Below are 115,343 nucleotides of genomic sequence, written 5' to 3' on the forward strand. Positions count from 1 at the left end.
AGTGATGCGACAGTTGAAAATAAGTGGAATGGTAATGATGACTATGTCACCTCAACCGTGATTGATGAGGGAAGCTGGCAAGGTGGCAAATGGGTTACCACTCAAAAAACCAAGTATATTGTACAGATTGACAGTGAAAAAGCTGGTGATTCAAAAGCTCAGGGAGGGATTCGTTTAACACTGGATAGCTTAACCAGTAAACCTGCCATGATTGCAGCCTATGCCAACCTATCTGGTGGAAGTGGTGCAATTGAAACCATTAATGCTGTTCCTTTTGATCCAAATGCCGCGGCACGTACTGAACCCACTGCCGAAGAACTGGCCGATAAAGCTCGTTTGAATGGGAAGTCTGGTATTACAGCAATTGCTGCAAGTAATGTAACCTCCAAAACTTACACCTATAGCAAGGCTGCAAATACTACAGGGATAACAATAGATGGTAATTTAATTAAGCTACAATTCAACTCCGACTCACTTTTAACCAGTAGTGAAGCGGGGAACTGGACTTTGGCATTTCCTGAAAAAGTAGGCACTTATGAATGTACCTCTACACTAGAACTCGCAAAATCATCTGGAGATAGTGCCTATCTGTCCCTAAACAATATAACGTTCCAATATGCTTCTGACAGCATAAATGCGCATAGTGGTAAATCAGAACGTAATACAGGTGGAGCATGCACAGTTACGGTACTTTCGGTTGGCAATACCATTGAAGGAAGCTTTTCTGGCAAACTTGTCGGTGCCTTAGGTGCACAATATACCGTGAGTCAAGGCTATTTCTCTGTCGTAAGACAATAATGCTTTAATTATTCAATTTTCAGCGGCCATCCCCATTGTTTTCATTTGGGATGGTCTTTTTTTATCTATAGAAGTTTCTTTCTTGTTCATCTTGATTTATCGTGAATTTACAATATAGAAATTACTTGAGGCAATATGTTACTCAGCAGCTTGGAATCTGTACCTGGCCATGAAATTTTACGTCAGCTTGATGTGGTGTATGGCAGCACTGTCCGCAGTAAGCACGTGGGTCGTGACCTGATGGCGGGTTTAAAAAATATCGTGGGCGGCGAACTGACGGGTTATACCGAACTTCTTGAGGAATCCCGTCAGGAAGCCACGCAACGCATGATCGACAAGGCACGCGGTTTAGGCGCCAATGCGATTGTGGGGATTCGCTTTTCCACATCGAATATTGCCCAAGGCGCGTCCGAACTTTTTGTATATGGTACGGCTGTCGTGGTTCAGCCTGTGGCGCCTAAACTTCCTAATCCATTTGGTGCATAGGCAATACAATGGATGGATTAATTTTTCAGATCGTTATTTTTCTGATTCTTTTTTCAGTCGGTTGGGGTTTTGGTCGTCATATTGAACAAAAACACTTACGCGAACTGGATGAGAAAGAAAGGCAATTTGCCCATATCCGCATTGATACCAACCGCTTTGTTGAAACGACTGCAAAAGGTCAACTGGTAAGCAGCAATGTGGTGATCTCACATGACTATTTTAAATATGTGCTTGCCACCATTAAAAACTTCTTTGGTGGTCGTCTCGTCAGCTATGAAAGTGTGGTGGAACGGGCACGACGTGAGGCAATGGTTCGCCTCAAGCAGGAGGCACACAGGATGGGTGCAAACCAGATCATGGGGGTTCGTCTCAGTACCACTGAACTGGGCATGCAAGGTGGCATGGTTGAAGTGTTTGCTTATGGTACAGCTATTTTAAATGAGTAAAAGGGAGCAAAAGCTCCTTTTACTTCACTTTGGTTTTACGAATCATTTTATACAGTAGGCTTGGTGACAAACGGGACACCAATACGCCCAGTTGTTCTTTCTTCCCACCGATAACCACATATTCATCGCCTGCCATCAAAGCCTCAACAACTCGCTGGGCAAATACATCGGCATCCAAACCATTTTCAATGGCTTCGTCCTGATGCCCCTGTGGCTTACCCTCACCATTTAAGGCATTAAAAGAAACATTGGTTTTAACAAAGCCTGGAAACACCACCGAAACCGCAACCCCATCTTTTGAAACCTCGGCACGAAGACTGTTCGCCCACATATGAATCGCCGCTTTGGCAGCTGAATAACTGGCGCGATATTGTGTACCCAATAGGCCCGCCACACTGGAGACAAATACCACCCGACCAGACTTTTGTTTGAGCAATGTTGATAACACAGTCTTGGTAAAGAACACCTGTGAAAAATAATCCACTTCCATGATGGCACGTTCAGTTTGCATGGTGGTGTCCTGAATCAGGGCACGCTGACTCAGACCTGCATTGTTGATGAGCCAGTCAATTCGACCTTTGCATGTCAAAACCTGTTCATGCGCATGACGTACCTGAGCTTCATCAGTGATATCTGCGGCAATTGAAACATGACGTTCTGGCTTGAATAAACCGACACGCACAGCTTCGAGTTCATCATAACGGCGTGAGGTCAGCACCACCTGTGCACCCTGCAAGGCACATTCCCGCGCCAGCGCCTTGCCCAAACCAGAAGAAGCCCCTGTAATCCATACCACTTTATTTTCAAGGTTTTTTAGCTTTGCCATATCAATGATCCTCTATGCTTGATGACGCATAAATTTTAAGAAGTAATCCACATAAATGACCGCAACCTGCTCATCCAGTTGAGTACCTAGTTTTTCCAAACGTTTATAGCCTAGATGTGTGGTCATGTTGATTACGCCATTGAGGGTTTTATCCACCACAAAATTGAACTTCAGGCATTTTTTCGGTTCACGAATTAAATGGGTCACACCGACATCAATCACATCGGTCAGCAGTTTCAACGCATTCACCGTTTCATGACGGTCTCCACCAGCAAGCTTCTGGCTGGAGCTTTTCACCTGTTGTGCAAGCTGCTGTTCAATTGGATAGGTCATGTAAACCTTTTCATCTTCAAGCTGGATGGTTTTGGAGAGATATTCCACCAAAGGAACCAATCGGTCATTGCCAAAGAATGAAACTGACCACGGCATATATTTGCGAATGGCTTCCAGAATTTGCTGAATCACCTTTTCAGATTCACCCGTCTGGGAGTAATGCTGGTTTTCCTGTAACAGCACCATAAAAACCTGTTCAATCACTTCACAAGCCATTTCTGACAGGACATTCCCCAACGCATTTGCCTGACTTTCCTTATTGCCCTGTAATAACTGCGCTCGAATATGCGCAAATCTCGCGTATGTATCCGCATGAATATTTAAAAAAACGGCGGTGTTCATTCTAATTACCCTAATTCTTAGATTGCATAAAATAAGGGCTTGTTCAACAAGCCCTTATTTTTCCATCAAACTGTTTTATATCATTTTTGGCTTTCTACACGCCGAATTTACCATATTCTATTCCGCATCGACATGCATAAATGCCAAAAAATGGTTGACACAATCAGCCGCAGCGTCTGTATCCACCTGATTTCCCATCTTTTCCAAACGTTTATAGCTCAGATGCGCCGTCATATTGATTACCCCATTCAGGGTTTTATCGACCACGGTATTAAAATTCAGGCATTTTTTCGGTTCACGAATCAGGTTGGTCACGCCCAAATCCACAATTTGAACCAGAGTCTGAAATACATCCACCATGTCACTGATTTCATTATTCTTCAGTTTTGTCACCAAAGCATGGGCCTGTTGTACCAGATGTCGATCAATCGGATAAGACACATACACCTGTTCATCATGGTACTTAATCATATTGGAAAAATAGTTGGCAAAGGGACAGAGGCGTTCATTGCCAAACAATGCAATTGACCACGGCATGTATTTGCGCACCGCACCAATAATCTGCTGAATGACTTTTTCTGATTCTGCCGTATATTTTTGTGTGAGCTGTGTGGGCTGGCGATTCTGAATCAGCAAAACTGAAAAGACCTGCTCAACAATGTCGCAGGCAATTTCTGAAAGAACCTCCCCCAACACCCGCGACTGGCTTTCATGTGTTCCAGCATTCAGTTGCTGGCGGATTGTTTCAAATTGTCCGTGTGTTGCTTCATTAATTTTCAATAAAATTGAATAACTCATCTGAACCATCCTTTTAGTTTTAGTATTCTTATATTGTTATTTTATGCATCTACATCTTTAATTATGTGATCCAATACACATAAATCTAACTTTTTTCTACTAAAAAACCAACGCATTTCGTCGGCTTTTTTAGTGGAAAATTTTGATGGATTGCTAGTCAATAAAACTGCTACCTAATCATTATCTATCTCATCATAATCATCATGGATAGGATGTGACCCATATCTTCCATGTTCTCGAAAATTATGAGCATAATCCTTTGTAGCATCAAACATATCTCTACCTGATTCATAAGAGATGTTAACTTGGCTGGAATTCATTTTTGCCTTATTTTTTAATTTATTAGAAGTTTTTTTCTTCTTTTTTCTTCTTTTTTCTTCTTGAAATTCCCACTAATTGAGCTAAATTGGGAGTTTTTTTACTACACTTAAGAACTTGGATTTCAAATTTTTCTTTTTTTTTGTTATTTAACCCATGAGAAGTTCTAATATGTTCCTTAATTTCTTCTTCAAGAAGCTGCTCTTTACAAAAAGAACAATAACTCATTTTATTTTTTACAACTTTTTCTTTTACAACTTCATTTGTGACGACTTTACTACTCAATACTTTATATTTAGCACTAGGACTTATTTCTTCTACTACTGTACCAGTGCCATAGCACTTAAAACAATTTTCATTCTCTCCAGCACATGAACATTCATAGCTTCTCATTTCCACTCCCTTTGCGATGACAAACTAAATTTATTGAAATTACGTTATAATACACCCAATTTTTTATTCAATTTTAATCTTCTGTACTATGACTGACGCTCAATCTGCTCAAAATATTGCAACCACTTACGATCCAACCGAGATCGAAAAGAAATGGTATCAAATCTGGGAACAACAGGGTTACTTCAAACCATCAGGCCAGGGTGAATCATTCTGTATCATGATTCCACCACCAAACGTGACAGGTAGCCTGCACATGGGACATGGCTTTAACAATGCCATCATGGATGCCCTGACCCGCTACAACCGTATGATGGGTAAAAACACCTTATGGCAACCAGGTACTGACCATGCGGGGATTGCAACGCAGATGGTGGTCGAGCGTCAACTCGGTTTGCAAGGTGTGACCCGTCATGACTTGGGTCGTGACAAGTTCATCGATAAAGTTTGGGAATGGAAAGAACAATCTGGCGGCACCATTACCAAACAAATCCGCCGTTTAGGTTCATCTGTGGACTGGTCTCGTGAACGCTTCACCATGGATGAGGGTTTATCCAATGCGGTAAAAGAAGTGTTTGTTCGTTTGCACGAAGATGGCTTGATCTATCGTGGCAAGCGTTTGGTGAACTGGGACCCTAAACTGCAAACTGCCCTTTCTGACCTTGAAGTTGAAAGCAAAGAAGAAAAAGGCTCATTGTGGCACTTTAAGTATTTCTTTGAAGATAAATCACTGAAAACCAAAGATGGTAATGACTACCTTGTTGTGGCAACCACACGTCCAGAAACTTTATTAGGCGATACAGCAGTTGCAGTCCATCCTGAAGATGAACGTTATGCCCACTTGATTGGTAAAAACATTATTCTCCCAATTACAGGTCGTTTAGTGCCTGTTGTGGCCGATGAATACGTAGAAAAAGATTTCGGTACGGGCTGTGTGAAAATCACCCCAGCGCATGACTTCAATGACTATGAAGTGGGTAAACGCTGTAACTTAGCCATTATTAATATCTTTAATAAAAATGCAGAAGTGTTGGCTGAGTTTGAATATATCGCCAAAGCGGGTGAGCAAATTTCTCAACTGCTGCCTGCCCCTGCGGACTATATTGGCTTAGAGCGTTTTGCTGCCCGTAAAAAACTGGTTGAACAGGCGGAAGCTGAAGGCTGGCTGGACAAGATTGATCCGTATGACCTGAAAGCACCGCGCGGTGACCGTTCAGGTGTGATCGTTGAACCACTATTGACAGATCAATGGTATGTGAAGATTGCGCCACTTGCTGAGCCTGCAATTGAAGCGGTTCAGGATGGTCGAATCAAGTTTGTACCTGAGCAATACACCAATATGTATATGTCTTGGATGCGTGACATTCAGGACTGGTGTATTTCCCGTCAACTGTGGTGGGGTCACCGTATTCCTGCCTGGTATGATGCCGAGGGCAATGTGTATGTGGGACGCAACGAAGAAGAAGTTCGTGCCAAAAACAACATCGCTGCTGACATTGAATTAAATCAGGATGAAGATGTACTGGATACATGGTTCTCCTCTGCACTTTGGACGTTCTCAACTTTAGGCTGGACTGGCGATGCACAGAAAGATGCAGCCAACGATTTCCTTAAAACGTTCCACCCGACTGATGTATTGGTGACAGGTTTTGACATCATCTTCTTCTGGGTTGCGCGTATGATCATGATGACCATGCACTTCATGAAAAATGAAGATGGTTCATCTCAAGTACCATTCAAGACGGTTTACGTTCACGGTTTGGTACGTGATGGTGAAGGTCAGAAGATGTCCAAGTCTAAGGGCAACGTACTTGATCCGTTAGATTTAATTGATGGTATTGATCTTGAAAGTCTGGTTGCCAAACGTACGACTGGTTTAATGAACCCGAAAGATGCGGCGAAGATTGAGAAATCAACCCGTAAAGAATTTCCAGACGGCATCAATGCCTATGGTACAGATGCGGTTCGTTTTACGTTCTGTGCGCTTGCCAATACGGGTCGTGACATCAAGTTCGATTTAAAACGTGTTGAAGGCTATCGTAACTTCTGTAACAAGATCTGGAACGCAACCCGTTTTGTTCTAATGAATGTTGAGGGGCAAACCGTTGGTCAGGAAGCGCGTCCTGATTTATGGGAACTTCCTGAACAATGGATCATCAGCCGCTTACAGAAAGCAGAAGCTGCGGTTCATCAAGCATTTGCCACCTACCGTTTAGACCTTGCTGCGCAAGCGATTTATGACTTTATCTGGAATGAATACTGCGACTGGTATGTCGAACTGACCAAGCCTGTGCTTAACGATGCCAATGTGTCAGAAGAACGTAAGGCAGAAGTTCGCCGTGTGTTACTGGCGGTAATGGAAGCTTCTTTACGTTTGGCACATCCACTCATGCCATATTTGACTGAAGAAATCTGGCAAACCCTTGCGCCCATGTTGGGCAAAGGTGGCGCAACCATCATGACCGCACAATATCCTGTGCCTGATCAAGCGAAGATCAATGATCAAGCGGAAGCAGATATGCAGTGGTTACAAGGCTTGATTGGTGCAGTACGTAATATTCGTGGTGAAATGGGCTTGGGTAATGCGCGTTTGTTACCAGTATTATTGCAAAACATTTCTGATGCTGAACGTGAGCAAATCACCCGTATTGAGGCATTATTCAAGGCATTGGCGAAAGTTGAAAGCCTGACTTTCCTAGCGCAAGGTGAAGAACCACCACTTTCTTCTTCAAGTGTTGTGGGTCATGCCTCTGTATTTGTACCAATGAAAGGCTTGATTGACCCGAAAGCTGAATTAGGTCGTTTGCAAAAAGACTTGGATAAGGTTCAAAAGCAGCATGATCAAATTGCCAATAAACTCGCCAATGAGGGCTTTGTTGCGAAAGCACCAGCAGCCGTTGTTGAAGGTGAAAAAGTGAAATTGGCTGAGTTTGCTGATCAGTTAAGTAAAATTAAAGCAAGTATGGAGCAGATTGCTGCGCTGTAAGGTGTTGTAATTTTTAAGTTAATGTGTAAGATAAGGGACTGATTAATCAGTCCTTTTTAAAATTAAAAATTAAAAAACTCAGATTAATATCTAATTAAATGAGATTCTGCCACTAAATCTTTTAAGTTTGAACTATAAGATGATAAGCAGGCAATTGCATGATCCTCATTTCGATGCTCACCAAAAGCTAAATTTAGTAGACCATCATCTACACAACGCCGCACTACCTTATGATTTACAACATCAAAATCTAATCGTGAAATTAAAATTAATAAAGCTGTTTCAAGTGTATAAACACGTCCTGATAGACTAGATACAAGTTCACTTAATGAAGGAGTAGCTAATAAAGATGCTAAACAACGCTTATCTCCTGTTGCAAGCCTACAAGTTGGGTTATTGTAAGCTGATAAAATTAAAAATGCTTCACCACCATCAATATCTGGGGTTTCAGTTAACGTATCCAAAATATCCATTTGAGGCTGTACATCTTGAATCGCACTTGTACGCCCCATAAATTCGTGTAACTGTTGAATAGCTTCTGGTGTTTTCAGCTTCTTTTTACTCTGCTTTGGAATTGCAAATTTTGCACTTGATGTAACAAAAAAATCCGTATTTTGAGTACCAATAGCTTCACAAAAAGGAATTAATAAATCACAACCTGCTAATTTAATTAAAATATCATTATCAGCAAATACGATCACATCTACATTCCAATAAGATGGCGTAAAGCCTTTTCATCATCAAGACTATCCACATCCACATATTGCATAAAAGTAGATTTTGCTATATCAGGATCAGACTCTCGTATATTCAAACTTTTTGCTAAAGATTTACATGCAGCACTAGCTATCGGCATACAATTATTCGTATATCCATAATTCAATACGATATGCATCGGATCAATTTTATTTTCACGCCCAATACTTAAAGCTGAAGCTGCTAAAGTATTTGGATATAAACGGTATTCTGATCTATAAGCAGCATTACTTTTACCCGTAAGAATTTCTAATGCAAATTGATTCGCTGCCATTTCCTGATTATCATCATTCGCTTCTGTAATAGTTTTATCAATTACCCATTCCTCATTAGTTACATGCCCCAACACAATATGCCCAAGTTCATGTGCTAAATGAAAAACCAGATAACCATGCTGATGATTACTTGTTAAAATAATTACTGGTTTTCCATGTAATTGGAGGGCTAATCCTTGCATTTTGGGTGATGGCAAGTTTTTTATAAAAATTACAGGAATACCAATTTCCCAGCAATAGTCGAGCAAAGTATTAAAATCTACCCATGGAACATTTCTGGCAAGTAAGGTTTCACGAATATTTTTTGCAGAAATTTCATTCAGATCTACTACATTAGTTTCATAGGCCGCCAAAGTTAATCTGCCTGCGAGAGATGATAGTGCAACAGCTTTGCTTAAATCTTTTTCCTCTATATGCCGAGCATGCTTAAATTTATGACTAGGAAAAATAAAAGATGGTTCTGCATCACCTACAAGGCTACTATAACGAATACTTAGATATTTGGATAAAATTAATGATGCTTCTTGAAAACCCGCAGGAGTTTTTGCGATATCATCGCTCCACCACTCAGGTAGAAGATTTTTAACGGTTGTTTTTGAAAACCCTAATGTTTGTAATTTTGCATACAGGGTTTGCATAGGGCTAATTGTTTTTGTAGTCATAGCAACCTCCTTCAAACAAAATAAACAGCTAAAAATTGTGGAACACTATACTTTATTTTGTGAAACAATAAAATACTTGTATCTTATATCATGAATAATTACACATAAAATCAATTACTACAAATCCACAATATACGGCGCAATTACATGCTGGCGACGAAACTTTAGATTCATAAATCGTTTAGCGCGGAGTATTTGCCACATCAGGCTTTCTGCTTCTGTGGCATTGGTTCGCATGGTTTTAGCAAATTCTAATAATTTTGGATCTAATTTCATTTTTTATTTTCCATTTTAATTACCCTCACCCCAGCCCTCTCCCATAGGGAGAGGGAGAACAGCTAATTATATGCAAAAAAATAATTAAAGTTGATGTTCTCCTTTTAGGAGATGAGGAACGATTGTAGTTCCGCAAGGGAGAGGTGCTTTTGCAGATTAAAGCGTACCTGCCCCACTCAGCTTTTTCATATGCTTTAAACGCTCTTTTTCCCCACTTCAATTGCTGTTCTAACTCCGTACAATCGGCATCTTATGCTTGCCAGACTCTCCTTATAAAATGTACAATTCAAATGTACATCTAAAAAGGACAAATAATATGAACAACATTCCATTTAGCCAAGTCCGAGCCAATCTTGCACAACTGATACAACAAAGCAAACAAGGTCAACCGATTTTTATTTCACAACGAGGGCAAACCTCTGCGGTGCTATTATCTTTCAATGACTATCAAAAATTAGGCAATCAACCACAAACTCTTATGCAGGCATGGTCAGCATGGCATCAACAACATATACAAGATTTACAAAATGAGACTGATGATTTTCAGCCTGAACGCTCACAAGAACAGGGGCGAGATTTTTCATGGTAAATCCTACCCTCTCTCATATTAGCTACCTTTTAGATACCAACATCATTTCTGAATTAATCAAGCCACAACCCAATCAGCATGTCATTTCGCAATTTCAACTGTATCAACATGAAATTGCGATTCCGAGCTTAGTTTGGCATGAACTTCGGTTTGGTTGGCTTAAAATGCCTCAAGGGCAACGTAAAGAAATGATTGGTTCTTTTTTACATGACATTGTCAGTCTGATTCCCATTCTTTCTTATCATGAATCTGCTGCCAAAATTCATGCTGAAATTCGCTTAGAAGCACAACAAAATGGGCTTAATCTTCCCTTTGCAGATGGACAGATTGCAGCAATCGCAATGGCTCAAGGCTTACCTTTAGTCACTCGTAATAGCAAAGACTTTCAAAATATTTCAGGTTTAAGGTTGGTCAATTGGTTTAGATAACCCGCATTTTTCCGTATTCTCCAAATCCAGCAACAACGTTGCATGATAGCCTTTTGCCCAATTTTGCTTAAACGCTTTATGCACCTGATCAATTGCAGCCGCACTTTGCTTCCCCACCGCAAAGGCATGTTCAATATCATCGGCCCGCATAAACACCATGAGAAAATCCTCACCCTCAATATTGACATGAAACCAAGATTCAAGGCTGACTCCCTCATGCTTTAAGGTGTCAATCGCCTCGTCTTTTCTTGCCGAAAGCTCATTTTTCCAAGCCTCAACATTTTCCATCACATCAGGTTTCAGCTTAATCAAACGCGCAACAACATCAGTCATTCTATTTCCCCTCTATAAAACTGTGCTCTTTTTAAGCAAATCGCACCACTTTTCACCAAAATTACAATTTAATTTCTAAATTGGTGCATTTTTTGCATTATAGATTTCATCAAATTAAGTTGTTCTGTTACAACTTAAGTTTTTAGATTTACTAAATCTATTTTGGTGCAAAAAACGAATCAAATATTTGCATCAAAACCAAATTTAGCACTTTTTTTGAGCACCACTATGCAAAACGTAGATCTATTTTTCTTACTGCTCGGTGCAGTACTGGTATTGGCAATGCATGCTGGCTTTGCATTTTTGGAACTGGGTACAGTACGCCATAAAAACCAGGTCAATGCGCTCAGCAAAATCTTAACTGATTTTGCCATTTCAGCAATTGCCTATTTCTTTGTAGGCTACTGGATTGCATACGGACAGAACTTTTTCCATGCAGGCACTACCTTGGCTGCCGATCATGGCTACAACCTGATGCGCTGTTTCTTCCTGCTCACCTTCGCCGCCGCCATTCCAGCGATTATCTCTGGTGGTATTGCTGAGCGTGCCAAAATGCGCTCCCAAGCCATTGCCACGCTGATTCTGGTCGCACTGATCTATCCATTCTTTGAGGGTATGATCTGGAATGGCAATTATGGCTTGCAGGGTTGGCTGGAAAAAACCTTTGGTGCTGGGTTCCATGACTTTGCAGGTTCAGTGGTGGTTCATGCCATGGGTGGATGGATTGCATTGGCGGCGGTGATCTTGCTGGGTGCGCGAAATGGTCGCTATAAGAATGATGGTCGTGTCAGTGCGCATCCACCATCATCCATTCCATTCCTTGCCTTAGGTTCATGGATTCTGATTGTGGGCTGGTTTGGCTTTAACGTGATGAGTGCGCAACGTGTGGAGGCTATCTCTGGCTTGGTGGCAATCAACTCACTGATGGCAATGGTTGGCGGTACATTGGCTGCAAACTTCATGGGTAAAAATGACCCTGGTTTCCTACACAATGGTCCATTGGCAGGTTTGGTCGCAATCTGTGCAGGTTCCGATATTGTGCATCCTATTGGTGCATTATTCATTGGCGGCGTTGCGGGTGCCCTGTTTGTTTACCTGTTCACTTATACACAAAACAAGCTCAAGGTGGATGATGTACTGGGTGTGTGGCCTTTACATGGGGTCTGCGGCGCTGTTGGTGGTATCGCTGCGGGTATCTTTGGTCAGCAGGCTTTAGGCGGTTTGGGTGGCGTGTCCATCATTTCCCAAATCATTGGTACAGGCTTAGGTATTATCATTGCGCTGATTGGTGGTTTTGTCGTGTACGGTATCTTAAAGGCGACTTTGGGTATCCGTCTTTCTCAGGAAGATGAATATCGCGGTGCAGACCTTTCCATTCACAAAATTTCGGCAAACTCTGAAGAATCCATGTTCTGATGTGGTTTGATGATTAGTGAGTATTCCTAAAATTTCCCTTGTATGTGCAGACCTCACTACAAGGGAATGATGTTAACTATAAAAAATATATTTAAACCTGAATTCAACTTAATTTTAAATCTTTCCCAACAATCCATTCACACTGTTTAATCACCTGTCTCTATAGAATATTGACACGCCAAACCTTGCAGACTATGCTTTGTGTGCTGACCCTCATGGTCAGACGGTTTTAGCAGACCGTTCATACAGCGCATCAGAGTTTATTCATCTGAGTATTCTTTGCATGTGTAAAAAACCACTCGTCCCCCTTTGCGGTAGAACGGACGGGGGACGCGTTCGCGCGTGCTGGTTCTGTATGCCCAGTCTGCTAACCCTCTTTCGTTCTGCCACCATAATCAGACAATGGTTTGGTAGAACTTCTATTTTACAGGGGTTTACTATGCGCACCATTTCTTTTTCATCGGCAATCATTGCCAAAGGCTTTATTCCCATACATTCCAGCAGACTTTTGATGCTGTTTGATCATCTATAGGTTTTACAAACTTTAGATCAGACCGACTAAAAAAATCATATCGACAATAAAAGCATCCGAGATGAGCCAAGGCACATTCTTGTGTGGCGGAGTCATGCCTATTTTTTGCTGTTCCTAAAAAGGCGGTGGCATTCTGATCTCATGCATATACAACAAAAAAACTTATGTTTAGTGGTGTGTTTATGCCAAATTTAGAAATTTCCTCAAGGGCACTATCAGTGCTTGATTACTCAAGAAATCTTTTTAACTTGTATGGATTTCAGCAGGTGGGTGTGGATCGGATTATTCGTGAAACCAATGTAGCGAAGGCAACATTTTATCGTTATTTTCAGTCCAAAGAAAAACTTATAGAGCTGTGCCTTATTTTTCAAAAAGATACGCTAAAAGAAAAAATCAGGAGAATCAGGGCCTGTTGCCATCATTCAAATGTGCTTGATCAGTTGAGGAAAATTTATCTGCTCCATGTCGACTTAAATGGCCCGTATCATTTGTTGTTTAAGGCTATTTTTGAGCTTGAAAAGTTATATCCCAAGGCCTATCGAATCGCTGTCGGATATAGAAAATGGTTAATCAGACAAATTCGGTCTTTACTGTTAAAGATGAAAAATACTGTGACGGTTGAGGATGCAACGATATTTTTATTCATTGTTGATGGTTCTGTTCTTGAGCTTTTAAGAATGAATTGGGCAGAAAGACAAGATAGCCTGCTGGATTATTTCCTGCGAATGATTTGATTCTGGCGCATACAAAAAATGAATCAGCCTGAGTTCGACTTAAATATTGGTCTAACTTTCTGAAAAAATATCGTGGTGGAGTCTTACCAAGTTCTCATTCAATTTCAGAATCAGCTACTACTTCTTGCAATGCACCAAAGCTTTAAACGCTTTGGTGTGACCAGTCTAGCCCCCTTTGCGAAACGTTGTTTCTCATTCGGCATGAGGAGCGAAGCTCTGCAAGGGCAACCATCTTGCACAGCTATCGCGGATGACGTTTTCGAGCATTATATTTCATCAAGGATTTTATATCGAACTCAGGTTATTTATTTTTATTTCAAATATACATTTTAAATATATTAGCTCGCCCCACATTTATTTTATAAATTTGTATTACCTTATAATACAAACAACAATTTTATTATAATAATAAAAATTATCATTCAAATAAATTTAATTTCTGTTTAAGGTTCAGTTAATTTCATATTAAGTTCCATCATTTTAAATCTCAGTCAAATCTGCGCCAGTATCATTTATTCATTATGTTAATGAAATCCCCTTTTCTCTTATGGAACAGTTGCCTACTTATTCTGAGTGGTTTGGCATTGCTTTTTATATTTCCAGTCGCTGGACAGATTGATTTATCTCTTATTCAACCCTGGGTCGACAGTGCAGGTCAGTTCGCATCAAAGGGCGACTGGTACTTGGCGACCCTGAATCATACCTATGTCAAAAAAGTCTTAACCTTGGTCTATTTAGTCTTTTTTATGCTGTGGTGCGCATCATTTAAAGTAGAAAAACTAAAAGCAAGACGTTGGCAATATGGCTATATGTTCTGGGTCAGTATGCTGTGTACCTGTATGATTGGTTTAATAAAAGCCCATTCAGCCCATGCCTGCCCTTGGGCTATGACACAACAAACCGCAACGGGCTTTGTTTGGGATTTCTCCGCCACTGCTGGGCATTGTTTTCCAGGCGGCCATGCCAGTACAGGCTTTGCATTGGTCACGGGTTATTTCTGCTACCGTTTGCGTGAAAGAAACCGTGCATGGTTTTATTTATTTGCTGGTTTAACACTGGGTTTTGCGATGGGTTGGGCACAGATGATGCGGGGCGCACACTTTCTCAGCCATAATCTATGGACAGGCTGGATTTGCCTGACCATTAACTTTGTTCTCTATGCGGTCACTGAAAAATACCACGTATCGCTCCCCGACCGTAATTCCGTACCGCAAGCGCAGCTTGATGTGGTAAAGTGAACACCTACTACAAGTAAGTGTTTATAAACATCAGGATGTTTTTTGCTGGCCTATGTCTGACTTTCAAACTTTTTTAGAATCGTCTTTAACCACACAACAGAATTCGATTGAGGCCTACCAACTCAACATCGGCAAGGTCTGGCTTAAAAAGGCTTCCGAGCGTCATGGTTTATGGCTCTACACCCCACTGAAATGGCTGGCAAAAATATTCAACCTCGGTGCAATCATGCCTGTTCCCAACCGAGGGGGATCAATCGCAATTCAGTGTGAATTTAAGCGTATTCAGCAACTCAGGGAATTAGGGGTTTCCACGCCAAATGTGTTGGCAGTTTCGGAAAAAGGCATTTTATTACAGGACATTGGAATACAGCATCAAAGCCAGATTCAGCAACTGGATCAAGCGCTTGCCCGCCGCAAGGAAAATCCTGACGCACAATTTCTACTATTTACCCAGGCAATTCAGTCCATTCAAAACATACATCAGAAAGGTGGATATTTAAGCGAAGCCTTTGCACGCAATATTCTAGTCGATGAGCAGAATCAGTTTAGCTTTATTGACTTTGAAACTGATCCACGTGATGTACTCAGCCTGCATGACTGCTTTGTACGTGACTGGTTGCTGTTTATTTTCTCAACGGCCTATCATTTTGAATTTGAAAAATTAAATGATGCCAGCCTCATCCTCTACAAAGCGCTGCTTGCTGAGCCGCAAGTCTATAAGGACATTGCCAAGGTTGGAAAACGCCTAAGCTGGGTACTTAATTTCAATGTAAGCAAGGTCGGTAATGATGGAAAACGTATTCAGAAATGTGTGTTGTTTCTGCGCGACCTTAAAGAACACGCTGAAAAGGCATCAGCATAGTTTTCTCTATGCATGATGCTCCAGTTTTTTAGGAAGTTTTACCAGCACGGATAAACCGCCTAAATCAATGCTTCTTGATAAAGTGAGTGTGCCGCCCAAACGCTGCGTGGCCTTATCCACAATTGAAAGTCCAAGGCCACTGCCCACTTCCAGATGGTGATGCACACGGTAAAAACGTTTAAGCACCTTGTCGTATTGGTCTGGATCAATGCCCTGCCCGCTGTCATCAATCTGCACATAGGCAAAGCCATCGGTATCATCATATACAGAGATATTGATGATGCCCTGATTCGGGGTGTACTTGATCGCATTGTCAATCAGGTTAAAGATAATCGAGTGAACGGTTGGCTCTAGGCTTTGCATTTCGATCAGGTCATTACGTTCAAAGCCCAGATCAATTTCCTTTTGCATGGCGAGATTAACCAGTTGCTCCACACAGTTCAGTGCCACATCATTCAGGCAAAACCTGGTATTGGGTTCAATCAGGCTTAATCCAACATCCTGTTTTGCCAAGGCCAGCAACTGTGTTACCAAGTGCTGAATACGCGCCAGTCCCTTGCTGAGGTTTTGCAAAGCCTCATGTTCAGGAAACTGGCTAATCAGAATCTTGGTTTGCAGGTTCAAGGCGGTGACAGGCGTTCTGAGTTCGTGTGCCGCATCGGCAATAAACTGTTTCTGTTCGGTCTGTGCGTGCTGGATACGTTCAAATAAACGGTTCATTTCCTCAATGGTTGGAATCAGTTCCTGCGGATATTCCTCACTATCAATCGGTGCCAGTCCCTCAGAGCCACGCTGGGTCAGCTCAGCTTTAAAATCTTCCAGCGGTTTTAGGCTTAAACTGATAATAAAGGCCAGTACGATGATCGCGAACGGCAGCAACAGCACATAGGGAATAAACATGCTGCCCGCCAGTTCCCAGGCAAAGCTTTGACGTACCTTTTCCTGCTGGCTAATCTGAATTTGATAATCCTTTAAGGGAATGACATAGACCCGCCATGTACCCTGTGCGGTTTGTTGGCTATAGAAACCCGCCTGTTTTACAGGTTCCACCAGTAAATGCAGGCTATTCAGCAAATGGCTCTGGTCCTTATACAGCCAGATATCCACCAGCAGGTCCTCTTCGTGGTAACTGCGGTGAATTTCAGCATGACTGTCCACTTTGGAAAATGGCTGTTCAGCGGTACGCTCTGCCAGATACTGCATTTGCGTATCCAGAATTTCATTGACCTCATGCAGTGCAATTTTATAGGCGACAAAGACCAGCATACATCCCAGCAGTACACTAAAGACCGAGGTCCCTAAAATCAGTCGTTTTTTTAGGGAATAATGTTTTGCGCTCTGTCGCATCAATTATTCTTGTCCTAATCGGTAGCCCAGACCACGTATGGTGCGGATAAAGTTTTTCCCCAGCTTGGCACGCAGGTGATGGACATAGACCTCAATAGTATTGCTAGTGACCTCACTATCAAAGTCATACAGCTTGTCTTCAAGGTTGGCCTTGGAGAAGATTTTATTGGGATGCGTAACCATTGGAATCAGGATGGCCCATTCACGGTTGGACAGCTCAAGGTGCTGTCCCTTGAATGTCGCCAAATGCTGTTCCACGTCCAGCGTCAGGTCGCCACTTTTCAGCAAATGCGACTGATTTTTAAGCTGGGCTGTCTCAGCATTTCCTCGACGTAATAGCGCATTGATGCGGGCAAGCAACTCATCAAACTCATAAGGCTTGACCAGATAATCATCCGCACCCTGATTCAGGCCATCGACCCGATTCTGCAACTGGTCCCGTGCCGAAATAATCAGCACAGGGATGGCGGTACGCTGGCGAATCTGTCTGAGGATCTGCATGCCATCCATCAGCGGCAGGCCCAAATCCAGCAGGACCAGGTCAAAAGGCTGTTTGGTCAATAATGCCAAGCCATCGACCCCATTATTGACCCCCTCCACTTCAAACTGATGATAGCGCAGTAGCGTCATTGTTGACTCTGCAATCATAAAATCATCTTCGATCATCAAGATTTTGGTCATGACTTCATCACACCTTATGGATTAGGGACATGCTGCCAGCATATCGTTATTCGGGTCGATCACTTTGCTTTTCACATCAAGCAGGCTCAGCATGGTCGGGAACAGGTTATCCTGACTCAACTCCTGCCTGCCCTGCTGTGCCAAACATTTGACCTGTTGTTTTGCCTGATTTTTCCAGACAGTGGAGAACCACATCAACATCGGGATATGAGTCTGTTGCGTTGGTGCAATCGCATAAGGCGCACCATGCAAATACATACCGCTTTCACCTGTGGACTCTCCATGATCAGATAAATACCACAAAGCGGTTTGATATTTCGTTGTATTTTTTAATGTTTCAATCAGGGTGTCTAAAACATAATCGGTATAGAGCAAGGTATTGTCATAACTGTTCAGCAATGCATCTCTGCTACAGCCCTGAATGGCGTTGGTGTCACAGGTCGGCTTGAACACCTTGAATTGTGCAGGAACACGTTTATAGTAGGCTGGCCCGTGACTGCCCATTTGATGCAGCACAATCAAACGTGGACGATTGTCATCTTGAGGAATTGTGGCTAAATAGGCCTTAAAGCTATCAATCAGAATATCGTCAAAACATTCCTTGTCCTTGCACCATTTCTGCTGGATTGGTTCAGGAATCTTGAATTGATTGACACGGTCACAGGTGCCTTTACAGCCTGAATTATTATCAATCCAGGTCACCTGATAACCCGCCCGCTGGGCAATATCCAGTAATCCCTCACGATGGCTAGCCAGACGCTCCTCATATTGTTTACGGGGCATACCTGAAAACATACACGGAACCGAAACCGCAGTTGCTGTACCGCATGAACTAACCTGTGAAAAGTTTAAAATATCCTGCTGTGCCAGTCTTGGGTTGGTATTTTTACCATAACCATTTAAAGAGAAGTTTTCAGCACGTGCTGTCTCACCTACGACCAGAACCATCAGTTTCGGTAAAGAGGTAGCCTGTGCCTTTTGCATCACGGCATCTTCACCATACACGACTAGCGGTAAATTCTCTTTCGGCGCTTTCTTCTTATAATATGAAGCAAAGGAAGCAATCATATTCTGCGGCGAAATCATGCCTTTCAGGTCACGGTTAGTACGAAAAATAGATGCAAAATCAACATAGAAAACAAATAATAGCCCTAACACCATTGCCAAGGAGACAACTAAAGCGATTAGCTTATGCAATAGCTGACGAATGATGGGTTCAGGTTTGATTTTCATCATGAGAATCACAATAATCGGCAGTACTGTCATTCCCAAAGTCCATGTCACCAAATGCCATGACCAGGTATCACGCGCTTCCGCAATATCAGTCTGCATCAAGTTCTGGATTTGGTCAGATGTAATGAGTACGCCTAGTGTATTCACTGCATAAGCGGCAAAACCGCCAATAAATACCAATGCAATCGCCAAAGGTTTTGCTGTCCATTTCCAGTTAAAAAGCTGGAAAATAAAGTTATAGGTGGCAACCACAATAATGATTGAAGCGACAACAAATAATCCTGCCTTTACACCATTATATGGTGTCAGCGTGTGTATTTTTTCAAAAAAGGCAATATTTAAAAATACACCTAACCAAATTGCCAACAATAGATTAAATGCAATTAAAGAAATGGGTTTTATCTTTAAATTTTGAAAAAATGTCATCATTACAGTCTAAACATAAATATCCTGCTTCCTTTTTAATATAAAAATACAAACTTAAAAATGACTTAAATAGAAAAAGACGATCAAGTGATCGTCTTTTTGTTAAAATAATAATGATATTAATTCTTAGAACTTAAATTCCAGACCTAAACCAGCAACAGGTTGTTTATCCTTTTTACTGGCCTGTTCAAGCGTTAGGTAACCTGCATAACCATAAGTTTTCACCTGCTTGTTAAATGCATAGTCCACGCCACCAATGATCTGTTTGGCTTCAAAGTCTTCAACACCTGCTGGTTTAAAGCTGGTGGTGTTCTGGCTATATTGACCTTTTACTGTCCAGTTTTTTGCCTGTGGAATGGTATATTCTGCCCCCACCAACCAACCTTTTGCATCATCAATTGTATCGGCTCCCGCTGTGTTTCCAGCCGCTTTTTCAACTTCTGAAGTCTGGAACAACGCTTTAAGTGCCAAACCATTCACTGGGTTGATACGGCCAATCACACGTAAAGTATTGGCTGCTGCTGTTACAGTTGGTGCAGTCGTTGTAGTACCAGAAGTAGGAATTGCTTTATCAGAGGCATTTAAGAAACCTCTTCCCAAGAATGGGCTTGGAATGGCTTTATCATAAGCAACACCAGCAACCAATAACGGACTTTCAAAGCTTGCTGACGCTGACCATGCATCACCTAAACCACGGCCTGCTGTTTTAACAACACCTGATTTACTGGTATCAATTCCTGTTGCTTCGCCTGTTGCCAATAGGCCACTTACTTTAATGGCTCCGTCCAGTACAGGAACTTTTACTGCTGGTGATTCATACACAACGACGTTGCTAACACGTGTTTCACCACCAAAGATTCCACCAATGTCGGCCTTGTTGGCAACATAGTTGTTAAAAGTATCAACGACACTAGAAAGTTGCTTCAATGGCGTATCATGTACACCAATTTTCACTGTACCCAACTGGGCATCTTTCAAACCGACAAAACGGTTACGCTGTGACCAGTCTGTGCTGTCACCATCTGCGCTGAAGCCCCATTCAATGGCATAAACGGCACTTAAACGGTCTGTAAGTTTTTCATCGCCCTTAACACCAATAAATGAACTGTTAGAGCTGACTTCCCATACATCCCTATTGTCTGTATTGGCATTTTTTTCTGGTAAATAGTCAACGCTGGCATCTATCTCACCGTAAATGGTTGGTGCTGCAAATGTTGTGGTTGCAAGTAAACTAAGCACTGCTGCTGTTACAATTTTGATTTTCATTGTGTACGTCCTAGCTAAATTTGTAACAAATCCTACACATTAACTTTATATGACAAAACGATTAAAATCTTATTAATTTATTCCATTTTCGACTAAAGTTTAATTTTTAGACACTTCCCCAGCATCGTTTAACTCACTTTTTCTTATCCTATCACCCAGATTATTATTTTAACTATCAATCAATTAAAAAAATAAATTTATTTTCCATTTCAACAAAAATACCTTTATTCATAAAACAACTATTTTTTATAAAACACTTCAATTTTCCATATAAAACATGGCTTCAGCACATAAAACCTATTTCAACCATAGGGCATTTTAGAAAAAAATTGTAATAAAAATATATTTTCACCTTGCATTATTTTTCCAAAGGAATATTGGCCATAAACACAAAATAGCAACCCCACAAATCATAGCCAAATAACCGTAATATCCGAGTACATCCCCTACGATTCCACTGATCAGATACAGGAAACCACTTACTGTCGCCATGACAGACACCTGAAAGGTAAAGTCTGTTCCAGCAAATTGCTTACGGCTATATTGCATAACCAAGGTCAACATCACCACCAACAGCATCGCGGAACAGGCGTCTTCAAATGCGTTCACGGCATATAGCCATAACGGTGCAACCTGAACCTGCTGGTCATATGCATACGCAACAACGGCATAAGCGACCAGACTCAGGATTTTCAACAGGGAAAATATGATCAGGCACTGTGCCCGAGAAAAATATTTCAGCAGCACACCTGCACAAGCCGCCCCGATCAGCGCAGCAATGGCACCAAACATGGTGATAAACACGCCAATTTGGGTGAAGCTCAATCCCATATCCACCATAAGCGGCTTTAATAACGGCCCTGCCAAACCATCGGCGACCTTGAAGCTGATCAAGACCATTAACCAGCTTTTAAGCACTTTGGATGAGCTAAAATAATTCAGGTAATTCCTGATGGCCTGTATGAATGAGGGAGCAACCTCTGGATCATCAACGCTTGGCCTTGAATGAAGCGGTTCCCTATAAAATAAAACAGGTAAGGTGTTCAGGAAAACCAGTACCGCCAACACAAGAAATGTTGCCTGCCAATGTAGCCAGTCCAGACACCAGAGCACCGCTCCACCACCAACAATAAAGCCCAGACGGGAACCGATCACCTGAAAGGTATTGCCCCAATGTTGCTGATCACTTTTAAGCAGGTTCACAGCCAGACCATCTGTGGCAATATCCTGAGTTGCTCCCGTAAGGTTTATCAGCAGCAATAACACAAAAAAAATGATCAAATAGCTAGGTTGGTCCAAGGCTTGAATCGGAAAAAAAGACAAAATGACCAGAATGACCACGCTACATACTTGGGTGGGGACAATCCAGCTACGATAATGCCCCAGACGTGACAAGGCATAACGATCCACATAGGCCGCCCAAAAAATCTTGATTGACCACGGCAGCATCAACAACCCAAAGCCGCCAATATGTGCCAGAGATACCCCCTGCGCCCTTAAAATCACGGGCAAGGCATGGGTCATAAAGCCAACGGGAAGTCCCTGTGCCCAATATAGGGAAAACAATAAAATGTAAATCTGTCTGAGATTAGGCACTTTTTCAGTTTCCCTTGGCAAGCTATGGCGAAGCCCAGAGTATCTAATCCTTTCAGTGTCATGGCAATAAAATCTTATTTTTTGCCAATGCGGGCACTGTCATGAGGATTTAAGATGATAGGAGTTGTTCTTGATCTATCTTCGCTTATGCCACAAGATTTTCCAGATTTACCGCCGCTAGTTCCGCAACGAGGCACAGCGTATAGTCGTGCATTGTGCAGAAAAATTTTCATTGGTCAGGGATGGAAAGTGGTTGGAGAGATTCCCAACCTCCCCAAAGCGGTGGCAATTATTTCACCACACACCTCAAATATTGATGGCTGGTATGGTTTTCTTGCAATTGGGGGTCTGGGTTTAAAGGTGACGGTACTGGGTAAGGACACTTTATTTAAACCGCCTTTCGCGCCTTTTTTAAACTGGGCTGGCCTGATTCCAGTGCATCGGGACAGCGCGCATGGACTGACCGAACAGGTGGTAACGACTATCCAGAAATATGACAAAATCTGGGTGGGGATGGCACCAGAGGGCACCCGTAAAAAAGCAGAGAAAATGAAAAGTGGCTTTTATCATATTGCCCATGCCGCTGGCGTACCGATTGTGATGTTTTCTTTCGATTATGCCCATAAGACCATTTATAGTCTGGGCGCGTTCACCACAACAGGACACTACCAGCAAGACCTTGAAAAAATTATGAAATGCTATGAGGGTCATTTCTCACCCAAGAATCCACACTGGCTGGCTGAACCCTTACAAAAACTTGTGAAAAAAAACTAGAAAATTAAGGGCAAATCTGCTCTGATGTGCCCATCTTTTTGTACACTTTATCTGCATTTAATATGAAAATTGCTCGACTGTCTTGCCTGACTTTAATTAGCCTGGCTTTATTTGGTTGTGATCAGACTGCAAAAAAAACACCTCCCACAACAGCAATCAAGGCCCGTGAACCTGTGATTGCGCTGGCTTTAGGTGGTGGTGGTGCCAAGGGCTTTGCTCATATTGGCGTAATCAAGGTACTGGAATCTCATGGGATTAAGGCCAAAATCGTGACAGGTACCAGTGCAGGCAGCTTTGTGGGTAGTATCTATGCCAGTGGTCAAACCCCTTATCAAATGCAAAACCTTGCCCTAAAGCTTCAAGAGTCTGATCTACGTGATTTAACCCTCAACAGTCAGGGTATTATCCTTGGGCAAAAATTACAGAACTATGTTAATGCTCAGGTGGGCAATAAACCAATTGAACAGTTTCCAAAACGTTTTGCTGCGGTTGCCACCCGTTTGGATAATGGTAAAAAGGCTGAATTTATTAAAGGAAATGCAGGTCAGGCAGTACGTGCATCCTGTAGTATCCCGAACGTTTTTGTACCCACTGTGATTGGCAATACCAAATATGTCGATGGCGGTCTGGTCAGTCCTATTCCAGTCAAAACAGCGAAAGACATGGGTGCTGACATTGTAATTGCGGTGGATATTTCAGCCCGCCCAACGGGTGACAAACCATTGAGTATGTGGGGTTTGCTCGACCAGACCATTAATATTATGGGACAGCAAAGTATTAATGAGGAACTGAATCAGGCAAATGTCGTGATTCAGCCTAAAGTTGGTCATCTTGGTGTGCTTGATCTTAAATCAAGTAATGAAGCGATTTTAGAGGGTGAAAGAGCGGCTCAGGGTAAAATCGTTGCCATTCAAAAAGCCATTACTGATTTTAAGAAGTCCCCTGCTGCATTACAGCCAGCGCCTAGGGCTAAATTCTAAAAAAATAATATTAAGGGGTGGTGTGCAGTTCAAAGATGCTTGCTCTATGAGTAAGCTTTCCAGCTCGCATTTCCCCCACATCCTAAAAAAACAATCTTTTTATATTCATAAAGATAATCATCTGCTAGAGTGGGGAAAGTGAATATTTTTCCACCTCCACTCAGTTTAATGATGCGAGCAAATCTATGGAGTTTGTAGTTGAGCCTTGGCACTGGTTTGTATTAGGGATTTTACTGATTCTTTCAGAGTTGATTTTGCCTGCTTTTGCCGCATTATGGTTTGGCATAGCAGCAGTCATGGTGTGTATTTTACTGTGGCTTTTCCCAATGATGGGCTTTACCACCCAAGTGGTGACTTGGGGCATTTTATCTATTTTATGTACGATACTCTGGTTCAAGTTTATCAAGCCACTCTCGACTGATAAAACAAAGGCAGGATTACCACGGGAAGCCACGATTGGACAAGTGGGTATGGTCATCCGTACTGGGCTTGACCATGATCAGATCATTGTACGCTTTCCAATGCCTGTTTTAGGGTCAGATGAATGGAATTGCCGAACCACAACGGCTGTTCAGGTCGGTGACCGTGTTCGGGTCGTTGATATTCTAGGTAACGATCTAGTGGTCCAACCACATAGTAGTAATATTTCATAACAAAGAGGGTTTTGATATGTCTGCTGGAGCGATTATTGTTTTAGCTCTTTTGGCTTTTATTGGTATAACCATTTTTAAAGGGGTTCGTATTGTTCCCCAGGGTTATAAATGGATTGTGCAACGTTTAGGTAAATACCATACCACGTTGAGTCCTGGCCTGAATTTCGTCATTCCGTATGTTGATGAAGTGGCTTATAAAATCACCACCAAGGATATTGTGCTGGACATTCCTTCACAGGAAGTGATTACACGCGACAATGCGGTTCTGGTGATGAATGCGGTTGCCTATATCAACCTCACCACACCTGAAAAAGCGGTGTATGGCATTGAAAACTATACATGGGCAATTCAAAACCTTGTTCAAACCTCACTACGTTCCATCGTGGGTGAAATGGACCTGGATGATGCGCTGTCTTCCCGTGACCATATCAAGGCCAAATTAAAAGCCGCGATTTCTGATGATATTTCCGATTGGGGAATCACGCTGAAAACCGTTGAGATTCAGGATATCCAACCTTCCCATACCATGCAGGCGGCGATGGAGGCACAGGCTGCGGCTGAGCGTCAACGTCGTGCGACTGTGACCAAAGCGGATGGTGAAAAGCAGGCAGCTATTCTAGAGGCGGATGGACGTCTGGAAGCCTCCCGTCGTGATGCCGAGGCACAAGTTGTGCTTGCAGAGTCTTCACAACGCGCCATTGAAATGGTCACCAGTGCTGTGGGTGATAAAGAGATTCCTGTTGCTTACTTACTAGGTGAACAATATGTGAAAGCCATGCAGGATTTATCTAAATCAAGTAATTCAAAAACTGTGGTATTGCCTGCTGATGTACTCAATGCAATCCGTGGGATTATGGGTAAGCATTAATTTTTAGTTATAAAAAAACGCACTATCCTTAAAGATGGTGCGTTTTTTTATTGAGCAAATTCCATTTAACTTGTGTAGTTGATATTTATTGCTCAGCTAATTTCTTAATTTTACGATCAAAAATAAAAGGGCCAAAAGGTAGGATCGCAGCAATCAAACCCATGTTAAAAATACTTAGTGACCATTTCATACGGTGACAGACAACCAGCAAGACCGCTAAAAACAATAAGAAAAGTACTCCATGTCCCATACCGATATATTTGACAAAAATGGGATTATCCCAAATATATTTGATGGGCATCGCAACACCAAGCAATAACAGGAAACTGATTCCCTCAAGCGTTCCCACAAAACGTAAAGTTTTAATATTCATTATGATGCTGTTCCTGTCATTAACTTTTTCGTGCCAGTAAAAACTGTGCAATTGCCACCAGCTCTTTGGCATCATCACCAAAATAGCTCAATGCTTCAAATGCCTGATCATGCAGGGTTTGCGCATAGGCTTGAGCTTTTTCCAAACCAATTAAGGCTGGATAAGTCGATTTTTGTACCTGCTCATCCTTACCCGCAGTTTTACCCAATGTTTCAGTGCTGGCAGTAATATCCAGAATGTCATCCTGAACCTGAAAAGCCAAACCAATGCTTTGCCCAAACTGGCGCAACTTTGGAATCGCCTGATCTGTACCTGCAAAAATTGTCACTGCACCCATCATAATCGCGGCCTGAATCAAGGCACCTGTTTTATTACGGTGAATATTTTCCAGTTCAGCCTGATCGACCTGTTTGCCTTCAGCCTGTAAGTCGAGTACCTGACCACAGACCATTTTTGAACTGGCAGTGGCTAGAATCTGCATTTGCTTCAGTACAATTGCAGCCTCCATTCCCTGCCCCTGTTCATCAAACAAACGGCTTCCCAGAATTTCAAATGCCATGGACTGTAAGATGTCCCCCGCCAACAAGGCAGTATCCTCACCAAATGCCACATGGCAGGTTGGCTGCCCACGACGCAGCAAATCATTATCCATACAGGGTAAGTCATCATGTGCCAATGAGTAGCAATGGATCAATTCAACCGCAACGGCTGCACGACGGGCGGCCGCAAAATAATGGTTGGGTTGCAATGAGGCAGCCGCATAACACAATGCAGGACGAACACGCTTTCCTCCCAGCATCACGGCATGATGCACGGCGGCCTTTAACGGTTCTGGAATAGAGAATGCAGCCAATGCTGTCAATAAATCCTGTTGAATACGTTGTTGAGCCTGTTGTAAAACATCCGCATTAACTTGAGAAATAGATGACACAATTGCCTCTGGAAGCTTGAATGATAAGGATAAAGACAGGACCTGTCAGAATGGCGACATCATACCATTATTTATCTCAGGAAATTGTGTTTGTATTTTTAACTTATTCAAAATAATAAAGCCTCCAAAAGGAGACTTTATCAAGGAATTTACTGGGATAATTTAGAACGTATCACCTGGTACACGCACCCAACCTTCCATTAACACACGGGCACTACGGCTCATAATGGCTTTTTTCACAGCCCATTTGCCATCAATCAACTCAGCTTGGGCGCCAACACGCAATGTCCCTGATGGATGACCAAAACGAACCGCTTCACGCTCACCACCGCCCGCTGCCAGATTCACCAACGTGCCTGGAATGGCTGCTGCCGTACCAATCGCAACTGCGGCTGTGCCCATCATGGCGTGGTGCAGCTTACCCATCGACAAGGCACGAACCAATAAATCTACATCAGTTGCTTCAACGGTTTTGCCACTTGAAGAGGTATAGGCTTTCGGCTGAGAAACAAAGGCAATTTTAGGCGTATGCTGACGGGCAGCCGCTTCCGAAATATCCTTGATCAATCCCATCTGCACCGCACCATAGGCACGGATTTTTTCAAAGCGCGCCAAGGCAGCGTTATCACCGTTGATATGGTCCTGCAATTCTGTACCCTGATAGCCAATATCTTCCGCATTCAGGAAAATGGTTGGAATACCCGCATTGATAAAGGTGGCCTGAAATGTACCAATCTCAGGTACTTCAAGCTGATCCACCACATTGCCTGTAGGGAACATATCGCCGCCCTCTTCACCATCATCGGCAGGGTCTAAAAATTCAATCTGCACTTCCGCTGCTGGAAAGGTCACGCCATCCAGTTCAAAGTCACCTGTTTCCTGTACCTGACTGTTGGTCACTGGCACATGCGCAATAATGGTTTTCTGGATATTCTTCTGCCAGATGCGTACCGTACAAATACCATTTTCAGGAATACGTTCTGCATCAACCAAACCATTGGAAATGGCAAATGAACCCACCGCTGCGGTGAGGTTGCCACAGTTACCGCTCCAGTCCACAAATGGCTGGTCAATCGAAACTTGTCCAAACAAATAATCAACATCATGCTCTGGCTGTGAACTTTTTGCCAGAATTACGGTTTTACTGGTACTTGAAGTTGCACCACCCATGCCATCAATCTGTTTACCGTATGGGTCTGGGCTGCCAATCACACGTAAAAGAAGCTGATCACGTGCTTTTCCTGCCACCTGTGCCGCTTCAGGCAAATCATCCAGCTTGAAAAACACCCCCTTACTTGTGCCACCACGCATATAGGTTGCTGGGACTTTGATTTGCGGTACTGAGCTCATGTCAATTTCATCCTTTTATCATGTTTTGGTGCAGTCAAATTTTACGTTCAACGTTACTGCACAGCAGTCAAAAATGCCATACAACCAATGGTTTTTAGGTTAAGTATTTTAGGCAAAATATGACCTTTATATTGGGTATATCAACATGATTTAACAATGGCACGAAAGCCAATAAACATGGTTAAAAAAACAAAGTGACCTTTCAAGCGTACAAATATAAATCACCATTTATTTTACCACTCATTCAAATATAGGATTTTAAATAACTTTTAAAAACTACTTTACAGTCATAGCCTGCCTGTACTTTTACTAGGCGAAAATCCTGCAATCTATTAGAATAATCCACTTATTCATCGTCGAGCTCAGTCCTTTGAACAACGATTCTTCTCAACTTCAGCGTGGACTAAAAAACCGCCATATCCAGCTCATTGCGATGGGTGGAGCAATTGGTACGGGCTTATTTTTAGGTTCTGCACAGGTGATCCAGTCTGCTGGACCATCCATTATCTTGGGTTACGCAATTGGTGGCTTGATTGCCTTTTTAATCATGCGTCAACTCGGTGAAATGATTGTTGAAGAACCTGTTGCAGGTTCATTTAGCCATTTCGCCTATCAGTATTGGGGTAAGTTTCCAGGTTTCCTTTCAGGCTGGAACTATTGGGTATTGTATATCCTTGTTGCCATGAGTGAGCTGACGGCGGTCGCCAAATATATCAATTACTGGTGGCCTCATATTGCCGCTTGGCAGTCGGTGCTGTTTTTCTTTGTCATCATTACCGCCATTAACCTGACCAATGTGAAATTCTATGGGGAATCGGAATTCTGGTTAGCGATTATCAAGGTGACCGCAGTGGTTGCGATGATTCTGTTTGGCCTGTTCCTACTGTTTACAGCAGATGCCAATTCAACCGCTTCATTCAGTAACCTGTGGGCACATGGCGGGTTTTTCCCAAATGGCTTTGATGGCCTGTTCTATATGCTGGCGTTCCTGATGTTTGCCTTTGGTGGGATTGAATTGATTGGTATGGCGGCAGCCGAAGCCAATGATCCAAAGAAAACCATTCCTAAAGCGATCAATCAGGTGGTGATTCGTATCCTGATTTTCTATGTCGGTTCACTCACCATCCTGTTGTCACTGGTGCCTTGGAACCAGTTGGATTTAGGTGGTCTGGATAAAAGTCCATTTGTGATGATTTTTAGCCAGATGGGGATTGGCTGGGCTGCGCATTTACTCAATTTTATTATCCTGACTGCGGCTTTATCGGTCTATAACAGTGGTATGTATGCCAATAGTCGTATGCTGTACGGTCTGGCTCAACAAGGCAATGCCCCTAAAGTGTTTGCCAAGACCAATAAACAGGGCGTGCCTGTGCCAGCGGTTTTACTGTCTGCCTTATTGATCTTTGGCTGTGTGTTGTTGAACTACTTTGTTCCAGAAGATGCCCTGGGTCATTTGATGTATGTGGTCGTTGGTGCTCTTGTGCTCAACTGGGCCATGATCAGCCTGACACATTTGAAATTCAAGGCAATGACCAAAACAAAAGGCCTGAAAACCAACTTCCCTGCATTATGGTCGCCATTCAGCAACTATCTGGTCTTGGCATTTATTGCTGTGGTGTTGTACATCATGTGGCAGCAAGGCTTTAAGGAATCCGTATTAATGATTCCAATCTGGATTGTGCTCATGTTTGTACTGTATAAAGTGCTGAATCTAAAAGCCAAGAATTAAACAGTTGATCGGTATTGAAAAAGTGATTGTTCTAGCAATCACTTTTTTGTTTATGCTTTTTCATTTACAATCATCGCACTGTGCGCTTATAGCTTAACTGGATAGAGCAGTTGCCTCCTAAGCGACCGACGTGGGTTCGAGTCCCGCTGAGCGCACCATTTACCTTAGTTCTAAAATGCTGTTCGGGATAAAATTAACTTCTTCCGCTTAATGCCAACAGCCAATTAATCCTGCTCAACAGAGATCAGAAATGTAGGTCATTATTTTTTCTGGATTTTCCAGATCAAATGGAATTGCCCTCAAAAATGCCCCATCGCTTTGTACATTAAACTTAAAACGTAGTTCATGATTAAATTTATTCGAGTATTGAGGATAGATTAAGATGACCTCACTCGTATGTTCCAAATAATAGTGACTATAAGCGAACATCTGTTGGATATCGCCATCCTTGAAGCCGAAACGCTCACCGCGCTTATTCTGATCCAGCAGTTTCCATTTCGTGTCTAAAATAATTTTCTGCCTCGTTTGCTTATGCTGGATATGAACATCTGGACGAAGTTTAAAAATAGGCCTATCTTCATGCAAACAGATATATTGGCTAGAAACCTGAGTCCTGATTTCCCAACTGTTTAAATTTCGGCGTAAATGATAAGCGACATAATGCTCAAAAAGCTTTTCCATGGGGAACAACAAGCTCATACCACGCCAATCGCCTTGAGTTGATACAGGCATAAACTCACCAAGAATCAATTCAGTCCACGGCTTAATCTCTTTATACAAGGCAAGCAATCGCCCTGTTTTCCACTGTTTAAAATCCTGTCTAATATCTCGACTCGCAGGAATTTCTCCCGTCATTAAACGCAATTCTTGTGCAAGCTTCCAATTTCCTGCATTTTTTGTTTTCTTGCAAACAACTTCCAGGGCTTTACGGATCAAACGATTTTCAGGTCGATTCACTTCATAAATGTCGTGTTCAATCGGAAAAATATGCTTTCTTGCTGGCGACTGGCGCATATGCTTTGCATGCTGTAACTGCCCACGTAAAAACTTTTGTTCCTCTTGCACACGGTTATAATCGAAACGTAATCCTCTTTGTACAAGCTGTTCAAACGCAGCTAAAAATTGCGTGATAATCCACTCATGCAAAGGCTGTCTGAACTTTTTTAAATCAGCCTTACCAGCCTCCCGATAAGGCAGATGCAATGAAACGCCCAGCATTTTTTGCAACAGCCTGCGCTCTTGTTGAATAACGCTTTGTTCATCTCCTGTACAAACGTCTACATGCTTGGGTAATATTTCAATGCGAGTCCCACATGGAGTTTCAATTAGCCCCACATGCTGATCCAGCTTCAACTTCCTGCGACCCGCCAATTCAAAGACTTTCGTACCGTGTCTGGAAAATGATGCTGACAGTTCACATAAATGCTCAAAAGCTTTCTCTGAAATATAGGCATGTTCCAAGTCTGAGTCAGGGCAGCCGCTATACGCCACACTGATAAAGGCATATTCTCGAACGGTAAAATCAGGCATGAGTATTTAGCCTTTTGTACCTAAAATTTTAATAAAAGCATCAATCGTTTTAAATGCTTCATCATTTATTTTCCAGATTTTCTTTTGTTCAGAATAATCTATGTCTAATTGGGCATTTGCTGGAAACAAAGCAGAAATATTAATCTCATTATCTTCAATAATCATACCATTTTGATATAGGACTAAGCTGATTTTGCTCCAGTCATCAAAGAAGTATTCCTGCAATTGTGGAATGATTTTTTGTTTAAAAATATGGGCTAAATTTTCAAGGGTCGGCTGTTTTCGCAAACTCATAAAATTGGCATGACCAATGCAATGATCACGATCTAAAAGTACCTCAATTCGTTGATTCATCACTTTCAGTAATTCTGCAACTATGACAGAAGCCTCTTCACCGCTTTGATCTTGACCATGAATCTCTATCAAGACACCATTTTCATCTTTAATTTCTTCTGGCTTTGGCGGCATTTCAATAAAAGTGAATCGACGGCGTAATGCGATATCCAAACCTGTTAATGAACGGTCAGAAGAGTTCATCGTACCAATAAGATAGAGATTGTGTGGTATCGTAAATTCTTTTTTAGAATACGGTAAAATAACTGAAAGCTCTTCAGCAGCTCCAGCACGTTTTGAATCTTCAATTAAGGTAATCAATTCACCAAATATACGGGAAATGTTACCACGGTTAATTTCATCAATAATCAATACATATGATAGATTAGGCTTAATATTTTCACCTTTACAATCCAGCATTAATTGAATTAAATTTGCCCATACAGTGCAATAACCATTAACAATATAAGGCTCTAATAATGGATTATTTTCTTCTAATTTCTCTAAGACATTTTTCTGACTAATATCTTCAATCGTTATTTTTTTTTGGATTACCTTTTCCAATAAAAGATTTGCTAAATCAGTTGATAAATGAATCAAATTTCCATTCGGCTTATGTACCACTAAAGCATCTGAACTAACTGACTTTAAGATATAACCTCTACCAAATTCTGCTCCAATTATATTATTCCTACTTTGAGTTTTTGCTAAATCACAAATTTCTTTGAAAATCCCTGCTTGAACATCATAAATTAAATTCCCATTTTCATCCGTTTTAGCCCTTATACCCTCAACGAAGTCTTCATAACTAAAGCTCTGGTGAAAGGTGATAAAATTTATTTGTCCTTGAGTTTTATAAGTATCAAATCTTTTCTTTAACTCTTCACGGGTCTCCATCTCTAACTCTTCCAATGATTTATTTTCAATAATTGAAAGTGCATGGTTGATCGTATGATAAGTTTTACCCGTCCCAGCAGCACCAAATAAAATTCGGTTTAATGGTTGTTCAACTACTTTTTTATTTTGTATTGATTTCTGTTCCATTGTTCGATTACCTTGTTTCTGACCCCTTACTCTATAAATATCTTCTAACTCATTATAATTCTGTATCTGATTTTCAAAAACCATCTGCTGTACGTCTGTACGTCTAACACATGAAATCGTAGACCTATAAGTTTTGAGAAAAATAATCCGTTCTTTTGGCAAAAGCGTCCAATTTATTTTTAATTCACGTCCATTCTTTAAGTTTTCTATAACTTCCCCAATTGCTTTAATTTTCATACAACTGACATCACAACCATAGTTACGAAATGGCAAATTATTTTTTTGCACATACGCTGTTTTTATCGCAACTTTATCTCCAATATTAACAAGATTAATCTGTTTGGCATGTTTATTTGAATTTGCATACCAAATATTTTTTTGGACAAAATCTTGGGTTTTATCCACCCCATCTATATCAGCACCTAACATCCAATAATTCATTTATATCCCAATATTTACAAAAAAATTTAATAGCCTGAATGTTATTAATTTTTGTAGAAAAACCCTCTTTCGATATATTCTATAACTGTTTTTTAATCACCAACACAGCATAAATAATATTGGCAAACTGCCTCATTTTGGCTGGATCACTCATCAGTTGAGTCATCTGTTCAGTATGTGCGGTATTACTATCAAGCACTGCATCATCCAAGGCATTATCAAACTCACCTAAACGACGTAACAAAGTAAATGGTAAAATCATGCGTCCGTATTGGGATTGCTTAAAGTCACCACGAAGTAGGTCTGCGACTGACCAAATGAGAGCTGCAACTTGAGAAAAATTGTTATTTGTCATTGAAATATACCGCTTGCTTTACAGCTTGAAACTTAAAATTTATGTAGCTAATTGTGCCTGATTTACAATGGGTTTTACCACCCGTAGAATAAGTTAAAAGTTGATTAATTCGTATAAAAATGGGCTTTCTTAGCATTATTGAAGAAAAAGAAATTTATAGTTTTATGCTTAATGATGAACAATGGACAAGACTAAAATCTACAACATGTATAGCTAGCTTAGTCTCAATCCATTGATTAATCTCTCTGGCTGACCACGCCACACGATTAGCAGATAACTTCCTAAGTTTAATATTAAATATTTAGCCAGCTAATAATTCTCTAGCTTTTATTAACAAATCCTGTTGATCAATCTCGGAGGGATGAAAACTGGCCTTATAGAATGCACAATAGTCAGGCAGCAAACGCCACATCATTTGTGTTAGCCCTAAAAGCGTTTGCGCATTTTTTAAGAGTTGCACAGGTGAATATAAAGTATTTTTACGGTCTTGCCATACCAGATGGCTTGTCATCACGATTGTGCTACTAATAAATCCCACTGTAATCGTTCGCATACTGCGACGACGCTGAGGTAGATTAGCAAAAACCTGTTGATATACATCAAATGCCACATGTTTATGTTCAATTTCTTCAACAGCATGCCAGAGCCAAAGATTCCTCATATTTTCAGATAAACCCTTGAACATAACATTTGGATATTTAAGCATATAACCTGCCATCATCGCTGTAAAATGCTCTAGTGCAACCGTTGCAGCCAATTGACGGCGCTGGCTTAAAGTCCGTAAACGAATCATCTCCTGTTCGTAAGCCTTTTCAAATCTTTTTAAATGATATTCACTGCTTTGCACCAGTTGATTAAACTGTTCATGAGCACGGGCATGATGTGCCTCTTGGCCGATAAAACCTGAAATATCTTTTTGCAATCGTTCATCACTAATTTTATCTCGCACATTACGGACAGTTTCTACAAAAAAACGTTCGCCTTGTGGAAAACTCATTGATAAGGCTGTGAGAAAATGTGACATCAAAGTAGATTCAGTATAATGAACTTTAATTTTCTCAGGTTTGAATTGCGTTTGACGCACAGTAATTGTATCTACATCCATTGACATCATAGCTTGCCCCACACATAAAACCTTAGCAGACCATTACAATACCACCGAAAAGGGATTCACAAAAAAGTCTTATTTCCCAGAGTGAGCAATCAAAAATCATGTAAGCTGCAAAAAGTTGGCTATATAAAATTCAACATAGTTCCAAATTAGAACTAATCATTAACCTATAACTTGCTATGCATGCTGTCAAATTGTTTCTAGAATATTATTCCAATTTGTCCTATAAAGACTTTTTATGACATTAAAGGAATTATTCCCTAAAGAAAAAAAGAAAATATGCCTAGAGAAATCGTTTATGTCACATTGATGTTGAAGCAAAAATAATTTCCCAATCGTCCTTAGATGAAATTATTTTAATCATATAATAAGTCATTCTATATTTTGATATTGAATTATACGAGGATTAGAGGTGCTCAACTAAAAAAATAAAGAAGCGTAAATGATTTAAAACTAAGACTGATGCTCATTCCCCCTTATTGAACACATCACTAAAAATATTTACTCCAATCCCAATACATAGAGCTTACGATTCACATCGTAGGCTCTATTCTCAATTTATTATTTTTTACTTAACAAGAGGCAACACACTAAACCCATATTTTTTAAATACCGTTTTGGCCTGACCACTTTGCAGGAACTGGTAGAATTTCACCGACTCCGTATTTTTCTTGGTCAAGCCAACAGGATAAATAATCGGTGGATGGGTATTTTCAGGGAATACCCCTGCCACCACGACATCCTTGCTAATTGCGGCATCCGTTGCATAAACAATTCCCACCTGACACTCGCCACGGGCCACAAAGTTCAGTGCTGCACGGACATCTTCGGTCTCCACCAAACGTGGTTCTAGCTTTTCCCACCAACCGAGTGAGGTTAATGCCTGTTTGGCATATTTACCCACAGGAACGCTTTTGGTATCGCCTGTACAAAGTTTGCCCTGTACCACTTTGCTTGGGTCAAATTTCTGGTCCATCTTAATTTTAATCGGGCGGTCTTTAGGCGTAATCAATACTAGACGATTGCCCAACAAGTTAATCCGATCACCCTCTGCAACCAGTTGTTTATTTTGCAAATAATCCATCCACTGTACATCAGCAGAAATGAATACATCGGCTGGCGCACCTGCTTCAATCTGTTTGGCCAAGGTTGAAGAACCTGCATAGGAGGTTTTAACCTCAACCTTGTTTTTCTGTTCATAAATTGCGTCAAGATCATTAATGGCATTGGTTAAGCTGGTTGCGGCATAGACTGTCACGACATCTGCGGCTAACGCGTTGACACTCAGCATGAGGCTACCACTAAAAAGTGCCAGTAATAACCCATTTTTTCTAAAGTTGATTTGCATGATTTTATCCTTTCATTTAATTCGATATATTTTTATGAATATATCGCTAGGTTGCATAATTTTGAACATCATTCATTTTTAAATGTCTTGGCTCTGCCCTTTCATGATGCAAATCGTCTTGAAGTGAACAACACTTGCGCCAGTTTTAGTGCAGGATGAGCAGTACAAAGCTTTTTTGGTGCAATTTACCCATACTCCAAGCAACGATACAGTGATGAAAATCACTGCACCTCTATGTTTCCTCTCTGCTTAATTAGGTTTAGGTATCCATAATTTACGCTATATTTTTAAGAATATAGCGATAAAAAACATCAAATTAAAAACAAAAACGTCTATGCCTTTCATTGTTTAAATGACTGGTCATAGACGTCTTTGTCTGTGCTCTACAAAGAAATAACTCACATTGTTATTTCAGCCCAACTTAAGCAATTGATATGCCAATCCAATTAAATATTTTTGATAACAATAACTTAAATTCAATGGCACATTTTTTGCTGACTTTATAGTGCTATTAAAGATATGCATCTCCATGCAGCCAACGATGCCTGCTTGCGTTTATTTGAATGGGTGAAATGAAGACACTCGTTTCAAATGTTCATTCGCAATGTTGAAATAAAGGTAATGATCATGGCTGAATCAATCAAAACTGTCTGTCCCTACTGTGGTGTAGGCTGCGGCATGATTTTGCAGGTTGAAAATGGTCAGGTGGTGAAACTTGCAGGTGACAAGCAACATCCAACCAACTTTGGACGTTTATGTACCAAAGGCTCGTCAGCCGATAAAGCCTTACGCAATTCTAGGCGCATGGAAAAAGCCTATATCCGCAAGCAACGTCAGGAAGAACGTATTGCAAGCTCGATGAATAGCGTCATTACTGAAACTGCAAAGCGCTTTCGTCAAATTATTGATCGTGATGGACCGAATGCAGTGTCATTCTAAGTTTTTGGGCAAATGTCGATTGAAGCGCAGTATCTGATCAATAAACTGGCCAAGGGTTTTGTCGGCACCAACAATATTGAATCCAACTCACGCCTATGTATGGCGAGTGCAGGCAGTGGCTATAAACTGTCTTTAGGTGCTGATGGCCCTTCTGGTTCATACAAGGATTTTGATCACTCCGATGTATTTTTTGTCATCGGTGCCAATATCGGTCAGTGAACTCATCAGTATTCTGGCTAAACTACAACCACGACTGTATTCAATTGCATCAAGTCCGAAAGCCTACCCTACCCAGATTCATCTTACAGTTTCCGCAGTGCGTTATGATTATCAGGGCAATGCGCGAAAAGGAGTATCCTCAACCTTTTTAGCTGATCGTGCCGAGCAAGGTCATATTGGAATTTTTGTACAAAAATCAGCATCGTTCCATCCACCTGCCGATACAGATATTCCCTTGATCATGGTTGGACCAGGTACAGGCATTGCCCCTTTCCGTGGCTTTTTACAGGAGCGTCAGGCTTTAGCTAAGCCAAGTAAAAACTGGTTATTCTTTGGCGAGCAAAAATCCAGTACCGATTTTTACTATCAGGATGAACTGACAAAATTCCAGCAAGATGGCGTGTTAACCCGTTTAGACCTTGCTTTTTCGCGTGATCAGGAACAGAAAATCTATGTGCAAGATCGGATGCGTGAGCATGGTGCGGAGTTATGGCAATGGCTGGAACAAGGTGCATACTTCTGCATCTGCGGTGATGCCAGCCGTATGGCAAAAGATGTGGATGCTGCACTAAAAGAAATCATTGCACAACATGGCAATAAGTCGGCAGAGCAAGCCAGTGAATATGTCGCCAGTATGAGCCGTGATAAACGTTATTTACGCGATGTATATTAACCCCCATTCATTTGCAAAAAGTGGAACCACCGATTCGCTTAACCCTAACTGATCTAATGTTCTAAGGGAGAATGATGTAGTCATTCATAAATGGATTTTCTAGAAATTCACCTTGCACAAATGACAGGTAATGTTGCTCGATAGATGCTATTTCCAGACAATCATCCAAATCAATGACAGCGTCGGTATGTGGTTTAAACCAATGCTTTTCGATTGCCAATTTTCCCTGTGCCTTGGCATCTGCCTTGTCTTTGCCTGCAACCACCAAGTATTTATGGGTTTCGCCAAACTCAGTGGGAAGATAAGCGCCTAGATTAATTAAATAAGGTTTGAGTTCAGAGAGCGATGCCTCCTGACTGATGACAAGTTGGTAAGATTGATCATGGTAGATCGTCCCCTGAATTTTCATCCATCCATCAATATGCAGTCCTTGTGACTTGCCAAACCATTGTTGCTTTAGATAGGGATAAGCTTCTGTTAGATCACTGCAAATCACAGGGATGACATCATGCACCTCAATATTGGCTTGTTCATGCTTGCCACCCAGTAGTACCAGATACAATGATTTCATTTCAATATCCAAGAACAGAAAATATGATTCAATGAGTTAAATTAATCATAAGATATAACAACTGAAATACTCAATCTTTTTAGGAATGTCGAAGTAAGAGGAAAGACAAAAATCAATCCATCATCCCAACTGGATTGATTCTTCTTATTCTTGAGGCCAACTCTTTTAAGGCATAATTGGTTGCGATGACCAGCATAAAACCAATAATAAACGAGCCAGCCACATCAAATGGAAAATGCACACCTACAAAAACTCTTGACAATCCAACAACCAGACTGAGTGCCAGGCCAACCATTCCAATCTTTTTAAAGCCTGCAAACCAATAAGCAAAGCCAATGATCACGACAGTCAAGGTATGCTGACTTGGAAATGAAGACGTTGCTCCATGTCCAATCAGTTTATCCCCTAAACCAATTTGAAACGGTCGCGGATGATGATAAAAGAATTCGACGACATCACTTAAAACTAATGAAAATAAAACGATAACCAATGTCTTTACAAATATAAGGCTATAGGTTTTCCATTGAATGGCAACTAAAAACAGGAGGAAACTAATAAAAACTGTATTTAGGTCATCCGCTAAAAATATGACTATTTTATCTAAAAATGGATATTCCTTGGCTAAAGAGTTAATACAGTGAAATAAAAAAATATTCAAATCTTTAAAAATCATTTCCGTTTCTATCCACATTATCCATAACAGATGAATGTGCACAATATACAGGATAAAGATGAAAAATTTATTAATTTCTATAATACTTTCTGATTATTTTACCTAAAGTTTCAGTCCAGTTTCTTTTTAAAATCTTCCTAAGCTTAGGTTCTGATAACTACAAATAAATAGGGTAAATTTACCCTATTTACCCAGATTTTCTTGATCTTTAGAATTTAAATTCCAAACCGCTTCCGACCACAGGTTGCTTGTCTTTGGCACTTGCCCGTTCAAAAGTTGAGTAGCCTGCATAAGCATAGGCTTTCACCTGTTTGCTAAATGAATAATCGCTGCCTATAAGCAACTGTCTGGCCTCAAAATCCGCTTCACCGTTTTTAAAACTGGTGGAGTTTTGACTATATTGCACTTTCACAGCCCATTTTGATTGATGAGGGAATTTATATTCAGCTCCAATCAGCCAGCCCTGCGAATCATCTATGTTGACCGCAGCAGCATCATTGCCCTGCTGATCTGCAACCTTAGAGGTTTGGTATAAGGTTTTTAGGGCCAAGCCCTCTACTGGGGTTAAACGACCAATCAAACGTAGTGTATTGGCTGCTGCAAACACCTCATCAACCTGAGTTTCAGTATCTTTGGCATTCAATAATCCATGACCTAAAAAGTCACTGGGTATCGCTTTATCATAGGCAATGCCGACAAGAAACAATGGATGGGCATAGCTCAGCGAAACAGACCATGCATCGCCCAGACCTCCACCAGCGGTATTCACTCCACCACGGCCATCATCCTTAATTTGACCACCCTCTCCTGTTGCAAGCAGGACACTGGTTTCCAAACTGCCGCCTTTCAGCTCAATTTCAGGAGAGTCATACACCACGACATTGTTGACACGGTTTTCACCTGTCATGATTCCTGTTACATCGGCCTTGTTACCAATATAGTTGTTGAAGCTGTCTACTGGGCTCGACAATTCTTTTAATGGCGTATTATGTTTACCAATTTTGATGGCTCCAAAACGTTCATCCTTTAGTCCTACGAAACGATTACGTTGCGACCAGTCCGTTTTATCCCCGTCTGCATAAAATGCCCATTCTGCCAAATAAATGGCACTGAGGTTTTCAGTTAACCTTTCCTCACCCTTGATGCCCAGAAAAGAACTATTGCTACTCACTTTCCATACATCACGATCCGCCACATGCGCATTGTTTTCAGGTAAATAATCTAAACTTGCATCAATCTCGCCATAAATCTTTGGAGCTGCGAACGTTGAACTCGCCATAAGACTCAACATTGTTGCAAAGGCAATTTTTATCTTCACTTTGTTTTTCCTAACCGTATAAAAAGTCAAAACATCCCTATTCCGTTTGCTAAAAACGAAAATGAACAGTTCAATCTGGAATAATTAAAAGAAAATGCTTTTATATCCTTAGGCCTATAAAAGCATCATGATGGATCTATGTTTTATATGTGGTAAAACGGAAACACACCAAACACCAAGGCACTTCCCATCAATACACAACAGGTAATAAACGCCCACTTTAAGGTAAATTTCTGATGATCTGCCAATTCAACCGATGCCAAACCACATAACAGATAAGTCGAGGGCACCAATGGCGACAGCAGGTGAATCGGCTGACCAATAATAGAGGCACGCGCAACCTCAACAGGACTGATGCCGTAATGGGAAGCTGCCTCGGCAAGAATCGGTAAAACACCAAAATAAAAGGCATCATTCGACATAAAGAATGTCAATGGCATGCTCAATAGCCCCGTAATCGGCGCCATATAGGGTCCCATGCTGGTTGGAATCAGGGCTACGAATTCCTTGGACATTGCCTCCACCATGCCCGTTCCAGACAAAATACCCGTAAACACACCCGCAGCAAAAATAACTCCAACCACTGCCAGCACGCTGTCCGCATGGGTAGCGATACGCTTTTTCTGCATATTGACACATGGATAATTCACCACCAGCGCGATACAGAAACCCAGCATAAATAAAATGGACATGGGTAAAAAGCCTTTCACCAAACATGCCATCAGGACTAAAGTAAGAATTGCATTAAACCAGCGTAAATGCGGACGCTGGGCCTCAACATCCTTTGAAATAGAAATGTTTTCAGCATGGCTAATATCGATCAGCTCAACAATGCCTAGACGCTTACGTTCATACATGCCATAAAGATAGGCAAGAAAGAATAGCCATGCCGCAGCAATAATCATGGATGGAATCATGGGAATAAACACTTCACTTGCATCCACCTGAAGTGCGCTGGCTGCACGTGCTGTAGGCCCGCCCCACGGAGTCAGGTTCATCACGCCACTACACAACAGCATCAAGCAGGTCATGATCAGCGGATTCATCCCCACACGCTTATACAACGGCATCATTGCCGCCACACAAATCATGTAAGTGGTTGAGCCATCACCATCCAGTGACACCAAAAAGGTTAAAAACACCGTTCCCAGGGTGATCTTTAGCGGATCACCTTTTACCTTTTTCAGAATCCACCGAACGGATGGGTCAAACAGGCCTGAGTCAATCATGATTGCAAAATACAGGATTGCAAAAAGAAGCATCACACCTGTTGGAGCAAGCTTCTTGATCCCCTCCAGCATATTATTGCCAAGGTCAACCAAGTGAATATGACTTAAACTTTCGAAGTAAAAACCTAATCCCCAGGCGATAATCGCAAACAGGAATGGGATTAAAATTAATGCAACTAATGCACTAAGACGTTTTGACATGATCAAATACATAAAGCACAAGATCATGCTTATACCTAAAAAAGTAAGCATTTTAAGCAATCCTTAGCAGAGGGTCTGTTGACATTTCACAGATGCTTGCGACAGTAGACATTTTTTAGACGGTACAAGGCATGACTTATGAAATTTAGCTGTTCTAAATGAATAAGGCATAACGTAGTAGCGGCAAAAAATGTCCCTGTCCCGCAGGGTTATGGCTAAAACATCCCTAAACTGCGTTATGAAACTTGACAAGGGGGTCGCCATTGCCTGCGTTTCATGCCTTGTTTATGTCGTTTTAGCCTATAACGCAATGCATGGCTGAAGTGCCAACAGACCCTAAAATTATTGTGGTTGATTTCCTAAACCACGCCAGATTCTATGCGATGTAGTGCTGAACACCCCATTTAATTTAATTATACTGACACACCAATCATTCACATGAAAAATAAAATAAATTTTTATACTATTAATTATTTGATTTTTAATAAATTTTCAACATACCAAATGAGACACCATGACTATAGCATCAAAATAAAATATATAAATAATACCTATTTAAGATAAAAATGTTTCATACCCCCTACAAGGTTATAAATTAAGCACAAATATGATTATTTACTCATCAAAATCAACTTATATATGAGTTTTTAAGGAACATATAAATTTAACTTTATTAAAAACCAGGAATATCACTTAAATATTTTCTTATAATAAAAACACATTATCTGGATATTATTTTTAGCTATATATTTATGGATATTTAAATAGAAATATTATTTTAGTTAAACCCTATAAACTTTATTTTTCAAACAATTATAGAATTCCATCTTTTATAAAGAGCTGAATTCTGGATTTTTTCATTTATCTCAGCGTTAAATTCCATGTAATTTTAATGCGCTATCTACAGACTGTTTGGAACAACTGAAATATAATCATTCAATCATTGCTTATTGACTCGTTTTAACATTAACTCGTAAACAAAAGATTTGCCCAACAAAAAAATATGGAAAGTGCAACAATGAAATCTTCAAACCTACAGAACGATGAAAGTTCCGCCACTGAACAGATGCAACTGATCTTTAGCCAACAACGGTCAAATTTCGATGCTGAGCCTTATCCCGACCTAGAATCAAGACGCACCAAGTTATTTAAACTCAAAAAACAAATTATCCGTTATCAAGACGTCATCGCGGCAGCCATCAACACGGACTTTAGTTCACGGTCCATAGATGAATCCAAACTGCTGGACTTACTTGGTTCGGTTCTGGAAGCTGAACATGCAATCCGCCACCTACGCCGCTGGATGCGTCCAAGCAAGCGCAGTACCGAACTGCTGTTTTTATCCAATCGTTTACGTGTGCAATATCAGCCCAAAGGTGTGGTGGGTGTGGTAGTACCGTGGAATTTTCCCGTTTATCTGGCACTAGGTCCATTGGTTGCGGCACTTGCCGCAGGTAATCGAGTGATGATCAAGCTGCCAGAAGTGACTCCTGCCACCAATGCCGTGGTAAAGCGCATGCTGGGTGAAATTTTCAAAGAGGATGAAGTTGCCGTGTTTGGTGAGGAAATTACTGACCCTGCGCACTTCACCTCATTACCGTTTAATCATATTGTCTTTACAGGCTCTCCTGCGATTGGACGTGTGGTCATGCGTGCAGCGGCAGAAAATCTAACCCCAGTTACCCTTGAACTTGGCGGAAAGTCCCCTGCCTTGGTCAGCCGTCATTATCCTTTGGCAGATGCAGCAAAACGGGTATTGCATGGCAAGGCAACCAACTGTGGTCAAATTTGTGTTGCGCCAGACTATGCACTGGTACCAAAAGAGAAAATTGATGAATTTGTAGAAGAATGCAAATCCAATTTCGCCGCCATGTATGGCAACAATATCAGCAACAACACAAATTACACCTCTATCGTCAATGACCGCCATTTGAAACGTCTTCAGGAAATACTGGAAGATGCAAAACAAAACGGCGCTCAAATTATTGCCTGTGGTGAATATAATCCTGAGCAGGATGCCCGCCGTATGCCTGTGCATATTGTGCTGAACTGTACGCCACAGATGCGGATTATGAAAGAAGAACTGTTTGGCCCAATCTTACCGATCGTGGCCTATGACACACTGGACGATGCGATCAATTTTATTAAGGCGGGCGAACGACCATTGGCACTGTATTGCTTTACGCATGATGCCAATGAACGTGACTATATCCTGAAAAATACTCATTCTGGCGGTGTCACTATCAATGACTGGGGCTGGCATGTGGTAAACCATGATGCACCTTTTGGTGGTATCGGAAATTCAGGAATGGGAACCTATCATGGTGAAGAGGGTTTCCGTGAACTTTCACATGCCAAAACCGTCTTTATTCGTCACCGCTTCTTCCCGACCCAATTGTTCTATCCACCTTATGGCACCTGGGTACAAAAACTTGCCTTACGCTTCTTCCTAAAACAAGGCGATCCAAACCTGAAATAAAACTTATTTTGCAGGCGCACTCAAAAATACATGGATTTTAACATCCATGTATTTTCTACCCATCTCCCAGATAAATTTTATAAGTAAAAATTGTCTCTATGATTTTATTTAGTATTTAAAATTTAACTATTCATTTAAAAAACACTTCAGATTTCTATTTTTAAAAAGCTGAAACCTCAATAAAAATCCTAGTTTTTACAAAAAATCCTTGACCTTACAAAATTTTTTTTTAGCAAAAATGCAAAAAATTGGCCTTACCATCTTAAAGTAATAGTTTATATTTTTCATTATATTATTAATAAAAACACAGATGTATATTAAATTTTATAGCATTTTTTTTGTTCAATTTCATGTAATCAATCGTACTGGCTAGTTCATTTAGAACATTTACTCTTATTTTAATTATGGTATTTTTGTTACATGAAGTTATAGCCAATCATAGCTTCGTCAATACTTAGAATCTTGAAGTTCAAGGAAAGATTTAAAATGAAATTAAAATATCTTAGCACTGCCATGATCTTAGCGACGCTACCTGCAACTGGAGCTTTTGCAGCAGCATTGGATCGTTCAGGTCAGTCAATGTCTGCTTTTTTCCAACCAGGAAATTATTTTGAAGCTGGTATTTCGGTTCTAGATCCAACAGTAAAAGGCAAAGAAGCTGGCGAATCGCTTCAACCACACCGTGATATTGGTGATATGGCTGATGACTATTATTTTCCAAGCGCTGCCTTAAAATTACAGGTTACTGACCAGTTTTCATTTGGCTTGCTTTATGACCAGCCATTTGGTGCAAAAGCTGCTTACTCAGGTCAAAACGTTTTCGTAGGTAGTGCAGATGACAAGGTTCTGCCACAAGCCCGTTTAGATGCAATGGCGACTGACAAAATCAATGGGACAGTGAATGCACTACTAGGTGACACTTTACCTGCTGGTCATCCATTGGCAGCCCAACAGCAACAGATACGTGCATTACAGGCAGCAGGTACGACCCAGGCAATTCAACAATTTGCAAATACTAGCCTAGGTGGAAATACCACTTTGGCTCAGCAAATGTATGATAATAATATTGCACCTGTTGCTGGCGGTCCGACATTAAAACAGATTATTGACCCAGCAGTAGCGACTCAAGTAAAAGCTGGCGTAACAAGCAATGTGACAGCACAGGTTAAAGGGGCTATTGCAGGGGTAAATAAATTATTACCTGGTCAAGGTGGAACTAACGTCGAAGTTGACAGCCAGAACATTGCTTTCGTCTTTGGTTTCCAGCCAATTAAAAACATTAATCTGTTTGCAGGTGGTGTGTATCAAACAATCAAGGGCGATGTTAGCTTACGCGGTACAGCCTATAGCGTTTTTAATGGTTATGATGCACATATCAAGGAAACTGGCGGTGCAGGCTGGTTGGTTGGTGCGGCTTACCAAATTCCTGAAATTGCATTAAAGGCATCAATCACCTACCGTTCGGAAATTGACCATGATGTAAACATTAAGGAAAATATTTCTGCATTAGATGCCCTTTCTTTGTTGTATCCAACACCAGAAGCAGGTTTGGCCCGTGCCAAAGCAATTCGTGATGACAACAATAAAGACACAACCATTACCACACCTCAATCAGTCAACCTGGATTTCCAGACAGGGATCATGGCAAACACCGTTGCCTTTGCCAACGTACGCTGGGTAAACTGGAAAGACTTCGCTATTCAACCGTATCAGTTTGGTCTATTCTCTAAAGAAGTTGGTCCTGCGGTTAGCCGTCCAAATGGCTTCAACCTAGTTGAATATTCTGATGACCAATGGTCAGTCAACGCGGGTGTTGGACGCAAGCTTAACGAACAATGGGCAGGTAACGTTTCTGTAGGCTGGGATTCTGGTGCGGGCAACCCGATCACCACTCTAGGTCCAACAGAAGGTTACTGGAACCTTGGTCTTGGCGTTCAATACAGCCCTACTCCAGCAACCTTTATTGCGGGTGGCGTGAAATATTTCTGGTTGGGTGATGCCAAGGCTCAAACAGGTGCTCAGGCGGGTGAAGATCGATATATCGCATCGTTTGAAGATAACAATGCAATCGCTTATGGCTTGAAAATTGGTTACCGTTTCTAATCAGTTTTTATGAAAAAAAGACCATCTTATGATGGTCTTTTTTTTCGCAAATGTTTTTCTACTTAATGATCAAAATAACATTTAAGTATTTAAATTCCATTCATGGAAATACCCTTTATCTCACACAGCTTTTCCAAACAATGAATATAAGCACATATAACTCAAGTAGTTTTCATGACTTTATCAGTTCATTTATGGACATTTGTAAAAATATTTTGGTGAGTAAAAATTATGTTACTTTTCGCTCCATTCTTGTTACAAAGTGATATGAGAGAAACCATCCATGAAGCTTCATGCTATTCAAAAGGCGCTTTTACTTAGCTTAGTTCCCACCACTTCAGCTTTTGCCGCAGCTTTAGATCGTTCTGGTCAGTCAATCGCACCTTTTTTACAGCCTAACAATTATTTTGAAGCGGGTATCTCTGTTCTTGATCCAAATGTTTCTGGTCAGGACATTTCAAACAATAATACGGGTGACATGGCAAAACATTATTATTCACCAAACGCCGCATTAAAGCTTCAGGCAACAGAAAAATTTTCTATTGGTCTTATTTATGATCAACCTTATGGTGCTGACGCTGAATATACAGGCAAAAGTAACTTTATCGAAAACCGCCCTGTCCCATTTAAAGGTGGTACATCAGTTACAGTAAAAACTGAAAATTTAAACCTACTTTTCGGTTATCAACCCACCCAAAACTGGAACCTGTATGCAGGTGCTGTTTATCAAACACTGGATGCCAACGTATTACTACGTGGTGCAAGCTACAGTGCCTACAGTGGCTATGACTTCAAGACAGGCCGAGATGAAGCTGTAGGCTGGCTAGCAGGTGTTGCCTATCAAATTCCTGAAATTGCCTTAAAAACCTCACTGACATACCGTGCAAAAATCAAGCATGAAATGAATGCCTATGAAAAGCATGCTATTGCGGGTCTGACAGGTAATGCTGGATTCGATGCACTCCTAAATAATATTAATAATTCTCAGGGTGAAACAGAAATCACCACACCACAATCGATCAACCTCGATTTCCAGACAGGCATTATGGCAGACACGGTTGCATTTGCGAACCTACGCTGGGTGAACTGGAAAGACTTCGCTATTCGTCCTTATAAGTTTGGCGCAGCCTCCATTCTCCCTCCTATCGTTGCCTCAACAGGGAAGAAAGATGGTTTTGACCTTGTAGCCTATACTGACGATCAATATTCAATTACCACGGGTGTGGGCCGTAAACTGAATGATCAATGGGCGGGTAATGTCTCTGTGGGCTGGGACTCTGGTGCAGGCAATCCTGTGACTACACTTGGTCCAACGGAAGGCTACTGGAACCTTGGACTAGGTGTTCAATATAGCCCTACCCCAGCAACATTCATCGCTGGTGGAGTGAAATACTTCTGGTTAGGTGATGCAAAAGCCCAGTCAGGCTCTCAGTTCAACACAGCAGGTTATGTGGCTGACTTTAAAAATAATGATGCAATCGCGTACGGTTTAAAAATTGGTTATAAATTCTAATTTTGATCAATCAAAACAAAGGGCACATCATGTGCCCTTTGTTTTATCCAGTTTTCTGTTATTAAAATTAAAAACAGAAAATCTTAGGTTTATTCTGGAATATTACGCTGAGATACTGAACGAATCGCCTGCTTTAATGCTTCATAACCATGCAGTGGTGGAAACTGTGGAAATTCAGCAATCACATTGTCTGGTGCATCAAACAGGAAACCGTGATCAGCCTCACCCAACATGGTTGTGTCGTTGTAGGAATCACCAGCAGCAATCACGCGGAAATTTAAACCATGTAATGCTTTTACAGCTTGGCGCTTTTGATCTGGTTGACGCAGTTTATAGGCAGTAATCATGCCATTTTCATCTGTCTCAAGCTTATGACAGAAAATTGTTGGCCAGCCTAACTGCTTCATCAATGGATGGGCAAACTCATAGAATGTATCAGATAAAATAATCAGTTGAAAATGAGTACGTACCCATTCCACAAATTCTCTCGCACCTTCAAAAGGCCCCATGTCTGCAATAACGTCCTGAATATCATTTAAACCCAAACCATGTTGTTTAAGGATGTTTAAACGCTGGGTCATTAATACATCATAATCTGGAATATCACGAGTTGTTGCCTCGAGTTCTTTAATGCCAGTTTTCTTTGCAAAATTAATCCAGATTTCTGGAACCAAAACCCCTTCAAGATCTAGGCAGACGATTTCCATGAATGCTTCCAATGTTGGTTAAAAATTGCTGTATCATACCATTAACATTTTCAATTTTGCGCTGTTGTTGAATAAAACGGTTTTATTCTGCAAGATTAAAACCACAAGCAGGCCAACAGCTTTGCTTATAATGATTTACAATTGTGCCCAAGCCTATCGCCAGGAACATTCATGACTGTTATTCCTACTATTGACCTTGTAGATGCGCTCGCTGCTGAATACGCAGACAAATCGCCACGAGAAATTTTAGAACTCGCACTTAGCCAGCAAGGTGAGATTGCAATTTCATTTTCGGGTGCGGAAGATGTTGTGCTGATTGATATTGCCTCACGTCTTGGCAAACCCTTTCGCGTGTTTAGTCTGGATACAGGTCGTTTGCATGCGGAAACCTATCAATTTATTGAAACGGTCCGTAAGCATTATAATATCAATATTGAAATCTGCTTCCCTGAATCCGCAGCAGTACAACAACTGGTTAATGAAAAAGGGTTGTTTAGCTTTTTTGAAGATGGGCATCAGGAATGTTGTGGTGTTCGAAAAGTGCAGCCTTTGCGTAAGAAACTTGCCACTTTAGATGGCTGGATTACAGGGCAACGTAAGGACCAGAGTCCAACCCGCAGTGATGTTCCTGTGGTTCAAGCCGATGTCGGTTTCTCTGGCGAGGGCAAACAACTGATTAAATACAACCCTCTTGCCAACTGGAGCAGCGCGGATGTATGGAGTTACATTCGCATGATGGAGATTCCATACAACCCACTGCATGAGCGTGGATTTATTTCAATTGGCTGTGAACCATGTACCCGCCCAGTGCTGCCAAACCAACATGAGCGTGAAGGCCGCTGGTGGTGGGAAGAGGCAACCCATAAGGAATGTGGCTTGCATGCGGGCAATCTTAAAAAATAAGCTATAACAGATTTGGTATATAAAAGCCACTGATTCATCAGTGGTTTTATTTTTTCTGACTACTGTGTACAAAGTCATATTTTAACCAGAACAAACCGTATATACTTCACACAACGGTTCAATAATTCTAATAAGAATTATAGGGTCTGCTGACATTTCACAGATGCTTGCGACAGAGGACATTTTTTAGACGGTACAAGGCATGACTTATGAGATTTAGCTATTCTAAATAAATAAGGCATAACGCAGTAGCGGCAAAAAATGTCCCTGTCCCGCAGGGTTATGGCTAAAACTGCCCCAAACTTCGTTATGAAACTTGACAAGGGTATCGCCATTGCCTGCATTTCATGCCTCGTTTGTGTGGTTTTAGCCTATAACGCAAGGCATGGTTGAAACGTCATCAGACCCTACAAGTATCTTATAAAAAATGCAATGAGAGGCTATATCTGCTATGCGCCCATTACACCCAATCGATTTCATTTTTCTTTCCTTAGAGAAAAGACAACAACCTATGCATGTAGGTGGCTTGTTTTTATTTGAGATTCCAGAAAATGCATCGCCTACTTTTGTTCATGACCTGGTTCAAGATATCCGCCAATCAAAAAGTATTCCTGTTCCACCATTCAACAACCAGCTCAATGGGCTGTTTTGGGGAGAGGATGAAGAGTTCGATATTGACCACCATTTCCGCCATATTGCCTTGCCAAACCCAGGCCGTATCCGTGAATTACTGGTTTATATTTCACAACAGCATAGCTCACTGATTGACCGTGCCAAACCGTTATGGACCTGCGACATTATTGAGGGAATTGAAGGCAACCGCTTTGCCATGTATTTCAAGATCCATCATGCGATGGTGGATGGTGTTGCAGGTATGCGCCTGATTGAAAAATCACTTTCCAAAGATCCAAATGAAAAGCATGTCGTACCATTATGGTGTGTTGAAGGAAAGCGAACTAAACGCTTGAAAGCACCTAAAGCCCCTGCTGTAAGTAAAATCAGGGGAGTTCTGGATACGATTAAGTCCCAGTGTGAAGTTGCACCTAAAGTGATGCAGGAACTTTCACAAACGCTGTTTAAGGAAATTGGCAAGAACCCTGACTATGTGTCAACATTTCAGGCCCCACCGTCAATCTTAAACCAACGTGTCAGCTCTTCCCGTCGTTTTGCTGCACAGTCTTTTGAGCTGGAACGTTTCCGTCGTATTGCCAAAACACTGGGCGTTACCCTTAATGACGTTGTATTGGCGGTATGTTCTGGTGCATTACGTGACTATTTGATCAGTCATGACAGCCTGCCGAAAAAGCCTTTAATTGCGATGGTGCCTGCTTCTTTACGTACTGATGATTCTGATGTCAGCAACCGTATCACCATGATTCTGGCTAACCTTGCGACCCACATTGCAGACCCAATTGAGCGTTTAGAGATTATTCGCCGTAGCGTGCAGAACTCAAAACAGCGTTTTAGCCGCATGACTGCAAATGAAATCCTGAACTATAGTGCGGTGGTGTATGGACCAGCAGGTTTAAACATCGCGTCAGGAATGCTCCCAAAACGTCAGGCATTTAACCTTGTGATTTCGAATGTTCCAGGCCCACGCGAACCTTTATACTGGAATGGTGCGAAACTTGATGCGCTCTACCCTGCTTCCATCGTGATGGATGGTCAGGCACTCAACATCACCATGACCAGCTATCTGGATAAACTGGAAGTTGGCTTACTTGCGTGTCGTAATGCATTGCCTAAGATGCAAAATCTTCTAACCCATTTGGAGGAAGAGATTCAGCGTTTTGAACAGGCGATTCAGGACTTGCCAGAACAGAAAGTTGCGAATTAAGTTCGCAGAAAAAATTAAGGGGCTTTACATAGCCCCTTATTTTTTAATTGCACGACAACGTTGTAAAAGCTGATGACAGGCGGAACGGATCATGGCCGTGGTAATCTGGACCTCTTTACCTTGGCTATCAACCATATAGCACGTATTTACAGGGTTGCTGTCCAAAACATGCTTAAAACCGTGATTCACTAATCTTTCACTGACATTCATAGTTATATACCTCTTATATTTTGCTAAGACACCCAATAGTGCCTATGGCTCATTTTATTGTTCTAGTATTTAAAATTTGTGATCGAAAGTAAAATTTCAGTTGTAACAAGGCTTAAGCGAAATATTGTTACAACTTTAGCTTAAAATGATATCGTATTGCTCTTGCGTATACAAATTTTCAACCTGAAATTTAATCACGCGATTGATGAAATGTTCCAGATCCGCCACGGCTGGGGCTTCTGCTGTGAGCAGCCGATCAATGACCGCTGGATGCGCAACGACAGTAAAGCCACCCTTGGAATCAAATGCACGGGCATAGCGCAGGATTTCTCGAAATATTTCGTAACATACTGTCTCCGCGGTCTTCACATAACCACGCCCCTGACAGGTTGGGCATGACTCACACAGTAAATGTTCCAGAGACTCGCGGGTACGTTTGCGGGTCATTTCAACCAGACCAAGTTCCGAAACCTGAGTAATCTTGGTCTTGGCATGATCCCGTTCCAGCATCTTTTCAAACTGGCGCATCACCTCATCACGGTGTTCGGCTTCCTGCATGTCAATGAAGTCAATAATGATAATCCCGCCAAGATTACGCAGACGCAGTTGTCTTGCGATGACCTGTGTGGCTTCCATATTGGTCTTAAATACCGTGTCCTCCAGACTCCGCCCGCCAACGTAAGACCCAGTATTAACATCAATCGTGGTCATGGCTTCGGTCTGGTCAATCATCAGGTAACCACCAGACTTGAGTGCCACCCGAGTCTGCAATGCTTTCTGTAGATCATCCTCAACGTTGTATAAGTCAAACAGTGGTTTTTCGCCAGGATAATGAATCAACCTATCCTGCATACTTGGCATAAATTCATCAATGAATTCTTGTAGCTTGCCGTAGATTTCCCGCGAATCGACATAAATCTTGGCAGTTTGTTCACTGGCCAAGTCTCGCACCACTCGACGTGGTAAAGGTAATTCCTCAAAGATCAGGGATGGAACAATGGTACTTTGCTGGGTACGTTGAATATATTCCCAAAGCTTGGCGAGATAGCACATATCCTGCACAATCGCCGCTTCATCCACGCCCTCTGCGGCGGTACGCACAATCACACTGCCTGGTAACTGGTGCTCCGCCTGAATACGCTCAATCATGCTGCGTAAACGGTCACGTTCCTCTTCGGATTCAATGCGCTGGGAAACCCCAATGTGGTTGCCAAAAGGCATCATCACCAGATAACGGGATGGGATGGAAAGGTCCGTACTGAGTCGGGCACCTTTAGTGCCAAGCATGTCTTTCATGACTTGAACCGTCAGGATTTGCCCTGGGTGTAGCAACTCAAAAACGTTGGGAGTTGGCTGTGAACGGGGCCACACCATATCATTGATATGTAAAAAAGCGGTACGGGATAAACCAATATCAACAAAGGCAGCCTGCATTCCTGGCAGCACCCGCACCACCTTGCCTTTGTAAATATTACCCACCAAACCGCGTTTTACCGTACGCTCAACGAATAATTCATTAACCGTTCCATTTTCAATCAAGGCCACGCGACATTCCATCGGCGTGACGTTAATCAGCAATTCTTCTGCCATAACCAACTCAAAATTTTATAAAAATTCTTATATCCGAAAGTATCAGCCTGGTAATTTTATACTGAGGCCTTAACGCTTTCTAATAACTGTACTGTCTCATATAAGGGTAAGCCTACAACATTACTGTAACTTCCCCGAATCTGTGGAATATATTGCGCAGCAATTCCCTGTATCGCATAGGCACCTGCCTTACCAATAGGTTCGCCAGTAGCCCAGTATTTTTCCATTTCCACATGACTCAAACGTTGGAACTCAACCTGAGTACGCACTACGGTGCTCAAGACTTTTGAGGTGCTTGCCACACAGATTCCAGAGTAGACATCATGCCATTGTCCAGAAAGTGCCGACCAGATTTCAAAGGCATGCTGCTTTGACTCTGGCTTTCCAATAATCTTTCCAGCACAACTTAAACTGGTATCTGCCGCAATCACAATCGCTTCAGGGTACTGGTTTAAAACAACCTGAGCCTTATTCCTCGCCAAACGTTCAACATACTGTTCAACAGTTTCACCGTCTTGCACAGCCTCATCAACATCTGGACTATATATTTCAAAGTCCAGACCGAGTTGCCTTAACAGCTCCTGCCGACGGGGTGAGCTTGATGCGAGAATTATATGCGCCATTTATGTAAACAATAATAAACCAGAGGCCACGTCACGATACTGGTCAGCACGGGCTGCCAATGACGCGCAATCGAAAAATGAGTCCCTGCAATGGTCTGGCTAATCCACAGAAAAATGATATGCGTCACAATCGCAATCACCGCAATCACCCATGAATTTCCAAAAGTGAGGATACGGCGTTCACGAATAAAATAACGTGTCGCAAAGGTAATAAATACAAAACTCAGTGCATTTAAACCGAAAGGTGCATCCAGCAGCAAATCAACAAACAGTCCCATGCCGAATGCAAACCAGACCCCACACCAGACGGGCTGATAAAGAATCCAGAACAGCATGATCATCAGCATCACTGATGGGCGCCAGCCTGAGGCCTCATAGGCCATTGGGTAGACCATCAGGATTGATCCGATCACGATGGAAATGATGATCATCCAAAGCGGGTCTTTGCGCTTCTCATAATTCAGCTTAGCGATCGGCATAAGGCTGCTCCTGCGCCAAGGATTCAGAGAACAGCACCACCACATGATGACCACTTGCAAGCTGGGCCGCTGGTGTCACATCAATTTCAGCAAACTCACCCGAAGTATGACGGCTCACCTTGGACACAGTTCCCACTAAATAACCCGCTGGAAAATGTTCGCCCAAGCCTGAACTGAACACCTTGTCCCCCACCTGAATATTGGCACTGGTGGGTACATACTCCATTTTGAGCTGTCCCAAATCACCTGTACCTGAGACGATTGCACGCATCCCCGTACGCTCCAAACGTACAGAGAGCGAGTGTTCTTTATCAGACAGCAACATCACCCGCGAACTATGTGGATAGACACTAATCAACTGCCCCATAATACCTTTATCATCCAGAACGGTCTGACCCACCTTTAAATGGTCCAGTGAACCACGGTTGATAATGATGATATGACGCAAAGGGTCAGCATCGGTTCCAATCACTTCCGCAATCTGCATACGGCCATCAATAATCAATGGTGTATCCAAAAGCCCCCTTAAACGGTTATTTTCCGCAGAGAGTTCTGAAAGTTTTTGTAGACGAACCTGTGCCTGTAAGAGTTCAGCCTGCATCGCGGTATTTTCACGGCGCAACTGAGTTTCAGATTTGGTCTGCTGGTTCAGCCATTCTCGCGACAGTACAGGATAACTTGCCAGCGCATAAATCGGATTATACGCGGCGTACAAAACATCCCTTGCAGGTTGAATTACATAAGGCATGCGCCAGTCAAAGAAAAGCACCACCAGGCATGTAATGACCGCAATGATAAACGAGCGAAAAGATGGCGGTTGTCTTGAAAAAAGATTCGGTTGCACCGCCTAGTCCTTATGGTTTAACCAACGAAAAGCATGTCATGGTTTGGGTTGTCAAAGAACTCTAAGACTTTACCGCCACCACGAGTGACGCAGGTTAAAGGGTCATCGGCAACAATCACAGGTAAACCTGTTTCCTGGGCAAGCAGTTTATCGAGGTTACGCAACAACGCACCACCACCCGTCAACACGATACCACGCTCTGCAATATCCGAAGACAGTTCTGGAGGGGTTTGTTCAAGCGCGGATTTCACTGCACTCACAATACTTTGTAAAGGATCAGAAATCGCCTGGGTAATTTCATCAGAAGTTACGGTAATTGCACGAGGTACACCCTCTGCCAGATTACGACCACGCACTTCAATTTCAAGGGTCTTGCCATCAGCAATCGCCATGCCCACTTCTTTCTTGATCACTTCGGCTGTGGTTTCCCCGATCACACAACCGTGCGCCTTACGAACGTAGTTGATGATCTGCTCATCAAATACATCACCACCGATACGAAGTGAATCTGCATAGACACAACCCTGTAATGAAATGATTGCAATCTCGGTCGTACCACCACCCACATCCACCACCATCGAACCACATGCCTGTTCAACTGGCATACCCGCACCAATTGCGGCAGCCATCGGCTCTTCAATCAAGCGCACATCACGCGCACCTGCATTGAACACAGCCTCACGAATGGCACGGCGTTCAACCAGAGTTGATTTACATGGCACACAGACCACAACACGCGGTGCTGGTGGAAACAAACGCTTTTCATGCACCTTACCAATAAACTGGTTCAACATGGTCTCAGTGACTTCAAAGTCGGCAATCACACCGTCTTTCATTGGACGAATCGCTGAAATATTCGCTGGTGTACGGCCTAACATTTGTTTAGCATCAATCCCTACAGCCGCCACAATTTTTTGTGAGCCGCTGTGACGAATGGCCACAACTGTTGGTTCATTTAATATAATGCCACGGCCTGGTGCATAAATAAGGGTATTTGCAGTACCTAAATCAATGGCTAAATCCGGCGAAAACAAGCCAATTAGTCGTTTTAGAATCACGGGGGCGTTCTCAATTAAACTTTGTGTGAATACAAGGTGGCAACTTTAACGAAATGTGATGCTTTGAACAAGTCAATCGCTTATTATAACGCACGATATTTTGCAATTTTTTGATACTGAATTAGGTAAAGTTATGTCTACATCATCAGATGCTCAGCAGACGACGGACTTAAATGCGCAAACCGTTTCAGGGATTGCGCATCTTGCCCGTTTATCCCTAGATGAAACGCAATCTGCTGAATATGCTCAAAGTTTAAATAAAATTCTTGGCATGATGGAAAGCTTGAAAAACATTAATACCGATGATATTGAGCCTTTAAAAAGCCCATTTGACAATCCACAGCCTTTACGCGCCGATGTGGTGAGTGAAAGCAATCACCGTGATGAATATCAGGCGGTCGCCCCTGCAACAGAAGCAGGTCTGTACCTTGTACCTCGCGTAATTGAATAAGATTTATTCGATTAGTCAATATTTTATATTTAGAATGTAAAGAAATTTTTCATATGACAGATTTACATCGCTTATCAATCCGTGAACTTTCCGAGGGCTTAAAACAGGCCCAGTTTTCATCACGTGAATTGACCGAACATTATTTAAAACGTATTGCCCATATTGACCCAAAAGTAAAAAGTTATGTGACGGTGACGGCAGAACAGGCACTTGCTGAAGCGGATGCGGCTGATGCTGCACTGAAGTCAGGCAATGCACATGCACTAGTTGGTATTCCACTGGCACATAAAGACATTTTTTGTACTCAAGGCATTAAAACCACTGCGGGTTCAAAAATGCTGGATAACTTCATTTCACCTTACGATGCAACTGTGGTTGCCAAAGCCAAGGCTGCGGGTCTTGTGACTTTAGGCAAGGTGAACATGGATGAATTCGCAATGGGTTCAACCTCTGAAAACTCTTACTTCGGTGCAACCTCCAACCCTTGGGCGCTTGATCGTGTTCCAGGGGGATCGTCTGGTGGTTCTGCTGCGGCTGTGGCTGCGGATTTAGCACCGATTGCGACAGGAACGGATACTGGTGGTTCAATTCGCCAACCTGCTTCATTCTGTGGCTTAACGGGCTTAAAACCGACCTATGGTCGTGTGTCTCGCTTTGGTATGATTGCCTATGCATCATCACTGGATCAGGGTGGTCCGATGGCACGTTCTGCCGAAGACTGTGCTTATTTGATGAATGTGATTGCAGGTCATGACAGTAAAGATTCTACTTCGGTCAATAAAGAAGTGGATGATTATGTTGCCAACTTAAATGGCACAGCAGTCAAAGGCTTACGCATCGGTATTCCAAAGCAATATTTCAATGTGGCAGGTTTAGATGCGGATGTAAAAGCACGCGTTGAAGAATCATTGAAAAAGCTTGAGGAAATGGGCGCAACCTTGGTTGAGATTGATCTCAACATGACTGAAGCCTATGTGCCGACTTATTACCTCATTGCTCCTGCGGAAGCATCCTCCAACCTGTCTCGTTACGATGGCGTTCGTTATGGCTATCGCTGTGAAAATCCAAAAGACATTTTAGACCTTTATAAACGCTCACGCTCTGAGGGTTTTGGTGCGGAAGTGCAACGCCGTATCCTGATTGGGACTTACGCCCTTTCTGCGGGTTATTACGATGCCTATTATGTCAAGGCACAAAAAGTACGTCGCCTGATCCAGCAGGATTTTCTAAAAGCATTTGAAAATGTTGATGTGATTGCTGCACCATCCGCACCAACCACGGCGTACAAAATCGGTGCCAACCTCAGCCCGACTGAAATGTATTTAGGCGATATCTATACGCTTGCGGTGAACCTGGCAGGTCTACCAGCGATCAACGCTCCTGTTGGTTTTGATCAAGACAGCTTGCCTGTGGGCTTACAGTTGATTGGTAACTATTGGTCAGAATCACAATTGCTTTCAATTGTGCATCAATATCAACAACATACAGACTGGCATACCAAACGTGCGGCAATTGCTGAGGAGAATGCATAATGGCTGAAGCTCAAAAGTTAAAGTTAATTGACGGTTGGGAAGTCGTTATCGGGATTGAAATCCATACTCAGTTGGCGACCAAGTCTAAAATCTTCTCTGGTTCATCGACTGAATTTGGTCAAGACCCAAACACCCAAGCCAGCCTTGTTGATTTGGCGATGCCAGGTGTATTGCCTGTACTGAATGCCGAAGTGGTTGATCTTGCGATTCGTTTTGGTTTGGGTATTGATGCCTATATCGACCAGGCTTCTGTATTTGCCCGTAAAAACTACTTCTATCCAGATTCGCCAAAAGGCTACCAGATCAGCCAGATGGACAATCCAATTGTTGGCTTGGGTCATATCGACATTCAGCTTGAAGATGGCACTGTGAAGCGTATTGGCGTGACCCGTGCCCATCTTGAAGAAGATGCAGGTAAATCGGTCCATGACCAATTCGAGGGCATGTCGGGTATCGACCTGAACCGTGCTGGCACGCCTTTACTTGAAATCGTGTCCGAACCTGATATGCGTTCAGTTGAAGAAGCTGTTGCCTATATCAAGGCAATTCACACCTTAGTGCGTTGGTTAGGTATTTCTGACGGCAACATGGCTGAAGGCTCATTCCGTGCTGACTGTAACGTCTCATTGCGTCGTCCTGGTCAGCCATTCGGCACTCGTTGCGAGTTAAAAAACCTCAACTCATTCCGTTTCATTGAGCAAGCGATCAATGTTGAAATTGAACGCCAAATGGAAATTTTGGAATACGGCGGAACGATTGATCAAGAAACTCGTTTATTCGACCCGAACAAAATGGAAACTCGTTCCATGCGTTCCAAGGAAGAAGCCAATGACTATCGTTACTTCCCTGATCCAGACTTGTTGCCAGTCATCATTGCCGATGAGCAGATTGAAGCTGCTCGTGCTGCACTTCCAGAGTTGCCTGCTGCTCGCCGTGCCCGTTTTATCACTGACTTTGGCGTAACAGAATATGATGCGCATGTCTTAACGCTGTCGCGTGAAATGGCGGACTTTTATGAAGCGGTTGTGGCTGCTTCTGGTGGTGCCGCTCAAGGTAAAGTCTCTGCAAACTGGGTGATGGGTGAATTCTCAGGTGCTTTAAACAAAGCAGGTCTGGAATTGGCGGACTCCCCTGTTTCTGCTGAGCAATTGGGCGGCATGATTGCACGTATTGTCGATAACACTATTAACGGTAAGATTGCTAAGCAAGTGTTTGGCTTTATGTGGGAAGCAGAGGGTAAATCTGCCGATGACATCATTGCTGAAAAAGGCTTAAAGCAGGAAACCGATACAGGTGCGATTGAAGCGATCATTAAAGATGTACTTGCAGCCAATGAAAAAATGGTTGAAGAGTACAAGTCTGGTAAGGAAAAAGCCTTTAATGGTCTTGTTGGTCAAGTCATGAAAGCTGCAAAAGGTAAAGCCAATCCTGCTCAAGTCAATGAATTGATGAAGAAGTTGATTGGTTGATCCAATTAATAATGTTATATAGGATTGCGTCTTAAACAATTAAGATGCAATCGTTTTCCTAAGAGTTTATAGCATGTCTGTCTATATTAATCGCAATGATACCCAGTACGAAGTTTTTGAAATATTTAACATTATCCTAAAAGATAATGATATTGCTACCATTGAAAGTGATGAGCACGAATTTAAAATCCTTGTCACATTTATAAATGATGATTCTGGAAAAATGTCTTGGGAGTACAAATATTCAGAAGAACATGAATGCCCATTTTTATATTTTAAAAATTGGAACAACCAACGAATGGCTTTTAAAAAAGTTCTACATTTAGGTGAAGTTACAAAATCTAAATTAGAAATAGATTCTGACGTAGAAATTGAAGCTAAAGGAAAATTAGGACTACAAGTTTTCGTTCAACGTACTACTGAAGTAATAAATGCAACGTTACAGTTTGTCTTTGAATATAATCAAGATGACTAAGTGATATTAATATGAACGTGAAATATATTACTCCAGAAGAGTCAAAACAAAATAACGGGACATCTACCGAAAAAGGTATCAAGTACGAGAGCCAGTCAAAAATCACATATTTCGAGGATCTTGATACTGAAGTTATTGTTATTGATTGTCATAAACTTGATAATATTTTAACAAACCACCTCTCTAAAAGAGCATCTCTTGCATCTTGGCAATTACCACTGTCATTTTTTATAACATTTTTTATTGCCTTTTTAACAACTGATTTCAAATATGAGGATAGAATTTCTAATACTTTAGATGGCATTTTGATTTGCTTAATATTAATGACTTTAATATGGACGGTTAGACAAACTTTTCTTGCAATAAAAAACAGATCAAAAGAGACATTAATTGAGCAAATTAAGAAAAATTGTAAATCTATTTAATTAAATTAAAATCTAGATATTTTCATATGATTTTTATTGATGACTCAACAACACACCTAACTTATTCTAAATATCAAGCGTTAAAAAAGTTGTGACTAACCTATTCAAATCATGATCCTGAATCACTTAAATTCTATCGGCAAAACTTCGTTCAATTCAGCAAACTTATAATCCTGTATATTTCTAGTCACGATTTTTATACAACCAAAACTTAATGCAGCAAAGTGTTTAATCGCACCCTCAAAATCTGTAAATTTTGAATCTAAGGCACGGCTAATTCCAACATGATCTACTGGAATCACCACCATAAATTTTAAAATTTGCTTGATAAATAAACGAGCTTTTTCATCACCACCAGATTTTCGTAAAATATAATAGATATTGGCAATGCTATTGGATGAAATACACCCTGTAAAATTACCTTTTTCACATAAAGCTAAAACTTGATGGCTAGCTTCAACAAAAGGCTGACGGGCTAGAGCAACATCCAAAATCACATCAGAATCAATAAAAATACGCTCACTCATAGATGCTTTTCCAAACGTGCATCTGCGAGTAATTCTTTATAATCCTGCCCATTATCCTGTGCTGCAAACATTCCTGTTAAATACTCAGTAATAGGAGCTTGAATCTCATTCACTCTGTTTGATTGTGCTGAAATACGATCCAAATAAGCTTCAACTAAACTGGAAGCACTTTGCTGGTGTTGCTGTGCATAATTCTTTGCTCGTTCAATCACATTTTTATCAATAGACAAGTCAGTTTTGCTTGCATAACCTCACCCCTATACGTATTATTTTTTAGCAAATCATTTTCATTGATGAAGAAAAGTGAATTGATTATTCCCCTCTTGACACGCCCAACTTATTCCAAATCTCAAGTGTTAAAAAGACATCAACAAAATTCCAGAAATATAAGCATTCTTTTTGTACCACGGCAGCTATCTAATTACCGGCTCATCTCTGTAAGTTTCAGCTATTAAAACTTTGGCCTGTTTACAGAATTGATCTTGCTCAGTTTGGCTGAGTTGCACTTTTTTAAATTCCAGAATCTGTAAAGGGGCAGCAAAAGCCGAGGTCGCCAGACAGCCCAAAATCCCTGCAAGCATGACATAGCCAAATATCATTTTATTTTTAACCATCGGATTTCCTTAGGTTATTTCTATATAATCAAGGAATCATTTAATAATTTCTTCAATTTGATCTGGTTACCATTGAAATATCTGATTTCACTTGACTATCAAACTTTTAGAAACATATATAACATCAATTGTTGATCGGAACTTTATATACAATAGCAAGTCGTTTACCATTATCACCAACAGCAAACATTACTAAAAGTTGATTATGCAATATATCAACCGCTAATCCCTCAGGCTCCCAATGCCCCTCTCTCCCATAAGATAAACGATCATATTTTCCTAAAGTCAACTGATCCAGCTTTTGTATTAATTTTCCATCTATAGAATAAACATATAAATGCTTATTATTGGGATTCTGATCTCCAACTCCACCACTTAACAAATAGATATATTTTCCATCCGAAGTCATGGCTTGAAATGCATATTTATTTTTGATTAAATCAGAGTCAATTGACCACTCATATAAATAAGACTGACTTAGATCCGTACCATTTTCTAATTTAACCTTAGTTAAATCAAAAACTCGCATTACCTCTTGTTTATTTTTACGTGAGCGTACAATTAGATATCTAGCATCTGGGGTAATCACAGGCATTGTATAGCCACTTTTTTTATAATTTTTATCAAATAATTGCACAGTTCTTACATTTTTAGGCTCCCCATTTGGAGAATAATTAAAGCCAATAATTTTCCAGCTTGCATCTGTGATACTTGCTCCTGCTGATGCCCAAATTAAACCATTTCGAGGGTCAACCGTGATTCCCTGATGCCCAATAATATCTGTTGGCGATTGATTATCCTGAGCAGTGATCTGTGCTGGACTTAAAGAGTTAAAATTAAAACGATTAACCACCCCTCGATTAGGCTGACCAACAACATGTAAGGAATATAATAATCCTTTAGTTGAATCTACAGCTATCCCTTGTACAACATTATTTTTACCTTTTCCCTTGCGAATCAAGGTGACAATATTCATATCTGAAACCTTGCCGACCTTATTATTTACTGCAATATCCTGCTGTAACACTCCTGCATCCAATGGAAATGACGGAGTGGTCTTTGCCTGAAGTGCTGTAATACTCAAAGGAATAAGCACTAACCATAATATTTGATAAAATTTAGATTTCATTAAAAATTCCCGTTCAATTTAACTTTCATTTATCATAATCAATATGGGCATATCTTGATGCGCCAATATACACACCACATACAATTACTTAACCACACTTTCAATCAAATCCAGTTCCCAAACCCCACCTGCCGCCAAGCCCTTGCACATGCCTGTCCACATGTCTTTGGTATGTACAAATTTCTGTCCATCCCAAACCCATTCATCACTTGACCAGCAGTCTCCAATTCCCCGTCCTTTTTGTGAGCTACTGATCACCCCCTCACCAGAATCTGAGGCATGTTCAGTCACAAAGGCCGCTTTTCCTGCTAAAGACTCATCCAACACCCAGGCTCCATACCCCTCATTATATGCTCCACGCCAGCATACAGTCGTCGCCAATACTTTTTTATTGCTTAATTTGTAGAGTTCAATCGACTGAGGTTTTACGCCATCACTAGTATAAACTCCCTCACAAAAACCATCTTCTTTGGGTGCGGGTTGTGCTGCCATCAATGATTTATACACTGACTGATACTGCTTATTATTAGGTTGTAGGGTTAAATAAGGTTTGCTGGCTGTTTTAACCTGTTTCACCACCAATTTCGGTTGGGCCGCCAAAACTTTAGCTTCGCCCATTTTTCCTTTCCTGACCAATGCCCCTATTGTTCCAACACGTTTCTGAAAATCATCCATTTTTAATAAGCTTGCGGTCATACCCGCATCCGAAATATTCCATTGCAGTCGGTTGTTTTTAAATACTATGTCTGCTTTTCCACTGGCCTGTTGCAACAATCCATTCACCTGTGCTGCGGTCAATCTACCCATAAGTGGAAATTCAGTGCCATCCACCAAGACAGGCCCTAAATCCTTGCCATTGACATAAAAATGAATATTTTTAAGCTGATTTTTTGGAATGGGCGGTTCGATAAAACCATCACCTAGCGCAAACTCACCTGTGACTTGCTGAGCTTTGCCCGCCTGACGTGTCAATAAGATTGATGCTGGATAATCATCACTGGATTCATTGTGATAGCCCGCAGCTCGGCAGGTTCCTGTATTGCTACAGTACATTTCCCATTCCTGATGGCTAAAGGAAATGCCTTTGATTTCCTGAGCAAAACCCATAGAACTCATAGCAAGCAAATAGCAGACTGGCAATATCTTTTTCATGGCTTTCATTTCCCTATTCAATTTATTATGCAATGTTAGAATTTTAAACAAGTTAGATCGTATGTTCTTGTATGAAAGCGTATGTTAATTTTAGACAAAGCTTAAATGACTCAATTAAAAATGAAAAAATCAGGCTTCCTCTCCGCCACTTTAGTTTTTGTTATCTCTATCAGCCATGCAGAAGTCACAACCTTTCAGCCCACATTTCCGCAATTTTCCAGCCACGCCAAACAGCGCAATGCTGAAAACCAGATCTATGCCTTGGGTGAAGTCTCATTTGCCCATGATGTTCGTGTACCTTTTTATGGTATTACCGCCCTCAATCCTGGCGATGATGGATTATTAAAAGACTTTAAGCCATGTTCAGCCCAAAGTTGCCATTTTGATTTTAAGCTAGATGCCAGTCATGCCAAACAGCTAAAATTATTCGCCATACCTGAGATTGGTTTGGTATTGGTACCTAAAGATTGGCAGGATGTAGAAGCAAGTGCGGGAGCAAATGGTACAGGTTCCGCCTTGCTGATGAGTTCAGATCAGAAACAGGCGATTCAACTATATGATTCATCTTTATGTGTTGGTTGCGGTATGCCCTATGCCACGCTTTATTTTCCAGTCTTGCTAAAAGAAAGTATTGAAAATGAGTTTGGCGGTTATACTGATTCACAGAAATTTCTAAATATCGTGTATCCATCCAGACAGGTGGCTTTCTTTAGTTACCAAATTCCAAAGCACAATAACAAGACACATGGTGTCGCCAAATATCTTAATGATGGCGATTTTAATTTTAGGGAAATTAAAGTCACCCTAAGCCAGTCCCAACAGCATCTGGCTGGAACAATTTTAAACTTCTATCATTTTACCCATTAAATCATGCGGTTTGAGATTTTTGGCTTTCCTTGAGCAAATTCAGGAAATGCTCTATTCGAATATTGTTTTCCTTGGCTCGGTAAATGGCATAAATCGGGGCAATACAGGGCTTTTTCGCTTCCAGTGTTCGATAGACAATCTGCTTATTCCAGAAGTCCTGAATAGAGTCAGGTACGATTGAAAGCCCAATGCCAGCCGCAATCAGATTGAGACTTGAGGTTAAACGCGGTGCCTCTTGCACAATGTTGGGATTAAAACCCGCCTGATAGCAATTTGCCAGAATATTATCAAACAGGTCCTGTCCTGCTAATCGTCGGTAGAGTACAAACTCATAAGGTTCCAAATCTACCAGACGGATTGCGCCCTCCCGACTCACCAATGGATGATTATTGGGCAGGGCTACAATCAAGGGTTCATCCAGCACATGCAGACTTTGTACTTCGGCATGAATGGATGCGGGTTTGCGTAAAAACACAATGTCCAGTTTTTCATTGATCACTGCATCTGTTAATGCACTGCTGCTATCCTCTTCCAGATGAATGGCAATTGCTGGAAACTGCTCACGAAACTGGCGTAACACCGCAGGTAGAAATGGATGCAGACCTGCCGAGTTGGTAAAACCAATATTGAGTTGACCCTCCAAACCTTGTGCAATATTTTTCACCCTTTTTGGTATTGATTGGGCATGGGCCAGAATGGTGATCGCTTCCTGATATAACACCTTGCCCGCTTCTGTTACCTCAACCCCACGTGGCAAACGTTTCAGCAAAGTGGTGTCCAGTTCCTCTTCCAGACTTTTAATCAGTCGGGTCAGTGGCGGTTGCTGCATGTGTAAGCGAACAGCAGCCCTGGAAATATTGCTTTCCTCAACCACTGCAACGAAAGCATTCAGCTTATGGATGTCCATTTCATATACCTAAAAAGTATGGTTTATGCAGAAAATAGCATTTGTGAATATAGCATAAATCTTCCATGCTATTTCCAGAATAGATGAAAAGTCAGGTAAATCCAATGAAAGTCCAAACCCTATCAATAGAGCGTGAACCACTCGCAAATGCTCCTGATTGCAAGGCACTTTTTATGGGTTTTATGAAGTTGGGCTTGATGGGTTTTGGTGGTGTTCTACCATTGGCACATCGCATTATTGTTGAAGAGCATAACTGGCTGGATGAAAGTCAATTTACCGACCTGCTGGGCGTGTGTCAGTTATTGCCTGGGGGGAACATCATCAATATGTCGGTTGCGATTGGCATGGAGTTTCAAGGCATAAAAGGTGCGATCAGCTCGGTACTGGGTTTGATCTCGGCACCCACTGCAATCGTGTTGATCCTCTATCAGGTGTACGAATACTTCCAGTATTTACCTGTGGTCAAGCATATGATTCAGGGGCTGGCAGCCGCAGCAGCAGGGTTGTTGTTTGCGACTGGCCTTAAAATGCTCAGGCCAATTTTAAAAAGCTACCTGACCTTTTTTACCATTCTACTCACCTTTGTATTTATGCTCTGGATCAAGCTTCCGCTGGCACTGACCTTGGCCTTTCTGCTTACAATGAACATGCTGGTATTGGGGGTGAAAAAGTCATGATTTTGCTTTCACTTGCAATCGTATTTACCCAATTGTCACTGCTTGCTTTCGGAGGCGGCAATGCCATTCTTCCTGAAATGCAGCATCAGGTGGTGACAGTTCACCATTGGATGACAGCAGAACAGTTTAGCTCACTGTTTGCCATGGCACAGGCTGCACCTGGACCAAACATGATGATCGTGCCTTTGGTTGGATGGCATGTGGCAGGTACAGCAGGTTTGCTGGTCACCTCACTGGCCAAGTTTGGCCCCTCTTCCATCATTACGATTTATGCACTCAAATTTTGGCAGCGTTTTAAGGCACATCCTTTACGGGCACGTTTTGAGAAAGCACTTAAACCAATTACTGTCGGTTTGGTTCTGGTCAGTGCATGGCTGATTGCAGATGCCTCCGCACAAAACCTGCTACTGGTTATAATCGTAATTGTGACCGCGATTCTCGGGATGTTTAAAAAAGTTCATCCGCTCTGGGTTATGGCACTGGGTGCTGGACTTGGGATGTGCTTGCTGTAGTCATAAAAAAACCTGCATCATGCAGGTTTTTTTATTATTGAATGACTTAATCTTTATCAAGAATAGATTCAAATGCTTTTAAACGCTTGTGAATGGATAATAATTCAATAATGGTTTTCCATGAGCTGATTAAGTATTGGAAAGATTCACGCACTTTATCGAAAACATTTCCTATTTGAGTAATGAGTCCAAGTGTCATTTTACCTGCTGCAATTGCTGGAAATAAAACCACCAGACTGTATAAAATATCCAGTTGTCTATACCAGATTGCCACTAGATTAAAATAGGCATAGTGAAAATAAAGTTTGAAATAGTTATATCGAACATGGCTAAATAATTCTTTCAGGGTAAGCGGATCAGCACGATTTTCATGATCTTCACCATAGACCAACTCTTTACGGTAAGCTGCCTCAACCTTTTGGTTATTAAATTGTAGTCCTGGTAATTTCTGACCTACGATCATTAACACCACAGTTCCGACCACAGCCCAGACTATTGCCGCCCATACCAGTGAATGTTCAATTTCACCAACGACTGGTAAAATTGGAACCTTTTCAGACAGCTTGAATAACAACGGCAAGAATGCAACTAACACCATAACAGACTTAATAAGTTCAACACCCAAGTCTTCAACAATCGTAGCAAAACGCATGGTATCTTCCTGAATACGTTGCGAAGCCCCCTCGACATGACGAAGCTGATCCCAGTTTGCAGTGTAGTATTCATTCATGGCGGTACGCCAGCGGAACACATAATGGCTGGTAAAGAATGCGTTGATCACCGCAAATGTCACTGCAACCATCGCGATATAAAGGAATGTCAATGTACCATTATATAAATCATCAATATTTCCACCTTTGTTATCCAACATTTGCTGTATCAGATTATAAAATGGTTGATACCATGCATTGATCGCAACGCTAACCTGTACCGAAAACCAGATATTAAACAGGATAAAGGCTGAACCCCAGATTGACCACTTCTGCCATTTGTTATCGGAAAGGAATCGCCAGAACCCTGCAAACAAGGCGGTCGAAAGCAGAAACCAGAGATAGAACCAAATAAATGCAGGCGACCAGAAACGGCTCACCCCAATTGGCAACTCTGCTTCAGCATAGCCCTTGGGGAACCCCAGATATTCACCCCATCCATGACCACCTGTGTACCAGAGCAGCATGTTCAGGGCCAACCATACCACCACCGAGATAAAAAATGGACGTGGGTTAGGAAAAAATGATTTAAACATCGTGCTTAACAATCCTTGTTGTGTTGCAATTGACGCAAGTACGTCATCCTATAACCTCAAACTTAACTTTGTCTGATAGAAAGTTTAATGAATTGTACTTATTTACCTTCTTTCTCAATTTTTTCATAGCTTTTTGACGAGTATTTACAATTTGTTTAAGTCAACGAAACAATTTTGAACCTGTTACTCTCTGTGACTATATAAACCTTAGGGATTTAATAGACTGGTCTTTAAGGCAAAATCTTGCTGAGCAAATTGTGCAGCGTTTTTCTTACTTTGAATGGCGAGCTCAATTTCAGAAAGCTTTGACTGAGCCGCATCAATCCCTGCCTGCATGGTCATTTCACGTCCCTTAATATCAAAAATATGGGCCTTTTCACGCAAGTCAGGTTGAATCACCACATCCGCATCTTTCAGCTCTTCTTCAGCCAGACGGCCCTGCATAATATTAATATTCTGGTTAAACAAGCCCCAGACATTGGTGGTTTCCGTGTGGATCGGCTGGGCCAGAATATCCACCGCAATCACTACATCCGCCCCTAGGTCACGTGCAACCTGAACAGGCACAGGACTCACCAGCCCGCCATCAACATATTCAACATCATGAATTTTGGTGGGTACAAACATGCTGGGGATTGAGGCCGAGGCACGAACCGCCTGTCCAGTATTGCCATAGTTAAATACTGTTCTGCTGCCATCCTTAAGTTCGGTTGCCACCACATACATTGGAATCTTGAGCTTCTGCAAGGGCGTGTTATGTACCTGCTGGTTGATATAGTCCTCAACCTTTTTACCGTTAAAAAACCCTTTTAAGCTGACATTGACATCACGAACGTCATTGGCTTTCAGCTTTAGGGCAATGTCACGCAACTCGGCGGCGGTTTTGCCACTGGCATAGATTGAACCAACGATACTTCCAGCACTCGTACCAACAATAAAGTCTGGACGAATCCCCTGTTGTTCCAGCACCTCTATCACCCCAATATGGGCATAGCCACGTGCGCCACCACTCCCCAAAACCAAAGCGATTACGGGACGTTTTTGCTGTTGTTTGATATAGCTATAAGGCTGGCTCACCACTTGTGCCTGGGCATCTTCAATCGCTGGACGTAAATGTGAGGTTGTTTGGCAACCTGTTAAAATGATTACTGAAAGTCCAAGTATGCATGATTTAAGCCGTTTCATATGCAGTTGTTGCCATATTTACTGTGTTTCCAGCTTAAATTTTAGCTCTGCCCAACCTGAAATGCTGTATCAGTTTTTTTGCTGCTGTGACCAGCAATTCATAAAAAAGCTCCTCGAAAGGAGCTTCTATCAAAATCACCAGATATCTGAACCAACTTTTTTCTTTAGTTCAGGATATTGATCAATCTTGAACTCTGGTTCCTTAATACCTTTCTTAAGCTGAGAGGTATAGTCTTTCAGCAAAGTGCGTGCCATTGGCGTTAACAGCAGGATTGCCACAAGGTTGATGGTCGCCATGATACCCATAAACAAGTCCGCCATCGACCAAACCAATGGAACGCTGCCAATCGCACCGAAATACACCATCACCAACACAAAAATGCGGAAGATGAACATCACTTTTGGGCTGTTATTGATAAACTGCACATTACTTTCCGCATAGGCATAGTTACCCAGTACTGCTGAATAACAGAACAGGAACAACAGGATCGCAAGAAAGTCACCACCCCAGCTTCCCACCTGGGATTCCAAGGCACGCTGGGTCAGTTCAACACCGACAAAGCCTGCATCGTGGTAGACACCCGACACCAGAATGATGATTGCGGTACTGGTACATACAATAAAGGTATCAACAAAAACACCCAGCATTTGCACAAGACCCTGGTTCACAGGATGTTTTACATCCGATGCCGCTGCCGCATTTGGTGCAGAACCCATACCCGCTTCGTTTGAGAACAGGCCACGCTTGATTCCCTGCATCATGGCCATAGAGATCATGGCACCAAAGAAACCACCTGCTGCCGCATTAAACTGGAATGCTTCAGTGAAGATCAGCCTAAAAATACCTGGCAGCAATTCATAGTTGCTTATGGCAATGTACAGGGCAACCGCTAAATAAAGCCCAGCCTTTAAGGGTACAAACATTTCCGCAAATTTGGCGATACGCTTGATTCCCCCAAAGATTGCAATTGCAACCATCACCACCAGCGCCAGCCCCACCCATGAGATTTCCAGATCAACAGCACCTAGATGGACAATTGGGTTGGCCTTGTCCCAACCCCATGCATGGGAAGAAGCATTGGCAATGGCATTGATCTGAACAGAGTTAAATACAAAACCGTAGGTAAAGATCAGTGCAAGCGCAAAGACAACACCAAAGGCCTTACTGCGTAACCCTTTGGTAATGTAGTAGGCTGGCCCTCCCCGAAACTGCTGGGTATTGTTGTCCCTGACTTTAAATAGCTGAGCCAGTGATGATTCAATAAAAGCGGAACTCATACCAAGTACTGCGGTAAACCACATCCAGAATACAGCACCTGGCCCACCAACGGCGATTGCAATTGCAACGCCTGCGATATTTCCCACACCAACACGACTTGCCAGGCCCGTTACAAAGGCCTGAAACGGTGTCAGGCCATGCATATCCTTTTCCGCCTTACGGCTTCCCTTCATCACCTTGATGCTATGAAAGAACATTCGGATCTGTACGGCTTTGGTTGCCACTGTATAAAAGATACCCACTGCCAGTAGAAAAATAACCAGGAAATCCCATAGGGGATCATTGAAAAAACTAACCCAGGCCATCAGGGTGTCATTTAATTTTTCATTCATCACTTATTCGCTTTAGATATTTTATGTACGACCGTACATATACGATCACAATGGATGAATCAAAAAAGCCCCATGTGGGGCTTTTGATCCGAATTAGACAAAGAATTTCAAAATGAGTTGAATGACCGTTGCATTGATCAAGTCAACAAAGAACGCGCCACACAGCGGCACAATCAGGAATGCTTTATGGGACGGGCCATACATATTGGTAATCGCCTGCATGTTTGCAACCGCAGTGGGTGTTGCTCCCATACCAAAACCACAATGACCTGCCGCCAACACGGCAGCATCATAGTTTTTACCCATGACACGGAACGTCACGAACGCGGCATATAGCGCCATGGTGAGGGTTTGCGCACCAAGAATCACCACTAAAGGCCCAGCCAAATCTGCCAGTTGCCATAATTTGAGTGAAAGCAGGGCCATGGCCAAATAAAGGGATAATGAGGCATTCCCAAAAACATCAATTGCACGGTCAAAAATATCAACCTTTAATATGCTTTCCAGAATGTTGCGCAAAACAACACCACCGCCCAATGCCCAGACAAAAGTTGGCAGCTCAAACCAGGTGCCTTTGCTATAACCTGTCATAAACTCGGCAAATGCCAGACATGCAGCAAACAGACCCAGTGTGGTAATGGCATTATCCGCAGTAATCAAACGGACTTGATGTGGATTTTCAAATGGCGCAAGTTCATCAGGATGCTGGTCGAGATGGGTATCACGATTCTTGATCTCGGAAGAGGTTTTTGCATGGGCAAGGCTATAACGGTTAATCAGCAGCTTGGCCAATGGACCGCCGATAATCCCACCAATAATCAGGCCGAAAGTTGCACTTGCCATACCCAATGCCAAAGCGCCTTGGATACCATGCTGCGTCTCAAGAATTTCGCCCCAAGCACCCGCAGTACCGTGCCCACCTGTCAGTGTGATTGAACCTGCAATCAAACCAATCAGAGGATCAATACCTAACAACGATGCAAGACTCATCCCGACAACATCTTGTACGATGATGAATGTAGCGACACAGACCAGAAAAATGACTAATCCAATACCACCCTCTTTGAGCTTCATAAAGTTGGCACTTAGACCAATGGAAGCAAAGAAGATCAGCATAAAACTAGTCTGTAATTCGGTACTGAATACAATACTGTAGCCCCAGAGTGAATGCACCAGCAGGGAAACCACTGCTGCCACCAAACCGCCTGCGACAGGTTCAGGAATGTTGTAGCGTCTTAAGAAATCAATTTTGTTGACCAGTAAACGTCCCAATAACAGAACGATCACTGCCGAAATTAGCGTGTAGAAACCATTAAAAGTAAATTCCATATTTTATTCCATTTATTCTATTTGTTATGTAGATGAACAAGCGCTGTAACGATGGCGCGAAAGTGCTGCATCTGTTCTTGCCCACTGGCAGCATAGGCATTTGTTCATCATGGAAGTTGCAACGGTTATTGCCAAGTCCTGAATAAATGGCTTACGGATGAGAGGTAAACTCATGAGAAGCTCCTGTATCTGGTGTATATTTCAACATTTTCCACAGGCATAAAATTGGATAAATTCGATATGCCTGAGCTAGAAAATTCCCCTCACCGTGTTAGCAAGGAAAGCCTAATCAATTTTAAAAAAGGGCGTATTATGCATAAATTTAGAATATTGTGTGTATTTTTTTATTCTAGGGGCAATTACAGCCCTAATATATATCAATAAATATTACTTCTATTTCATTGTGTTACAAATACATTTAATTTTCACATAAAGAAACAAAAGAATAAAAATATATCTGTTTTTATAAGGCAGACCTCATTTAGATATTTTTAGCCAAAATCCAATCTACGACTAAAAAGTCATCTGCAAAAGTTATTTATTACTTTATAGTCTCATTCCATGAGAAAGACCATAAAAGATGAGGAATTTTTATGAACATGGAACAAGTCCGCCACGTCGATGATGCCATTACATCCCGCCATTCAGTACGTGCGTTTCTGGATACCCCTATTGAAACCCAAACCATTAAGGACATTTTGGCGGTTGCCAGTCGGGCACCGTCTGGTACAAATACACAGCCGTGGAAAGTGTATGTGGTGACAGGTAAAAAACGAGCTGAAATGATTGACCGTGTTTGTAACGCACAAATGGAAATGTTTCAAAAGCCAGAACTCGCTGGGCAGTATCAGGAAACCTTTGCTTATTATCCTGAAACATGGGTTTCACCTTTTATTGACCGTCGACGTGAAAATGGCTGGGGACTCTATGGTTTGCTGGGGATTCAAAAAGGGGAAAAGGAAAAAATGGCGGCACAGCAATTGCGTAACTACCAGTTGTTTGATGCACCTGTTGCCCTGTATTTCACAGTAAACAAGGCAATGGGCATTGGTTCAAAAATGGATATTTCCATGATGATTCAGAATGTTATGGTTGCAGCTAAGGCAAGGGGTTTGGATACCTGCCCACAAGCCGCATGGAACCATTTCCATCCAATCGTACTGGATGTGCTTGGCGCACCTGACGATGAAGAATTGGTGTGCACTGTTGCCTTGGGCTATGCAGACCCCGACCATATTGTAAATACCTTTATTACACCACGCGAAGCTGTTGAAAACTTTACTGTATTTGTGGATTAGAATCATTTAACCTTATTTCTCCCTTTGATATTCATCGGGAGAAAGCTTAATAAAAGCAATAAAAATCATTTATTTAAAATATTAGGGGTCTCCATGTCAAATTCCAGGGAGTTGTTTAGGCTCTACCCAGCTGTATTACTTCTTTTCTTATCCTCCACAGCCTCTCATGCTGAAGAAACGCAGGAGTCCTCAGTACCAAGTGAGATAGAACAATCTTCAGTACAAAGCCAATACCAACAGGAACTTCATGAAAAGATTAAACGGGCAAGAGAGGCCGCACGACAACAAACTGAACAGCAACTCCAAGAACAACAAGCGATACAAGAACAAAGGATTGAGCAATTAACACAGCCTAAAACCACTACAACGACTGAATATGTACGTATCGAATCCACTCAACCAGCAGAAGCAGCTCCAGTACAACCAGCGAACATGACTGAAACAAAGAGTTCAGGTGGTTTCCCATTCTTTTTTATTATTGCCTTTGGGATTTTAGGATTTATTGGATGGAAATTTTTTAAAAACAGCGATCAATCTCATACCAGAAAACGTAATCGGCCTACCCCTCAAAGACCGAATGGGTCAGGGCATAGCACACATTCACAACAAAATCAGCAACAAACCCAGAATTCATCTTCACAACAGCACAATGAACAACATTCATCTCATACTCATTCAACACAACAGCAAGCACCACTTCAAACCAGTGACCGAGTCAAAACTGTTCTAGATGACTTCTTTTCAGCAGAACCACAAATTCCAATGGCGTACAGACAGCAGCTCAATGATACTCATCTAGATTTTACTGCCGAAAGCCTACATCGTCTTGATCAGATATTATCCTTAATAAAAAAACAAACTAAGCCTGATTATGCACAATATTGTGAGGAACAGCCTTATCAGCAATTTGTGATTTTTTGCGGAATTTATTTGGGTACAACCATTGCTCGCATCACCCATCAATCGATTAAATGGTTTTCATATGAAGAAATGAAAGCCTTTAATCAACGAGATGATTTTCCACAAACTTTAGGTACATTTATAAGTTGTATGATTGGAAATGGCTTTCATCATTTACCTATTGAAATTATTTGTGATGGCTTATTTACTGATCAACCACAAGAGACTTGTAGAGAACGCTTAAGCTATTATCAACAACATGCAATCCCACTTATCCCGATCCCAGAGGATAATAAAAATTTATCTATAAAAGCACAAAATGATATGGAACAAGCATTTGTTAGCGCAATGCAAATAGCAGGATTTTTAGCACATAACAGCCTATATATGATTGAAGGCGGTTCATCATTAACGTCAACTATTATTCAAGCAACTAAAGAAAAAATCTTATTACAAAGATTGATGTACGATGATCCTGCAAAAGAGGGACACAAATTACTTAAAACCAATCCAGAGCATTATCCAAGACAGGCTTTTGTTGAAGATATTTATGCCAACCTCCCGATGGAACGCATTGATGCATTAAGCCTACATATTCATTCTTATGCACCCTATCCAGCACAATGGGTTGTGATTATTCCCTACCAGTATAAAGATGGAAAATTTGAATTTTATACGCCACTTTCTTCTGGCTCTTCCACTGCCGCTGAATTAAATCCATTATTGTTTAAAGCCTTTTGGCAAGGATTTGATGACTTTACATCACCAACCAATACCCGCCAATATTATGTTGCATCCAAGCAACTAATTTAAATCAGAAGTATCAGACAGATGTTTTATCTGTCTGATATTTACCTCACAATCTCTATGTGCAATTTTAATATTTAAGCAGCAGCATTCATCTGCTTACCCACTTTAAAGATCGCAAATAGTCCCGCACTGGTAAACATCAACATCATCAATCCCATATTGAGTGATGCTTTCCAAATCAGGAAGTTTAAAATTACCCCGCCCAACAAGCCACAGGCGAACTGCATACTGCCCATGATGGCACTGGCTGTTCCTGCCCGCGCGCCCTGTTTCGACATGGCCAAAGCCATTGCATTAGGCCCAGTTAGGCCAATCCCTGAGACGACCAGAAATAAACCTGACATTAACAGCCAAAGGGGTGCATGGGTCATAACCCCAGCACAGACCACAATCAATGCACCAAAACATTGAATTGTCCCACCTAAGCGCAAGCGTGGAAAAATATCCATACGGGTATTAAGGTGTTTATTCAGTGAGGACATCAGCATAATCCCGCCCGCATTCAGCGCAAAGGCATAGGAGAATTGCTGCTGTGACAACCCATACTGCCCCATAAACACAGCGGAGGCAGAGCTGATATAACAGAATAATGCCGCACCCGTCAGACAGCCTGCAAACATTGGTCTTCTAAAACTTTCATCTTTTAAGATTGCGGCGTAAAGGGTCGTCACCTGATAAAGAGACAAATTTAAACGGCGTTCTACAGGCAAGGATTCCTTAAAGAAGAAATGTACACACAACCAACAGATTACCCCAATCACCGCCAAAGTGATAAAAATAGCCTGCCACGGGAAAAATGTTAGAATCCAGGCACCAAACATAGGTGCAAGAATCGGTGCAAGCCCCATCACAATCATCATGCTGGAAAAGGCCTGCGCAGAACCCTGCATATCCAGACGATCACGGATGGCCGCCCTGGCAATCACCACCCCGACACAGCCACCCAAAGCCTGAAAAATACGTGCGGCGATCAAGGCCCATTCATTGCTCACAAAAACACAGGCCAAACTGGCAACCACATACAAGGCCAAGCCAAAATACAAGGGGGTTTTGCGCCCAATACGGTCACTTACAGGCCCATAAATCAGTTGTCCAATCGCAAGTCCTAGAAAATATGCAGGTAAGGTATTGGCAATCATCTGCATACTTACCCCAAACTCATCCGCCATTTGTGGCAGCGCGGGTAAATACATATCAATTGATAATGGACCTAAAGCTGTCAATAAAGCCAGCAATAATATCCATGCTGTTGAATATTGACGCTGACGAGGTTGCTCTGCCTGCATAATACTGTACTTTTCATGTTAATCATGTTTGCAAGCTTAGCATCCTCACTGTATTTGTGCATAATATGAGTGATAAAATCGATAGCAGAATACAAAAAGGATTAACCTTGAATCCCTGGTTCGGACGTTTAAAACAGGCAACCTACAACACCACGTTCATGTATAACGTGCGTATGCTTATTGCTTTTACAGGCACGGCTTTTGTCCCCTATCTGCTCAATTTCCAGCTTGCTACCATTCCACTGACACTGGGTGTAGTCGCCGCAGGGATCAGTGACATTGATGACCGTTTTTCCGTGCGGATCATGAACCTGATTTATACTTATATCGGCTTCTTTATCACTGCGGCATCGGTTCAGTTACTATTTCCCTATCCTGCCGTTTTTGCAATCGGGTTGATTGTTTCCTGTATCGGCTGGATTTTACTGGGTTCGCTGGGTCGGCGTTATGCCACCATTGCCTATGGCTGTCTGGTGGTTTCAGTCTACTCAATGTTGGGGGTACACCTGTTTGAACAATGGTATCTACAACCAGCCTTATTGGTGGCTGGCGCAGCCTGGTATGGGCTGCTTTCCACCATTAGCTTCCTGTTATTTCCTGTGCGTAAATTGCAGGATCAGCTCTCTGCGTCATATCATGCGCTGGGTAGCTTTTTATTTGCCAAGTCCAATCTGTTCGATGTCGACATGACCCCATCAAGCTATCAACAAAGCATGATTGATCTAGCGTTGGAAAATGGCAAGCTGATTTCCATCTTCAATGACATGCGTATGGCGCTGCTGACCCGCCTCAAGGGCGATCGGGGCCAGAAAGATACACGGCGTAGCTTGCAGTATTATTTTGTTGCGCAGGATATTCATGAGCGGGCAGATTCAGCTCATATTGACTATCAGAAACTGGCCAAGATTTTTCAGCACAGTGATATTTTATTTCGATTCCAGCGTATCCTGACCATTCAGGGCAAAGCCTGTCAGGACTTGGCGAACTGTATTTTAACCCGTACCCGCTATGTACATAACAAACGCTTTAAGCACAGCTTTGAAAATTTAAGGCTGTCGCTGGAAAAGTTGCATGCAGACCAAGTCTATGATCAGGTGCGGATTAATGCCCTGTTTGCACTTTATCAAAACTTAAAGTCAATTGATGCCCAGCTCCAGAATCTGGAGACTGAACGCAACATTCAACTGATCAATGCCCAGCAGGCGGAAAACCAGCTCAAGGATGATGACCTGAAAGGCTGGAATGACATGATGGTACGGGTCAAGCAGCACCTGACACCTGAATCAGTGCTGTTCCGCCATGCGGTGCGTCTGTCCATTGTCCTATTTATCGGTTACATCTTCATTCAGTTAACCAATATTGCCTATGGTTACTGGATTCTACTGACTGCCCTGTTTGTCTGTCAGCCAAACTTTAACGCGACCAAACGCCGTTTGTATTTACGAATTGTCGGCACCCTGATTGGAATTATTGTCGGTCTGGCGATTATTTACTTTATTCCCTCACTTCAGGGACAACTGGTCATGTTGGTGCTCAGTGGGGTTTTATTTTTCGAGTTACGTAGTAAACAATATGCCCAGGCAACCGCCTTTATCACCATTCTGGCCTTGATCAACTTCAATCTAGATGGTTCCGCCTTTGCCGCAGGTTTGCCACGCCTAATTGACACCCTCATTGGCTGTGCACTGGCATGGTTTGGGGTCAGCTTTATCTGGCCCGACTGGAAGTTCCGCCGCCTGCCACGCACCATTCAACGTTCACTGCAAGCCCAATGCAAATATCTGGCGGAAGTAGTGACGCAGTATCATCAGGGACGGAATAATGCCCTGAACTACCGCGTGGTCAGACGGGCGGCGCATAACAATGATGCGGAAGTTGCATCACTCATTTCCACCCTTGCAACCGAACCCAATATTGATCCCACCCAGAAAGCACAGGCATTTGAGTTTCTCTGTTTAAGCCATACCTTTCTCAGTTATATCGCGGCCTTGGGTGCGCACCGTGAACGCATTGAAGACCCTGAGATATTAAGCCTGTTGGATCAGGCACTGGATGATATTCAGGGCGCACTGTTAAGAGATGAAGTGCCTGATCTTTCTTCACAAAATATGTTGCAAAGCATACGGGAACGCCTGAGCCGCAATGATGAAAATGACCAGAAGTCGCTGATTATTTTACAGCAGCTTTCCCTGATCCTGAGTATTTTGACCCGTTTAAGTATGTTGAAACAGAGTTTAAGCCATGAACCCCATGAGGATGGCACCGAGTTTGCCTCACTTTAGGGATTATTGGTATTTCAATCGTCCCTATGATTCGCTATTGGCCTAATATCTTTGCATGCCAATCAATGGTAAACTTAACCCAGTTCTAAACTCATTTTTTAAACTATGACCGCCAAAACGCTATACGCTTATACGCTACAACCCGTTCCTTACGAAGTTTCTGAACAAGAACAACGTCAAGCCCAACTTATGATTTGGCGTGGTACCAATAAATTCAGCCGCAAGGCCTGGCTGATTATGATTGCACTTGTGGTGCTTTCACTGGTAGCAGCAGGCCTAATCAAGTACTACTCCACCTATTCAACCGCGATTTGCTGGGTGGTGATCATTGGTGTGGTGCTGTTCTACCTCATCAAGAAGTTTGGTCTTGAATGGTATGTGAAACGTAAAATGAACGAGTTCCCTGTGCAGGAAATCAAGGGGATTCGTTTAGGTGTACAGCCCCACGGGATTGTGATGCGTCAGAAAATGGGACTTCAGGAAGGTACGGCGACCATCGGCTGGAAAGATATTTACGAATGGTACAATACCCCTGATTTTATTTTGGTTAATTTCAAGGTAAAAACACCAAAAGGTGAAGAGCAGCAAGGTGCCTACATCCTGCCAAAACGCATGGATTCAAAGAATTTCTCATTTAATACAGTACGCAAGCACTTAAATGAGACGGTTGGTGCGGCTAAACCGCTGTAATCAGATCCAGCAATAAGCCGTATATAAAAAACCCAGCCTAAGCTGGGTTTTTTCTTATTGCCATCTACCAGTTTACCTTTAAAGACACAACGCCATTGATGGCTTCACCAATGCTTGCCCAGGTTCCACTCGAAGCCCAATATTTTTTATTCAACAGATTGTTAATGTTTCCATTCACCACCGCATCATGCCCATTCAGTTTAAACTTATAGGAGAGGCCTGTATTTACAAGTGTATAGGCAGGTACCTGTATGGTATTGTCTGAACTAATATAGGAAGAACCATTATAACGGACATTGCCATGCAGGCTTAGTCCATCAATTGCCTGAATTGCATATTCAGCATTGGCAACACCCGACCATTTGGCAAGGCCTGCGGGCACTTTACCCTCAATCGCCTTATTGGCTTCTGCAACCTCATCAATACTGGCATCCAGATACATCATCCCCAATCCAAGTTTTAATGCATTGGTTGGCTTATATGTCCCACTCAGCTCCAAGCCCTGATAATTGGTTAAACCATCCTGAGTTAAATATTTTAAGCCATCTTGAATGCTGTCCATTGTTGCAGCTCTTTGCATTTTAAACAGAGCGGCGGTTATACCAAATGGATTGACATTATATTTCACACCCAGTTCATATTGCTTACTTATTGTGGCTGGCAATACCTCACCTGCATTGGCATATTTCTCACCAACCCTAGAACCCGCCTCCAAACTCTCAACATAACTCGCATACAGGGTGGCTTCAGGTACAAATTTATAAAGTAAGGCAATTGTTGGTGTGGTCTCCTTAGTGTTATATCCCGAATCAACTGTTGGATCGTGATCCACATCCTCCTGGTCATAGTAGGTATGCCGTAATCCTAAAATAGCCTGCCACTGTTCATTCAGCTTAATCGTATCACTTAAGAAAGCATAGCTCTGAGCGGTCTGACTACCTATATCTGGTTCCAAACTAAAATCTGGTGTATTGGCAATTCTAAAAGAGGTTGGCGAATACAGGTTCGCTGTATAATCCGTAGACCAATACGATTGCTTAGACCATCTGTCAGTACTTTTGGTATAGCCTCCCCCTGCGACCAACTCATGCTGAATCTTGCCCGTGGCAAGATTTCCAGTCAGCATTGCCTGATTCATTAGCGTTTCAGATACACCTGCAAACTGGTATATGGTTCCGTCATAATCCCCAGCAGTATTTAATAAACTGGCAAAGGTGAGATTGGATTCATGTAGTTTTCGGGTATAGCCAAACTGGTATTTAACATTCCAGTCCTCATTGATCTCCCAGCCCAACCCTGTAGAAGCAGTAAAGGTATTGGTTTTATAAAAGGAATTATCAACCGTCAAATTATCATAGTCATAAGTTACCTTAGGCAATTTTTCGGTTATAGCGGAAAAGTCAAATACTGGGGGTTCATGCTCGGTTTTATTATTTTCATAAGTAAAATTGGCGGTCCACTTTAAATGATCCGTAATTTTTTTATCCAGCGCCAAAGATGTCACAAAGCGGTTCTGTTCAGCGTCATTATAGGCTTTGCCCTGATCCCCACCTACAACAAAACGATATCCCAAATCGACGGCATCAAGATAGTTGCTGGTATCAATTAAAGCTGAAAATGTACTTGGGTTGCGATAACTGACTTCAACACTGGTTTCTGGACTGTCTTTAGGTCGTTTAAGTTGGTAACTAATTGCTCCGCCAGGGGAACCGAACCCATACATAAAGCCTGTTAAGCCTTTTAACACAGTGACACTTTCAGCCGCTTCGGATGGAAAATCCCCGCCCCAATTCAAGGCCATTGGAAAACCATCAACATAGTAATTGCTGACTCCAAGCCCACGAACTGACGTTCCCCACCAGTCCGTTGCCATCGCAGCACTTTGACTATAAACAGCAGGGTCATTGATAAAAATCTGCCCTAAGGTTTTCGCACCACGTTTTGCAATGTCGTTACTTTCAACCACCGTTACAGAAAAAGGGGTGTCTAAAATGGATTTATTGCCAAGAACGCCTGACTGTGTCCGCTTTTTTAATCCGACAGGCTGATCATCCGCTGCAACCTTAATCACGGGAAGCTGTGACGCGTTGCCATCAACCGCCGATTGTGCCATACCATTCACCGCAATGCTGTTGAGCTGCCCCACCTCACGAACTGGTTTTGATCGCTGTGGTGTGTTTTTAATTTTTTCAATGCTCCAGCCACCGTGGTCACGCTGTACCAGTTGTAGTTGGGTACCTTTTAAAAGCTGTTCAAACCCATCGGCAATACTGTAGGAACCACTCAGCCCCTGTGTATTCATCCCCTTGGTGAGTGCTGGGTCAAATGACAATGCCACACCTGACTGCATGGCAAAACTGGATAATGCCTGTCCCAGTTGTCCTGATTTAATCTCATAATGCTGCTGTGCTTGCTCATTGGCAGCATAGGCGGTGACTGAAATACCCAATGCGGTACTGAGCACAGCAATCCGTATTGCCTGTGCAAGCACGTTTTTCCCCTGTTGAGCGTACATATTCCCCCCTGATCAATATTCATGATACGTTCCTGATCTATGCCAGTTGAAAATAAAAATCAGCTCAGGAAAAAACAGATTTTTTTGTTTTTATTTTGCCTGCTGCACGACTGTCCAATAGCCACCTGCATACTTCTCAATCTCCAGACCATAGGTTTGGACCAGCATTGCATAGACTTTTTCCAGATCATCAATTGGGTAGCTGCCTGATATCTTTATATTTTCAATTTCGCTATCCACCCGAATCATCCCTTTTTGATAAAATTGCAAACGTTCAGCAAAATCTTTTAATGTCATTTCATTGACCATTAAAAAGCCTTTGGTCCAGGCAATATTGCTCTCCTCAAAAGGTCTGACCTTACTGATATGCCTTGCATCAAAGCTTAGCTGTTGCTGGGTTTCAATGATTTGCTGCTGTTGTGATTGATGGGGTGACACCTGCACCCGCCCTTGTGTCACCGCCACCTGTGAATATTCAGGCATCATTTTCACCAGATATTTTGTCCCCAATGCCTGTGCTGTACCCTGTCGGGTGCTGACAAAAAATGGACGCTTCAACGGGTCATGCTGGGTTTCTATCCAGATTTCACCCTTGCGTAACACTACTGTACGTTGCCGATCGGTATACTCCACATCAATTGCGGAAGATGCATTGAGCAGCACCATTCCCCCATCAGGCAACACAACACGTTTTCGCTCACCTACCCCACTACGATAATCAGCCAACCATTGCTGTTGCTCGCTGGCAAGATACAGGCCTGAACAGAGCGGCAAAAATGCCAGTAACCACAGATATTTTTTATAAGACTGTGTGGAGGAATGTCCAACTTTTTGCATCACAGGAATGGCAATGTCTAACGGCACATCTGAAAATTTTGTTTGCAGCAACAAGGCCTTTTGCCAGATTTTTTGATGCAGTGGGCTTTGTTGCTGCCATTGCTGTAACTGTTCAAGTTCCTCTAAAGAAAGTTCCCTTTCTTGCAGCCGCATGAGCCATGTACTGGCTTCAGCTAAAATTTGCTGCTTATTCACACTTGGCATCAGCTTAAATGTCCTCGGCGGCCAGCATAAGGTCCAGACAATGCATATAGGCACGCTGAATATTACGTTTCACTGTACTGACCGAAATTCCTAGTCGATCCGCAATGTCCTGATACTTGAGTTGCTCCAGTTGGGCATACAGAAATGTTAAGCGTACGGTATCAGGGAGTTCAGCCAACAATTCCACAATTTCAGTTAATGTTTCAATAATCAGGATTTGGCGCTCTGGTGATGGATGCTCCCGTTCAGGTTGCTGTGCCAGCACCTCCAGATAAGCCCGTTCAATCTCCTTGCGCTGCAACCAGTTCACCATCAGGCCTTTTGCAACATTGACCAGATAAGCCCGTGGCTGCTGAAGTTCCAGTTGTTGCTGTCGTGCCAAAATCCGAACAAAGGTATCCTGTGCAAGGTCAGCAGCATCGGCTGAACTTCCCATTTTTTTATAGAGCCAGTGATAAATCCAGGTATGGTGTTGCTGATAGAGTGTTGAAAACTGCTGGTTGAGCGAGGAAGATGACATGGAATACGCATTCCATTATACAAATAATAATTATTATCATTTAATTTTCTTATAAATTCAATTGCAGTTTATCGCCAAGCTTTAGTCCTTTTCCAAATGTTACCAGTTATCTTCCTACTTATTTTATATAAGGTTTATTAACCCATATTTGAAAATAAGAATCAAAATCAATATTATCTACAAAATCCATATTCTATTCTTATTGTTGGGTTATATTTACAGAAATTCCATTATCTTTCCATTTTTACCCATGTTTAAGAAAACTCTTTTCCAGATTCATTGGTTTCTCGGAATCAGCGCTGGCTTGATCCTCTCCATCATGGGAGTGACAGGAGCCATTTACTCCTACGATCAACAAATCTTAAAAATGATCAATCAGCAAAGTTATGTGGTACAAGCCGCAGCGACACCCAAGCTAACACCAGCGCAACTTTATCAGCATTTCAACCAGCAACAACCTGGAATTGAGATCAACAGCATTACCCTCTCTTCCGACCCAACCGCCTCTTCTACAGTCAATATCAAGAAAGAAGGTGAACGGCGTGGCTATAACATGATGGTCAATCCCTATACTGCCGAGGTTCTGCCTGAGATCAAGGGGCGGGAATTTTTTCAGTTTATTCAGCGTTTACACCGTTATCTGACGATGGGTGATTTTGGCAAACAGCTGACAGGTGCTTCTGCGCTGATGCTGATTTTCTTCGTATTGAGTGGACTTTATCTGCGTTTTCCGAAGAAACACTCATTTAAACAATGGTTCTTTATCAAACCCAAGCTAAAAGGTCGCAACTTTATCTGGGACTTACATGCGGTGGTTGGAACCTGGGTGGTTGTATTCTACCTGTTGTTTGCATGTACAGGTTTATACTGGTCCTATGACTGGTGGCGTGCGGGTATGTTCAAGGTCATGGGGGTCGAACAGCCCCAACGCAATGAGCACAATAATGAGCGCGGTCAGGCCAAATGGCCTGAATTATCCCAGCAACAGGTCAGCAGCATTCTTGACCAGACATGGACAAACGTCAATGCACAGATTGGCGGCAAATACTCTGCCCTCACCCTAAACATTCCCAAGCATGATGACGCAAAGCTAGAGCTATCATTCGTTGACAATATTCCACAGCATGAACGCGCACGTAATCAGGCTGTCTATAACTATCAGCAGCAAAAAATTGAAAAACTAGAATTATATGAAGATAAAAAGCTCAATGAGAAAATCATGAGTAGCATGCTGCCTGTGCATCGTGGCAGTTTCTTTGGTTCAACCTACCAGTTCATTGCCTTGCTTGCCTCACTAGCAATGCCTCTGTTCTTTGTGACAGGCTGGATGCTGTACCTCAAACGCCGTAAACAGAAGAAACTGACGCTGGCAGCACGCCAATCGCTTAACTCACAACAGATTGATCCAAATGCAGTTCCTTGGTTGATTACTTATGCGTCTCAAACAGGTGTAGCTGAGCAACTGGCCTGGCGCACTGCCACCAGCCTACAGGAGGCACAGCAACCGACTGTGGTAAAACCCATTCAGCAACTCACTGAACAGGATTTACAGCAGGCACAGCAGGTTCTATTCGTGGTCAGCACCTATGGCACAGGTGAAGCGCCCGACCTGGCAGCAGGATTCTGTAAAAAGCTCATGCAACAGACGCCTGACCTCAGTCACATGCAATATGCGGTATTGGCGCTCGGTTCCAGAGAATATCCAGACAGTTACTGTAGTTTTGGTTATGCGGTTGATAAGTGGTTAAAACAATGCAATGCACAGGCATTTTTCGAGTTAATCGAAGTGGACAATGCAAATGCCAATGACATTCAACGCTGGAATCAGGCCTTGTCTGTGGTAACTCAACATGAACTGCATGCCATGAATATTGAAAAGGTCTTCGATCAATGGACACTCAGTGAACGCCATGTACTTAATCCAAATAGTTTGGGACAGGCAGCCTATAATATTGAACTGACAGCACCTTATGACATTAGCTGGCATGCGGGAGATATTGCCGAGATTCAACCAGCCAATAGTATGGCTGAGATTGAAGCCTTTCTGGCCAAGCATCAAATTCCTGCCAACAGTCAGGTCGCCTCACTCAAACAACCTATTGAACAATTGCTGTGGGATAAAAACCTACGCACTGAGATTCAGCCATTTAACAATCCTGAGGAACTGCTGCAACAACTTCCTACCCTTCCAACACGGGAATACTCGATTGCCAGCATCCCGTCACAGCAAGTTCTACGACTGGTAGTGCGTCAACAACGTGATGAAAATGGTCAATTGGGACTGGGTTCAGGCTGGCTTACCGAGTTTGCATCCTTAAAACAAACGATTGCCTTACGCATTCGTAGCAATGAATCTTTCCATTTGATTGATGACAACCGCCCTATTATCTGTATCGGCAACGGTACAGGCATTGCGGGATTAATGAGCCTGTTACAGCAGCGTAACCGTCAGGATTACAGCGCCAACTGGCTGATCTTTGGTGAACGCCAACGTGAACATGATTTCTTCTATCAGGAAACGATTGAAGCATGGAAAAATATGGGTACGCTCAAACATCTTGATCTGGCTTTTTCCAGAGATCAGGCGCAGCGCATCTATGTGCAGGATGTCTTGCGTGAACAGGCTGATGAGTTAATTAGCTGGATAGACCAGGGTGCGGTCATTTATGTCTGTGGCAGTATTGATAGCATGGCTTCAGGTGTAGATCAGGCACTTACCGATATCCTAGGTGAAGAAAAAGTGGATGCACTTCGTCAGGCAGGACGTTATCGTCGGGATGTCTATTAACTCATAGTTCACTTTCCTCCAAAAACAACGGGTGTGAAAACACCCGTTCAGACTAATGACAAACCCCATCACTTTTAATTAAATGATGGGGTTTGTTGTTTTTCGCTACTGAAACTCAATAAAAACGCCATTTTTGGATAAAAAACAATCTAAAATTGTATGTTTTTTGATTAAAAATCAAATTCTACAGAATTAAAAAGATCCCACCAAAATGTGAGACCTTTGTCAGCAATCTGAACGGGTGTGAAAACACCCGTTGTTTTATGCAACAGCATCAAAATTTGCCTTTCGCCTAAATTTGCATACACTTAACACGATCCAAATCGACCACAATTCAAATTATGCAACTCAGTTCATGGCTTCGTCTCTTATTCACCCTTGTCGGTTCAGTCCTGTTCATTGATGGTGCGGTGCTGATCGCATTTAAAAAGATTCATATAGGGACAGTGCTTCCACTGCTGCTTGGCCTTTTTTTCTGTGTATATGCATTCTTTTATTATCATATTGAACGTTTCTTTTTCTATCATTTCCGCCTACATTCCATTTGGCGCTTTGGCTGGTTATGCTTCTGGATTTGGTTGATTAGCTTAGGCTATTTTTTTAATTATCTGGCAGAGAACAATTCAAAAACTCAGACCATACCACCAGTACGGGCAATTATTGTGTTGGGTAGTGGCGTAGAAAATGGACAGCCATCCGCCACCCTTGCCAAGCGACTGGACCGAGCTGCTCCAGTGGCCCTGGCCCAACCTGATGCCAAGCTGGTTTTGACAGGGGGTATTGATTTTGGAGAAACCCAAAGTGAGGCTGAGGTGATGTCCAGCTATCTACAGCAGAAGCACCATATTCCCGCTTCGCAAATACTTTTGGAGGATAAGAGCACCAGCACTGAGCTGAATCTTAAAAATAGTCAGCCTTTGTTGCAGGCACAACACATTAATATCCAGCAACCAATTGCAATCGTGACCAGTGATTTCCATACACTGCGGGCGGCCGCAATTGCGCGAAAACAGGGATATAATCATATCAGCATGCTGGGTGCCACCACACCTTTAGCCACACGTTATAATGCATGGCTAAGAGAGTATTTTGCCTACGCAAGTGGCTGGTTACTGGATGAGTATTGACAGGGTTATCCCTATCAATATCTTAATGCTTATTGATGCAGACGAATGTCCCGAGGTAACGGCAGCTTCAACTCAGCAAAAACTTCTGGGCGCTGCAAATAGATCTGATACAGAAAATTCTTAATATCCAATAATAATGAATCAGGGTTAACCAGTAGGTTATTCCCCTCAGGCGTTAGGTCTAGAGAAAGTATGGTGTTATTTTCCTTTAAAAAAGGAATCATCTTTTCAATGAATGCCATCAAGGGCAATTCTTGAACCTCATAATTGGCCCAATTGTCCTTGATCAGTAACTTTGCCATTCCCTTGTTCTGCCAAATGGACATCGCATGCTGCCCTGTTGGTGTTGCACATAGTGCCCAGCCCTCATGATACAGAGCAACCACATGACGCTGGACAATAATATTCTCAATGAACTGGCGATAAAGCTGTTTAGGCGGTGAATTGGATATTGTGGTTTGAGATTTCGACGCAGCCTTGCGTTGATATGGATTTTTCATAATAAATGACTTCAATATTAGAATGATTATCGTGGCACATGATAAATCAAGCTTGAAGTGATTACAATGAATTGATTTTTAAGATGATGGGATATGGTGGGCGCTGACGGGATCGAACCGCCGACATTCTGCTTGTAAGGCAGACGCTCTACCAACTGAGCTAAGCGCCCTGAACGAGGATAAACAAAGCAAAGCTTTGTCTGAGTGCAAGAGAAAAATCTTTGATTTTTCTAATTAACTCTCGTTTCAGAGAAACAAGTATAAACATACTTGTTAAAACAAACATTTTCTTAAACAGGGAATCAAGAAAATGGCGCAGCGGACGGGGCTCGAACCCGCGACCCTCGGCGTGACAGGCCGATATTCTAACCAACTGAACTACCGCTGCACTGCTGTACTTCTTTTCAGAAGTCAATGTCACAAATCATGGTGGGCGCTGACGGGATCGAACCGCCGACATTCTGCTTGTAAGGCAGACGCTCTACCAACTGAGCTAAGCGCCCTGAGTGAGGGTAAGCAAAACACTGTTTTGCCCGAACGCAAGAAAAAAATCTATGATTTTTTACGAGCTTCGACTCATTATCCCAACAAGACAAACAAAGTACTTAGTCTTGTATCCTAGGATATTCTCAATCCTGCAAATTTAAAGTGGCGCAGCGGACGGGGCTCGAACCCGCGACCCTCGGCGTGACAGGCCGATATTCTAACCAACTGAACTACCGCTGCACTATAATAATTTTGCAATTATGAGCTAAACGATATTAAAACTTAAGTGGCGCAGCGGACGGGGCTCGAACCCGCGACCCTCGGCGTGACAGGCCGATATTCTAACCAACTGAACTACCGCTGCACTTGAGTTTTAACGTAAAGGCTTGGTGGGCGCTGACGGGATCGAACCGCCGACATTCTGCTTGTAAGGCAGACGCTCTACCAACTGAGCTAAGCGCCCTTAACGTCTTCATCGTTTGTGAGGTGCATTATAGAGAATCTTCACAGCCTGTCAAACGCTTTTCATGCTCTTTTCGGAAAAAACCGTGTGAATGATTAAAAAATAGGTCATTCTTGATAAAATACAGGATTTTCGTATTTTATTTAAGCACTTATTTACAATCTGGCTGCTTATTTTCCAATGTCTGTTCTGAAATATAAACCAGTGCATGTTCAGGAACAAGCCCGAAAAGCTCGATAATTTCATCATTCTTCATTCGGATACAGCCATGAGACATCGGAATGCCCATCGGTTCCGTATCAGGTGTTCCATGAATGTAAATATATCGTTTAAAGGTGTCACAGCCCTCCCCCTGATTAAAACCAGCCTCCAAACCATCCAGCCATAAAATTCGCGATAAAATCCAGTCTCTTTGTGGAAACTGTTGTGCAAGTTGTTGATTGTAAATTTCACCTGTGGGCTGGCGTGCAATAAAGACTGAATATTTTGCAGCATCATGGCCAATCTTTTGGGCAACACGATGCCAGCCTCGTGGAGTTTTACCACTGTTTTCCTGTTCACCAATCCCATTCTTGCCAGAGGAAATCAGATAAAACCTGTTATGTTTCGGCAACAGTAATGTTTGTTGTGCCAAGTCAATCAATATGTCTGCCTGTTCCAGTGTATAGACCATGTTTTATCTCTAGATATTTAATTGTACTGATTTATTTGAACATAAAAAGGCTGCGCTTTCTGTAGTTTTGATTTTTAGAATTTATAGGAGGCTGACCAGATGATTTAGGAAAATGGTGTTTTTTTTGAATCTGCCTTATGTATGGAAGATATATTCTGCAAGGTTTTGCACGTGAGGAATATATTCCGCAAGAGCTTCGCTTTTTTAACTTGCCACTCGCAGCATAGCTGCTCGCTTTCTTGCGGAGCTTTAATCGCTCCTCAGGGCAAAGCGCTGCTTTGCTTATCTCACCACTTGAGCATAGCTCTCGTCTTACGCATGAGGAATATATTCCGCAAGAGCTTCGCTTTTTTTAACGCTGCTCAGGCTCAGGGCGTAGCCATAACCAGATCGCCACAATCAACATGGTGACATCAGTAAATACCTTGACCCAGAACGGCGCGTTGGTAAACAGCATTAAAATCCCACTAACCAGCATCATGATACTGGCAATCCACTTGGCCTTGCGTGGTACAGTCCCATTTTCACGCCAGTTACGCAGTGTGGGGCCATATTTGGGATGGTTCAGTAACCATGCATCCATTTGCGGCCAGCCTTTTGATGCCGCCCATGCCGCCAGAATCAGGAAAACTGTTGTTGGCATACCTGGTAGAATTGCTCCAATAATTCCCAATGTGATAAAAATCACCACCAAGCTACGCCAGAACAATGTTTTCATTTAGCAATTAACCGACACGTCAATACAACCATGCTAGTATAAAGTGTTTTTATTGTTGTTTATCAAACTGAGCTTATTATTTCTCGATGATGGGTGACTATGCCTGAGAAGATTGATTCACCCAGCTTTTTTGAACCTTGGTTACAGTTTAAGCACCCTATTGTTCGGCAGTTGGCCTTTTGCATTGCCAGTCCCAATATCCTGACCCAAATACCCGATGATTTAAAAATTGAAAATTATTTTGAACTTCATCCCAATACGGTTTGGCAAGAACACTATCAAGCTTATGAGGCGCGGTTGCAACAGTTGGACCAGCAACCCCAACCCTTAATTGACTTTATGGTACGCCTGAAAAGTACCCGTTTAGGTTTGCGTTTTGAACACCTGCTGTGGTTCTGGCTACAGGATGATGATGATCACCCCTACCAGTTATTAGGCCACAGCATCCAGAAAATTGCGGGGGCAGTCACCCTGGGTGAGCTTGATTTCCTGTTACTCAACAAACAGACCCAGGAAATTGAGCATTGGGAAGTCGCCTTGAAATATTATTTGGGAGAGAATGAACTCAATTTATCTGAATGGTTCGGCCTAAATCGGCAAGACACACTACAGCGAAAACTACGGCATTTTACCCAACGCCAGTTTCAGTTTTCCGAGGCCAACCAGTACCAGATTCAGCGTAAATTTGCAGTCATGAAAGGACAACTGTATTTACCAGAACATCATTACGCATCACCTATTCCAGCCTGGATCAACACATCCAGACGTTTAGGTCAATGGGGAACCATAATCCCTGTACTGCCCTACTATCGCCTACAACGGCATGAATGGCTTTGCCCTGATCAGCATCCATCTTCGCAAACTGCCGAATGGTGGACCAATGGACTTTATCACAATGCAGACACTGACCCCATGTATTACATGTTCCGTCAACCTGCCCTGTTATTTAACCCAGCTTAACCTGATCAGGTAACATTTTATAACACATCTACAATCAAACCATCATGTTCATTTTCCAGTTATTTTTTTAGCCTCTAATGACATCATAATTAAATTCAGACGGAGAAGATGATGAAAAAAATTTTAGTTGCTTCTATCATGACCGCTTTTGTATTAACTGGTTGTAATACCTTTAAGGGCTTTGGGAAAGATGTTTCCAAAGCAGGTGACAAAGTAACTCAAACTGCTGAAAGAACACAGGATAAAATGTAGCCCCATAGAACAACGTTCACAAAACCTTATCTACAACCTAGATAAGGTTTATTTTTACATACCTTTCTCAGCAATATTCCCCTATTATATCGGTTCAGATTTCACCAGATTTAGCACCATCTCGCATGAACCATTCCGATACGCTTGAACTCAGTTTACAACTCCTACGTCAACCCTCAGTAACCCCTGTTGATCATGACTGCCAGAACATCATGGCTGAACGATTGGCCAAGGTGGGTTTTAATATCGAAAACATGCGTTTTGAAGATGTTGATAATTTATGGGCCCGTCGTGGTACAGAAAGCCCTGTGTTCTGTTTTGCGGGACATACTGATGTTGTTCCGACTGGACAATTGGATGCATGGAGTTCAGACCCATTTTTACCCAGCATCCGTGATGGTAAATTATATGGCCGTGGTTCTGCCGACATGAAGACCGCCTTGGCCGCAATGGTGGTCGCCTCTGAGCGTTTTGTCACCAAGCATCCTGACCATAAGGGTTCGATTGCCTTTTTGATCACTTCCGATGAGGAAGGTCCATCCATCAATGGTACGGTTAAAGTTGTTGAAACCCTGGAAGCACGTAATGAGAAAATGACATGGTGTCTGGTTGGCGAGCCTTCAAGTACCCATCAACTTGGTGATATTGTCAAGAATGGCCGTCGCGGCTCTTTAAATGGAGTGTTAATAGTACAGGGCAAGCAAGGTCATGTTGCCTACCCTCATCTTGCACAGAATCCAATTCATTTGGCAACCAAAGCACTGGATGAACTGTGTGCAACCATATGGGACAATGGTAACGAATATTTCCCTGCAACCTCATTCCAGATTTCAAATATCCATGCGGGAACAGGTGCAACCAATGTCATTCCAGGCACACTGGAGGTGACCTTTAATTTCCGTTACTCCACTGAAGTAACAGCCGAAATTCTCAAGCAACGCGTCATTGAAACACTGGATAAACATCAACTGAGTTACAGCATTGACTGGACATTGTCAGGTTTGCCATTCCTCACTCCAGTGGGCGAATTGGTGAATGCGGCAAGAACAGCGATTAAAAATGTGGCAGGCGTTGAAACTGAACTTTCAACCAGTGGTGGTACCTCTGATGGACGCTTCATTGCACCTACAGGCGCCCAGGTTCTGGAACTTGGAGTATTAAATGCCACCATTCACCAAATCAATGAGCATGTCAATGTTGATGATCTTGAGCCTCTGGCTGAAATTTATGAACAAATTCTGGAACAGCTTTTGACTTAATAGATTTTATGGTCATAAAAAAAGGAACTCTGATGAGTTCCTTTTTTTATTAGAGACCGAGGTGGGTCTGGATATTTTGCAAATGGGGAACAAAAAATTGCTTTTCGCCCATCTTCACATACTTAAAGACCTTATTGTCATCCACGTCTCGCTCTTCATCTACAATTTCCGAAATACGTACACGGATGGATTCAGGCATTTCATTACAGACCAAGGCAAACCGCTCGGAGACATCATCGCCCTCAATAACCAAGGCCACGCCCTGCTTTTCGTTCGGGTCATTCACCGCATAAACGGGAAGCTTTAGGTCATGCCATTCAATGTGGTCAACATTGGTTTGGGTATCCATTGCTGACAACACGATATTTTGTGGCAACAGCATGGGAACCTTTTGATGGCACTGAATAATATAGGCATCAATGAATCCTGTTGATACCGTAATTAAGTGTTGTAACTCTTGCTGGTCAATTTGTCCCAATGCCGAGTTTGCGCCTTTTTTAACCATTATTCATTACCCCTTAGCGCACTGTAAGTAAACTTTCAATATTTTCCAGAAGCGTTTCTTCCTGGAATGGTTTACCCATATATTGATTTACCCCCAGTGACAATGCACGTTCACGGTGCTTCTCACCTGTACGTGATGTAATCATGATAATTGGCAAATCGCGATGGATTTCATGATGTCGAACAAGGTTGGTCACTTCGAACCCATCCATTCGTGGCATCTCAATGTCAAGCAACATCAAGTCTGGCTTGACTGTCTCAAGCTGCTCAATTGCATCGACACCATCTTTGGCTGTCACCACATCATAGCCTTGACGTTCCAACAGACGCGACGTCACCTTACGTACAGTAACCGAGTCGTCCACAATCATGATCAGGCGGCGCTCATCATAACGCTGTTTGGTATAGGTCTCATCCGCCTGCTTGCTACGTGCTGTTGACTGTGCCTGACGGGCAATATTCTGACCATCCAGAATCAGGCAGACCTGACCATCACCGAGGATGGTGGCGCCCGCGATCACACCAATACTTGAGAATTGCTGACCAATCGGTTTTACCACGATCTGGCCACGTGAACCAATCAACTGGTCTACCAGTAATGCGGTAGTCTGTCCTTGGGCACCCTTAATCAGGAGCACAGGTAAAGAGTGAACCACACCGTTTAAACGTGGAATTGGCTGTCCCGCAACAAATTCGGACAGGTAGCGCAGGCGATAACGTTCCTGGTCAATCTTGAAGTAATCTTCCTGGCTATCAAAGTATTGTTCCAACGCCATTGGCGAGATACGCACAATACGGTCAATCTGTGCAAGTGGGAATGCGAATTGCTGGTCGCCTGCTTTTACCATCAAGGCATCACTTACCGCCACTGTTGTCGGTACACGGATGGTAAAGGTGGTTCCCTTGCCCAGGATAGAGCTGACACTCACGTGACCACCCAAGGCCTTGATATCGCTCTGTACAACGTCCAGACCGACACCACGGCCAGAAATCTGGGTCACTTGTGCAGCGGTACTGAAACCTGGATGGAAGATAAACTGTAAAACTTCTTCCTGATCAAGTTTTTGATCCGTGGTCATCAAGCCTGTCTGGATCGCCTTGTCCTTGATGCGGTTGACATCAATCCCTTTACCATCATCACTGAATGTGACCACGATATCCGTACCCTGACGGCCAATGTCCAGAACAATATGCCCTGTTTCTGGTTTTTTAACCTGTAAACGCTGCTCACGGTCTTCAATACCGTGGTCAATCGCGTTACGCAGCATGTGTTCAAATGGTGCAACCAGCCTTTCAAGAATACTGCGGTCCAATTCACCTTCGGTATTGTTGACCACCAATTCAGTTGGACGGTTCAGGGTGGAAGCCGTTTGACGAACAATACGTTGTAGACGTGGCAGTAAGCGTGAGAATGGCACCAGACGGGTACGCATCAGGCTTTCCTGAATTTCTGCCTGAATACGCGACTGCTGCAACAGCAAGCCTTCAGTGTCACGAATCTTCTCAGAAAGTGTGGTTTTAAAGTCAACCAAGTCCGAAGCGGATTCCGCAAGCGATTTTGACAACTGGTTCAACGATGAGTACTGGTCCATCTCCAATGGGTCAAAATCGGCATAACGGGAATTTTCTCCGCCATGTCGTGCAATGATCTGACTTTCCAGCTCGCCTTCCATTCGGCGTAGCTGATCAGCCAGACGCTTGATTGCAAGTTCCATTTCCGTCAACGTACCACCTAGTTGCCCCAGGTCCATTTCAATACGTGAACGGTTGATCGCATTTTCCCCTGACAAGTCAATCATCTTCTCGATGACGTCAGCAGAAACACGAATCATTTCATTGTTCTGTTCAATACGTTCTGTGGTTTCCCACTCACCCAACATCGATGGTGGTTCAGTACCATCACCCTGAATAAACTCCATCGTATATTCAGGCGTGAAGATGTCTGTTGCAGAGAGTTTTTGAGGAAGCTGCGCCGCAACATCCACGAACTCCATCTTTTCCAGACTTTGTTTTAAACCATCAAAGTTGGCATATTGACGCTTAAAGATCGCATCATTGAGCCATGCCAACGCAGTATTAAGCAGATTGTCATAAACGTTTGAGCTGAAATGATGCACACCAAACTGTTCAAAGGCGTTTTCCAGATGATAGGCAATGATTGCAATCGCATCCATTTCCGCCATGCGTGCGCCACCTTTCAGGCTGTGGGCATTACGCTGAAGCTGTAACAGCAAACTACGGTTACCGCGTTGGTCAAACCACTGTTTCAACAAGCCCTGAGCCTGTTCAAGCAGTTCTTCAGCTTCCTCAAGGAATGTCTGTTCCACCAGTGAACGAACATCATCTTCAAGAGAATGTTCAGCATTTTCCACAGTTTGAAGAGAGGAGGTATCTTCAACCTGTTCTTCTGTATCATTGCCACTCAGCTCATCTGCCGCAAGACTTGGTTGCTCAGAGACTTCTGCTTCTTCAACAAGTTGCAACACCTCTAGTTCACTACTCTCATCTTGTTCAGAAAGTGCGGTGATTTCAGTTGCAGGCTCGCTTACAACCAGATCAGCCGAGTGATCCGCTTGCTGAAGTAGCTGTACCACATGCGTTGATGGATAATCGATTTGCTGGTCGCGAATGGTTTGAATACGATCCGCAATATCATCCTGTACCAGACGAATCAAGGCAATCAGCTGTGGTGTTGCCTGAATCTGCTGGTTAATCAGCTTCTCGTAAATTGTTTCCAGCTCATGCGCAATCAGGCCGATATGACGCGCCTGAATCATATTTGAACCACCTTTTAAGGTGTGCAAATAACGCATCAGGTTTTTCAGCGCCCCCACATCCTGATGGTCTGCTGCCCATGTACTGAGGTCAGCATCAATTCCCACCAGCAACTCATCCGCCTCTTCAAGGAAGATGTCCAACAGGTCAGGATCAAAGTCACTGTTTGATTCGGCTGACTGCAATTGCTGCTTATCCAGTCCAAGCTGGGCTGCCAATGCCGTAACATCAACTGCGGTATGTGGAGATTCTATCTGAACAGGGAGTTTAGAAACAGCTGTCTCTTCACCAACTGAATCAACTTCTTCATCTGTCTCTTCAAGTTGTTCAACCGCCACAGGTTTGGCTTCGAATGTACCCGCCATCTGACCAAGGTTTGCCAGAACCTGCAAGACATGAGCCGATGGATAATCAACCTGCTGGTCGCGAATGGTTTGAATACGATCTGCAATATCATCCTGAACTGAGCGAATCACGGTGATAAGCTGTGGTGTTGCCTGTATCTGCTGATTAATCAGCTTCTCATAAATTGTTTCCAGCTCATGCGCAATCAGACCGATATGACGCGCCTGAATCATATTTGAACCACCTTTTAGGGTGTGCAAATAACGCATCAGGTTTTTCAGCGCAGCTACATTTTTATGGTCAGCAGCCCATGTATTGAGATCCGTATCAATCCCCACCAGCAATTCATCAGCCTCTTCAAGGAAGATGTCCAACAGGTCAGGATCAAAGTCGCGGTTTGCCTCATCCGAATGTAACTGTTGCTTGTCCAGCGCAAACTGTGCTGATAGATCTGTAATATCAAGAACAGATGCAGAATCCTGGGCTTGTTCAGGTGCAACTGTTTCAGGTACAGCATCCATAACATCTGTGGATGTTTGTTCCAAGAAGTCAATATTCTGCTGGGTAAATGAACTTAATTCATTCAGGACACGTTCATGTGCCTTGGTTAAGGTGACACGCTGTCCAGCAGCCAAGGTATCAAACAACTGAATAAACTGTTGGTGCACCTGATGATACAGCTCAAACGCATAATCAAGATTCAACAGACTTGGTTTAAAAATCAGGTCCTGATAGCTTGAACGCAATAGGCTGGTATATTGATACATCCCAATCGTGGCATGATGATGCGTATGCTGTAACAGGATTTCCGCCTGATGACTTAATAGCTGGATATATTGAGGGAATTCATTTCGGGCACGTTTTTCAAAATCGAATTCAACATCCAGTAAGTCATTAATATTTAATTCTAGTAATTCAGAAACCAGACCCTGTGGTCGTATTGCCTCACCATGTTTTTCTTCTAGCTGGAAGTCATAGCTATCCCATGCCACATTGAATGTGTCATAAATCTCATCCAGTTTCTGTTTCGCGCCCTGCTGCCTTAAGGTATGTAAGTAATCACGAACAAACTGGGCGTAATGGGTGAGCAATGCGGTTTCATCAGAACTGGAATCCAGTTCATCCTGCAACAAGGTCTTAAACAGGTTTTCAACTTTAGAACTTGCTTCAAATACCTGATCCACATGCGCCATTGAGGAACTACCACGAAGGGTATGTAAAGCCCTGATCAAGGTATTGTAGTGATCATTATTTGGACGCTCGTTCAACAGGAACTGATCAATGGCCGTAAGATGATCTTCTGACTCTTCCAGGAAGATGGCCAAGGTTTCCTTGGCAAGCACTTCATCCTGCTCAGTTTCAATATCCTGTTGCACCTGATCAGCCACAATTTTGTCATTAATGGCATCCTCAACACCATCAATTAGCTCAAGACCCGTCTGAACATCATCATGTGTTAAAGTATTTGCAAGGTTTAATAGCTCATAAAGTGCAGGCTCTGGGCTTTGCTGTTGTTGTAATTGCTGCCCCAATAAAACCAGTGGTTTTAAATCAATCAAATGTTTTTGAACGGCTTTAAAATCATGTGAAAGCTTAAAACGGTAAATATTGAAAACCGCCTGAACATAACGTTGAATTTCCGTGTTCAGGGAAACAGTTCCCGAAATCACGCGGTTTAAAGTGTCTTCAACCGTCCAAGCCAACTCACCAGAGGATTTTGCACCCACCATTCTTCCAGAACCCTTGAGGGTATGGAAATGGCGACGCACATCTGTAAGTACATCCTGTTGATGAGGTTGTTCCCTCCATTGAACCAACAAAGGTTCTAATTCAACAAAGATTTCATCCAATTCTTCAATAAAAATCTCAAGAATCTCGGCATCTTGTTCAAGATAGCTATCTTCAGGAAGCGTCATCGTTTCAACTAACGTTTTTAATATTTGTTTCATAGCTGCTTCTTTCGTTTTTATCCACCAGTTGTGGGTAAAAATTACGTGTATCTATCACACAAGATGTCGTTGCATTCCACCACCACCTTGTTGAGATATTCTACATCTCTAAATAGGAAAGACAGCGCCCCACTCTGTCTTTCCAATGCTGCTTACTCAGGTAACTTAAAGTCAGTTACTGATTCACGTAATGATTCAGCCATGTTTGCCAATTCAGAAACCGAACGTGCTGTATCAAACGTTGCTGTGGTGGTTTGTGAGGTAATTTCCTGTACAACATTCATCGTGGTTGCAATATGACTTGCTGACGCAGACTGAAGTTTCGCTGCATCAGAAATGCTCGCAATCAGTTTTGCCAAGTCACCTGATACCGTTTGAATTTCATCCAGTGCAATACCCGCATCTTTTGCCAGATTGGCACCACGTACAACCTCGGAAGTCGTTTGTTCCATTGAAATAACAGCTTCGTTGGTATCGGTTTGAATGGTTTTTACCAACCCTTCAATCTGTTTGGTTGCTGACGCTGAACGTTCCGCTAGACGCTGTACCTCATCGGCTACAACCGCGAAACCACGACCCGCTTCACCAGCCATAGATGCCTGAATTGCAGCGTTTAAAGCCAGAATATTCGTCTGGTCGGCAATATCGTTGATCAGGGAAACGATGTTACCAATTTCCTGAGAAGACTCACCCAAACGTTTAATACGTTTTGATGTTTCCTGAATCTGCTCACGAATGTGGTCCATCCCCTCAATCGAACGGTTTACAACTTCCGCACCATTTGATGCAATTTGTACAGAACGCTGTGCCACCTCAGCAGACTCAGATGCGTTTGCAGATACCTGGTCAATTGACAATGCCATTTCGTTCATCGCCGCTGACGCACCTGCAATTTCTTGCGCCTGGTGTTCAGATGCCTCTGCCAACTGGTTGGTAATATCCTGGGTATCCTGGGTATAGCGTGCTACTTCCTGTGAAGTATCCGTGATTCGGGATACAAGGTCACGCAACTGGTCAATCGCGAAGTTAATCGAGTCCGCAATTGCACCTGTAAAGTCTTCCGATACCGTTGCATAAGAACGCAAGTCACCGTCCGCCAAATCGGCAATTTCATCCAGTAAACGTAAAATCGCGTTTTGGTTACGGTCATATTCATCTTGCAGACGCGTTACACGCTCTTTATCCGTATTACTACGTAGAGCAAGTAATTGCAGTGCAGAGAACACTAGTAAGCCCAATGCGGCAATTAACACGATACCTGCAATAACATTACCCCAGCCACCCTCAGCTTTTTTCGACAAGTCATTCAATGAAGTCAATAAGGCATCAGATTGAGAGAAGATTTGTGAAGATGCCTGACGTACACGAACGATCTGGTTCGCGTTTTGTAGAACTGTTGCCGCCGCTGATTTCAAGACAGCGTCATAATCAGACTTAATACTGTCTACAGACTCACGTAGATCTGGTGAGGTGATACGGTCAACGCCCAGTTCAGAGCTACCATTGAGCTGTGCATTGAGGTAAACACCAAAGGTATCAATGTCCGCACCAAAGTCATTCGCAGAAACACTCGAATTGTCTGTACCCACCAATACCGAGTTGATTGAGCGTAAAATACGCTCTGCGATGAACACCTGGTTTTTCGTGATAATTACCTGACTACTTGGCATGTTTTCACGAACCATCTGGTCAACCATCAGGTTATATTCAGCCTGAATTTCAGGAATCGTTTCACTGATCGAGATGTTTGTATCATAAAGCTGGTTAATGATTTTTTGTTGAGATGCGATCAGCTCAATGTTCTTGGAGACATTCCCCCAAAGCTCGTTAACCTTTTTATACTCATCAGAACCTTTACCATAGACACTTTCAACGGTGTCAAGGTTTTCAGCAAACTGCTTCTCCGACTCAACCAGACTTTTCATCGCTTCTGGTGTACCAGATGCGGTTGCTTCTGTTGCCTGACGCGAGATCATTTGCGACAACAGACGTAATTCACCCAGACTACGGGTCAATTGGTTGGAACGTGGTACGCTCACAAATAGGTAAATTAAGAGGATGACTGCAAGGGCCAAAGCAATTAAAGCACGATAGATAATCGGTTTGGATTTTTCTGTTTCACCGAACAAACGGGAAAATTGATCCAGTTGCGTTCGGATATTCTCCAGAAACGCTCCGCCTTTCTTCAAACCAGCGCTATCGCCACCATTTTTCTTTTTGAGTTTAAAGCCCATATCAGCTTCTCCCCTGAATACGCGTTTATCTTCCGTAGCGTACAAATTAGTTTATAAATTTTATTGATGCATTCATGTATTGAGGATTTTTCAACAACCGACTCAGTAAAAACACATGCCATTGCTGATTATGCTGGTGAAAGTAACCCTGACAGTAGTCTTTTAACTTACTGTCGAGTTCAGCATTTTGAGAAAAGAAACTTTTCTTGTTAAAGTGCTGAATCCCCAGAACCTGGTCAACAACCAGTCCTACATAATGATCTTGATGGCTAATACATATCACTTTTTGTGTTGGTGAAAACTGACTCCGTTGTCCTGAAATAAACTGACTTAAATCAGAAACTGAAAGCAATCGCCCACGAATATTTGCCAAGCCACGTACCCATGCCTGAGTATTTGGAACAGGGGTATATTTCGGTGGATAGATCACCTCCGAAATTTCCCCCAATGGTGCAACAAAATATTGCCCCAACATCTCAAAAGCGATACCAGACCATCGGCTGACTTCATTCTGAGTTGAAGCATATTGTTTATTGCCCCGCTTGGATAAGCGAAGCAATTCGATAAATCCATTTGCTGCCATACCCTATCCCGTATTGAGTAATGAAAAGGCTCGTATTGGTTAACTTAACAACTGTTTAATCACGTCGATAAGTTGCTGCTCATCAATTGGCTTGGTCAAATAGTCGCAAGCCCCCTGACGTTTACCCCATACGCGGTCTGTCGCCTGGTCTTTCGTACTTACGATCACAACAGGGATATGCTGTGTGTCTTTACCCTTGCTAATCTGGCGTGTTGCCTGAAAGCCATTCATCCCTGGCATCACCACATCCATGAGGACCAAATCTGGCAATTCTGCCTGCGCCATGGTAACACCGTCAGCCCCATTGGTCGCTTCTAAAACTTCATAACCGTGCTTAGTTAAAATTTCTCTAAAACGAAATGTTTCAGTAGGTGAATCATCTACTATAAGAATACGAGCCATTTTTTCCTCAATTTAATTTTATGCGCTAACGTGGTTACGAATCGCACTTAACAGCTCATCTTTACTGAATGGCTTGGTTAAATATTCATCCGACCCCACAACACGCCCTTTAGCCTGATCAAACAAACCGTCTTTGCTTGACAACATAATCACTGGAATATTTTGGTAGTTTAAAGAGTTCTTAATCAATGCACAGGTCTGATAACCGTCCAGGCGTGGCATCATGATATCAACGAAAACGATATCTGGATTTGCTTCCGCAATTTTTGATAATGCTTCAAAACCATCGACCGCTGTAATGACCTCACAGCCTTCACGTTGCAACAAAGTCTCGGCTGTACGGCGAATCGTTTTTGAATCGTCAATCACCATTACTTTCAAATTTTGAAATTTATCTTCCATTTAATTGTCCTGCCCCATTCACTCAATACAAATTATGCTTGGTTTAATTTGTTTTATACAGATTAGTTGATATTTTTAACATATCTTTACTTGCATTATCAACGAAGTTTTTTGAACCAACCTATCAGTTTTCCTTAACAATAACAAGTAGCGCACACTTTTGAGTAAATTCCTAAATTTTTTGTATACTAACTATTTTTAATTGTACAAATAGCTACTAATATACAAGTGATTATTATTTAAAAATAAGTGATTTAGTTAACTTTTTTACGGGGAATGTAATGACTGGTTCGTTAAAGTGCGGTTTCCGCATTCGTCACTTTACAACGATAACTCGTAATTGCATTTGTACATTTCTTTTAATGTTGCTTGTTTATGGCTCAAGTTTTGCGGCCACGGAGCAACCTCGAGCAGTCTGGTATCGCTACTATGACAAGAATGGCATTGCCAATGTAAGCACCTCTGTCACTCCAGAACATATCCGTTATGGCTATGAGGCGCTTGACCGCAACATGCAGGTGATCAAGCGCAACCAGCCTTATAATGCCACCCAGGATATTCAGCAGTCCACACGTCGGGAATCATTGGCACGTCAGCGCGAACAGGACCTGAAACTCAAACGTGCTTATGGCAACAGCAAGATTGCAGCTGCAAAAAGGGACCAGATTCTGGCCAACCTAAAAAAACAGCTAAACTACCAACAGGAGCAGTTGCAACAGCTGCAACAGGACAAAATCGGCTTTAAACGTCAGGAAATGGAATATTACCGCAAAGGTGAACCCCTCCCAGCCCAGCTCAAGAACAATTTAGAAAATAATGTCAAGAATATCGAGCGCGTGAAAAAAACGGTGGAAAGTTTGCGTAATGCCTATAGCAGAACAGAAACCGATTATACGGATATCATTAACCGCCTAAGCAGACTTGAGCAAAATGATCTTCCTCATACACCATCTTCCCGTCCCTAATTGAATCTTTATTTTCAAATACTTCATTCTCATTTTGATCATTTGCATTGAATTGCCCCACTTTACTTTTCCCGAAATTCCATGATTCATGGCATAATGCCAAAACTCACAAGTGGAGAGATATTTTCCGCCACTGTTGCAGCTTTTTTCAATCACACTTAACTTTAGGATTGTTTCCATGCGCGCAAGCCGCTTTTTATTTGCAACGTTAAGAGAAACCCCAAATGATGCTGAAGTCATTTCACACCAGCTCATGTTACGTGCGGGGATGATTCGTAAACTCGCTTCTGGCTTATACTCTTGGTTGCCCATGGGAACGCGTGTCTTAAAGAAAGTGGATGCCATTGTCCGTGAGGAAATGAATCGTTCGGGCGCTCTGGAAGTGTTTATGCCAGTGACCCAGCCTGCGGCGTTGTGGGAGGAGTCTGGACGTTTTGAGCAGTATGGCCCAGAACTGTTACGCTTTAAGGATCGTCATGACAATCCTTTTGTACTGGGTCCAACCCACGAGGAAGTGATTACCGATTTGGCACGTAACGAGCTAAAAAGCTATAAGCAGTTGCCTGTTAATTTTTATCAGATTCAAACCAAATTCCGTGATGAAATTCGTCCACGTTTTGGTGTGATGCGTTCCCGTGAATTCATCATGAAAGATGCCTATTCATTCCATGCAGATCAGGCCTCATTACAAGAAACCTATGACGTGATGTACGACACTTACTGCCGTATCTTTACTCGTCTTGGCCTGGATTTCCGCCCTGTTGAAGCGGATACTGGCTCAATTGGCGGTTCAAGCTCGCATGAATTTCATGTGCTTGCTTCAAGTGGTGAAGATGATGTGATTTTCTCAACTGAGTCTGACTATGCAGCCAACATGGAAAAAGCCGAAGCCATTCTGGTCGGCGAACGTGCGGCATCAGCTCAAACATTGGCAATTGTTGACACACCAAACCAGAAAACTATTGCAGAGGTTTGCCAGTTCCTGAACGCTGATGCCAAACAATCGGTTAAGGCTTTACTGGTTCAGGGTCAGGTTGATGAAAATGGCAACACTCCTGTGATTGCCCTATTCCTGAGAGGCGATCATGAACTCAATGAAATTAAGGCTGAGAAGCATCCATTAATTGCTGCTCCACTTAGCTTTGCCACGGAAGAGCAAATCAGTGCACTGGGATTGAAGACTGGTTTTATTGGTCCTCAAGGTTTACTGGAAAAAGGTTTAACCGTAATTGTAGATCGTGCGGCATCGGTATTGTCTGACTTTATTGCAGGTGCAAATGAAGCTGACAAACATGCCACAGGTGTCAACTGGGAACGCGATGCACAGTTTACTGAGGTCTATGATCTGCGTAATGTGGTTGAGGGTGATCCATCCCCAGATGGTAAAGGTACACTGCTGATCAAACGTGGTATTGAAGTGGGCCATATCTTCCAGTTAGGCACCAAATATTCTGAAGCGCTGGGCTGTAAGGTTCTGGGTGAAGATGGCAAGCCATTTACAGTCACCATGGGTTGTTATGGTATTGGTGTGACCCGTGTGGTTGCCGCTGCCATTGAACAGAACTATGACGACAAGGGTATTATCTGGCCTCAGGCAATTGCACCTTTCGAAGTCGCAATTGTGCCAATGAATGCGCATAAATCACCACGCACCTTAGAGGCTGCTGAGGCGCTTTATGCAGAGTTACAGGCACAGGGTTATGATGTGTTATTGGATGACCGTAATGAACGTCCAGGCGTGAAATTCTCTGACCTTGAACTGATGGGAATTCCTCACCGTATTGTTATTGGTGAAAAAGGTCTGGATGCAGGCACTTTTGAATACAAGGGGCGCCGTGATGCGGAAGCCAGCAATCTCAGCAAAGATGAGTTGCTTGCAAAATTAGTAGGTTGATAAAACCCTGCCATAATAAGAAAGCCGTTTCGATTTAAACGGCTTTTTATTTCAGGACTAGACAGTTAAGTCCTTGATTGTTTCTGATGGACCATTATTTTTAACGGATTCAATACCCTTATCTCGGGACTGCTCACTGGCATAAAGCTGGCTATTACCAATGACCTGATGATTTGCTGCTTTCAAGTTAAAGTAAGGTTTATCATTTTTTGATGTCAGTCGTTCATAACGTACATCATCTGGACTGTTTTTTTGTACTGAGGCAATTCCATTCATTGCGGCTGCCTTGGTTTTATATAGTTCACTGTTTAAAATGGGTTCACTATTCCCCGCCTTTAACACAAAACGATATTGACCATCACTTGCCTGACTTAGCTCGAACCATCCTGCCATAAAAACCTCTATTTTTTGAGTTATTTGTGTTTTTTATCTCATCTCAACAATAATATAGATCAGGCAATCCGCTTTAAAAAGACTAATTTTTGTTCAATTTTGGTAACTTACACATATAAAAAAAGAGCATTTTCATGCTCTTTCCTAAGCCAATGCATTAAGCTTTTTTGACAAACTCGGATTTTAGTTTCATGGCACCAATGCCATCAATCTTGCAATCAATATTATGACCATCACTCGCATCAGTAATCAAACGGATGGTCTTTACTTTCGTACCAACTTTCACCACTAATGAGGAACCTTTAATTTTTAGGTCTTTAATGACCGTAACACTGTCACCATCCACCAACACATTACCATTGGCATCTTTAATGATTTCCTGTTGTTCTGAAGCCTGTCTTTCACTCTGCTTCCACTCATGTGAACATTCAGGACAGATCAATAATTCGCCATCTTGATAGGTATATTCTGATTGGCATTGGGGGCAATTTGGAAAAGACATAAAAAATCTCAAAAGTATTATTATGCGAGATAGAATGCTTTTTGCAAAATTTTAGTTTTTATTGTTTGAAGCACCTTTGTCTTTCATGTTTCGATTTTCTTTCCCAACACATAGTTTTTCAGCACCAGCGCATGGTTAATTTTGGAGTCTTTTGCCGCATAAAGCAGGGTCAGCATTTCATCCCTCTCCATTTCCCTTAATTCGTTCACATGAGGATTAGAGTCCAGCTCCTGATAATACTTTTGCTGAAAAGAAAGCCAATGCTCAGCCTGATGATTAAATTCTTTTCTCAATTCCGCAGAGGGCGCAATTTCTTTTAACCAGAGGTCTAAATGCGCGCGCTCTTTTGAAACCCCTCTGGGCCATAGACGATCAACCAGAATGCGCTTACCATCAGTCTCTGCAACACCCTCATAAATACGCTTGATTTGTATTGGCATATTCTTCTCTTTTTCAATCGGCTAACTTTCCATTGAAATATCGATGACCTGCCCTTTGGAATCGAAACTGACACAAATAACATAATCTGTCACATCATCAGCCAAGGTAAAGTCCAGCTTTTCACTATCATCTCCCCATTGCGAAATCAGTATCAACGCATCCAAAACCTGTAAGACCGTAGGGGTAGCTGTTGCAAAATGTTCTTGCCAGTATTCTGGCTCAATTTCTTCCAGATGGTGTCGAATAAACAACTCAACACTTTCCCCTGCCTGTTGATTTTCCAGTTCTGTACGCATGGCAATACGTGCCAGCTTTTCACGTTGCTGCAGGCTGATTTCTGTCATTTTCTTTTCCCCAACTACATAAAATCTGTATTACTGAAATTTTATCAATCATTCATTTTATTCATCAGGAATTTCAGCTTCCACCAATAATCCCAATAAATATAAGGATTCCTGCCATCCCAAATAACAGGCCTCCACAGGAATCACATCAGGTATGCCCTCCTGGGTGATGTTAATTTCAGTTCCAACCAGTACCGCCTTGAATTGGATGGTGACCTGAATTTGCCCAGGTAAATTAGGATCTTCAAATTGGTCAGTATAACGCAACAACTCATTTTCAATAATTTCTACATAAGTTCCACTAAATGCATGGGAACGATTGGTAGAAAAATTGGTAAATGACATCTTATAAGTCCCACCAACCTGAGGATCAAAATGATGTACTTTCGCGGTAAAACCATGAGGTGCCATCCATTTCGCCAATGCATCTGGAACTAGGAAAGCTTTAAAAACACGCTCTGGTGGGGCCTTGAATACTCGATGTAATTTAACTGTACCTGTCATTTTTATTCTCCATCATTGTTTATCACTATTGTTATATTTGTCATCACCATGAATCAATGGTTGCAATGACTTTGGTTGCCCATTCTGTCATAAATAAGCAAAATCTAAAGCTGTTTTTTTGTGAAAAATAGCGCAAAATAAACCCCTATATTTTAATGACTAGAACACAGCCTTAGGATGAATCAATGAGTCAGCTTACTTTTACTGCTTTTAGCTTAAATGGTGTAGATGCACAAAAATTCCTACAAGGCCAGGTGACTGTTCATGTTGAACGCCTGCCAGAAAATGAAAGTCGCTACACTGCTATTTGTGATTTAAAAGGGCGTATTCATTTTGGCCTATGGATCAAAAGATTAAATCCAGAAAGTTTTGAACTGGTGACAACTCAGGATCAGGCAGAAGAGTTTTCCAAACATATTAAAAAGTTTGGCGCTTTCTCAAAAATGAAGCTAGAAGAAATTGGTCAGGTTTTCCCAAGTATTGTAGGAAATCACACCGAGTTTTCCTCAACAGAAACGGATATCAATAGCTGGCAAATTCAGGCTATTCAATCAGGACAGGCCTGGATTACTCAAAGTACTGAACATCTGTTCCAGCCGCAGGAACTGCGTCTGCATCAACGAGATGGTGTGCATTTTGATAAAGGTTGCTATCTAGGACAGGAAATTGTGGCGCGTCTATGGTTTAAGGCAAAGCCTAAACACTGGTTGCATTTGATTCAAGGTAATGATGCTGTACCCGCTCCTGCAACTCAACTCAGTAAAGATGTAGAAGTCGTTAATAGTATCGCTTTTGAAGAGGGTTATTTAGCTTTAGTCATTGCCAAACCGACCGCACTGGAAGAACTTCATCTAACCGTTTTAGATTTACCAGAAGCTTTAAATGGTGATGTGGCGAGACCTCAATAATTTTTATGCGACAAGATTGCCCAATATTCAAATGGGCGCTATTGTTCCATCATACTCATCAATTTCAATTTGCAATGAAAATAATGATCAAAACTTTATTATCTGCGATTACGTTTGGCCTCATCACTTTATCAATAGCACATGCTGATATCCAAACACTTGAACAAAACCTCAAGACCAACTATCCAGAACTCTCTATTAGATCAGTGACTCCCTCACCAATATCAGGACTTTATGAAGTCTACGCAGGTGGACGTTTGATATATACCAATGAAGAGGCAAAATACCTGTTTATTGGTCAACTGGTCGATCCAAAAAACCAAAAAAATCTAACCGAAGAGCGTTTAATTGAGCTCAATAAAATTGATGTTAAACAATTGCCATTAGAGCAAGCTATTCGATATGTTAAGGGTGATGGTAAACGTACACTTTACATATTTACAGACCCCGACTGCCCTTATTGTCAAAAACTGGAACAGTATATGACCTCCATTGATAATGTGACTGTCTATTTATTTCCGTTCCCGTTAAAAACCCTGCACCCTCAGGCTGAGGAAGTTGCCAACAAAATCTGGTGTGCTAAAAACCAATATGAAGCTTGGGAGGATTATATGCTACATCGTAAAGCTCCAAAAAATTCAGGACAATGTTCCACCCCAATTCAAAAGAATTTGGTCTTGGGACAAAAACTACAAATTAACGGAACACCCACCCTATTTTTGAAAAATGGTGTCCGTATCACTGGTATGCCACAAAATGCAGAACAGATTGAACAATTACTGAACTCAGCTGAGCAATCTAAATGAATAAATTAACAGTAGACTGAGTATTTCTACATGATACATTCACATTTTTCTTTAGCAGTATTTTAAAATAATTTATATATTTCAAAATACTACAAACCCAAGATATATTTACCCATAAATATTGACATACAAAATTTCCATTTACATTTTATGCCAAACTCTTAAACTTATTTGGGTCACAACATTGTTTTCTGCCAACAACAAAGGATTGCGGCAGATTTACATGAAAGGAAAATAAAGATGAAAAAGTTGCTCATTGCCAGTCTAATCATGGTTGCAAGCCATTCGGTATTTGCAGCCGACAATAAAACCGCCACTACAGCACCAGATGTGTTTGCTAAAGCCAACCAGCTTTATGAATCAAAAAACTATGCTGCAGCTTTTCAGGAAATTCAGAAAATTGCCTCAACAGGGAATGCTCAGGCAATTTATAATTTAGGTTCAATGACACAACAGGGCTTGGGCACAGCCAAAGACGAGAAAAAAGCTTTACAATATTTTCAGGAAGCTTCAGATAAAGGATTTGGTAAAGCGAGTTTTGAATTGGCACAAATGTATCGTTACGGTAAAAGTAGTGTAGGGATTAATAAAGATACAGAGAAATATAAAAAACTTATAGACACAGCCGCTAAACAAGGCTCAGAAGATGCAAGTGTTGAAGTTGCAACTTTATTCTTTGCCCAAGGCAAACCTGAGTATGACCAGTTGGCAATACGACAGTTACGTCCATTAATACAAAAAAATTACTATCCAGCAATGCATGTAAAAGCTTTATATGACCTAGGTGTTGGAGTAAAAAATAAGAATCCGATTATGCAACAACAGGCTATTAACACTTTTCGGACATTAGCAAGTAAAGGCTACGCTCCATCACTAATGGTGTTGGGAAATATGATGGCAAATGGAGAAATTATTGACCAAAATCTTCCTGAAGCTAAAAAAATCTTTACTACATTAGCAGCACAAGATTTTCCAAATGCCAAAGAATCATTAGCAGAAGTTGAAAAGGCAATAGCTGCTAAGAAAGCTGCTCCAGCAACCTCTAAAAAATAATGAAAAACCCTCTTATATTCTATTAAAAATAAGAGGGTTATTTCTATTTGAATTAAAACTGCTTGCTGACTCTCATTCCCACACTTAGGTTACGCCCATCAGCAGGCTCAAAAAATCGACTGTTCCCTTCATTAACAATGACTGAACCAATATAGTTTTTATCGAACAGGTTATCTATCCGAACAAAACCATTGACACTCCAATCGACATATTTCCTTAAATAACCCGTATAAACAGAGGCAATGGTATAGTTTGCTGCTGAATCACTATTGATGTCATTCACATAGACTCTATCCATATATTGGGTATCAACTCCAGCATAAAAACCCTGTTCAGGCTGCCATGCAATTCCAATAAAAGCTTGATTTTTAGCAATTCCTGGAATGAGATTGTTTGCTGAAATTTCTGCAACATTTCCTAATTTCGGAACTTTTGCATCGAACTTTGCATCTAAATACGCATAGCTCGTATTGATGCTCAAATCTTTCCATAATTTTTTATTCCAGCTTAACTCTGCACCTTTGCGTAAGGTTTTATTAGCATTACGGTAGGTTGCACGTCCACCCATATTTTCTGCTGCAACAATGTCATCTTGATTGTCGATATAAAAAGTAGCGAGGTTAAAATCACCCCATCTATTTGAAGATTTTAGGCCAACTTCATAGTTATCACTTTTGGATGGCTTTAAATCTAAAGTACTTGCTCCACCCTGTGCAGGGTATGCCATTTCAGTGAACGTTGGTGTTTCAAAACCTTTGGTATAACTGGCATAGACCAAAGTCAGTGGAACAATCTGCCAACTTAAAGCGACAGATGGCAAAATTTCTTCATAGGTCGTTTTACCGCTATTATCACCATTTAGACCAACGATATAACGATCTTTGGATTTGTAATGTACGTTACTGTAGCGCACTCCCGTATCTAAACGCATTTTTGGTAGGAATGACCATGATGCTTGTAGATAAGGATCAACATTCCATAAAGTATTTCGCTCATCTCGGCGCAAAGCACCCACAATCCCTTTATCACCCTGATCATTAAAATTTTGGAAACCCTGTCGATCTTCATTCATGGCGTCTATAGAAACACCAGCAGTAAATTGGGTTTTGGGAAGTAAATCCTTACCCGTCCATCGAAAATCAGTTCCATAGTAGTCACGTTTAAAATCAATCACCCCACCCGCCTGATAAGGTGTATTGGGATTTTTTTGAACCATATCAGGAATAGATTGATATTGAATGACTTGCCGCTGTCCGACATAAGCCATGGCATAAAGTTCATTTTGATCATTGATTGGCTTTGACCATGTCACACCAGTCTGGGTCTGGTCAATTTTTTTACGCGCATTATAATCCATGACATTTTTTGCAACTTGTTTGGGATTGTTCTCCCACTCTGCTCGAGTTAGGCCACCTGGATCAGCAGCATCAATATTGACGTAATTAGTGACCCAGTTAATCTTGCTGCCATCATCCAGATTCCATGTCAGTTTGGCATTATTTAAGGTTTTATTGGCACCGCTATGGTCACGGAAACCATCAGTATCAAAATAAGACGAACTAATGATATAACTCGGCTCATTTTGCTTGTCCGTCCCTCCTTGTAGTATCAAACCTGCACGATTTTTATGATGACTGCCCCCAGCATAACTCATTTCAATAGAATCTTTACCTTGCCCTTCTTTGGTCGTTGCCAGAATTGCGCCACCCGATGAGTTTCCGTACAGGGAAGAAAATGGCCCAGTTAAAATTTCAAGATGATCGAGGCTGCTCAGGTCAATATTAGAAGTCTGCCCCTGCCCATCAGGCATGGTTGCTGGAATACCATCGGTATATAAACGGATTCCCCTCACACCGAAAGTAGAACGGGCACCAAAACCACGCATAGAAATTTGTAAGTCTTGCGCGTAGTTCTCTCGGTTGCGCAACTGAACACTTGGAATCCCTTTGACCAGTTCAGTCAAGTTGACTTGGGCAGATTGATCTGCTTTAGGGCTTTCAATACGGAAAATTGAAGCTGGTGTTTCCATATAGGTGGTATTGGTACGGGTTGCCTCGACTTTAATTGGTATAAGTTGCTGTATTGGCTGTGTCTCTATATCAACTTTAGCAGCCCATACCAAGGAGCTATTCAACCCCATACTCACCGCAACACAACCGTATAAAAAATTCAGTTTAATTAAAGGCATAGAAATTCCTTATGGACCTAAAATATAAGAAAGCAATTTTCAAAGACAAGTATGGATTATTTTAATATTGATCTTATCTCATTGGGATTCACTAAAATGATCAAAAACTAGTATTTATCAACCTTAGCAAATAAAATTAAAGGTGGATATTATTGTAAGTAAAACATTTGCCCTCATTGTATTGTTGTTGAAACAACTTGAGTACATCATGCCTGAACTTCCAGAAGTTGAAACCACCAAGACCAGTTTACTGCCTTTACTTGACCAACGTGTTCTAGCAGTTAAAGTATTAAATGCAAGCTTACGCTGGCAAATTCCTGATGATATTCAGAAATTGGTTGGGCAGCGTTTAACAACGCTTTCACGCCGCTCCAAATATATTCTGGCTGAATTTGAACAGGATCAAATGCTTTGGCATCTCGGAATGTCTGGTAGTTTTCGTTTATGCCAACCCAATGATGAATTGCGCAAACATGATCATTTAATTATTGATTTTGAAGATATTCAACTACGCTATCATGATCCACGTCGTTTTGGCTGTATTCTTTGGCTAGATCAGGACAACCAGTCCAAGCTTATTGACACGCTTGGTCCAGAACCTTTAAGTGAAGATTTTAATGCTACTTATTTGTTAGAAAAGCTAAATAAGAAGAATGTAGGTATTAAAATTGCGCTTATGGATAATCATGTGGTGGTAGGTGTTGGTAATATTTACGCAACTGAAAGTCTATTCAATATTGGAGTTCATCCTGCACAACCTGCTTCAACTTTAACCCAGGCACAAGTTGAAAAGTTGGTGATTGAGGTCAAGCGCATCCTAAAACAAGCGATTGATCTTGGCGGTTCAACTTTACGTGACTATAGTAATGCGATGGGCGAAAATGGTTATTTCCAACAAACGCTGCTTGCTTATGGTCGTGCAGGTGAAATGTGCGTCAACTGCGAAACCACGCTGGAGAATTTAAAGTTGGGACAACGCGCCAGTGTGTTCTGCCCACAGTGCCAACCCTTAAATAAGAAAGCTTAGTTATTTCAATGCTGGCTCAAGGAGAGTGATTTATGCAGACTGCAATTGTTCGGCATATTCTGGTCAAGGATAAAGACTTGGCAGAACAACTGAAAAAGCGGATTCATTCTGGCGCGGACTTTGCGAAAATCGCCAAGCAATATTCAACATGCAACTCAGCAAAACGCGGTGGTGAACTCGGTGAAGTGAAAAAAGGGCAGCTTGTTCCTGTGATCGACAAACTGGTCTTTACTGCCGCGGAGAGGGTCTTACACGGTCCAATTAAAAGCCAATTTGGCTTTCATCTGGTTGAAATTAAATTCCGTATGGAGGGTTTTCACTAAAGCCTTTCTTTTACCGTGAATGAGTGTCCTATATTTGCTCATTCATGACATAAGTCCATGCTTGTACAATCTCACCAGAATCAAGAGTGGTTTTAACTTGTACCCTTTTATATTGCACACCCTCAAAGTCATCCAGCATTTGCCAGTTTTGTTCTAATTTTTCAGTGCTAAACAAATAGCCTTCAACCAATGGATCTTTGTCACTCAGAATAATTGCAGGTAAACCCTTATCTGGGCCCCAATCTAAAATATGAATTGTTCCATGTACAGAAGCTTTTTGCCAATCACCACCTATTCCACCAAGAATATGGGCATTCTCTCGATTTGGACAGAGGGTGCCATACACAAATAAACGATTCATAATAGTTTATCCCACTTCAATATTTTTCAGCATGTTAAAGTGAAATAATTAAACTTTCCATGCTCAGTATTCATAATTATTCAAATAACTTTTACCAATTATTTTCTAATCAGGCATAAAAAATGACATCTTGAGATGCCATTTTATTTCAGGAGTTTTTAACCCTGTTTTTTCAATTCATCACGGATTTCACGTAACAACTGAATATCTTCTGGCGTTGCTGCTGGTTCAGGAGCGACTTCCTCTTGTTTACGAATACGGTTCATCACTTTCACCAACAAGAACACAACCCAGGCTAACAGCAAAAAGTTAATCAAGATCGTCAGGAAGCTACCATAGGCAAATACATTAAGTCCTGCATCTTGAGCTGCTTTCAGCGTGGTAATGTTATTTGGGTTATCTCCCAATACCAAGAACCAATTGGTATAGTCCACCTCCCCACCCAGAATCCATGAGATCACAGGCATGATGATATCCTTGACCAATGAGTCGATGATTTTACCAAAAGCGCCACCAATGATGACACCAATCGCTAAATCCATCATGTTGCCCTTAATGGCAAACTCTTTAAATTCTTTAATAATACTCATCTATAACTCTCCAGAGTTGACGTGATCGCACCTACTTTTGCATTGTTTATTACATAGGCACAGTTATTCATCATAATGTTGATAATTTAATATTATTCTGAAAAAAATAAAGTTATTTCACACTTTAACAACATATTTTATTTTAATAAAAATATGAACTTAAGCATGATGTATTCATTTATTTTATATAATAAAAAACCGCTAAACAGACTTAGCGGTTTTTTCTTTTTCAGTTAAGAAAAATTATTTATCACGGTTACGCTTACGTTCGTTTTCAGTCAAGTAACGCTTACGAATACGGATTGATTTTGGTGTTACTTCAACCAGCTCATCATCTTCAATGAATTCAAGCGCTTGTTCAAGCGTATATTCCATTGCAGGTGTTAAAGTCAATGCTTCATCAGTACCAGATGCGCGGACGTTGGTGAGCTGTTTCGCTTTAGTTGGGTTAACAACCATATCGTCTGAACGGGAGTTAATACCGATGATCATGCCTTCATATACTTCAAGTTGTGGTTTAGCAAATAAACGACCACGGTCTTGAAGTGTAAATAATGCATAGCCCAAGCAAGTCCCTTGAACCATAGAGATCAACACACCGTTTTGACGCTTCGCCACAGTACCTGCTTTTGCTGGACCGTAATGTGAGAAGCTTGATGTCATAATCCCTGTACCAGAAGTCATGGTTAAGAATTCAGAACGGAAACCAATCAAACCACGTGAAGGAACAGTAGCTTCAATACGGATACGGCCTTTACCGTCAACTTCCATATTGGTCATCTCACCTTTACGGAAGCCCATTTGTTCCA

Annotated in this window: 111 protein-coding genes, 7 tRNA genes and 1 pseudogene (2 of these 119 cut by a window edge); 48 read left to right on the plus strand and 71 right to left on the minus strand. The window is 42.1% G+C overall.

The features are described 5' to 3' along the window. The 3 genes from N5J47_RS07185 to N5J47_RS07195 all read left to right on the plus strand — a co-directional run. On the plus strand, nt 1–798 hold the final stretch of the coding sequence (locus N5J47_RS07185) for a hypothetical protein (protein ID WP_279959406.1). Its footprint begins 1,353 nt before the window's first position; 798 of the gene's 2,151 nt are visible here — the last part of the coding sequence; its start codon lies beyond the left edge, outside the window; its stop codon occupies nt 796–798. 135 nt (nt 799–933) lie between these two features. Beyond that, nucleotides 934–1,284, plus strand: coding sequence for a YbjQ family protein (locus N5J47_RS07190; protein WP_267982198.1), 351 nt, complete (start codon nt 934–936; stop codon nt 1,282–1,284). An 8-nt stretch (nt 1,285–1,292) separates the two neighbouring features. Then, on the plus strand, nt 1,293–1,730 hold the full coding sequence (locus N5J47_RS07195; protein ID WP_005329225.1) for a YbjQ family protein: 438 nt from the start codon (nt 1,293–1,295) through the stop codon (nt 1,728–1,730). A gap of 19 nt (nt 1,731–1,749) precedes the next feature. Here N5J47_RS07195 and N5J47_RS07200 read toward each other — a convergent pair whose 3' ends face one another. The 4 genes from N5J47_RS07200 to N5J47_RS07215 form a co-directional block, all read right to left on the minus strand. After that, nucleotides 1,750–2,556 carry an SDR family NAD(P)-dependent oxidoreductase gene (locus N5J47_RS07200; RefSeq protein WP_279959405.1) on the minus strand — a complete coding sequence of 269 codons (807 nt, stop codon included), beginning with the start codon at nt 2,554–2,556 and terminating at the stop codon, nt 1,750–1,752. A gap of 12 nt (nt 2,557–2,568) precedes the next feature. Beyond that, nucleotides 2,569–3,231, minus strand: a complete 663-nt coding sequence (locus tag N5J47_RS07205) for a hypothetical protein (protein WP_279959404.1) — start codon at nt 3,229–3,231, stop codon at nt 2,569–2,571. Nucleotides 3,232–3,348: 117 nt separating this feature from the next. Beyond that, nucleotides 3,349–4,029 (minus strand): hypothetical protein, encoded by a 681-nt coding sequence (locus tag N5J47_RS07210; protein WP_267982194.1) that lies wholly within the window; start codon nt 4,027–4,029, stop codon nt 3,349–3,351. A 342-nt stretch (nt 4,030–4,371) separates the two neighbouring features. Then, nucleotides 4,372–4,740 carry a hypothetical protein gene (locus tag N5J47_RS07215; RefSeq protein WP_279959403.1) on the minus strand — a complete coding sequence of 123 codons (369 nt, stop codon included), beginning with the start codon at nt 4,738–4,740 and terminating at the stop codon, nt 4,372–4,374. An 88-nt stretch (nt 4,741–4,828) separates the two neighbouring features. On the opposite strand from N5J47_RS07215, the gene N5J47_RS07220 reads away from it, so the two are divergent. Further along, entirely contained in the window at nt 4,829–7,726 is a 2,898-nt protein-coding gene (locus tag N5J47_RS07220) for a valine--tRNA ligase (protein ID WP_279959402.1), read from the plus strand. Between the two features lie 83 nt (nt 7,727–7,809). On the opposite strand, the gene N5J47_RS07225 is transcribed toward N5J47_RS07220, so the two are convergent. The 3 genes and pseudogenes from N5J47_RS07225 to N5J47_RS07235 form a co-directional block, all read right to left on the minus strand. Next, nucleotides 7,810–8,427: a hypothetical protein gene (locus N5J47_RS07225; protein ID WP_279959401.1), complete on the minus strand. Its 618-nt coding sequence runs from the start codon at nt 8,425–8,427 to the stop codon at nt 7,810–7,812. Between the two features lie 2 nt (nt 8,428–8,429). Continuing rightward, on the minus strand, nt 8,430–9,419 hold the full coding sequence (locus N5J47_RS07230) for an ImmA/IrrE family metallo-endopeptidase (RefSeq protein WP_279959400.1): 990 nt from the start codon (nt 9,417–9,419) through the stop codon (nt 8,430–8,432). Between the two features lie 123 nt (nt 9,420–9,542). Next, a pseudogene (locus N5J47_RS07235) lies at nt 9,543–9,695 on the minus strand (DUF559 domain-containing protein); the annotation flags it as partial. Between the two features lie 316 nt (nt 9,696–10,011). Between N5J47_RS07235 and N5J47_RS07240 the strand changes: the two are divergent. Together N5J47_RS07240 and N5J47_RS07245 are read left to right on the plus strand one after the other, a co-directional pair. Then, nucleotides 10,012–10,284 carry a type II toxin-antitoxin system Phd/YefM family antitoxin gene (locus N5J47_RS07240; RefSeq protein WP_267982190.1) on the plus strand — a complete coding sequence of 91 codons (273 nt, stop codon included), beginning with the start codon at nt 10,012–10,014 and terminating at the stop codon, nt 10,282–10,284. Continuing rightward, on the plus strand, nt 10,278–10,712 hold the full coding sequence (locus tag N5J47_RS07245) for a type II toxin-antitoxin system VapC family toxin (RefSeq protein ID WP_279959399.1): 435 nt from the start codon (nt 10,278–10,280) through the stop codon (nt 10,710–10,712). Before N5J47_RS07240 ends, N5J47_RS07245 begins: the two co-directional genes overlap by 7 nt. On the opposite strand, the gene N5J47_RS07250 is transcribed toward N5J47_RS07245, so the two are convergent. Continuing rightward, nucleotides 10,686–11,045 carry a DUF6176 family protein gene (locus N5J47_RS07250; protein WP_279959398.1) on the minus strand — a complete coding sequence of 120 codons (360 nt, stop codon included), beginning with the start codon at nt 11,043–11,045 and terminating at the stop codon, nt 10,686–10,688. The two genes, N5J47_RS07245 and N5J47_RS07250, sit on opposite strands and share 27 nt — an antisense overlap. Nucleotides 11,046–11,273: 228 nt before the next feature. On the opposite strand from N5J47_RS07250, the gene N5J47_RS07255 reads away from it, so the two are divergent. From N5J47_RS07255 to N5J47_RS07270, 4 genes are all read left to right on the plus strand, one after another. Continuing rightward, nucleotides 11,274–12,461 carry an ammonium transporter gene (locus tag N5J47_RS07255; protein WP_279959397.1) on the plus strand — a complete coding sequence of 396 codons (1,188 nt, stop codon included), beginning with the start codon at nt 11,274–11,276 and terminating at the stop codon, nt 12,459–12,461. A gap of 714 nt (nt 12,462–13,175) precedes the next feature. Further along, on the plus strand, nt 13,176–13,727 hold the full coding sequence (locus tag N5J47_RS07260; RefSeq protein ID WP_279959396.1) for a helix-turn-helix domain containing protein: 552 nt from the start codon (nt 13,176–13,178) through the stop codon (nt 13,725–13,727). 521 nt (nt 13,728–14,248) lie between these two features. Continuing rightward, nucleotides 14,249–14,965 carry a phosphatase PAP2 family protein gene (locus tag N5J47_RS07265; protein ID WP_279959395.1) on the plus strand — a complete coding sequence of 239 codons (717 nt, stop codon included), beginning with the start codon at nt 14,249–14,251 and terminating at the stop codon, nt 14,963–14,965. Nucleotides 14,966–15,017: 52 nt separating this feature from the next. Beyond that, nucleotides 15,018–15,827 carry a lipopolysaccharide kinase InaA family protein gene (locus tag N5J47_RS07270; RefSeq protein ID WP_279959394.1) on the plus strand — a complete coding sequence of 270 codons (810 nt, stop codon included), beginning with the start codon at nt 15,018–15,020 and terminating at the stop codon, nt 15,825–15,827. A 6-nt stretch (nt 15,828–15,833) separates the two neighbouring features. On the opposite strand, the gene N5J47_RS07275 is transcribed toward N5J47_RS07270, so the two are convergent. From N5J47_RS07275 to N5J47_RS07295, 5 genes are all read right to left on the minus strand, one after another. Continuing rightward, nucleotides 15,834–17,174: an ATP-binding protein gene (locus N5J47_RS07275; protein ID WP_267982185.1), complete on the minus strand. Its 1,341-nt coding sequence runs from the start codon at nt 17,172–17,174 to the stop codon at nt 15,834–15,836. Nucleotides 17,175–17,177: 3 nt separating this feature from the next. Beyond that, nucleotides 17,178–17,855: a response regulator transcription factor gene (locus N5J47_RS07280; RefSeq protein WP_279959393.1), complete on the minus strand. Its 678-nt coding sequence runs from the start codon at nt 17,853–17,855 to the stop codon at nt 17,178–17,180. A gap of 21 nt (nt 17,856–17,876) precedes the next feature. Beyond that, on the minus strand, nt 17,877–19,517 hold the full coding sequence (locus N5J47_RS07285; protein ID WP_279959392.1) for a phosphoethanolamine--lipid A transferase: 1,641 nt from the start codon (nt 19,515–19,517) through the stop codon (nt 17,877–17,879). 123 nt (nt 19,518–19,640) lie between these two features. Further along, nucleotides 19,641–20,780, minus strand: a complete 1,140-nt coding sequence (locus N5J47_RS07290; protein ID WP_267982182.1) for a porin — start codon at nt 20,778–20,780, stop codon at nt 19,641–19,643. Between the two features lie 348 nt (nt 20,781–21,128). Further along, nucleotides 21,129–22,376, minus strand: a complete 1,248-nt coding sequence (locus tag N5J47_RS07295) for an MFS transporter (protein WP_279959391.1) — start codon at nt 22,374–22,376, stop codon at nt 21,129–21,131. Between the two features lie 147 nt (nt 22,377–22,523). On the opposite strand from N5J47_RS07295, the gene N5J47_RS07300 reads away from it, so the two are divergent. From N5J47_RS07300 to N5J47_RS07315, 4 genes are all read left to right on the plus strand, one after another. Beyond that, the gene (locus N5J47_RS07300) at nt 22,524–23,150 is read left to right on the plus strand and encodes a 1-acyl-sn-glycerol-3-phosphate acyltransferase (protein WP_279959445.1); all 627 of its coding nucleotides are present in this window, start codon (nt 22,524–22,526) and stop codon (nt 23,148–23,150) included. A gap of 62 nt (nt 23,151–23,212) precedes the next feature. Then, the gene (locus N5J47_RS07305; protein ID WP_279959390.1) at nt 23,213–24,130 is read left to right on the plus strand and encodes a patatin-like phospholipase family protein; all 918 of its coding nucleotides are present in this window, start codon (nt 23,213–23,215) and stop codon (nt 24,128–24,130) included. A gap of 185 nt (nt 24,131–24,315) precedes the next feature. Then, a complete protein-coding gene (locus tag N5J47_RS07310; protein ID WP_004675003.1) occupies nt 24,316–24,783 on the plus strand; it encodes an NfeD family protein in 468 nt (155 codons plus the stop codon). A 16-nt stretch (nt 24,784–24,799) separates the two neighbouring features. Next, nucleotides 24,800–25,651 (plus strand): SPFH domain-containing protein, encoded by an 852-nt coding sequence (locus tag N5J47_RS07315; RefSeq protein WP_267982179.1) that lies wholly within the window; start codon nt 24,800–24,802, stop codon nt 25,649–25,651. Between the two features lie 85 nt (nt 25,652–25,736). On the opposite strand, the gene N5J47_RS07320 is transcribed toward N5J47_RS07315, so the two are convergent. The 3 genes from N5J47_RS07320 to prpF all read right to left on the minus strand — a co-directional run bounded on the left by N5J47_RS07320 (nt 25,737) and on the right by prpF (nt 28,305). Further along, complete coding sequence (locus N5J47_RS07320; protein WP_279959389.1) at nt 25,737–26,024, minus strand: DUF3817 domain-containing protein; 288 nt, start codon at nt 26,022–26,024, stop codon at nt 25,737–25,739. Nucleotides 26,025–26,043: 19 nt separating this feature from the next. Beyond that, nucleotides 26,044–26,955, minus strand: a complete 912-nt coding sequence (locus N5J47_RS07325) for a farnesyl diphosphate synthase (RefSeq protein ID WP_279959388.1) — start codon at nt 26,953–26,955, stop codon at nt 26,044–26,046. Between the two features lie 162 nt (nt 26,956–27,117). Continuing rightward, entirely contained in the window at nt 27,118–28,305 is a 1,188-nt protein-coding gene (gene prpF / locus N5J47_RS07330; protein ID WP_279959387.1) for a 2-methylaconitate cis-trans isomerase PrpF, read from the minus strand. Nucleotides 28,306–28,675: 370 nt separating this feature from the next. Here prpF and N5J47_RS07335 point away from each other — a divergent pair, with 370 nt between their 5' ends. Beyond that, nucleotides 28,676–30,034 (plus strand): amino acid permease, encoded by a 1,359-nt coding sequence (locus N5J47_RS07335; RefSeq protein ID WP_279959386.1) that lies wholly within the window; start codon nt 28,676–28,678, stop codon nt 30,032–30,034. Between the two features lie 82 nt (nt 30,035–30,116). Next, nucleotides 30,117–30,192: transfer RNA gene (locus N5J47_RS07340), tRNA-Arg, on the plus strand. 76 nt (nt 30,193–30,268) lie between these two features. On the opposite strand, the gene N5J47_RS07345 is transcribed toward N5J47_RS07340, so the two are convergent. From N5J47_RS07345 to modA, 5 genes are all read right to left on the minus strand, one after another. Further along, on the minus strand, nt 30,269–31,564 hold the full coding sequence (locus N5J47_RS07345) for an McrC family protein (protein WP_279959385.1): 1,296 nt from the start codon (nt 31,562–31,564) through the stop codon (nt 30,269–30,271). Between the two features lie 6 nt (nt 31,565–31,570). Further along, entirely contained in the window at nt 31,571–33,382 is a 1,812-nt protein-coding gene (locus tag N5J47_RS07350) for an AAA family ATPase (RefSeq protein ID WP_279959384.1), read from the minus strand. 79 nt (nt 33,383–33,461) lie between these two features. Further along, on the minus strand, nt 33,462–33,737 hold the full coding sequence (locus N5J47_RS07355; RefSeq protein ID WP_279959383.1) for a type I restriction-modification system subunit M N-terminal domain-containing protein: 276 nt from the start codon (nt 33,735–33,737) through the stop codon (nt 33,462–33,464). A 301-nt stretch (nt 33,738–34,038) separates the two neighbouring features. Next, entirely contained in the window at nt 34,039–34,848 is an 810-nt protein-coding gene (locus tag N5J47_RS07360; protein ID WP_279959443.1) for a metal-dependent hydrolase, read from the minus strand. A gap of 568 nt (nt 34,849–35,416) precedes the next feature. After that, nucleotides 35,417–36,139 carry a molybdate ABC transporter substrate-binding protein gene (gene modA / locus N5J47_RS07365; RefSeq protein ID WP_279959442.1) on the minus strand — a complete coding sequence of 241 codons (723 nt, stop codon included), beginning with the start codon at nt 36,137–36,139 and terminating at the stop codon, nt 35,417–35,419. Between the two features lie 684 nt (nt 36,140–36,823). Between modA and N5J47_RS07370 the strand changes: the two genes are divergently transcribed. Genes N5J47_RS07370 through N5J47_RS07380 form a run of 3 tightly spaced genes read left to right on the plus strand, consistent with a single transcriptional unit; the run spans nt 36,824 to nt 38,027 of the window. Next, nucleotides 36,824–37,135, plus strand: a complete 312-nt coding sequence (locus tag N5J47_RS07370; protein ID WP_279959382.1) for a hypothetical protein — start codon at nt 36,824–36,826, stop codon at nt 37,133–37,135. Between the two features lie 12 nt (nt 37,136–37,147). After that, a complete protein-coding gene (locus N5J47_RS07375; RefSeq protein WP_279959381.1) occupies nt 37,148–37,354 on the plus strand; it encodes a molybdopterin-dependent oxidoreductase in 207 nt (68 codons plus the stop codon). Beyond that, nucleotides 37,317–38,027, plus strand: a complete 711-nt coding sequence (locus N5J47_RS07380) for a hypothetical protein (protein ID WP_279959380.1) — start codon at nt 37,317–37,319, stop codon at nt 38,025–38,027. Before N5J47_RS07375 ends, N5J47_RS07380 begins: the two co-directional genes overlap by 38 nt. Nucleotides 38,028–38,088: 61 nt before the next feature. Here N5J47_RS07380 and N5J47_RS07385 read toward each other — a convergent pair whose 3' ends face one another. From N5J47_RS07385 to N5J47_RS07400, 4 genes are all read right to left on the minus strand, one after another. Then, nucleotides 38,089–38,598 (minus strand): DUF1543 domain-containing protein, encoded by a 510-nt coding sequence (locus N5J47_RS07385; RefSeq protein WP_279959379.1) that lies wholly within the window; start codon nt 38,596–38,598, stop codon nt 38,089–38,091. Between the two features lie 112 nt (nt 38,599–38,710). Beyond that, entirely contained in the window at nt 38,711–39,271 is a 561-nt protein-coding gene (locus N5J47_RS07390) for a phosphatase PAP2 family protein (protein WP_279959378.1), read from the minus strand. Between the two features lie 208 nt (nt 39,272–39,479). Then, on the minus strand, nt 39,480–40,589 hold the full coding sequence (locus N5J47_RS07395; protein ID WP_279959377.1) for a porin: 1,110 nt from the start codon (nt 40,587–40,589) through the stop codon (nt 39,480–39,482). A 143-nt stretch (nt 40,590–40,732) separates the two neighbouring features. Next, nucleotides 40,733–42,070, minus strand: a complete 1,338-nt coding sequence (locus N5J47_RS07400; protein WP_267982035.1) for a CitMHS family transporter — start codon at nt 42,068–42,070, stop codon at nt 40,733–40,735. A gap of 967 nt (nt 42,071–43,037) precedes the next feature. Between N5J47_RS07400 and N5J47_RS07405 the strand changes: the two genes are divergently transcribed. The 3 genes from N5J47_RS07405 to N5J47_RS07415 all read left to right on the plus strand — a co-directional run bounded on the left by N5J47_RS07405 (nt 43,038) and on the right by N5J47_RS07415 (nt 48,114). Continuing rightward, on the plus strand, nt 43,038–44,498 hold the full coding sequence (locus N5J47_RS07405; protein ID WP_279959376.1) for a coniferyl aldehyde dehydrogenase: 1,461 nt from the start codon (nt 43,038–43,040) through the stop codon (nt 44,496–44,498). A gap of 486 nt (nt 44,499–44,984) precedes the next feature. Continuing rightward, nucleotides 44,985–46,601 carry a long-chain fatty acid transporter gene (locus tag N5J47_RS07410; protein ID WP_279959375.1) on the plus strand — a complete coding sequence of 539 codons (1,617 nt, stop codon included), beginning with the start codon at nt 44,985–44,987 and terminating at the stop codon, nt 46,599–46,601. Nucleotides 46,602–46,884: 283 nt separating this feature from the next. Next, entirely contained in the window at nt 46,885–48,114 is a 1,230-nt protein-coding gene (locus N5J47_RS07415; protein WP_279959374.1) for an outer membrane protein transport protein, read from the plus strand. Between the two features lie 89 nt (nt 48,115–48,203). On the opposite strand, the gene thrH is transcribed toward N5J47_RS07415, so the two are convergent. Next, complete coding sequence (gene thrH / locus N5J47_RS07420; RefSeq protein ID WP_004678194.1) at nt 48,204–48,821, minus strand: bifunctional phosphoserine phosphatase/homoserine phosphotransferase ThrH; 618 nt, start codon at nt 48,819–48,821, stop codon at nt 48,204–48,206. A 171-nt stretch (nt 48,822–48,992) separates the two neighbouring features. On the opposite strand from thrH, the gene N5J47_RS07425 reads away from it, so the two are divergent. Both N5J47_RS07425 and N5J47_RS07430 read left to right on the plus strand, forming a co-directional pair. Next, the gene (locus N5J47_RS07425; RefSeq protein ID WP_267982040.1) at nt 48,993–49,724 is read left to right on the plus strand and encodes a phosphoadenylyl-sulfate reductase; all 732 of its coding nucleotides are present in this window, start codon (nt 48,993–48,995) and stop codon (nt 49,722–49,724) included. A gap of 451 nt (nt 49,725–50,175) precedes the next feature. Beyond that, nucleotides 50,176–51,561 carry a wax ester/triacylglycerol synthase family O-acyltransferase gene (locus N5J47_RS07430; RefSeq protein ID WP_267982041.1) on the plus strand — a complete coding sequence of 462 codons (1,386 nt, stop codon included), beginning with the start codon at nt 50,176–50,178 and terminating at the stop codon, nt 51,559–51,561. A gap of 36 nt (nt 51,562–51,597) precedes the next feature. Here N5J47_RS07430 and N5J47_RS07435 read toward each other — a convergent pair whose 3' ends face one another. The 6 genes from N5J47_RS07435 to N5J47_RS07460 form a co-directional block, all read right to left on the minus strand. Continuing rightward, complete coding sequence (locus tag N5J47_RS07435; protein ID WP_004681609.1) at nt 51,598–51,771, minus strand: PA1571 family protein; 174 nt, start codon at nt 51,769–51,771, stop codon at nt 51,598–51,600. A gap of 135 nt (nt 51,772–51,906) precedes the next feature. After that, nucleotides 51,907–53,361, minus strand: a complete 1,455-nt coding sequence (gene rng / locus N5J47_RS07440; RefSeq protein WP_267982042.1) for a ribonuclease G — start codon at nt 53,359–53,361, stop codon at nt 51,907–51,909. A gap of 56 nt (nt 53,362–53,417) precedes the next feature. Continuing rightward, entirely contained in the window at nt 53,418–53,984 is a 567-nt protein-coding gene (locus N5J47_RS07445; RefSeq protein WP_279959373.1) for a Maf-like protein, read from the minus strand. Next, nucleotides 53,972–54,463, minus strand: a complete 492-nt coding sequence (gene mreD, locus N5J47_RS07450; RefSeq protein WP_267982044.1) for a rod shape-determining protein MreD — start codon at nt 54,461–54,463, stop codon at nt 53,972–53,974. Before mreD ends, N5J47_RS07445 begins: the two co-directional genes overlap by 13 nt. Next, on the minus strand, nt 54,450–55,307 hold the full coding sequence (gene mreC, locus N5J47_RS07455; protein WP_267982045.1) for a rod shape-determining protein MreC: 858 nt from the start codon (nt 55,305–55,307) through the stop codon (nt 54,450–54,452). Before mreC ends, mreD begins: the two co-directional genes overlap by 14 nt. Nucleotides 55,308–55,324: 17 nt before the next feature. Further along, on the minus strand, nt 55,325–56,365 hold the full coding sequence (locus N5J47_RS07460) for a rod shape-determining protein (protein WP_087546531.1): 1,041 nt from the start codon (nt 56,363–56,365) through the stop codon (nt 55,325–55,327). A 133-nt stretch (nt 56,366–56,498) separates the two neighbouring features. On the opposite strand from N5J47_RS07460, the gene gatC reads away from it, so the two are divergent. From gatC to N5J47_RS07485, 5 genes are all read left to right on the plus strand, one after another. After that, nucleotides 56,499–56,816: an Asp-tRNA(Asn)/Glu-tRNA(Gln) amidotransferase subunit GatC gene (gene gatC, locus N5J47_RS07465; protein WP_279959372.1), complete on the plus strand. Its 318-nt coding sequence runs from the start codon at nt 56,499–56,501 to the stop codon at nt 56,814–56,816. Nucleotides 56,817–56,869: 53 nt separating this feature from the next. Beyond that, entirely contained in the window at nt 56,870–58,348 is a 1,479-nt protein-coding gene (gene gatA / locus N5J47_RS07470) for an Asp-tRNA(Asn)/Glu-tRNA(Gln) amidotransferase subunit GatA (protein WP_279959371.1), read from the plus strand. Beyond that, a complete protein-coding gene (gene gatB / locus N5J47_RS07475; RefSeq protein WP_279959370.1) occupies nt 58,348–59,817 on the plus strand; it encodes an Asp-tRNA(Asn)/Glu-tRNA(Gln) amidotransferase subunit GatB in 1,470 nt (489 codons plus the stop codon). The genes gatA and gatB overlap by 1 nt, the downstream gene beginning before the upstream one ends. Nucleotides 59,818–59,890: 73 nt before the next feature. Beyond that, nucleotides 59,891–60,292 (plus strand): hypothetical protein, encoded by a 402-nt coding sequence (locus tag N5J47_RS07480; protein WP_279959369.1) that lies wholly within the window; start codon nt 59,891–59,893, stop codon nt 60,290–60,292. A gap of 11 nt (nt 60,293–60,303) precedes the next feature. Further along, nucleotides 60,304–60,717, plus strand: coding sequence for a hypothetical protein (locus N5J47_RS07485; protein ID WP_279959368.1), 414 nt, complete (start codon nt 60,304–60,306; stop codon nt 60,715–60,717). A gap of 122 nt (nt 60,718–60,839) precedes the next feature. On the opposite strand, the gene N5J47_RS07490 is transcribed toward N5J47_RS07485, so the two are convergent. The 5 genes from N5J47_RS07490 to N5J47_RS07510 form a co-directional block, all read right to left on the minus strand. Then, entirely contained in the window at nt 60,840–61,244 is a 405-nt protein-coding gene (locus tag N5J47_RS07490; RefSeq protein ID WP_279959367.1) for a PIN domain-containing protein, read from the minus strand. Beyond that, nucleotides 61,241–61,474 (minus strand): DUF6364 family protein, encoded by a 234-nt coding sequence (locus tag N5J47_RS07495; protein WP_279959366.1) that lies wholly within the window; start codon nt 61,472–61,474, stop codon nt 61,241–61,243. Before N5J47_RS07495 ends, N5J47_RS07490 begins: the two co-directional genes overlap by 4 nt. A 183-nt stretch (nt 61,475–61,657) precedes the next feature. Then, nucleotides 61,658–61,858 carry a hypothetical protein gene (locus N5J47_RS07500; protein WP_279959365.1) on the minus strand — a complete coding sequence of 67 codons (201 nt, stop codon included), beginning with the start codon at nt 61,856–61,858 and terminating at the stop codon, nt 61,658–61,660. Between the two features lie 124 nt (nt 61,859–61,982). Next, nucleotides 61,983–62,987: a hypothetical protein gene (locus tag N5J47_RS07505; protein WP_279959364.1), complete on the minus strand. Its 1,005-nt coding sequence runs from the start codon at nt 62,985–62,987 to the stop codon at nt 61,983–61,985. An 84-nt stretch (nt 62,988–63,071) separates the two neighbouring features. Further along, on the minus strand, nt 63,072–64,148 hold the full coding sequence (locus N5J47_RS07510) for a DUF1176 domain-containing protein (RefSeq protein ID WP_279959363.1): 1,077 nt from the start codon (nt 64,146–64,148) through the stop codon (nt 63,072–63,074). A 111-nt stretch (nt 64,149–64,259) separates the two neighbouring features. Here N5J47_RS07510 and N5J47_RS07515 point away from each other — a divergent pair, with 111 nt between their 5' ends. Beyond that, nucleotides 64,260–65,006, plus strand: a complete 747-nt coding sequence (locus tag N5J47_RS07515) for a DUF4850 domain-containing protein (RefSeq protein WP_279959441.1) — start codon at nt 64,260–64,262, stop codon at nt 65,004–65,006. Between the two features lies 1 nt (nt 65,007). Here N5J47_RS07515 and N5J47_RS07520 read toward each other — a convergent pair whose 3' ends face one another. Further along, nucleotides 65,008–65,913: a LysR family transcriptional regulator gene (locus N5J47_RS07520; RefSeq protein WP_279959362.1), complete on the minus strand. Its 906-nt coding sequence runs from the start codon at nt 65,911–65,913 to the stop codon at nt 65,008–65,010. A 104-nt stretch (nt 65,914–66,017) separates the two neighbouring features. Between N5J47_RS07520 and N5J47_RS07525 the strand changes: the two genes are divergently transcribed. Further along, nucleotides 66,018–66,590 (plus strand): chromate transporter, encoded by a 573-nt coding sequence (locus tag N5J47_RS07525; RefSeq protein ID WP_279959361.1) that lies wholly within the window; start codon nt 66,018–66,020, stop codon nt 66,588–66,590. Continuing rightward, nucleotides 66,587–67,102 carry a chromate transporter gene (locus tag N5J47_RS07530; protein ID WP_279959360.1) on the plus strand — a complete coding sequence of 172 codons (516 nt, stop codon included), beginning with the start codon at nt 66,587–66,589 and terminating at the stop codon, nt 67,100–67,102. The genes N5J47_RS07525 and N5J47_RS07530 overlap by 4 nt, the downstream gene beginning before the upstream one ends. Nucleotides 67,103–67,148: 46 nt before the next feature. Here N5J47_RS07530 and sbmA read toward each other — a convergent pair whose 3' ends face one another. The 5 genes from sbmA to N5J47_RS07555 form a co-directional block, all read right to left on the minus strand. Further along, the gene (gene sbmA, locus N5J47_RS07535; protein ID WP_279959359.1) at nt 67,149–68,348 is read right to left on the minus strand and encodes a peptide antibiotic transporter SbmA; all 1,200 of its coding nucleotides are present in this window, start codon (nt 68,346–68,348) and stop codon (nt 67,149–67,151) included. Nucleotides 68,349–68,555: 207 nt separating this feature from the next. After that, on the minus strand, nt 68,556–69,533 hold the full coding sequence (locus tag N5J47_RS07540; RefSeq protein ID WP_279959358.1) for a patatin-like phospholipase family protein: 978 nt from the start codon (nt 69,531–69,533) through the stop codon (nt 68,556–68,558). 135 nt (nt 69,534–69,668) lie between these two features. Further along, nucleotides 69,669–71,144 (minus strand): alanine/glycine:cation symporter family protein, encoded by a 1,476-nt coding sequence (locus tag N5J47_RS07545; RefSeq protein ID WP_279959357.1) that lies wholly within the window; start codon nt 71,142–71,144, stop codon nt 69,669–69,671. Nucleotides 71,145–71,237: 93 nt separating this feature from the next. Further along, complete coding sequence (gene gltS / locus N5J47_RS07550) at nt 71,238–72,473, minus strand: sodium/glutamate symporter (RefSeq protein ID WP_267982059.1); 1,236 nt, start codon at nt 72,471–72,473, stop codon at nt 71,238–71,240. Between the two features lie 24 nt (nt 72,474–72,497). After that, nucleotides 72,498–72,647, minus strand: coding sequence for a hypothetical protein (locus tag N5J47_RS07555; RefSeq protein ID WP_279959356.1), 150 nt, complete (start codon nt 72,645–72,647; stop codon nt 72,498–72,500). Nucleotides 72,648–73,066: 419 nt separating this feature from the next. Between N5J47_RS07555 and N5J47_RS07560 the strand changes: the two genes are divergently transcribed. Together N5J47_RS07560 and N5J47_RS07565 are read left to right on the plus strand one after the other, a co-directional pair. Beyond that, nucleotides 73,067–73,771 carry a nitroreductase gene (locus N5J47_RS07560; protein ID WP_279959355.1) on the plus strand — a complete coding sequence of 235 codons (705 nt, stop codon included), beginning with the start codon at nt 73,067–73,069 and terminating at the stop codon, nt 73,769–73,771. Between the two features lie 24 nt (nt 73,772–73,795). Then, nucleotides 73,796–75,484: a hypothetical protein gene (locus N5J47_RS07565; RefSeq protein ID WP_279959354.1), complete on the plus strand. Its 1,689-nt coding sequence runs from the start codon at nt 73,796–73,798 to the stop codon at nt 75,482–75,484. 71 nt (nt 75,485–75,555) lie between these two features. Here N5J47_RS07565 and N5J47_RS07570 read toward each other — a convergent pair whose 3' ends face one another. Further along, the gene (locus tag N5J47_RS07570; protein WP_279959353.1) at nt 75,556–76,767 is read right to left on the minus strand and encodes a multidrug effflux MFS transporter; all 1,212 of its coding nucleotides are present in this window, start codon (nt 76,765–76,767) and stop codon (nt 75,556–75,558) included. Between the two features lie 107 nt (nt 76,768–76,874). Here N5J47_RS07570 and yccS point away from each other — a divergent pair, with 107 nt between their 5' ends. Together yccS and N5J47_RS07580 are read left to right on the plus strand one after the other, a co-directional pair. Next, nucleotides 76,875–79,049, plus strand: a complete 2,175-nt coding sequence (gene yccS, locus N5J47_RS07575) for a YccS family putative transporter (RefSeq protein ID WP_279959440.1) — start codon at nt 76,875–76,877, stop codon at nt 79,047–79,049. A 105-nt stretch (nt 79,050–79,154) separates the two neighbouring features. Then, the gene (locus N5J47_RS07580; protein ID WP_267982064.1) at nt 79,155–79,739 is read left to right on the plus strand and encodes a YcxB family protein; all 585 of its coding nucleotides are present in this window, start codon (nt 79,155–79,157) and stop codon (nt 79,737–79,739) included. Between the two features lie 64 nt (nt 79,740–79,803). Here N5J47_RS07580 and N5J47_RS07585 read toward each other — a convergent pair whose 3' ends face one another. The 3 genes from N5J47_RS07585 to N5J47_RS07595 all read right to left on the minus strand — a co-directional run bounded on the left by N5J47_RS07585 (nt 79,804) and on the right by N5J47_RS07595 (nt 83,815). Continuing rightward, complete coding sequence (locus tag N5J47_RS07585) at nt 79,804–82,254, minus strand: TonB-dependent receptor (RefSeq protein WP_279959352.1); 2,451 nt, start codon at nt 82,252–82,254, stop codon at nt 79,804–79,806. 90 nt (nt 82,255–82,344) lie between these two features. Continuing rightward, the gene (locus N5J47_RS07590; RefSeq protein ID WP_279959351.1) at nt 82,345–83,295 is read right to left on the minus strand and encodes a FecR domain-containing protein; all 951 of its coding nucleotides are present in this window, start codon (nt 83,293–83,295) and stop codon (nt 82,345–82,347) included. A 4-nt stretch (nt 83,296–83,299) separates the two neighbouring features. After that, nucleotides 83,300–83,815, minus strand: coding sequence for a sigma-70 family RNA polymerase sigma factor (locus tag N5J47_RS07595; RefSeq protein ID WP_279959350.1), 516 nt, complete (start codon nt 83,813–83,815; stop codon nt 83,300–83,302). Between the two features lie 250 nt (nt 83,816–84,065). Between N5J47_RS07595 and N5J47_RS07600 the strand changes: the two genes are divergently transcribed. Both N5J47_RS07600 and N5J47_RS07605 read left to right on the plus strand, forming a co-directional pair. Next, a complete protein-coding gene (locus N5J47_RS07600; RefSeq protein WP_279959349.1) occupies nt 84,066–86,603 on the plus strand; it encodes a sulfite reductase flavoprotein subunit alpha in 2,538 nt (845 codons plus the stop codon). Nucleotides 86,604–86,944: 341 nt separating this feature from the next. Further along, entirely contained in the window at nt 86,945–87,730 is a 786-nt protein-coding gene (locus N5J47_RS07605; protein ID WP_279959348.1) for a YdcF family protein, read from the plus strand. 29 nt (nt 87,731–87,759) lie between these two features. On the opposite strand, the gene N5J47_RS07610 is transcribed toward N5J47_RS07605, so the two are convergent. The 9 genes from N5J47_RS07610 to N5J47_RS07650 form a co-directional block, all read right to left on the minus strand. Then, complete coding sequence (locus N5J47_RS07610; RefSeq protein ID WP_279959347.1) at nt 87,760–88,230, minus strand: DUF2750 domain-containing protein; 471 nt, start codon at nt 88,228–88,230, stop codon at nt 87,760–87,762. A gap of 94 nt (nt 88,231–88,324) precedes the next feature. Continuing rightward, nucleotides 88,325–88,400 (minus strand) — tRNA-Val (locus N5J47_RS07615). 141 nt (nt 88,401–88,541) lie between these two features. Continuing rightward, nucleotides 88,542–88,618, minus strand: a tRNA-Asp gene (locus tag N5J47_RS07620). Between the two features lie 39 nt (nt 88,619–88,657). Then, nucleotides 88,658–88,733, minus strand: a tRNA-Val gene (locus N5J47_RS07625). 146 nt (nt 88,734–88,879) lie between these two features. Next, nucleotides 88,880–88,956, minus strand: a tRNA-Asp gene (locus N5J47_RS07630). A 47-nt stretch (nt 88,957–89,003) separates the two neighbouring features. Further along, nucleotides 89,004–89,080 (minus strand) — tRNA-Asp (locus N5J47_RS07635). A 23-nt stretch (nt 89,081–89,103) separates the two neighbouring features. Beyond that, nucleotides 89,104–89,179, minus strand: a tRNA-Val gene (locus N5J47_RS07640). A gap of 151 nt (nt 89,180–89,330) precedes the next feature. Next, nucleotides 89,331–89,852, minus strand: coding sequence for a cell wall-recycling L,D-carboxypeptidase ElsL (elsL, locus tag N5J47_RS07645; protein ID WP_279959346.1), 522 nt, complete (start codon nt 89,850–89,852; stop codon nt 89,331–89,333). Nucleotides 89,853–90,204: 352 nt separating this feature from the next. Then, nucleotides 90,205–90,570 (minus strand): YbaN family protein, encoded by a 366-nt coding sequence (locus N5J47_RS07650; RefSeq protein WP_279959345.1) that lies wholly within the window; start codon nt 90,568–90,570, stop codon nt 90,205–90,207. A 99-nt stretch (nt 90,571–90,669) separates the two neighbouring features. On the opposite strand from N5J47_RS07650, the gene N5J47_RS07655 reads away from it, so the two are divergent. The 3 genes from N5J47_RS07655 to dapE all read left to right on the plus strand — a co-directional run bounded on the left by N5J47_RS07655 (nt 90,670) and on the right by dapE (nt 93,041). Further along, entirely contained in the window at nt 90,670–91,530 is an 861-nt protein-coding gene (locus N5J47_RS07655) for a DUF1853 family protein (RefSeq protein ID WP_279959344.1), read from the plus strand. 108 nt (nt 91,531–91,638) lie between these two features. Next, nucleotides 91,639–91,782 (plus strand): entericidin A/B family lipoprotein, encoded by a 144-nt coding sequence (locus N5J47_RS07660; RefSeq protein ID WP_171194741.1) that lies wholly within the window; start codon nt 91,639–91,641, stop codon nt 91,780–91,782. 125 nt (nt 91,783–91,907) lie between these two features. Further along, complete coding sequence (gene dapE / locus N5J47_RS07665) at nt 91,908–93,041, plus strand: succinyl-diaminopimelate desuccinylase (RefSeq protein ID WP_279959343.1); 1,134 nt, start codon at nt 91,908–91,910, stop codon at nt 93,039–93,041. 49 nt (nt 93,042–93,090) lie between these two features. Here the strand turns inward: dapE and N5J47_RS07670 are convergent, their stop codons facing one another. From N5J47_RS07670 to pilG, 6 genes are all read right to left on the minus strand, one after another. Then, nucleotides 93,091–93,546 (minus strand): hypothetical protein, encoded by a 456-nt coding sequence (locus tag N5J47_RS07670; protein WP_267982075.1) that lies wholly within the window; start codon nt 93,544–93,546, stop codon nt 93,091–93,093. A gap of 13 nt (nt 93,547–93,559) precedes the next feature. After that, nucleotides 93,560–98,614 (minus strand): Hpt domain-containing protein, encoded by a 5,055-nt coding sequence (locus N5J47_RS07675; RefSeq protein ID WP_279959342.1) that lies wholly within the window; start codon nt 98,612–98,614, stop codon nt 93,560–93,562. Between the two features lie 152 nt (nt 98,615–98,766). Further along, nucleotides 98,767–100,848, minus strand: a complete 2,082-nt coding sequence (locus N5J47_RS07680; protein WP_267982077.1) for a methyl-accepting chemotaxis protein — start codon at nt 100,846–100,848, stop codon at nt 98,767–98,769. A 46-nt stretch (nt 100,849–100,894) separates the two neighbouring features. Continuing rightward, nucleotides 100,895–101,431 carry a chemotaxis protein CheW gene (locus tag N5J47_RS07685; RefSeq protein ID WP_004681658.1) on the minus strand — a complete coding sequence of 179 codons (537 nt, stop codon included), beginning with the start codon at nt 101,429–101,431 and terminating at the stop codon, nt 100,895–100,897. Between the two features lie 39 nt (nt 101,432–101,470). Further along, complete coding sequence (locus N5J47_RS07690; RefSeq protein WP_004664659.1) at nt 101,471–101,833, minus strand: response regulator; 363 nt, start codon at nt 101,831–101,833, stop codon at nt 101,471–101,473. Between the two features lie 18 nt (nt 101,834–101,851). Then, nucleotides 101,852–102,235 (minus strand): twitching motility response regulator PilG, encoded by a 384-nt coding sequence (pilG, locus tag N5J47_RS07695; RefSeq protein WP_004640629.1) that lies wholly within the window; start codon nt 102,233–102,235, stop codon nt 101,852–101,854. Nucleotides 102,236–102,516: 281 nt separating this feature from the next. Here pilG and N5J47_RS07700 point away from each other — a divergent pair, with 281 nt between their 5' ends. After that, nucleotides 102,517–103,200 (plus strand): hypothetical protein, encoded by a 684-nt coding sequence (locus tag N5J47_RS07700; RefSeq protein WP_279959341.1) that lies wholly within the window; start codon nt 102,517–102,519, stop codon nt 103,198–103,200. Between the two features lie 178 nt (nt 103,201–103,378). Next, a complete protein-coding gene (locus tag N5J47_RS07705; RefSeq protein ID WP_279959340.1) occupies nt 103,379–105,094 on the plus strand; it encodes a proline--tRNA ligase in 1,716 nt (571 codons plus the stop codon). 57 nt (nt 105,095–105,151) lie between these two features. Here N5J47_RS07705 and N5J47_RS07710 read toward each other — a convergent pair whose 3' ends face one another. From N5J47_RS07710 to N5J47_RS07730, 5 genes are all read right to left on the minus strand, one after another. Then, nucleotides 105,152–105,487 (minus strand): YegP family protein, encoded by a 336-nt coding sequence (locus N5J47_RS07710; protein ID WP_279959339.1) that lies wholly within the window; start codon nt 105,485–105,487, stop codon nt 105,152–105,154. Between the two features lie 157 nt (nt 105,488–105,644). Further along, the gene (locus N5J47_RS07715) at nt 105,645–105,989 is read right to left on the minus strand and encodes a zinc ribbon domain-containing protein YjdM (protein ID WP_279959338.1); all 345 of its coding nucleotides are present in this window, start codon (nt 105,987–105,989) and stop codon (nt 105,645–105,647) included. Between the two features lie 83 nt (nt 105,990–106,072). Next, entirely contained in the window at nt 106,073–106,429 is a 357-nt protein-coding gene (locus N5J47_RS07720) for a DUF488 family protein (protein WP_279959337.1), read from the minus strand. 21 nt (nt 106,430–106,450) lie between these two features. Then, nucleotides 106,451–106,774: a DUF2004 domain-containing protein gene (locus N5J47_RS07725; protein ID WP_279959336.1), complete on the minus strand. Its 324-nt coding sequence runs from the start codon at nt 106,772–106,774 to the stop codon at nt 106,451–106,453. A 57-nt stretch (nt 106,775–106,831) separates the two neighbouring features. Continuing rightward, complete coding sequence (locus N5J47_RS07730; protein WP_267982106.1) at nt 106,832–107,284, minus strand: SRPBCC family protein; 453 nt, start codon at nt 107,282–107,284, stop codon at nt 106,832–106,834. A 179-nt stretch (nt 107,285–107,463) separates the two neighbouring features. Here N5J47_RS07730 and N5J47_RS07735 point away from each other — a divergent pair, with 179 nt between their 5' ends. The 3 genes from N5J47_RS07735 to N5J47_RS07745 all read left to right on the plus strand — a co-directional run bounded on the left by N5J47_RS07735 (nt 107,464) and on the right by N5J47_RS07745 (nt 110,045). Beyond that, entirely contained in the window at nt 107,464–108,186 is a 723-nt protein-coding gene (locus N5J47_RS07735) for a folate-binding Fe/S cluster repair protein (RefSeq protein WP_279959335.1), read from the plus strand. Between the two features lie 83 nt (nt 108,187–108,269). Beyond that, nucleotides 108,270–108,992 (plus strand): DsbC family protein, encoded by a 723-nt coding sequence (locus N5J47_RS07740; RefSeq protein ID WP_279959334.1) that lies wholly within the window; start codon nt 108,270–108,272, stop codon nt 108,990–108,992. A 240-nt stretch (nt 108,993–109,232) separates the two neighbouring features. Next, on the plus strand, nt 109,233–110,045 hold the full coding sequence (locus N5J47_RS07745; protein WP_279959333.1) for a tetratricopeptide repeat protein: 813 nt from the start codon (nt 109,233–109,235) through the stop codon (nt 110,043–110,045). A 52-nt stretch (nt 110,046–110,097) separates the two neighbouring features. Here the strand turns inward: N5J47_RS07745 and N5J47_RS07750 are convergent, their stop codons facing one another. After that, a complete protein-coding gene (locus tag N5J47_RS07750) occupies nt 110,098–112,233 on the minus strand; it encodes a TonB-dependent receptor (RefSeq protein ID WP_279959332.1) in 2,136 nt (711 codons plus the stop codon). Nucleotides 112,234–112,441: 208 nt separating this feature from the next. Between N5J47_RS07750 and mutM the strand changes: the two genes are divergently transcribed. Both mutM and N5J47_RS07760 read left to right on the plus strand, forming a co-directional pair. Continuing rightward, a complete protein-coding gene (mutM, locus tag N5J47_RS07755; RefSeq protein ID WP_279959439.1) occupies nt 112,442–113,260 on the plus strand; it encodes a bifunctional DNA-formamidopyrimidine glycosylase/DNA-(apurinic or apyrimidinic site) lyase in 819 nt (272 codons plus the stop codon). Between the two features lie 32 nt (nt 113,261–113,292). Then, the gene (locus N5J47_RS07760) at nt 113,293–113,583 is read left to right on the plus strand and encodes a peptidylprolyl isomerase (protein ID WP_279959331.1); all 291 of its coding nucleotides are present in this window, start codon (nt 113,293–113,295) and stop codon (nt 113,581–113,583) included. A 28-nt stretch (nt 113,584–113,611) separates the two neighbouring features. Here N5J47_RS07760 and N5J47_RS07765 read toward each other — a convergent pair whose 3' ends face one another. The 3 genes from N5J47_RS07765 to typA form a co-directional block, all read right to left on the minus strand. Beyond that, a complete protein-coding gene (locus N5J47_RS07765) occupies nt 113,612–113,944 on the minus strand; it encodes a gamma-glutamylcyclotransferase (RefSeq protein ID WP_279959330.1) in 333 nt (110 codons plus the stop codon). Nucleotides 113,945–114,102: 158 nt separating this feature from the next. Continuing rightward, nucleotides 114,103–114,534, minus strand: coding sequence for a large conductance mechanosensitive channel protein MscL (gene mscL / locus N5J47_RS07770; RefSeq protein ID WP_279959329.1), 432 nt, complete (start codon nt 114,532–114,534; stop codon nt 114,103–114,105). 243 nt (nt 114,535–114,777) lie between these two features. After that, nucleotides 114,778–115,343: the final stretch of a translational GTPase TypA gene (gene typA / locus N5J47_RS07775; RefSeq protein WP_267982096.1), read on the minus strand. It continues 1,270 nt past the right edge of the window; 566 of the gene's 1,836 nt are visible here — the last part of the coding sequence; its start codon lies off the right edge, out of view; it ends in the stop codon at nt 114,778–114,780.

Source organism: Acinetobacter sp. GD03645, from assembly GCF_029845285.1.
Lineage (GTDB): Bacteria > Pseudomonadota > Gammaproteobacteria > Pseudomonadales > Moraxellaceae > Acinetobacter > Acinetobacter corruptisaponis.

Coding starts and splice junctions, on each gene's coding strand:
- N5J47_RS07655 (WP_279959344.1), top strand. CDS start 90,670: ATGCCTGAGAAGATTGATTCACCCAGCTTTTTTGAACCTTGGTTACAG.
- N5J47_RS07400 (WP_267982035.1), bottom strand. CDS start 42,070: ATGCTTACTTTTTTAGGTATAAGCATGATCTTGTGCTTTATGTATTTG.
- N5J47_RS07760 (WP_279959331.1), top strand. CDS start 113,293: ATGCAGACTGCAATTGTTCGGCATATTCTGGTCAAGGATAAAGACTTG.
- N5J47_RS07745 (WP_279959333.1), top strand. CDS start 109,233: ATGAAAAAGTTGCTCATTGCCAGTCTAATCATGGTTGCAAGCCATTCG.
- N5J47_RS07505 (WP_279959364.1), bottom strand. CDS start 62,987: ATGAAATCTAAATTTTATCAAATATTATGGTTAGTGCTTATTCCTTTG.
- N5J47_RS07720 (WP_279959337.1), bottom strand. CDS start 106,429: ATGCCAATACAAATCAAGCGTATTTATGAGGGTGTTGCAGAGACTGAT.
- N5J47_RS07490 (WP_279959367.1), bottom strand. CDS start 61,244: ATGAGTGAGCGTATTTTTATTGATTCTGATGTGATTTTGGATGTTGCT.
- N5J47_RS07545 (WP_279959357.1), bottom strand. CDS start 71,144: ATGAATGAAAAATTAAATGACACCCTGATGGCCTGGGTTAGTTTTTTC.
- N5J47_RS07530 (WP_279959360.1), top strand. CDS start 66,587: ATGATTTTGCTTTCACTTGCAATCGTATTTACCCAATTGTCACTGCTT.
- N5J47_RS07570 (WP_279959353.1), bottom strand. CDS start 76,767: ATGCAGGCAGAGCAACCTCGTCAGCGTCAATATTCAACAGCATGGATA.
- N5J47_RS07385 (WP_279959379.1), bottom strand. CDS start 38,598: ATGAAATCATTGTATCTGGTACTACTGGGTGGCAAGCATGAACAAGCC.
- N5J47_RS07480 (WP_279959369.1), top strand. CDS start 59,891: ATGTCTGTCTATATTAATCGCAATGATACCCAGTACGAAGTTTTTGAA.
- N5J47_RS07415 (WP_279959374.1), top strand. CDS start 46,885: ATGAAGCTTCATGCTATTCAAAAGGCGCTTTTACTTAGCTTAGTTCCC.
- N5J47_RS07255 (WP_279959397.1), top strand. CDS start 11,274: ATGCAAAACGTAGATCTATTTTTCTTACTGCTCGGTGCAGTACTGGTA.
- N5J47_RS07405 (WP_279959376.1), top strand. CDS start 43,038: ATGAAATCTTCAAACCTACAGAACGATGAAAGTTCCGCCACTGAACAG.
- N5J47_RS07430 (WP_267982041.1), top strand. CDS start 50,176: ATGCGCCCATTACACCCAATCGATTTCATTTTTCTTTCCTTAGAGAAA.
- gatA (WP_279959371.1), top strand. CDS start 56,870: ATGACAGATTTACATCGCTTATCAATCCGTGAACTTTCCGAGGGCTTA.
- N5J47_RS07410 (WP_279959375.1), top strand. CDS start 44,985: ATGAAATTAAAATATCTTAGCACTGCCATGATCTTAGCGACGCTACCT.
- N5J47_RS07350 (WP_279959384.1), bottom strand. CDS start 33,382: ATGAATTATTGGATGTTAGGTGCTGATATAGATGGGGTGGATAAAACC.
- N5J47_RS07485 (WP_279959368.1), top strand. CDS start 60,304: ATGAACGTGAAATATATTACTCCAGAAGAGTCAAAACAAAATAACGGG.
- elsL (WP_279959346.1), bottom strand. CDS start 89,852: ATGGTCTATACACTGGAACAGGCAGACATATTGATTGACTTGGCACAA.
- N5J47_RS07580 (WP_267982064.1), top strand. CDS start 79,155: ATGACCGCCAAAACGCTATACGCTTATACGCTACAACCCGTTCCTTAC.
- N5J47_RS07200 (WP_279959405.1), bottom strand. CDS start 2,556: ATGGCAAAGCTAAAAAACCTTGAAAATAAAGTGGTATGGATTACAGGG.
- N5J47_RS07275 (WP_267982185.1), bottom strand. CDS start 17,174: ATGCGACAGAGCGCAAAACATTATTCCCTAAAAAAACGACTGATTTTA.
- N5J47_RS07320 (WP_279959389.1), bottom strand. CDS start 26,024: ATGAATATTAAAACTTTACGTTTTGTGGGAACGCTTGAGGGAATCAGT.
- N5J47_RS07660 (WP_171194741.1), top strand. CDS start 91,639: ATGATGAAAAAAATTTTAGTTGCTTCTATCATGACCGCTTTTGTATTA.
- N5J47_RS07675 (WP_279959342.1), bottom strand. CDS start 98,614: ATGAAACAAATATTAAAAACGTTAGTTGAAACGATGACGCTTCCTGAA.
- sbmA (WP_279959359.1), bottom strand. CDS start 68,348: ATGTTTAAATCATTTTTTCCTAACCCACGTCCATTTTTTATCTCGGTG.
- mreD (WP_267982044.1), bottom strand. CDS start 54,463: ATGCCGATCGCTAAGCTGAATTATGAGAAGCGCAAAGACCCGCTTTGG.
- dapE (WP_279959343.1), top strand. CDS start 91,908: ATGAACCATTCCGATACGCTTGAACTCAGTTTACAACTCCTACGTCAA.
- N5J47_RS07585 (WP_279959352.1), bottom strand. CDS start 82,254: ATGTACGCTCAACAGGGGAAAAACGTGCTTGCACAGGCAATACGGATT.
- N5J47_RS07525 (WP_279959361.1), top strand. CDS start 66,018: ATGAAAGTCCAAACCCTATCAATAGAGCGTGAACCACTCGCAAATGCT.
- N5J47_RS07360 (WP_279959443.1), bottom strand. CDS start 34,848: ATGTCAATGGATGTAGATACAATTACTGTGCGTCAAACGCAATTCAAA.
- N5J47_RS07705 (WP_279959340.1), top strand. CDS start 103,379: ATGCGCGCAAGCCGCTTTTTATTTGCAACGTTAAGAGAAACCCCAAAT.
- prpF (WP_279959387.1), bottom strand. CDS start 28,305: ATGAGCTCAGTACCGCAAATCAAAGTCCCAGCAACCTATATGCGTGGT.
- N5J47_RS07380 (WP_279959380.1), top strand. CDS start 37,317: ATGTATTTTTTGTCATCGGTGCCAATATCGGTCAGTGAACTCATCAGT.
- N5J47_RS07300 (WP_279959445.1), top strand. CDS start 22,524: ATGCCACAAGATTTTCCAGATTTACCGCCGCTAGTTCCGCAACGAGGC.
- N5J47_RS07210 (WP_267982194.1), bottom strand. CDS start 4,029: ATGAGTTATTCAATTTTATTGAAAATTAATGAAGCAACACACGGACAA.
- N5J47_RS07290 (WP_267982182.1), bottom strand. CDS start 20,780: ATGAAAATCAAAATTGTAACAGCAGCAGTGCTTAGTTTACTTGCAACC.
- N5J47_RS07765 (WP_279959330.1), bottom strand. CDS start 113,944: ATGAATCGTTTATTTGTGTATGGCACCCTCTGTCCAAATCGAGAGAAT.
- N5J47_RS07610 (WP_279959347.1), bottom strand. CDS start 88,230: ATGAAAAATCCATATCAACGCAAGGCTGCGTCGAAATCTCAAACCACA.
- N5J47_RS07240 (WP_267982190.1), top strand. CDS start 10,012: ATGAACAACATTCCATTTAGCCAAGTCCGAGCCAATCTTGCACAACTG.
- N5J47_RS07715 (WP_279959338.1), bottom strand. CDS start 105,989: ATGTCTTTTCCAAATTGCCCCCAATGCCAATCAGAATATACCTATCAA.
- N5J47_RS07220 (WP_279959402.1), top strand. CDS start 4,829: ATGACTGACGCTCAATCTGCTCAAAATATTGCAACCACTTACGATCCA.
- N5J47_RS07515 (WP_279959441.1), top strand. CDS start 64,260: ATGAAAAAATCAGGCTTCCTCTCCGCCACTTTAGTTTTTGTTATCTCT.
- N5J47_RS07390 (WP_279959378.1), bottom strand. CDS start 39,271: ATGATTTTTAAAGATTTGAATATTTTTTTATTTCACTGTATTAACTCT.
- N5J47_RS07245 (WP_279959399.1), top strand. CDS start 10,278: ATGGTAAATCCTACCCTCTCTCATATTAGCTACCTTTTAGATACCAAC.
- N5J47_RS07740 (WP_279959334.1), top strand. CDS start 108,270: ATGATCAAAACTTTATTATCTGCGATTACGTTTGGCCTCATCACTTTA.
- N5J47_RS07685 (WP_004681658.1), bottom strand. CDS start 101,431: ATGGCAGCAAATGGATTTATCGAATTGCTTCGCTTATCCAAGCGGGGC.
- N5J47_RS07560 (WP_279959355.1), top strand. CDS start 73,067: ATGAACATGGAACAAGTCCGCCACGTCGATGATGCCATTACATCCCGC.
- N5J47_RS07205 (WP_279959404.1), bottom strand. CDS start 3,231: ATGAACACCGCCGTTTTTTTAAATATTCATGCGGATACATACGCGAGA.
- rng (WP_267982042.1), bottom strand. CDS start 53,361: ATGGCAGAAGAATTGCTGATTAACGTCACGCCGATGGAATGTCGCGTG.
- N5J47_RS07445 (WP_279959373.1), bottom strand. CDS start 53,984: ATGGCGCATATAATTCTCGCATCAAGCTCACCCCGTCGGCAGGAGCTG.
- N5J47_RS07370 (WP_279959382.1), top strand. CDS start 36,824: ATGGCTGAATCAATCAAAACTGTCTGTCCCTACTGTGGTGTAGGCTGC.
- N5J47_RS07190 (WP_267982198.1), top strand. CDS start 934: ATGTTACTCAGCAGCTTGGAATCTGTACCTGGCCATGAAATTTTACGT.
- N5J47_RS07700 (WP_279959341.1), top strand. CDS start 102,517: ATGACTGGTTCGTTAAAGTGCGGTTTCCGCATTCGTCACTTTACAACG.
- modA (WP_279959442.1), bottom strand. CDS start 36,139: ATGCTGAGTGTCAACGCGTTAGCCGCAGATGTCGTGACAGTCTATGCC.
- N5J47_RS07355 (WP_279959383.1), bottom strand. CDS start 33,737: ATGACAAATAACAATTTTTCTCAAGTTGCAGCTCTCATTTGGTCAGTC.
- N5J47_RS07600 (WP_279959349.1), top strand. CDS start 84,066: ATGTTTAAGAAAACTCTTTTCCAGATTCATTGGTTTCTCGGAATCAGC.
- thrH (WP_004678194.1), bottom strand. CDS start 48,821: ATGGAAATCGTCTGCCTAGATCTTGAAGGGGTTTTGGTTCCAGAAATC.
- N5J47_RS07270 (WP_279959394.1), top strand. CDS start 15,018: ATGTCTGACTTTCAAACTTTTTTAGAATCGTCTTTAACCACACAACAG.
- N5J47_RS07555 (WP_279959356.1), bottom strand. CDS start 72,647: ATGAGTTTACCTCTCATCCGTAAGCCATTTATTCAGGACTTGGCAATA.
- N5J47_RS07345 (WP_279959385.1), bottom strand. CDS start 31,564: ATGCCTGATTTTACCGTTCGAGAATATGCCTTTATCAGTGTGGCGTAT.
- gatC (WP_279959372.1), top strand. CDS start 56,499: ATGTCTACATCATCAGATGCTCAGCAGACGACGGACTTAAATGCGCAA.
- N5J47_RS07425 (WP_267982040.1), top strand. CDS start 48,993: ATGACTGTTATTCCTACTATTGACCTTGTAGATGCGCTCGCTGCTGAA.
- N5J47_RS07670 (WP_267982075.1), bottom strand. CDS start 93,546: ATGGTTAAAAAAGGCGCAAACTCGGCATTGGGACAAATTGACCAGCAA.
- N5J47_RS07735 (WP_279959335.1), top strand. CDS start 107,464: ATGAGTCAGCTTACTTTTACTGCTTTTAGCTTAAATGGTGTAGATGCA.
- N5J47_RS07710 (WP_279959339.1), bottom strand. CDS start 105,487: ATGGCAGGATGGTTCGAGCTAAGTCAGGCAAGTGATGGTCAATATCGT.
- mscL (WP_279959329.1), bottom strand. CDS start 114,534: ATGAGTATTATTAAAGAATTTAAAGAGTTTGCCATTAAGGGCAACATG.
- N5J47_RS07215 (WP_279959403.1), bottom strand. CDS start 4,740: ATGAGAAGCTATGAATGTTCATGTGCTGGAGAGAATGAAAATTGTTTT.
- gatB (WP_279959370.1), top strand. CDS start 58,348: ATGGCTGAAGCTCAAAAGTTAAAGTTAATTGACGGTTGGGAAGTCGTT.
- mutM (WP_279959439.1), top strand. CDS start 112,442: ATGCCTGAACTTCCAGAAGTTGAAACCACCAAGACCAGTTTACTGCCT.
- N5J47_RS07510 (WP_279959363.1), bottom strand. CDS start 64,148: ATGAAAGCCATGAAAAAGATATTGCCAGTCTGCTATTTGCTTGCTATG.
- N5J47_RS07230 (WP_279959400.1), bottom strand. CDS start 9,419: ATGACTACAAAAACAATTAGCCCTATGCAAACCCTGTATGCAAAATTA.
- N5J47_RS07750 (WP_279959332.1), bottom strand. CDS start 112,233: ATGCCTTTAATTAAACTGAATTTTTTATACGGTTGTGTTGCGGTGAGT.
- N5J47_RS07500 (WP_279959365.1), bottom strand. CDS start 61,858: ATGGTTAAAAATAAAATGATATTTGGCTATGTCATGCTTGCAGGGATT.
- N5J47_RS07310 (WP_004675003.1), top strand. CDS start 24,316: ATGGAGTTTGTAGTTGAGCCTTGGCACTGGTTTGTATTAGGGATTTTA.
- N5J47_RS07520 (WP_279959362.1), bottom strand. CDS start 65,913: ATGGACATCCATAAGCTGAATGCTTTCGTTGCAGTGGTTGAGGAAAGC.
- N5J47_RS07435 (WP_004681609.1), bottom strand. CDS start 51,771: ATGAATGTCAGTGAAAGATTAGTGAATCACGGTTTTAAGCATGTTTTG.
- N5J47_RS07690 (WP_004664659.1), bottom strand. CDS start 101,833: ATGGCTCGTATTCTTATAGTAGATGATTCACCTACTGAAACATTTCGT.
- N5J47_RS07595 (WP_279959350.1), bottom strand. CDS start 83,815: ATGTCATCTTCCTCGCTCAACCAGCAGTTTTCAACACTCTATCAGCAA.
- pilG (WP_004640629.1), bottom strand. CDS start 102,235: ATGGAAGATAAATTTCAAAATTTGAAAGTAATGGTGATTGACGATTCA.
- N5J47_RS07725 (WP_279959336.1), bottom strand. CDS start 106,774: ATGACAGAAATCAGCCTGCAGCAACGTGAAAAGCTGGCACGTATTGCC.
- N5J47_RS07540 (WP_279959358.1), bottom strand. CDS start 69,533: ATGAAACGGCTTAAATCATGCATACTTGGACTTTCAGTAATCATTTTA.
- N5J47_RS07315 (WP_267982179.1), top strand. CDS start 24,800: ATGTCTGCTGGAGCGATTATTGTTTTAGCTCTTTTGGCTTTTATTGGT.
- N5J47_RS07265 (WP_279959395.1), top strand. CDS start 14,249: ATGTTAATGAAATCCCCTTTTCTCTTATGGAACAGTTGCCTACTTATT.
- N5J47_RS07285 (WP_279959392.1), bottom strand. CDS start 19,517: ATGATGACATTTTTTCAAAATTTAAAGATAAAACCCATTTCTTTAATT.
- N5J47_RS07605 (WP_279959348.1), top strand. CDS start 86,945: ATGCAACTCAGTTCATGGCTTCGTCTCTTATTCACCCTTGTCGGTTCA.
- N5J47_RS07250 (WP_279959398.1), bottom strand. CDS start 11,045: ATGACTGATGTTGTTGCGCGTTTGATTAAGCTGAAACCTGATGTGATG.
- gltS (WP_267982059.1), bottom strand. CDS start 72,473: ATGGAATTTACTTTTAATGGTTTCTACACGCTAATTTCGGCAGTGATC.
- N5J47_RS07260 (WP_279959396.1), top strand. CDS start 13,176: ATGCCAAATTTAGAAATTTCCTCAAGGGCACTATCAGTGCTTGATTAC.
- N5J47_RS07680 (WP_267982077.1), bottom strand. CDS start 100,848: ATGGGCTTTAAACTCAAAAAGAAAAATGGTGGCGATAGCGCTGGTTTG.
- N5J47_RS07195 (WP_005329225.1), top strand. CDS start 1,293: ATGGATGGATTAATTTTTCAGATCGTTATTTTTCTGATTCTTTTTTCA.
- N5J47_RS07375 (WP_279959381.1), top strand. CDS start 37,148: ATGTCGATTGAAGCGCAGTATCTGATCAATAAACTGGCCAAGGGTTTT.
- N5J47_RS07280 (WP_279959393.1), bottom strand. CDS start 17,855: ATGACCAAAATCTTGATGATCGAAGATGATTTTATGATTGCAGAGTCA.
- N5J47_RS07650 (WP_279959345.1), bottom strand. CDS start 90,570: ATGAAAACATTGTTCTGGCGTAGCTTGGTGGTGATTTTTATCACATTG.
- N5J47_RS07305 (WP_279959390.1), top strand. CDS start 23,213: ATGAAAATTGCTCGACTGTCTTGCCTGACTTTAATTAGCCTGGCTTTA.
- N5J47_RS07590 (WP_279959351.1), bottom strand. CDS start 83,295: ATGCCAAGTGTGAATAAGCAGCAAATTTTAGCTGAAGCCAGTACATGG.